Source organism: Pseudoruegeria aquimaris (assembly GCF_900172235.1).
GTDB lineage: Bacteria > Pseudomonadota > Alphaproteobacteria > Rhodobacterales > Rhodobacteraceae > Pseudoruegeria > Pseudoruegeria aquimaris.
On the sequence record NZ_FWFQ01000016.1, the window covers coordinates 1 to 97,153 of the forward strand.

95 protein-coding genes and 1 tRNA gene are annotated in these 97,153 nt (G+C 66.4%); 45 read left to right on the forward strand and 51 right to left on the reverse strand.

Annotated features, from left to right (window positions below; genetic code table 11):
• Nucleotides 1-124: 124 nt before the first annotated feature.
• The 3 genes from gshB to rsmI form a co-directional block, all read right to left on the reverse strand.
• Complete coding sequence (gshB, locus tag PSA7680_RS11610) at nt 125-1,066, reverse strand: glutathione synthase (protein WP_085868886.1); 942 nt, start codon at nt 1,064-1,066, stop codon at nt 125-127.
• A gap of 55 nt (nt 1,067-1,121) precedes the next feature.
• Nucleotides 1,122-1,478: a YraN family protein gene (locus tag PSA7680_RS11615; RefSeq protein ID WP_139838630.1), complete on the reverse strand. Its 357-nt coding sequence runs from the start codon at nt 1,476-1,478 to the stop codon at nt 1,122-1,124.
• A 64-nt stretch (nt 1,479-1,542) separates the two neighbouring features.
• On the reverse strand, nt 1,543-2,397 hold the full coding sequence (gene rsmI / locus PSA7680_RS11620) for a 16S rRNA (cytidine(1402)-2'-O)-methyltransferase (protein ID WP_085868888.1): 855 nt from the start codon (nt 2,395-2,397) through the stop codon (nt 1,543-1,545).
• Between the two features lie 93 nt (nt 2,398-2,490).
• Here rsmI and PSA7680_RS11625 point away from each other — a divergent pair, with 93 nt between their 5' ends.
• The 3 genes from PSA7680_RS11625 to murJ are packed head-to-tail and all read left to right on the forward strand — an operon-like array spanning nt 2,491 to nt 7,977.
• The gene (locus tag PSA7680_RS11625) at nt 2,491-3,669 is read left to right on the forward strand and encodes a penicillin-binding protein activator (protein ID WP_085868889.1); all 1,179 of its coding nucleotides are present in this window, start codon (nt 2,491-2,493) and stop codon (nt 3,667-3,669) included.
• Nucleotides 3,629-6,439 (forward strand): [protein-PII] uridylyltransferase, encoded by a 2,811-nt coding sequence (locus PSA7680_RS11630; protein WP_085868890.1) that lies wholly within the window; start codon nt 3,629-3,631, stop codon nt 6,437-6,439. The genes PSA7680_RS11625 and PSA7680_RS11630 overlap by 41 nt, the downstream gene beginning before the upstream one ends.
• Complete coding sequence (gene murJ, locus PSA7680_RS11635) at nt 6,436-7,977, forward strand: murein biosynthesis integral membrane protein MurJ (protein WP_085868891.1); 1,542 nt, start codon at nt 6,436-6,438, stop codon at nt 7,975-7,977. The genes PSA7680_RS11630 and murJ overlap by 4 nt, the downstream gene beginning before the upstream one ends.
• Before the next feature lie 177 nt (nt 7,978-8,154).
• On the opposite strand, the gene PSA7680_RS11640 is transcribed toward murJ, so the two are convergent.
• Nucleotides 8,155-8,841, reverse strand: coding sequence for a rhomboid family intramembrane serine protease (locus PSA7680_RS11640; RefSeq protein ID WP_085868892.1), 687 nt, complete (start codon nt 8,839-8,841; stop codon nt 8,155-8,157).
• Nucleotides 8,842-8,921: 80 nt separating this feature from the next.
• Between PSA7680_RS11640 and trpS the strand changes: the two genes are divergently transcribed.
• Nucleotides 8,922-9,944, forward strand: a complete 1,023-nt coding sequence (trpS, locus tag PSA7680_RS11645) for a tryptophan--tRNA ligase (RefSeq protein WP_085868893.1) — start codon at nt 8,922-8,924, stop codon at nt 9,942-9,944.
• Nucleotides 9,945-9,999: 55 nt separating this feature from the next.
• Here trpS and PSA7680_RS11650 read toward each other — a convergent pair whose 3' ends face one another.
• The 3 genes from PSA7680_RS11650 to PSA7680_RS11660 form a co-directional block, all read right to left on the reverse strand.
• Nucleotides 10,000-10,635, reverse strand: a complete 636-nt coding sequence (locus PSA7680_RS11650) for a PEBP family protein (RefSeq protein WP_085868894.1) — start codon at nt 10,633-10,635, stop codon at nt 10,000-10,002.
• 75 nt (nt 10,636-10,710) lie between these two features.
• Complete coding sequence (locus tag PSA7680_RS11655; protein ID WP_085868895.1) at nt 10,711-11,181, reverse strand: GNAT family N-acetyltransferase; 471 nt, start codon at nt 11,179-11,181, stop codon at nt 10,711-10,713.
• A 203-nt stretch (nt 11,182-11,384) separates the two neighbouring features.
• A complete protein-coding gene (locus PSA7680_RS11660) occupies nt 11,385-11,984 on the reverse strand; it encodes a L,D-transpeptidase (RefSeq protein ID WP_085868896.1) in 600 nt (199 codons plus the stop codon).
• A 239-nt stretch (nt 11,985-12,223) separates the two neighbouring features.
• Between PSA7680_RS11660 and PSA7680_RS11665 the strand changes: the two genes are divergently transcribed.
• From PSA7680_RS11665 to PSA7680_RS11720, 12 genes are all read left to right on the forward strand, one after another.
• On the forward strand, nt 12,224-12,748 hold the full coding sequence (locus PSA7680_RS11665; RefSeq protein WP_085868897.1) for a VOC family protein: 525 nt from the start codon (nt 12,224-12,226) through the stop codon (nt 12,746-12,748).
• A 201-nt stretch (nt 12,749-12,949) separates the two neighbouring features.
• Nucleotides 12,950-13,816, forward strand: coding sequence for a branched-chain amino acid aminotransferase (locus PSA7680_RS11670; RefSeq protein ID WP_085868898.1), 867 nt, complete (start codon nt 12,950-12,952; stop codon nt 13,814-13,816).
• Nucleotides 13,817-13,893: 77 nt separating this feature from the next.
• Nucleotides 13,894-14,349 carry a universal stress protein gene (locus PSA7680_RS11675; protein ID WP_085868899.1) on the forward strand — a complete coding sequence of 152 codons (456 nt, stop codon included), beginning with the start codon at nt 13,894-13,896 and terminating at the stop codon, nt 14,347-14,349.
• A gap of 109 nt (nt 14,350-14,458) precedes the next feature.
• On the forward strand, nt 14,459-15,019 hold the full coding sequence (locus PSA7680_RS11680; RefSeq protein ID WP_085868900.1) for a NifU family protein: 561 nt from the start codon (nt 14,459-14,461) through the stop codon (nt 15,017-15,019).
• 132 nt (nt 15,020-15,151) lie between these two features.
• Complete coding sequence (tsaB, locus tag PSA7680_RS11685) at nt 15,152-15,820, forward strand: tRNA (adenosine(37)-N6)-threonylcarbamoyltransferase complex dimerization subunit type 1 TsaB (protein ID WP_085868978.1); 669 nt, start codon at nt 15,152-15,154, stop codon at nt 15,818-15,820.
• Nucleotides 15,817-16,257 (forward strand): GNAT family N-acetyltransferase, encoded by a 441-nt coding sequence (locus PSA7680_RS11690; RefSeq protein ID WP_085868901.1) that lies wholly within the window; start codon nt 15,817-15,819, stop codon nt 16,255-16,257. Before tsaB ends, PSA7680_RS11690 begins: the two co-directional genes overlap by 4 nt.
• Nucleotides 16,258-16,454: 197 nt before the next feature.
• Entirely contained in the window at nt 16,455-17,444 is a 990-nt protein-coding gene (locus PSA7680_RS11695; RefSeq protein WP_085868902.1) for a BMP family lipoprotein, read from the forward strand.
• 7 nt (nt 17,445-17,451) lie between these two features.
• On the forward strand, nt 17,452-19,017 hold the full coding sequence (locus PSA7680_RS11700; protein WP_085868903.1) for an ABC transporter ATP-binding protein: 1,566 nt from the start codon (nt 17,452-17,454) through the stop codon (nt 19,015-19,017).
• Nucleotides 19,017-20,111, forward strand: coding sequence for an ABC transporter permease (locus PSA7680_RS11705; protein WP_085868904.1), 1,095 nt, complete (start codon nt 19,017-19,019; stop codon nt 20,109-20,111). The genes PSA7680_RS11700 and PSA7680_RS11705 overlap by 1 nt, the downstream gene beginning before the upstream one ends.
• Nucleotides 20,111-21,076 (forward strand): ABC transporter permease, encoded by a 966-nt coding sequence (locus tag PSA7680_RS11710; RefSeq protein ID WP_085868905.1) that lies wholly within the window; start codon nt 20,111-20,113, stop codon nt 21,074-21,076. The genes PSA7680_RS11705 and PSA7680_RS11710 overlap by 1 nt, the downstream gene beginning before the upstream one ends.
• Nucleotides 21,077-21,163: 87 nt before the next feature.
• Nucleotides 21,164-22,081, forward strand: a complete 918-nt coding sequence (locus PSA7680_RS11715) for a sulfite exporter TauE/SafE family protein (protein WP_085868906.1) — start codon at nt 21,164-21,166, stop codon at nt 22,079-22,081.
• Nucleotides 22,081-22,851 carry a TIGR02186 family protein gene (locus tag PSA7680_RS11720; protein WP_085868907.1) on the forward strand — a complete coding sequence of 257 codons (771 nt, stop codon included), beginning with the start codon at nt 22,081-22,083 and terminating at the stop codon, nt 22,849-22,851. Before PSA7680_RS11715 ends, PSA7680_RS11720 begins: the two co-directional genes overlap by 1 nt.
• 18 nt (nt 22,852-22,869) lie before the next feature.
• Here the strand turns inward: PSA7680_RS11720 and PSA7680_RS11725 are convergent, their stop codons facing one another.
• The 5 genes from PSA7680_RS11725 to PSA7680_RS11745 form a co-directional block, all read right to left on the reverse strand.
• Complete coding sequence (locus PSA7680_RS11725) at nt 22,870-24,393, reverse strand: ATP-dependent DNA helicase (RefSeq protein WP_085868908.1); 1,524 nt, start codon at nt 24,391-24,393, stop codon at nt 22,870-22,872.
• A gap of 56 nt (nt 24,394-24,449) precedes the next feature.
• Nucleotides 24,450-25,082: an acyl-homoserine-lactone synthase gene (locus PSA7680_RS11730; RefSeq protein WP_085868909.1), complete on the reverse strand. Its 633-nt coding sequence runs from the start codon at nt 25,080-25,082 to the stop codon at nt 24,450-24,452.
• A gap of 89 nt (nt 25,083-25,171) precedes the next feature.
• On the reverse strand, nt 25,172-25,897 hold the full coding sequence (locus PSA7680_RS11735) for a helix-turn-helix transcriptional regulator (protein ID WP_085868979.1): 726 nt from the start codon (nt 25,895-25,897) through the stop codon (nt 25,172-25,174).
• A gap of 400 nt (nt 25,898-26,297) precedes the next feature.
• Nucleotides 26,298-27,581 (reverse strand): crotonyl-CoA carboxylase/reductase, encoded by a 1,284-nt coding sequence (gene ccrA / locus PSA7680_RS11740; RefSeq protein WP_085868910.1) that lies wholly within the window; start codon nt 27,579-27,581, stop codon nt 26,298-26,300.
• Between the two features lie 136 nt (nt 27,582-27,717).
• Nucleotides 27,718-29,115: a 1-acyl-sn-glycerol-3-phosphate acyltransferase gene (locus PSA7680_RS11745; protein WP_085868911.1), complete on the reverse strand. Its 1,398-nt coding sequence runs from the start codon at nt 29,113-29,115 to the stop codon at nt 27,718-27,720.
• A gap of 248 nt (nt 29,116-29,363) precedes the next feature.
• Here PSA7680_RS11745 and PSA7680_RS11750 point away from each other — a divergent pair, with 248 nt between their 5' ends.
• From PSA7680_RS11750 to deoD, 3 genes are all read left to right on the forward strand, one after another.
• Nucleotides 29,364-31,331 (forward strand): ethylmalonyl-CoA mutase, encoded by a 1,968-nt coding sequence (locus PSA7680_RS11750; RefSeq protein ID WP_085868912.1) that lies wholly within the window; start codon nt 29,364-29,366, stop codon nt 31,329-31,331.
• A complete protein-coding gene (locus tag PSA7680_RS11755) occupies nt 31,328-31,807 on the forward strand; it encodes a hypothetical protein (RefSeq protein WP_085868913.1) in 480 nt (159 codons plus the stop codon). Before PSA7680_RS11750 ends, PSA7680_RS11755 begins: the two co-directional genes overlap by 4 nt.
• Before the next feature lie 121 nt (nt 31,808-31,928).
• Complete coding sequence (gene deoD, locus PSA7680_RS11760; protein ID WP_085868914.1) at nt 31,929-32,633, forward strand: purine-nucleoside phosphorylase; 705 nt, start codon at nt 31,929-31,931, stop codon at nt 32,631-32,633.
• Nucleotides 32,634-32,704: 71 nt separating this feature from the next.
• Here the strand turns inward: deoD and PSA7680_RS11765 are convergent, their stop codons facing one another.
• From PSA7680_RS11765 to PSA7680_RS11820, 12 genes are all read right to left on the reverse strand, one after another.
• Complete coding sequence (locus PSA7680_RS11765; protein ID WP_085868915.1) at nt 32,705-33,568, reverse strand: urea carboxylase-associated family protein; 864 nt, start codon at nt 33,566-33,568, stop codon at nt 32,705-32,707.
• 49 nt (nt 33,569-33,617) lie between these two features.
• Nucleotides 33,618-35,273 carry an FAD-binding dehydrogenase gene (locus PSA7680_RS11770; RefSeq protein WP_085868916.1) on the reverse strand — a complete coding sequence of 552 codons (1,656 nt, stop codon included), beginning with the start codon at nt 35,271-35,273 and terminating at the stop codon, nt 33,618-33,620.
• A gap of 153 nt (nt 35,274-35,426) precedes the next feature.
• On the reverse strand, nt 35,427-36,206 hold the full coding sequence (locus PSA7680_RS11775) for a succinate dehydrogenase iron-sulfur subunit (RefSeq protein ID WP_085868917.1): 780 nt from the start codon (nt 36,204-36,206) through the stop codon (nt 35,427-35,429).
• A gap of 57 nt (nt 36,207-36,263) precedes the next feature.
• Nucleotides 36,264-36,482: a hypothetical protein gene (locus PSA7680_RS11780; RefSeq protein WP_085868918.1), complete on the reverse strand. Its 219-nt coding sequence runs from the start codon at nt 36,480-36,482 to the stop codon at nt 36,264-36,266.
• Nucleotides 36,482-38,290 (reverse strand): succinate dehydrogenase flavoprotein subunit, encoded by a 1,809-nt coding sequence (sdhA, locus tag PSA7680_RS11785; protein WP_085868919.1) that lies wholly within the window; start codon nt 38,288-38,290, stop codon nt 36,482-36,484. Before sdhA ends, PSA7680_RS11780 begins: the two co-directional genes overlap by 1 nt.
• A 21-nt stretch (nt 38,291-38,311) precedes the next feature.
• On the reverse strand, nt 38,312-38,683 hold the full coding sequence (locus tag PSA7680_RS11790) for a succinate dehydrogenase, hydrophobic membrane anchor protein (protein WP_085868920.1): 372 nt from the start codon (nt 38,681-38,683) through the stop codon (nt 38,312-38,314).
• A 10-nt stretch (nt 38,684-38,693) separates the two neighbouring features.
• On the reverse strand, nt 38,694-39,083 hold the full coding sequence (gene sdhC / locus PSA7680_RS11795; RefSeq protein WP_085868921.1) for a succinate dehydrogenase, cytochrome b556 subunit: 390 nt from the start codon (nt 39,081-39,083) through the stop codon (nt 38,694-38,696).
• 168 nt (nt 39,084-39,251) lie between these two features.
• Nucleotides 39,252-40,016 carry a DUF4344 domain-containing metallopeptidase gene (locus tag PSA7680_RS11800; protein WP_139838628.1) on the reverse strand — a complete coding sequence of 255 codons (765 nt, stop codon included), beginning with the start codon at nt 40,014-40,016 and terminating at the stop codon, nt 39,252-39,254.
• 44 nt (nt 40,017-40,060) lie between these two features.
• Entirely contained in the window at nt 40,061-41,095 is a 1,035-nt protein-coding gene (locus PSA7680_RS11805; protein WP_085868923.1) for a MaoC family dehydratase, read from the reverse strand.
• Nucleotides 41,096-41,299 (reverse strand): DUF1737 domain-containing protein, encoded by a 204-nt coding sequence (locus tag PSA7680_RS11810; protein WP_085868924.1) that lies wholly within the window; start codon nt 41,297-41,299, stop codon nt 41,096-41,098.
• Complete coding sequence (locus PSA7680_RS11815) at nt 41,296-41,853, reverse strand: NnrU family protein (protein ID WP_085868925.1); 558 nt, start codon at nt 41,851-41,853, stop codon at nt 41,296-41,298. The genes PSA7680_RS11810 and PSA7680_RS11815 overlap by 4 nt, the downstream gene beginning before the upstream one ends.
• A 3-nt stretch (nt 41,854-41,856) precedes the next feature.
• Nucleotides 41,857-42,711 (reverse strand): HpcH/HpaI aldolase/citrate lyase family protein, encoded by an 855-nt coding sequence (locus PSA7680_RS11820; RefSeq protein ID WP_085868926.1) that lies wholly within the window; start codon nt 42,709-42,711, stop codon nt 41,857-41,859.
• Nucleotides 42,712-42,911: 200 nt separating this feature from the next.
• Between PSA7680_RS11820 and PSA7680_RS11825 the strand changes: the two genes are divergently transcribed.
• On the forward strand, nt 42,912-43,226 hold the full coding sequence (locus PSA7680_RS11825) for a hypothetical protein (RefSeq protein ID WP_085868927.1): 315 nt from the start codon (nt 42,912-42,914) through the stop codon (nt 43,224-43,226).
• Nucleotides 43,227-43,305: 79 nt separating this feature from the next.
• On the opposite strand, the gene PSA7680_RS11830 is transcribed toward PSA7680_RS11825, so the two are convergent.
• Nucleotides 43,306-44,058 carry a sulfite exporter TauE/SafE family protein gene (locus tag PSA7680_RS11830; protein ID WP_085868928.1) on the reverse strand — a complete coding sequence of 251 codons (753 nt, stop codon included), beginning with the start codon at nt 44,056-44,058 and terminating at the stop codon, nt 43,306-43,308.
• Nucleotides 44,059-44,244: 186 nt separating this feature from the next.
• Between PSA7680_RS11830 and mdh the strand changes: the two genes are divergently transcribed.
• The 10 genes from mdh (at nt 44,245) to lpdA (ending at nt 56,477) form a co-directional block, all read left to right on the forward strand.
• The gene (mdh, locus tag PSA7680_RS11835; protein WP_085868929.1) at nt 44,245-45,207 is read left to right on the forward strand and encodes a malate dehydrogenase; all 963 of its coding nucleotides are present in this window, start codon (nt 44,245-44,247) and stop codon (nt 45,205-45,207) included.
• Nucleotides 45,208-45,364: 157 nt separating this feature from the next.
• Entirely contained in the window at nt 45,365-46,003 is a 639-nt protein-coding gene (locus PSA7680_RS11840; protein WP_085868930.1) for a hypothetical protein, read from the forward strand.
• 74 nt (nt 46,004-46,077) lie between these two features.
• Nucleotides 46,078-46,875 (forward strand): sulfotransferase family protein, encoded by a 798-nt coding sequence (locus tag PSA7680_RS11845; RefSeq protein ID WP_085868931.1) that lies wholly within the window; start codon nt 46,078-46,080, stop codon nt 46,873-46,875.
• Nucleotides 46,876-47,166: 291 nt separating this feature from the next.
• The gene (gene sucC / locus PSA7680_RS11850; RefSeq protein ID WP_085868932.1) at nt 47,167-48,360 is read left to right on the forward strand and encodes an ADP-forming succinate--CoA ligase subunit beta; all 1,194 of its coding nucleotides are present in this window, start codon (nt 47,167-47,169) and stop codon (nt 48,358-48,360) included.
• A 4-nt stretch (nt 48,361-48,364) separates the two neighbouring features.
• Nucleotides 48,365-49,252, forward strand: a complete 888-nt coding sequence (sucD, locus tag PSA7680_RS11855; protein ID WP_085868933.1) for a succinate--CoA ligase subunit alpha — start codon at nt 48,365-48,367, stop codon at nt 49,250-49,252.
• A gap of 261 nt (nt 49,253-49,513) precedes the next feature.
• A complete protein-coding gene (locus PSA7680_RS11860; protein WP_085868934.1) occupies nt 49,514-50,065 on the forward strand; it encodes a DUF805 domain-containing protein in 552 nt (183 codons plus the stop codon).
• On the forward strand, nt 50,066-53,020 hold the full coding sequence (locus PSA7680_RS11865) for a 2-oxoglutarate dehydrogenase E1 component (RefSeq protein ID WP_085868935.1): 2,955 nt from the start codon (nt 50,066-50,068) through the stop codon (nt 53,018-53,020).
• 6 nt (nt 53,021-53,026) lie between these two features.
• Entirely contained in the window at nt 53,027-54,538 is a 1,512-nt protein-coding gene (gene odhB, locus PSA7680_RS11870; RefSeq protein WP_085868936.1) for a 2-oxoglutarate dehydrogenase complex dihydrolipoyllysine-residue succinyltransferase, read from the forward strand.
• Between the two features lie 58 nt (nt 54,539-54,596).
• Nucleotides 54,597-54,995, forward strand: coding sequence for an MAPEG family protein (locus tag PSA7680_RS11875; RefSeq protein ID WP_370738553.1), 399 nt, complete (start codon nt 54,597-54,599; stop codon nt 54,993-54,995).
• 87 nt (nt 54,996-55,082) lie between these two features.
• Nucleotides 55,083-56,477, forward strand: a complete 1,395-nt coding sequence (gene lpdA / locus PSA7680_RS11880) for a dihydrolipoyl dehydrogenase (RefSeq protein ID WP_085868937.1) — start codon at nt 55,083-55,085, stop codon at nt 56,475-56,477.
• Between the two features lie 223 nt (nt 56,478-56,700).
• Here the strand turns inward: lpdA and PSA7680_RS11885 are convergent, their stop codons facing one another.
• Nucleotides 56,701-57,351 carry a GntR family transcriptional regulator gene (locus tag PSA7680_RS11885; RefSeq protein ID WP_085868938.1) on the reverse strand — a complete coding sequence of 217 codons (651 nt, stop codon included), beginning with the start codon at nt 57,349-57,351 and terminating at the stop codon, nt 56,701-56,703.
• A 35-nt stretch (nt 57,352-57,386) separates the two neighbouring features.
• The gene (locus PSA7680_RS11890) at nt 57,387-58,076 is read right to left on the reverse strand and encodes a M48 family metallopeptidase (RefSeq protein ID WP_085868939.1); all 690 of its coding nucleotides are present in this window, start codon (nt 58,074-58,076) and stop codon (nt 57,387-57,389) included.
• 160 nt (nt 58,077-58,236) lie between these two features.
• Here PSA7680_RS11890 and PSA7680_RS11895 point away from each other — a divergent pair, with 160 nt between their 5' ends.
• Complete coding sequence (locus tag PSA7680_RS11895; RefSeq protein ID WP_085868940.1) at nt 58,237-58,563, forward strand: TIGR02300 family protein; 327 nt, start codon at nt 58,237-58,239, stop codon at nt 58,561-58,563.
• Between the two features lie 244 nt (nt 58,564-58,807).
• Nucleotides 58,808-58,883 (forward strand) — tRNA-Ala (locus PSA7680_RS11900).
• Between the two features lie 72 nt (nt 58,884-58,955).
• On the opposite strand, the gene PSA7680_RS11905 is transcribed toward PSA7680_RS11900, so the two are convergent.
• The 7 genes from PSA7680_RS11905 to ugpB form a co-directional block, all read right to left on the reverse strand.
• Nucleotides 58,956-60,605, reverse strand: coding sequence for a Na/Pi cotransporter family protein (locus tag PSA7680_RS11905; protein ID WP_085868941.1), 1,650 nt, complete (start codon nt 60,603-60,605; stop codon nt 58,956-58,958).
• A 69-nt stretch (nt 60,606-60,674) separates the two neighbouring features.
• Entirely contained in the window at nt 60,675-61,592 is a 918-nt protein-coding gene (locus tag PSA7680_RS11910; RefSeq protein WP_085868942.1) for an HAD-IIA family hydrolase, read from the reverse strand.
• A 34-nt stretch (nt 61,593-61,626) separates the two neighbouring features.
• Nucleotides 61,627-62,562: a glycerophosphodiester phosphodiesterase gene (locus PSA7680_RS11915; protein ID WP_085868943.1), complete on the reverse strand. Its 936-nt coding sequence runs from the start codon at nt 62,560-62,562 to the stop codon at nt 61,627-61,629.
• Entirely contained in the window at nt 62,559-63,614 is a 1,056-nt protein-coding gene (locus PSA7680_RS11920; protein WP_085868944.1) for a sn-glycerol-3-phosphate import ATP-binding protein UgpC, read from the reverse strand. Before PSA7680_RS11920 ends, PSA7680_RS11915 begins: the two co-directional genes overlap by 4 nt.
• A 13-nt stretch (nt 63,615-63,627) precedes the next feature.
• Entirely contained in the window at nt 63,628-64,479 is an 852-nt protein-coding gene (gene ugpE, locus PSA7680_RS11925; RefSeq protein WP_085868945.1) for a sn-glycerol-3-phosphate ABC transporter permease UgpE, read from the reverse strand.
• A complete protein-coding gene (gene ugpA, locus PSA7680_RS11930) occupies nt 64,479-65,360 on the reverse strand; it encodes a sn-glycerol-3-phosphate ABC transporter permease UgpA (RefSeq protein WP_085868946.1) in 882 nt (293 codons plus the stop codon). Before ugpA ends, ugpE begins: the two co-directional genes overlap by 1 nt.
• A gap of 74 nt (nt 65,361-65,434) precedes the next feature.
• Entirely contained in the window at nt 65,435-66,739 is a 1,305-nt protein-coding gene (ugpB, locus tag PSA7680_RS11935) for a sn-glycerol-3-phosphate ABC transporter substrate-binding protein UgpB (protein ID WP_085868947.1), read from the reverse strand.
• Nucleotides 66,740-66,896: 157 nt separating this feature from the next.
• Here ugpB and PSA7680_RS11940 point away from each other — a divergent pair, with 157 nt between their 5' ends.
• Nucleotides 66,897-67,799 (forward strand): LysR substrate-binding domain-containing protein, encoded by a 903-nt coding sequence (locus tag PSA7680_RS11940; RefSeq protein WP_085868948.1) that lies wholly within the window; start codon nt 66,897-66,899, stop codon nt 67,797-67,799.
• Nucleotides 67,800-67,815: 16 nt separating this feature from the next.
• Here PSA7680_RS11940 and PSA7680_RS11945 read toward each other — a convergent pair whose 3' ends face one another.
• The 14 genes from PSA7680_RS11945 to PSA7680_RS12010 all read right to left on the reverse strand — a co-directional run bounded on the left by PSA7680_RS11945 (nt 67,816) and on the right by PSA7680_RS12010 (nt 79,900).
• Nucleotides 67,816-68,943: a CaiB/BaiF CoA transferase family protein gene (locus tag PSA7680_RS11945; protein ID WP_085868949.1), complete on the reverse strand. Its 1,128-nt coding sequence runs from the start codon at nt 68,941-68,943 to the stop codon at nt 67,816-67,818.
• 49 nt (nt 68,944-68,992) lie between these two features.
• Nucleotides 68,993-69,832 carry a fumarylacetoacetate hydrolase family protein gene (locus PSA7680_RS11950; protein WP_085868950.1) on the reverse strand — a complete coding sequence of 280 codons (840 nt, stop codon included), beginning with the start codon at nt 69,830-69,832 and terminating at the stop codon, nt 68,993-68,995.
• A gap of 24 nt (nt 69,833-69,856) precedes the next feature.
• Nucleotides 69,857-70,594, reverse strand: a complete 738-nt coding sequence (locus tag PSA7680_RS11955; protein WP_085868951.1) for an SDR family oxidoreductase — start codon at nt 70,592-70,594, stop codon at nt 69,857-69,859.
• Nucleotides 70,595-70,642: 48 nt separating this feature from the next.
• On the reverse strand, nt 70,643-71,845 hold the full coding sequence (locus PSA7680_RS11960) for a UxaA family hydrolase (RefSeq protein ID WP_085868952.1): 1,203 nt from the start codon (nt 71,843-71,845) through the stop codon (nt 70,643-70,645).
• Entirely contained in the window at nt 71,838-72,137 is a 300-nt protein-coding gene (locus PSA7680_RS11965) for a UxaA family hydrolase (protein WP_085868953.1), read from the reverse strand. The genes PSA7680_RS11960 and PSA7680_RS11965 overlap by 8 nt, the downstream gene beginning before the upstream one ends.
• Nucleotides 72,134-72,586: a MaoC family dehydratase gene (locus PSA7680_RS11970; RefSeq protein ID WP_085868954.1), complete on the reverse strand. Its 453-nt coding sequence runs from the start codon at nt 72,584-72,586 to the stop codon at nt 72,134-72,136. The genes PSA7680_RS11965 and PSA7680_RS11970 overlap by 4 nt, the downstream gene beginning before the upstream one ends.
• Before the next feature lie 7 nt (nt 72,587-72,593).
• The gene (locus PSA7680_RS11975) at nt 72,594-73,112 is read right to left on the reverse strand and encodes a MaoC family dehydratase (protein WP_217808337.1); all 519 of its coding nucleotides are present in this window, start codon (nt 73,110-73,112) and stop codon (nt 72,594-72,596) included.
• Nucleotides 73,112-74,179, reverse strand: coding sequence for a Gfo/Idh/MocA family protein (locus tag PSA7680_RS11980; protein WP_085868956.1), 1,068 nt, complete (start codon nt 74,177-74,179; stop codon nt 73,112-73,114). The genes PSA7680_RS11975 and PSA7680_RS11980 overlap by 1 nt, the downstream gene beginning before the upstream one ends.
• A gap of 3 nt (nt 74,180-74,182) precedes the next feature.
• Entirely contained in the window at nt 74,183-74,512 is a 330-nt protein-coding gene (locus tag PSA7680_RS11985) for an L-rhamnose mutarotase (RefSeq protein WP_085868957.1), read from the reverse strand.
• The gene (locus PSA7680_RS11990) at nt 74,512-75,633 is read right to left on the reverse strand and encodes a mandelate racemase/muconate lactonizing enzyme family protein (protein WP_085868958.1); all 1,122 of its coding nucleotides are present in this window, start codon (nt 75,631-75,633) and stop codon (nt 74,512-74,514) included. Before PSA7680_RS11990 ends, PSA7680_RS11985 begins: the two co-directional genes overlap by 1 nt.
• Nucleotides 75,634-75,638: 5 nt before the next feature.
• Nucleotides 75,639-76,727, reverse strand: a complete 1,089-nt coding sequence (locus PSA7680_RS11995; RefSeq protein ID WP_085868959.1) for an ABC transporter ATP-binding protein — start codon at nt 76,725-76,727, stop codon at nt 75,639-75,641.
• 3 nt (nt 76,728-76,730) lie between these two features.
• Entirely contained in the window at nt 76,731-77,597 is an 867-nt protein-coding gene (locus PSA7680_RS12000; protein ID WP_085868960.1) for a carbohydrate ABC transporter permease, read from the reverse strand.
• Nucleotides 77,598-77,606: 9 nt separating this feature from the next.
• Entirely contained in the window at nt 77,607-78,503 is an 897-nt protein-coding gene (locus PSA7680_RS12005; protein ID WP_085868961.1) for a carbohydrate ABC transporter permease, read from the reverse strand.
• An 89-nt stretch (nt 78,504-78,592) separates the two neighbouring features.
• Entirely contained in the window at nt 78,593-79,900 is a 1,308-nt protein-coding gene (locus tag PSA7680_RS12010) for an extracellular solute-binding protein (protein WP_085868962.1), read from the reverse strand.
• Nucleotides 79,901-80,054: 154 nt separating this feature from the next.
• Between PSA7680_RS12010 and PSA7680_RS12015 the strand changes: the two genes are divergently transcribed.
• The 4 genes from PSA7680_RS12015 to PSA7680_RS12030 are packed head-to-tail and all read left to right on the forward strand — an operon-like array spanning nt 80,055 to nt 84,026.
• Nucleotides 80,055-80,903 carry an amidohydrolase family protein gene (locus PSA7680_RS12015; protein WP_085868963.1) on the forward strand — a complete coding sequence of 283 codons (849 nt, stop codon included), beginning with the start codon at nt 80,055-80,057 and terminating at the stop codon, nt 80,901-80,903.
• On the forward strand, nt 80,903-81,718 hold the full coding sequence (locus tag PSA7680_RS12020; RefSeq protein ID WP_085868964.1) for an IclR family transcriptional regulator: 816 nt from the start codon (nt 80,903-80,905) through the stop codon (nt 81,716-81,718). Before PSA7680_RS12015 ends, PSA7680_RS12020 begins: the two co-directional genes overlap by 1 nt.
• A complete protein-coding gene (locus PSA7680_RS12025; protein ID WP_085868965.1) occupies nt 81,715-82,881 on the forward strand; it encodes a type 2 periplasmic-binding domain-containing protein in 1,167 nt (388 codons plus the stop codon). The genes PSA7680_RS12020 and PSA7680_RS12025 overlap by 4 nt, the downstream gene beginning before the upstream one ends.
• A 14-nt stretch (nt 82,882-82,895) precedes the next feature.
• Nucleotides 82,896-84,026, forward strand: a complete 1,131-nt coding sequence (locus PSA7680_RS12030) for a CaiB/BaiF CoA transferase family protein (RefSeq protein WP_085868966.1) — start codon at nt 82,896-82,898, stop codon at nt 84,024-84,026.
• 4 nt (nt 84,027-84,030) lie between these two features.
• Here the strand turns inward: PSA7680_RS12030 and PSA7680_RS12035 are convergent, their stop codons facing one another.
• Complete coding sequence (locus PSA7680_RS12035) at nt 84,031-84,726, reverse strand: GntR family transcriptional regulator (protein WP_085868967.1); 696 nt, start codon at nt 84,724-84,726, stop codon at nt 84,031-84,033.
• A gap of 109 nt (nt 84,727-84,835) precedes the next feature.
• Here PSA7680_RS12035 and uxaC point away from each other — a divergent pair, with 109 nt between their 5' ends.
• The 4 genes from uxaC to PSA7680_RS12055 all read left to right on the forward strand — a co-directional run bounded on the left by uxaC (nt 84,836) and on the right by PSA7680_RS12055 (nt 89,338).
• Nucleotides 84,836-86,239 (forward strand): glucuronate isomerase, encoded by a 1,404-nt coding sequence (gene uxaC / locus PSA7680_RS12040; protein ID WP_085868968.1) that lies wholly within the window; start codon nt 84,836-84,838, stop codon nt 86,237-86,239.
• Between the two features lie 99 nt (nt 86,240-86,338).
• Nucleotides 86,339-87,163 carry a 5-dehydro-4-deoxy-D-glucuronate isomerase gene (gene kduI, locus PSA7680_RS12045; RefSeq protein ID WP_085868969.1) on the forward strand — a complete coding sequence of 275 codons (825 nt, stop codon included), beginning with the start codon at nt 86,339-86,341 and terminating at the stop codon, nt 87,161-87,163.
• Nucleotides 87,160-87,906: a 2-dehydro-3-deoxy-D-gluconate 5-dehydrogenase KduD gene (gene kduD / locus PSA7680_RS12050; protein ID WP_085868970.1), complete on the forward strand. Its 747-nt coding sequence runs from the start codon at nt 87,160-87,162 to the stop codon at nt 87,904-87,906. Before kduI ends, kduD begins: the two co-directional genes overlap by 4 nt.
• Nucleotides 87,896-89,338, forward strand: coding sequence for a mannitol dehydrogenase family protein (locus PSA7680_RS12055; protein WP_085868971.1), 1,443 nt, complete (start codon nt 87,896-87,898; stop codon nt 89,336-89,338). The genes kduD and PSA7680_RS12055 overlap by 11 nt, the downstream gene beginning before the upstream one ends.
• Before the next feature lie 3 nt (nt 89,339-89,341).
• On the opposite strand, the gene PSA7680_RS12060 is transcribed toward PSA7680_RS12055, so the two are convergent.
• Entirely contained in the window at nt 89,342-90,526 is a 1,185-nt protein-coding gene (locus PSA7680_RS12060; protein ID WP_085868972.1) for a M24 family metallopeptidase, read from the reverse strand.
• A 99-nt stretch (nt 90,527-90,625) separates the two neighbouring features.
• Entirely contained in the window at nt 90,626-91,312 is a 687-nt protein-coding gene (locus tag PSA7680_RS12065) for a fumarylacetoacetate hydrolase family protein (protein WP_085868973.1), read from the reverse strand.
• A 369-nt stretch (nt 91,313-91,681) separates the two neighbouring features.
• Here PSA7680_RS12065 and PSA7680_RS12070 point away from each other — a divergent pair, with 369 nt between their 5' ends.
• The 4 genes from PSA7680_RS12070 (at nt 91,682) to PSA7680_RS12090 (ending at nt 97,036) form a co-directional block, all read left to right on the forward strand.
• Nucleotides 91,682-91,897: a helix-turn-helix transcriptional regulator gene (locus PSA7680_RS12070; protein WP_085868974.1), complete on the forward strand. Its 216-nt coding sequence runs from the start codon at nt 91,682-91,684 to the stop codon at nt 91,895-91,897.
• A gap of 475 nt (nt 91,898-92,372) precedes the next feature.
• The gene (locus PSA7680_RS12075; RefSeq protein ID WP_085868975.1) at nt 92,373-93,248 is read left to right on the forward strand and encodes a BrxR family helix-turn-helix transcriptional regulator; all 876 of its coding nucleotides are present in this window, start codon (nt 92,373-92,375) and stop codon (nt 93,246-93,248) included.
• 19 nt (nt 93,249-93,267) lie between these two features.
• The gene (locus tag PSA7680_RS18520) at nt 93,268-96,348 is read left to right on the forward strand and encodes a hypothetical protein (RefSeq protein ID WP_139838629.1); all 3,081 of its coding nucleotides are present in this window, start codon (nt 93,268-93,270) and stop codon (nt 96,346-96,348) included.
• Nucleotides 96,341-97,036, forward strand: a complete 696-nt coding sequence (locus tag PSA7680_RS12090) for a DEAD/DEAH box helicase (protein ID WP_217808339.1) — start codon at nt 96,341-96,343, stop codon at nt 97,034-97,036. The genes PSA7680_RS18520 and PSA7680_RS12090 overlap by 8 nt, the downstream gene beginning before the upstream one ends.
• The last annotated feature ends 117 nt before the right edge of the window (nt 97,037-97,153 follow it).

Here is a 97,153-nt window from a genome sequence, read left to right on the forward strand (position 1 = left end):
ACAGCGGCGAGATCACCGCCCATTCCGCATCGCTCACATCGTGTCTGCCCGTCATGCTCACCTCCGTTTCCGAAAGTGAATCATCACACCGCCAAAAACGGAATCCCGTTTATGAGTTCACGACCTAGGCGCGCCGGGCCTCGATGGCCTGCCAGATCTTCTCGGCGATGTTGACGCCGTCGAAACGCTCCAGTTCCTGGATGCCGGTGGGCGAGGTTACGTTGATCTCGGTCATGTAGTCGCCGATCACGTCGATCCCGACGAAGATCAGCCCCTTTTCCTTCAGCGCCGGGCCGATCGCCGCGCAGATCTCGAGATCCCGCTCGGTAAGGCCCACCTTCTCGGGCCGCCCGCCCACGTGCATGTTGGAGCGCGTCTCCCCTTCCGCGGGCACCCGGTTGATCGCACCGACGGGCGCACCGTCCACGAGGATCACGCGCTTGTCGCCGTTGGAGACGTCGGGCAGGAATTTCTGCGCGATCAGGGGTTCGCGGTTGATGCCGGTGAACAGCTCGTGCAGCGAGGCGAGGTTGCGATCGTTCGGATCGAGCCGGAACACCCCGGCGCCGCCGTTGCCGTAGAGCGGCTTCAGGATGATGTCCCCGTGTTCGGCCTTGAAGGCCCGGATGGTGTCGAGATCGCGGGCGATCAGGGTGGGCGGCGTCAGCTCCGCGAATTGCAGCACCATCAGCTTCTCGGGGCAGTTGCGCACCCAGAAGGGATCGTTCACCACCAGCGTGCCCGGATGGATCATCTCCAGCAGGTGGGTGGTGGTGATGTAGCCCATGTCAAACGGGGGATCCTGCCGCAGCCAGACGACATCCCATTCGGAGAGATCCACTTCCTGCTCCGCGCCGAGCGTGAAATGGTTGCCCTTCTCGCGGCGCACCTCCAGGGGCCAGCCCTTCGCCAGAACGCGCCCCTCGCGATAGCTCAGCCGGTCCGGCGTGTAGTAGAACAGGCTGTGGCCGCGCGCCTGCGCCTCTTCCGCGATGCGAAACGTGCTGTCTGCGTCGATGTCGATCGGCGCGATGGGATCCATCTGGATGGCGACCTTGAGCGGCATGGCAATACTCCTTTCGCCCCTACATGGCGAAAGGCGCCCGCGGGTTCAATGGCGTTCACGCCCACATGGCCGCATTCTCGATCACCTCGATTTTCCCCTCTGCATCGACCAGCGCGAGATCGATCCGCATGGGGGTGTTCAGCCCCGCCGGCTCCCCGGCGAGGAATTCCTCCGCCGCCGCCATGATCCGCTGAAGCTGGCGCCGGCCGAGGCGGGCAGCAGCGCGGGCATGGGTGCTGCTTTTCTTGACCTCGATGAAGATCAGCTCATCACCTTCGCGCGCGATCAGATCCACTTCGCCGCCGCGCCCGCGCCAGCGGTGGTGGCGCAGCCGCGCACCGCGCGCCGAATAGTGCCGCTCCACCGCGCGTTCGGCGGCAAGGCCCGCGTGATAATTCATCTGCTGACGGATCGCTTTCATGGCCCGATCTCCCCTCCATCGCATTGATCCTAGCGCGGGGGCCCTTGCCGCTCCGTTAACGGCTCAGAGAAAGCGCCTGCTGATAGACCTCCCGCCGCTTCAGCCCGTAGGCCTCCGCCACCATCGCCGCCGCATCCTTCACCGAAAGCGTCTCCAGTGCCCGCCTGAGGGCGCTTTCCACGTCTTCCTGCGGCAGGGCCTCCGCCTGCGCGCGATCCACCAGCACCACGACCTCCCCCTTCACCGATGCCGAGGCATAATGCGCGGCGAGCGCGGACAGCGTGCCCCGGCGCACCTCTTCGAACTTCTTGGTCAGCTCGCGGCAGACGGCGGCCTCCCGATCGCCTCCGAGCACGCCGGCCATGTCGGCAAGGCTGGCGGCGAGGCGCTTGGGAGATTCGTAGAAGGCCAGCGTTCCGGGCACGGCCGCGCAATCCTCCAGCGCGCTGCGGCGGGCGCCCGTGGCATTGGGCAGGAAGCCCGCGAAGAAGAAGCGGTCCGTCGGCAGGCCGGCGATGGTGAGCGCGGTGATGACGGCGGAGGGCCCCGGCGCGCTGGTGACGAGATGGCCTTCATCCAGCGCCGCGCGCGCGAGGCTGAAGCCGGGATCGGCCACCAGCGGGGTGCCGGCTTCGGATGCATAGGCCACCGATTTCCCCTCCTGCAACGCGCGCATCAGGCGTGGGCGCGCGGTATCGCCGTTGTGATCGTGATAGGCGATCACCGGGCGCTCGCCGAGCGGCACGCCGTGGATCTCGAGCAGGCGGCGCAGGGTGCGGGTGTCCTCCGCGGCGATCACGTCCGCGCTGGCCAGCACGTCCAGCGCGCGCAGGGTGATGTCGCGCGCGGAGCCGATCGGCGTGGCCACGAAATACAGCCCCGCGGGCAGCGGTCGGATTTCATAATTCACGGGGGGCCCTCTTTGCTTCCGTTTACAGTTGCGCGGCAAACCCTTAGGGTCCGGAGACGTATTTTGACCGTGCACAGGGATGAGGTCCAGCCCATGTTTTCCGTTTCACGCATTGTCCGCAAACCCCTGGCGCTGCTCGCCGTTCCGGCAATGGCACTGCTGCTGGCCGCCTGTCAGCCGGTGAGCCAGGGGGGCAACACAGGCCCCAGCATCAACACCAGCAAACCCGTGCAGGTCGCGCTGCTCGTGCCCAAGGGCTCGGGCCAGTCCGGCGACGCGATCGTCGCCCAGAGCCTCGAGAACGCCGCGCGCCTTGCGATGGCGGATCTGGACGGGGTGACCATCGACCTGCGCGTCTACGACACCGCCGGCTCCGCCTCGCAGGCCTCCGCCGTGGCGACGCAGGCGGTGAACGAGGGCGCCAAGATCATCCTCGGCCCGCTCTACGCGCAATCGGCCAACGCGGTCGGGCTGGCGACGGCCTCGCGCAACGTCAACGTGCTGGCCTTCTCCAACAACACCGAGATCGCCGGCGGCAACGTCTTCGTGCTCGGCAACACCTTCGAGAACACCGCCAACCGGATGGTCAGCTTCGCCGCCCGCCAGGGCAAGCGCAACATGGTCATCGTGGCGGCCGACAACCCGGCGGGCGCGCAAGGGGCCGCGGCGATCCAGGCGGCCGCCAGCCGCAACGGCGCCTCGGTGGCCGGCGTCGTCCGGCACCAGTTCTCCCAACAGGGCGTGATCGACGCGGTGCCCGCGGTGAAGGCCGCGGTGCAGAACAACGGCGCGGATTCCGTCTTCTTCACCTCCGACACCGCCGGTGCGCTGCCGCTCTTCACCCAGCTGCTGCCCGAGTCCGGCATCGATCCCTCGATCACCCAGTTCATGGGGCTCACCCGCTGGGACATCCCCGCCTCCACGCTGGAGCTTCCGGGCGTGCAGGGCGGCTGGTTCGCGCTGCCCGATCCGGCGCTGCGCAGCAATTTCACCTCGCGCTACACCGCCACCTACGGCGGCTCCCCGCATCCGCTGGCCGGGCTCGCCTATGACGGCATCGCCGCCATCGGCGCCTCGGTGAAGGCCGGGCGCGCCGATGCGTTGGCGAAATCGGGCCTGACGCAGGCTGCGGGCTTCGTCGGGGTCAACGGCATCTTCCGTTTCCTGCCCGATGGCACTAATGAACGGGGAATGGCGATCGGCGAGATCCGCAACAACCAGGTAACAGTCATTGACCCTGCCCCAAGAAGTTTCCGCGGCGCCGGCTTCTGACCAGCTCCGCCACACGGTCGCGGCGCCGGCGGAGCTGATCTGCCCGGCCATCGAGATCTTCGACGAAAACGGCGTGCGGGCCGCCATCGAGGCGGCCTGCGGCGCGGGCGACACCGGGGGCGACATCCGCGCCGCCACGGTGCGCTGCCTCAACGAGGCGCAGAAGCGCGGGCGCGCCCGCATCAAGGAGGCCTTCCAGGCGGATCCGCTGAAGGCGCGCGCCACCACGCGGGCCTACACCTATCTCACCGACTGCCTCGTGACGATGGCCTTCGAGGTGGCCTCCGAGCGGCTGCACAAGGTGCACACCCCCACCACGGGCGAACGGCTCTCGGTGTTGGCGGTCGGCGGCTACGGCCGCGCCGAGATGGCCCCCTTCTCCGACGTGGACCTGCTCTTCCTCACCCCCTACAAGATCACCGCCTGGGCGGAGAGCGTGATCGAGTCCATGCTCTACATCCTCTGGGATCTGCGCCTGAAGGTGGGGCACGCCAGCCGCACGGTGAAGGACTGCCTGCGGCTGGGCAAGGAAGACTACACCATCCGCACCGCCCTGCTGGAGAACCGCTTCCTCGTCGGTGACGCCGCCCTCGCCGACGAGCTGAACACGGTGCTGACGAGCCAGCTCTTCGCCAATTCCGCCTCCGAGTTCATCGAGGCCAAGCTGGCCGAACGCGGCGAGCGGCACCGCAAGCAGGGGCTGCGCTACGTGGTGGAGCCCAACGTCAAGGAGGGCAAGGGCGGCCTGCGCGATCTGCAGTCGCTGTTCTGGATCGCCAAATACATCCACGGCGTGCAGGACACCGGCGAGCTGGTGCGCCTCGGGGTCTTCACCCGCGAGGAATACCACAGCTTCGAGCGCGCCGAGCGCTTCCTCTGGGCCACGCGCTGCCATCTGCACCTGATCGCGGGCCGGGCCACCGAACAGCTGACCTTCGATCTGCAGGTCGAGGTGGCCGACGCCATGGGCTACACCGATCACGGCGGCCGCCGGGCGGTGGAGCATTTCATGCAGGCCTATTTCCGCCACGCCACGCGCGTGGGCGAGCTCACGCGCATCTTCCTCACCAAGCTCGAAGCCAGCCACGTGAAGAAAGCCCCCTCGCTCGTCGGGTTCTTCCGCCGCCGCAAGCGGGTGAAGCCGGGCTACAAGCTGGTGCAGAACCGGCTGACCTACGCCAGCGAAGCGGCCTTCCTGTCGGACAAGTTGAACCTGCTGCGCATCTTCGAGGAAGGGCTGCGCACGGGCTACCTGATCCACCCGGACGCAATGCGCATCATCACCGCGAACCTCGATCTGATCGACGACGAGATGCGCGCCGACAAGGAGGCCGTGCGGCTCTTCCTCGGACTGATGCTCAAGCACGGCAACCCCGAGCGCGCCCTGCGGCGCATGAACGAGCTGGGCGTGCTGGCGGCCTTCATCCCCGAGTTCGAACCCATCGTCGCGATGATGCAGTTCAACATGTATCACGCCTACACGGTGGACGAGCACACCATCCAGTGCATCAAGACGCTGGCGCGCATCGAGCACGGCGAGCTGGTGGAAGAGCTGCCGGTGGCTTCCGGCATCCTGAAGGAAGGGGTGAACCGAAAGGTGCTCTACGTCGCGCTGCTGCTGCATGACATCGGCAAGGGCCGGCCCGAGGATCACTCCATCCTCGGCGCCCAGATCGCGCGCAAGGTGGCGCCGAGGCTCGGGCTGAAGAAGAGCGAATGCGAAACCGTCGAATGGCTGGTGCGCAACCACCTGCTGATGTCGGACATGGCCCAGAAGCGCGACATCTCCGACCCGGCCACGATCCGCGGCTTCGCCAAGCAGGTGGCCACGCGCGAGCGGCTCGACCTGCTCACGGTGCTGACCGTCTGCGACATCCGCGGTGTCGGCCCCGGTGTGTGGAACAACTGGAAGGCCACGCTTTTGCGCAGCCTCCATCAGGAAACAGCCGAGGCGTTGGAAACAGGCCTTGCGGATCTGAATCGCGGCAAGCGCGAGGCCGAGGCCAAGCGCGCCCTGCGCGAAGCGCTTTCGGATTGGGACCCGAAAGCGCTGCGCGAAGAGATCAAGCGCCACTACGGCCCCTACTGGCAGGGGCTCGACACCGAATCGCAGGTCAAGATGGCGCATCTGCTCAAGGGCATCCGCGTCGATGAGATCCGCATCGACGTCCTGCCCGACGATGCCCATGACGCCACCCGCGTCTGCTTCTGCATGGCCGACCACCCGGGTATCTTCTCGCGCCTCGCCGGGGCGCTGGCGCTCGTTGGAGCCAACGTGGTGGACGCGCGCACCTACACCACGGCGGATGGGTTCATCACCACGGTGTTCTGGATCCAGGACTCCGAGCACCACCCATACGAGATCAGCCGCCTGCCGCGCCTGCGCCAGATGATCGAGCGCACGCTGAAGGGCGAAGTGATCGCCGGGCAGGCGCTGGCCAGCCGCGACAAGGTGAAGAAGCGGGAGCGCGAGTTCCGCGTGCCCACCAACATCACCTTCGACAACGACGGCAGCGAGATCTACACCATCATCGAGGTGGACACCCGCGACCGCCCCGGCCTGCTGTTCGATCTCACCCGCACGCTGGCGAACGCCAACATGAACATCGCCTCGGCCCAGATCGCCACCTACGGCGTGCAGGCCGTGGACGTGTTCTACGTGAAGGACATGTTCGGCCTGAAGCTCTATGCCGAAAGCAAGCAGCGGGCGCTTGAAGCCAAGCTGCGCGACGCCATCGAGAAGGGTGTCGAACGGGCGGGGGCCGCATGAAGCCAATCCGCCTGATGGCCGGCTTCCTGACGGTCGGCGTCTGGACGCTGCTGTCGCGGTTGATGGGATTCGTGCGCGACATCCTGATCGCAAGCTACCTCGGCGCGGGCCCCGTGGCCGAGGCTTTCCTGATCGCCTTTTCGTTGCCCAACATGTTCCGCCGCTTCTTCGCCGAAGGCGCGTTCAACATGGCCTTCGTGCCGATGTTCTCCAAGAAGCTGGAGGGCGGCGAGGATGCCGCCGGTTTCGCGCGGGAGGCCTTTACCGGGCTCGCCACCGTGGTGCTGGTGTTCACCCTGATCGCCCAGGCGGCGATGCCCTGGCTCGTGCTGGCCATGGCCTCGGGGTTTCTGGCCGATGAGCGGTTCGACCTGGCGGTGCATTACGGGCGCATCGCCTTCCCCTACATCCTGTTCATCTCGCTGGCCGCGCTGCTGTCGGGCGTGCTGAACGCCGCCGGGCGCTTCGTGGCCGCGGCCGCCGCGCCGGTGCTGCTGAACGTGCTGTTCATCGGCGCCATGGTGCTGGCGGAGCGGTTCGGCTGGCCCATCGGGGACGCCATCATCTGGACGGTGCCGCTGGCCGGGATCGCCCAGCTGGCGCTTGTCTGGTGGGCCGCCGGGCGCGCGGGCTTTCCGATCCGGCTGCAACGCCCGCGCCTGACGCCCGACATGAAGCGCCTTGCCATGATCGCCGCCCCGGCCGCGCTGGCCAGTGGCGTGGTGCAGGTGAACCTGCTGGTGGGGCGGCAGGTGGCCAGTTTCTTCGACGGCGCCATCGCATGGCTGAACTACGCCGACCGCCTTTATCAACTGCCGCTGGGCGTCGTGGGCATCGCCATCGGCGTCGTGCTGCTGCCCGATCTCTCCCGCCGGCTGCGCGCCGGCGATGCAGCGGGCGGGCAGGCCGCTTTCAGCCGTGCGGGCGAAATTTCACTCGCGCTCACCGTCCCTTGCGCGGTGGCGCTCGTGGTGATCCCGCAGCAGCTGATCGGCGTCTTGTTCGAGCGCGGCGCCTTCGGCCCTGCAGACACGGCGGCCACGGCGGCGGCGCTGGCGATCTACGGTCTCGGGCTGCCGGCCTTCGTGCTGCAGAAGGTGCTGCAACCGCTCTATTTCGCACGGGAGGACACCAAAACCCCCTTCCGCTTCGCGCTGGTGACGATGGTGATCAACCTCACCGTCGCCATAGGCGCGGCCTTCTGGATCGGCTACCTCGCCGCCGCCGTCGCCACCTCGCTCTCGGGCTGGGTCATGGTCTGGCTGCTGTGGCGCGGGGCGCGCGGCATGGGGCCGGAAGCGCAGTTCGACGCGCGGTTCCACACCCGCTGGTGGCGCATCGTGCTGACCTCGCTGGTCATGGGCGCCTGGCTGCTGGCCTGCGCCTACGCGCTGGCGCCGATGTTCGAAGCCGGCGCGCTGCGCTATCTGGCGCTGGCCATAGTCATCGTCACGGGGATCATCATCTACTTCACCGTCGGCCACCTGCTGAACGCGGTGCGGCTGAGCGAGTTCAAGGCGGCGGTGAAGCGGGGCTGACGGAGGACCAGCGGCCCGGAACACGGCCGAAGGCCGCCGGGCCAGCGGCAGACCGTCCCGGCGGGCTGCCGCTTTGCTTGGGTTGGCGCGACGACCAACGTCTCTCGATCTTGGCTGGCATAAAGCGAAACGACCAGAGGGCACTGCGGCAACCCACGGTCCGCCGCTGGCCCTTCCCTACCGCCGGCGCACCACCTGCAGCACCCGCTGCCAGCCGCCCGGCACCAGCAGGAAGCTCAGCCCGAACCCCGTGGCGAAGCCGGCCAGATCGGCCACCCATTCGCGGCTGCCGCCAAAGAGGATGCCCCACAGAAGCTGGATGCCCAGCAGGAAGGCGATCAGGGAAAAGGCGCGATACTTGTTGGCCCCGCGTGCGGCGAGATCCACCCACATCAGCAGGGTGAAGGAGCCGATCAGCCCGTAGACGGCCGGATAGCCCCCCACCAGCGGCACCGGATCGTTCAGCAGAAGCCCGTAGACAAGCGCGCCCATGGCGGCGGAGCCGAAGAAGATCAGCAGCACCGCCCACCAGGAGAAGATCTCACCCGCCATCTTGCCCAGCGCCAGCAGGAACACGAGCACGAAGAGCGCATGGGTGAAGTTCACATGCACCAGCGGGTAGCTCACGAAGCGCAGCAGCATATCGGGGCGGTAGACGCCGGTTTCCAGCATCCAGTCGAAGATGTCGCCGGAGAAGGCGAAGCGCTGCACCGCGTCCAGCCGCCAGCCCACGGCCTCCGGGCCACCGATGATCCCGCGCTCGCCCAGCGTGAAGGCCAGCTCGATGCCGAAGATCAGCAGCGCCAGCCCAACCACCACGGGCGGCAGCGGATTGATCGGGGATTCATCAAAGGGGCTGCTCATGGTCTCGCTCCATCCGGTTGACGGCCTGTGCCCCCATCGGTAAGCGAGCCGTGTATAGAAATCCAGACGGAGAACACACCATGACGGAGGTGGTCCACACACCGCGCGTCTTTTCGGGGATCCAGCCCTCGGGCAACCTGACCCTCGGAAACTACCTCGGCGCCATCAAGCGCTTCGTTGAAATGCAGAACAGCGGCATCGAAACGCTCTACTGCATGGTCGATCTGCACGCGATCACCGTCTGGCGAAAACCCGAGGATCTGCGCCGCGCCACGCGCGAGGTCGCCGCGGGGTTCATCGCCTCCGGGCTCGATCCGGCGAAGTCCATCCTCTTCAACCAGAGCCAGGTGCCCGAGCACGCCCAGCTTGCCTGGATCTTCAACTGCGTCGCCCGCATGGGCTGGCTCAACCGCATGACCCAGTTCAAGGACAAAGCCGGCAAGAACCGCGAGAACGCCTCGGTGGGGCTCTTCGCCTACCCGAACCTCATGGCCGCCGACATCCTGATCTACCACGCCACCCATGTGCCCGTGGGCGAGGATCAGAAGCAGCACCTCGAACTGACGCGCGACATCGCCACCAAGTTCAACAACGATTTCGGCGTCGATTTCTTCCCGATCACCGAGCCGGTGATCGAGGGCGCGGCGACGCGGGTGATGAGCTTGCGCGACGGCTCCAAGAAGATGAGCAAATCCGACCCGTCCGACATGAGCCGGATCAACATGACCGATGACGCCGACGCCATCGCCAAGAAGATCCGCAAGGCGAAGACGGACCCGGACGCCCTGCCGAGCGAGGCCGCGGGCCTGGCCGACCGGCCGGAAGCGCGCAACCTCGTCAACATCTACGCCGCGCTTTCGGAACAGAGCGTGGACGCCGTACTGGCCGAGGTGGGTGGCAAGGCGTTCTCGGAGTTCAAGCCGATGCTCGCCGATCTGGCGGTGGCCAAGCTCTCGCCCATCGCCGCCGAAATGGCGCGGCTGATGGAGGACACCGCCGAGATCGACCGCATCCTCGGCGAAGGAGCCACCCGCGCGCAGGCGATCGCCGCACCGATCCTCGAACAGACCTACGACATCGTGGGCATGGTCCGCTCGCGCTAGGGGCGCTGTAGCAATGACGGGCGCGAAAGATCTCCTTTCGCGCCCTTTTTCGTGGCTACTCCACGGTCAGGCGGCAGAGGATCGTGTTGTCCTGTTCCAGATCCGGCCCCCAGATAAGCTGCGCCGAAGCGTCCCAGTCGATGGTGTCATAGCCCATCTTGGGGCTGACCTCTGCCTCGGAATAGAGGCTGGCCGCCTGCCAGCCGGAGGCATCGAAACCGGGTTGATCCCAGCCTTGCGGCTCGTCGGAAGCGGTGAAATCGCAGGCCCCTTCCCCGGCGACTGGCGTATCCACGGTCTCGCAGGATTTCTCCACCGGGGCGTGGTGGATCACGAGGCATTGCCAGCTTGAGTCGCTGACGGCGGCAACCGCGCCGGTGGCGTCAAAGATCTGGAGGATCACCCCGCCATCGCCCATCTGCTGCCGCGCGGTGCCGATGTATTCCAGCCCGGTGTCGTTTTCCTTGAAATCCTTGGCCACCAGCCCCAGCACGAAGGGGCGCTCGGCCTCGAAGGAAAAGCTTTCGGCGTTGAACGAGCGTTCCGTGGTGATCGGCACGCTGTCTTCCGCCACCTGCTGGCCGTTCACGCGCAGCTCGAACCAGTTGTCGGCCCAGACATCGGCCGAAAAGGGCTCCGCCGAGAGCGTGGCGGGCAGCAAGGCGAGGGCGGCGGCGAGTTGGATCTTCATGGAAATCTCCTGTTCTGTATGCCCATTGCATACGCGCCAGCCGAGAGGATCCGTCGCGCGATCTGGGGGAATTTTCTAAAGCGCCTTGCCGTAATGCGCCGCCTGCACGGTGCGGCTGACGAAGCCCATGCGCTCGTAGGCCCGGCGCGCCTGCCAGTTGGCCGGATCCGCGCTGACCAGCAGGTGCTCGCAGCCAAGGCTGCGCCCGAGCGCCTCGGCATGGGCCACCAGCGCCCTGCCCACCCCTTGGCCGCGATGGGCCGGCGCAACATAGAGGTGGTGCAGATCCAGCCCGCGCCGGGCGAAATGCAGAAGCCCCGTAACACGCAGGGCGGCATAGCCCACCGGCCGGCCGTCGATCTCGGCAAGGGCCACCCGCGCCCAGGCCTGCGGCCCGAAGAGCGCATCCTGCAGCCCCTGCGCGTCGATCCGCGCCGCATCACCGTGGTGGGCGGCCAGCGCCGCGATCATCGTCAGCAGGGCCGGCACATCCTGCCGCCCCGCCGCGCGCACGGAGATGCGCTTTTCTTCTACGGATACCGTCATCGTCCCTGGCTCCTGTGGCCGCCGGACGGATCGACATGAAAAAACCGCCCTGCGGCGGTTTTCATCAGCAACACCCGTTGCGCACCGCCCCTAGTGGAGACGGGTAAAGAAATAAACGGCGGTCTGGGTGCTGTTCCGTGTCATGGCCCAGCCATAGCAGGCGCCGGGCCATGCAATCAAGCTTTCTGGCTTTCGCGCCCCGCTCAGATCAGGCGCACCTGCGTGCCGACCTTGGCCAGCTCGAAGAGTTCCTGGATCTGCGAGTTGTAGAGCCCGATGCAACCCGAGGAGGACTTGCGCCCGATCTTGCGGGTGTCGTGGGTGCCGTGGATGCGGTAGTAGGGCCAGCTCAGGTAGAGCGCGTGGCTGCCCAGCGGGTTGTCCGGGCCCGGACCGACGACGGCGGGCAGGTTCGGGTTGCGCTCCAACATCGAGGGCGTGGGCCGCCACGTGGGGCCGACGACCTTCTGCACCACTTCGGTGTAGCCGAGCCGGGTCAGTTCTTCGGTCAGCGGCACCGAGGAGGGGTAGAGCTTGTAGATCGTGTCGTCCTCGTTCCAGAAATGCACTGTGCGCGAGGTGGTGTCGCAGACGATCACCCCGTTCTTCAGCGAGTCGAAGTGATCCTGCCAGCGCACGGCATGCCAGCTGGAGACGTTGCGCTGCACCTTGGGCTGGTAGATCTGGCCGGGGACCGGGCCGCCGCCGTCCTGCGCGCGCAGAATGGTCGGCGCGAAAAGCATGCCACCGGCAGCAACGCCAAGGCGCAGGGCGGCACGGCGGGTAAGGCGGGAATCGGACATGGAGACCTCGTGATCTGTCGTTTGGCCGATCCTCTACCAGAGCCCCGCCCGGCCGCCAACATGCCGCCAATAAAGTGATCGTGAGGCCGCGGGCTTCCGCCGATGGCAAAGGCCTCCGGCTGTGGCTGGCTGCGGCTGGCTGCGCATGAATGCACAGGATGCCTTTGCCGATGCGGAATTCCGCGCCGCTGCGCCGGCTCCTACATTCGCCTCGACCAACGCATTCAGGAGGGCGTTCCATGCCACAAGCCGCAAGCGCACACCACACCGACGACGGTTTCACCGTCCACCCCGCCACCAAGGTCGGACACATCCACCTGCGCGTCTCCGATCTGGATCGCGCCATCGCCTTCTACTCCGGCTTGCTCGGCTTTCAGATGATGCAACGCTACGGGCGGCAGGCCGCCTTCCTCTCGGCGGGCGGCTACCACCACCACATCGGGCTCAACACCTGGGAGAGCCTCGGGGCAACGCCCCCGCCGCCGGGCCACACTGGGCTCTACCACGTCGCCTTTCTCTTTCCCGACCGCAGCAGCCTCGGCGCTGTGCTGGCCCGGCTGAAAGCAGCCGGCGTGCCACTGGAGGGCGCCGCCGATCACGGGGTGAGCGAAGCCGTCTACCTGCGCGATCCCGACGGAAACGGCGTGGAACTCTACCGCGACCGCCCCGAAGCGGAGTGGCCCCGCGCGCCTGACGGCACGCTGGCCATGATCAACGGCCCGCTCGACGTGGCTGCGCTCATCCGCGAGGGCGGCGCGGCCTGAGGTCGCGCGCGCGGGGTGGGCGCCCGCCGCCGTCACACGGGCGTTACACGGCGGTGCCATGGCTTGGGCGCCCGAGGCGCCCTGTTCTGCGCCCCCGGCCCCGCCGCCGGGGGCTCCTTTTTTTTGCCGCCGGAGCGGGTTCAGCTTCGCCCCGAATGCCGCTAGGGTCCGCGCAAGGCAGACAATGGATCGGAGGCCACCATGGCGACGGGCAGCAACGTGCACACCTATTTCGAGGGCCGCTGGCACAAGGGCGACATCCCGGTGATGCGCGCGGCGGACCACGCCATGTGGCTGGGCTCCTCCGTGTTCGACGGCGCCCGCTACTTCGAGGGCGTGGCCCCCGATCTGCTGGCCCATTGCCGGCGCGTGAACGCCTCCGCCGAGGCGCTCATGATCACCCCCACCGTCAGCGCCGAAGAGATGGTCGCCATCGTCTGGGAAGGGCTCTCGGCCTATCCCAAAAGCGCCGCCGTCTACATCCGCCCGATGTATTGGGCGCTGGAGGGCGGCCACCTCGGCGTTCTGCCCAAACAGGGCGCCACCGGCTTCGCGATCGCGCTCGAGGAAATCCCCATGGCGCCGCCCGAAACCGCCACCACGCTCTGCCGCACGCGCTTCCGCCGCCCGGTGCTGGAAGACGCCGTGGTGAACGCCAAGGCCGGCTGCCTCTACCCCAACAACGCCCGGATGCTGGCGGAGGCGCGCGACAAGGGCTTCGGCAACGCGCTGGTGGCCGACGCGCTCGGCAACGTGGCCGAAACCGCCACCGCCAACGTGTTCATGGTCCGCGACGGGGAGATCTTCACCCCGATCCCCAACGGAACCTTCCTCGCCGGGATCACCCGCGCACGCCACATCGCCAACCTGCGCGCCGACGGCCTCCGGGTGCATGAAACCGTTCTGAGCTTCGAGGATTTCCACGCCGCCGATGAAGTCTTCCTGACGGGCAACATGATGAAGGTCACCCCCGTCACCGGTTTCGAGGACACCTCCTACCAGATCGGCCCCGTCACCCGGCGGGCCCGCGCGCTCTACTGGGACTGGGCGCTCTCGCAGCGCGCCTGAGCCGCGCGCCGCCGCCATAAGCTGTTGTCACGCCACGCGCTTTGCGCAACACTCCGCCGGCAAGACAGGAGGGCGCAATGCGTAAATTTCTCGTGGTTCTGGATGACAGCCGCGAATGCCTCAACGCCATGCGTTTCGCCGCCATGCGCGCGGCGCACACGGGCGGCGGCGTCGCCATCATCGCCGTGATTCCGCCGGAGGAATTCCAGCACTGGATCGGCGTGGGCGACATCATGCGCCAGGAGGCCCGCGAGCGCATCGAGGTGCATTTCGAGGTCTTCGCCAAATGGATGCGCGATCGCCAGAACGTGGACCCGGAGCTGATCATCCGCGAGGGGGAGGCCGTGCCGGAGATCCTCAAGCTGATCCGCGAAGATCCCGAGATCGGGGTGCTGGTGCTGGGCGCCGGCACCGGCAAACAGGGCCCCGGCCCGCTCGTGACCCAACTCACCCGATCCTCCGGCACCCTGCCGATCCCGATCACCATCGTGCCGGGCGATCTGTCCAAGGAGCGGCTGGAAAGCATCACCTGAACGGGCCGCCGCTGGAGCCGCCGCGCCGGCGCCCAGTTTAGAACCGTTCCAAATCTTGACAGTTCCGCTGCGAGCGCGCATATCTGAAGCCCAGACGAGAGGCCTTTCGATGTTCATTCAAACCGAGTCCACCCCGAACCCCGCGACGCTGAAATTCCTGCCCGGCCGCCCCGTGCTGGAAACCGGCACCGCCGATTTCCCTTCGCCCGAGGCCGCCGGGTCTTCGCCGCTGGCGCAGCGCATCTTTGCCGTGCCGGGCGTGACGGGCGTGTTCTTCGGCAATGATTTCGTGACCGTCACCAAGGCCGACGCCACCGAGTGGGATCACGTTAAACCCGCCATCCTCGGCGCGATCATGGAGCACTACCAATCCGGCGCCCCGGTGATGGAGGGCGAGAACGCCGCCGCCGGCCACGCCGCCCACGACGGCCCGGACTCCGATATCGTGAACCAGATCAAGGAGTTGCTGGACACCCGCGTGCGCCCCGCCGTGGCGCAGGACGGCGGCGACATCACCTTCCACGGTTTTGATCGCGGCATCGTCTACCTGCACATGCAGGGCGCCTGCGCCGGCTGCCCCTCCTCCACGCTGACGCTGAAGATGGGCATCGAGAACCTGCTGCGCCACTACATCCCGGAAGTGCTCGAGGTGCGCCCGGTCGCCGCCTGAGTGCAGCGCCGAGGCCGGACCTGACGGCAGGCCAGAAACAAGCGCACCGGCCCCATGATCGGCCGCATCACCGACCAACCAGACGGGGCGCTGCACTTGCGGCGCCCTTTGCTTTCGTGCCATGCGCATCCCATGACAGCCACGCTCCTCGCCTTCGACACTTCCGCCGCCCATTGCACCGCCGCCCTCCTCGCCGGGGGCGATCTGCGCGTGCACCGCTTCGAAGAGATGGCCAAGGGTCAGGCCGAAAGACTCTTCCCGCTGATCGAGGAGGTACTGGCCGAAGCCGGTCTCGGCTACGGGGAGCTCTCGGCGATCGCCGTGGGCACGGGGCCGGGCAATTTCACCGGCATCCGCATCTCGGTTTCCGCCGCGCGGGGGCTGGCGCTCGCGCTCGGCCGCCCCGCCATCGGGGTGAGCGCGCTGGAGGCGGCGGCCTTCGGCACGGAAGGCCCGGTGCTCGCCGCGGTGGACGCCCGGCGCGGCAAGGCCTACGTGGAGGGCTTCGGCACCGAGGCCGCGATCCCGGCCCAGCTGCGCGAGATCGCCGAGCTGCCCGCCGGCTTCGCGGGGGCGTCGGCACGCTGCATCGGCTCCGGCGCGCAGGAGGTCGCCGCACGGATCGGCGCCACCGTCGCGCCACCGGCGGCCCCGCTCGCCGAGGCCATCGCCCGGATCGCGGCGGACCGCCTTGCCCGGGATCCCGCGGCCTGCGCGCGGCATCGCCCCGCTCCGCTCTACCTGCGCGCCGCCGACGCCGCCCCGGCACGGGACGCCCCGCCGGCGCTGCTCGATCCATGACGGCTCCGCAAGCGCCAGCCGCCCCCGAGGCGCTGGCCGCGCTCCACGCGCGGGCCTTCCGCGACACCCGCCCCTGGACAGCGGATGAATTCGCCGCCCTGCTGGCGGACCCGGCCTGCTTCCTCGCCGCGCGCGCGGAGGGTTTCGCGCTGGGGCGGGCCGTGGCCGGCGAGGCGGAGTTGCTGACCATCGCCGTGGCCCCGGAGGCTCGGCGCGCGGGCCATGGGCGGGCGCTTCTGGCCGCCTTCGAGGCCGCCGCACGGGCGGCTGGTGCGCGGACCGCCTTTCTCGAAGTGGATGCCGAGAACGCACCGGCCCTGGGCCTGTATCTGTCAAACGGGTATGGCGAATCTGGCCGCCGAAAGGGCTACTACCGCCACGCGGACGGGCACCGGAGCGATGCGCTGGTGCTGTCCAAGGCGCTGCCGGCGCTCTGAAATGCCGTTTGCGCGGGCCTGCCACGGCGGATTCCCCCATGCGACGCAGCGAATATGACCAACCGGTAAAATTTGCAGTTGACCAAAGCCGCCCAGCCGCCCCTTATTTCCCGATGATCTTCTTGAGATCGGACAAACAGGCGGGGTATCGTGGCTTCCTATACGACGCCCCAACAACAACAACCGGGAGATTCCTAATGACCCTGATGCGGACGTTCCTTGGCGCAGCGGCTTCGCTCGCCCTGACCGCTGGCGCAGCCCTGGCCGATCCGGCCATCATCTTCGACCTCGGCGGCAAATTCGACAAATCCTTCAACGAAGCCGCCTTCAACGGTGCCACCAAATGGGCCGAGGAAACCGGCGGCTCCTTCCGTGAGATCGAGCTCCAGTCCGAGGCCCAACGCGAGCAGGCCCTGCGCCGCTTCGCCGAGAACGGCAACAACCCGATCGTGATGGCCGGCTTCGCCTTCGCCTCCGCCCTGGAAGCCGTGGCCCCCGACTTCCCCGACACCAAGTTCGTCATCATCGACATGGTGGTCGATCAGCCCAACGTGCGCTCCGTGGTGTTCAACGAGCACGAAGGCTCCTACCTCGTGGGCGTGATGGCCGCGAAAGCCTCCAAGACGGGCACCGTCGGCTTCATCGGCGGCATGGACATCCCGCTGATCTCCAAGTTCGCCTGCGGCTACGTGCAGGGCGTGAAGGCCACCAACCCGGACGCCACCGTGATCCAGAACATGACCGGCACCACCCCGGCGGCCTGGAACGACCCGGTGAAGGGCGGCGAGCTGACGAAAGCCCAGATCAGCCAGGGCGCGGACGTCGTCTACGCCGCAGCCGGCGGCACCGGCCTCGGCGTTCTGCAGACCGCGGCCGACGAGGGCATCCTCTCCATCGGCGTGGACTCCAACCAGAACTACCTGCACCCGGGCAAGGTTCTGACCTCCATGCTCAAGCGCGTGGACGTGGCCGTCTACAACGCCTTCAAGGACGGTGAAGACCTCGAAACCGGCTTCTCCGTTCTGGGCCTCGCCAACGACGGCGTCGGCGTCGCCATGGACGAACACAACGCTTCCCTGGTGGACGACGAGATGAAAGCCGCCGTGGAAGCCGCCAAGGCCGGCATCATCTCCGGCGAAATCAAGGTTCACGACTACATGTCCGATGAATCCTGCCCGGTGATGTAAGCCACAGATGGCACAGCAAGCAGACATGGGGCGGCAGGAAACTGCCGCCCCCGCCATTGAGCTTCGCGGCATCTCCAAGGCCTTCGGCCCGGTGCAGGCGAATAAGGACATCTCCATCAAGGTAGCGAAAGGTACGATCCACGGGATCATCGGCGAGAACGGCGCGGGGAAATCGACGCTCATGTCGATCCTTTACGGCTTCTACAAGGCCGATTCCGGCGAGATCCTGATCAACGGCATCCCCACCGCCATTCCCGACAGCCAGGCCGCCATCAGCGCCGGCATCGGCATGGTGTTCCAGCATTTCAAGCTGGTCGAGAATTTCACGGTGCTCGAGAACATCGTTCTCGGGGCGGAAGACGGCAGCCTGCTGAAGCCCTCTCTCGCCAAAGCCCGGAAACTGCTCAAACAGCTTTCCGAAGAATATGAACTGCGCGTGGATCCGGATGCGCGGATCGAGAATCTCTCGGTCGGCCACCAGCAGCGCGTGGAAATCCTGAAGGCCCTCTACCGCAAGGCCGACATCCTGATCCTCGACGAGCCCACCGGCGTGCTGACGCCGGACGAGGCCGATCACCTGTTCCGGATCCTGAAGGGGCTGAAGGACGAGGGCAAGACGATCATCCTGATCACCCACAAGCTGCGCGAGATCATGGAGGTGACCGATACCGTCTCCGTGATGCGCCGCGGCGAGATGACCGCCACGGTGAAGACGAGCGAGACGAGCCCGGAAGATCTGGCCGAACGCATGGTCGGTCGCAAGGTGCTGCTGCGCGTGGACAAGAAGCCCGCGAACCCCGGCAGGAACGTCCTGGAAATCAAGAACCTGCGCGTCGTGGACGACAAGGGCGTCGAACGCGTGAAGGGCATCGACCTCACCGTGCGCGCCGGCGAGATCGTCGGCATCGCGGGGGTCGCCGGCAACGGCCAGTCCGAGCTTCTGGAAGTGCTCGGCGGCTACGCGAAGGCCACGGGCTCGGTCAAGCTCAACGGGGTGGAGCTGGATCTGACCGGCAAGCACTCCGACGGCAAATCGCGCCGCGAGAAGGGCATCGCCCACGTGCCGGAAGATCGCCACTCAGAGGGGCTGATCCTCGATTTCCAGGCCTGGGAGAACGTCGCCTTCGGCTACCAGGACGATCCGCGTTACAACCGCAACGCCATCCTGATGGACAACGCGGCGATCCTGAAGGACACGCAGGAGAAGATGGAACGCTTCGACGTGCGCCCGCCCAACCCGCGGCTGGCGGCGAAGAGCTTCTCCGGCGGCAACCAGCAGAAGATCGTGCTGGCGCGCGAAATCGAGCGCAACCCGGACCTGCTTCTCGTGGGCCAGCCCACGCGCGGCGTGGACATCGGCGCGATCGAATTCATCCACCAGCAGATCGTCGCCCTGCGTGACCAGGGCAAGGCGATCCTGCTCGTCTCCGTGGAACTGGAAGAGATCCTCGGCCTCGCAGACCGCATCGCGGTGATGTTCGACGGGCACATCATGGGCGAACGCCTGCCCCACCAGACCAACGAAAAGGAACTCGGCCTGCTGATGGCCGGCGTGAACGAGGGAGCCGCCTGATGAAGAAGATGCCGAAATGGGCGGATGTTCTTCTGATTCCCGCCATCAACCTGAGCCTTGCCTTCCTGATCTCGGGCCTCGTGATCTGGGCCATCGGCAAGGATCCCTGGGTCGCCATCAAGACGATGGTGCAGGGCTCCTTCGGCGACAGCCGGGGCCTTGGCTACACGCTCTACTACACCACCAACTTCATCTTCACCGGCCTCGCCGTGGCGGTGGCCTCGCATGCGCGGCTGTTCAACATCGGCGGCGAGGGTCAGGCCACCGTCGGCGGGCTGGGCGTGGCGCTCGTCTGCCTCGCGGTGCCGTGGCCGCACTGGACGCTCGCCCTGCCGGCCGCGATCCTCGGCGGGGCGCTCTTCGGGGCGGCCTGGGCCGCGATCCCGGCCTACCTGCAGGCCAAGCGCGGCAGCCACATCGTTATCACCACGATCATGTTCAACTTCATCGCCGCCGCGCTGCTGGGCTACCTGCTCGTCAACGTGCTCAAGGAACCGGGCAACATGGCCGCGGAAACGCGCTCCTTCCCGCCCGGGGCACATCTGCCCACCTTCCACGAGATGCTGGCGCCCTTCGGCATCGACTTCAACAAGAACGCGCCGGCCAACATCAGCTTCCTCGTGGCGCTTCTCTGCCTGATCGGCTTCTACGTGCTGATCTGGAAAACACGCCTCGGCTACGCGATCCGCGCCTTCGGGCAGAGCGAAAGCGCCGCCGTCTACGCCGGCATCTCGCCGGTGAAGATCACCATCATCGCGATGCTGATCTCGGGCGGGCTGGCCGGACTCATGGCGATCAACAACGTGATGGGCGAGGCCGAACGGCTGATCCTCAACTCGGTGGAAGGCGCCGGCTTCATCGGCATCGCCGTGGCGCTGATGGGGCGCAACCACCCCGTGGGCGTCTTCCTCGCCGCGCTCCTGTTCGGCTTCCTCTACCAGGGCGGCGCGGAACTGGCGCTGTGGGAGAGCATCCCGCGCGAGTTGATCGTGGTGATCCAGGGCCTCGTGATCCTGCTCACCGGCGCGCTCGACAACATGGTGCGCGCTCCGCTTGAAAAACTGTTCCTGTCCTTCGGGAAGGGAGAGGCCTGATGGATTTCCTGACGATCATCCAAATCCTCGATTCCACCGTCCGCCTGGCGACGCCGCTGCTGCTGGCCTGCCTCGCCGGGCTCTTCTCCGAGCGTTCCGGCGTGTTCGACATCGGGCTCGAAGGCAAGATGCTGGCCGCCGCCTTCCTGTCGGCCGCCGTGGCCGCGGTCACGGGCAACGCCTGGCTGGGCCTCTGCGCGGGGATCTTCGCCTCGGTGCTGATGGCGCTTCTGCACGGGCTGGCCTCGATCACCTTCCGGGGCGATCAGCTGATCTCCGGCGTGGCGATCAACTTCCTCGCCGCGGGCCTGACCGTGGTCATCGGCCAGAGCTGGTTCGCGCTCGGCGGCCGGACGCCCTCGCTCATCGGCGGCGGGCGCTTCCCCGACATTACCCTGCCCTTCGCCGATGCGCTGGCCGAGGTGCCCGTGATCGGGCAGATCTACTCCGAACTGATCTCGGGCCACTCGATCCTCGTCTACGTGGCGATGGCGGCGGTGCCGCTCACCTGGTGGGTGCTCTACCGCACCCGCTTCGGCCTGCGCCTGCGCGCGGTGGGCGAGAATCCGGGCGCGGTGGACACCGCGGGCATCTCCGTGGTGCGGCTGCGCTACACGGCGGTGATCATCTGCGGCGTGCTCTGCGGCATCGCGGGGAGCTACCTTTCCACCGGCCTTGCCGCCGGCTTCGTGAAGGACATGACCGCCGGGCGCGGCTTCATCGCGCTGGCCGCGCTGATCTTCGCCAAATGGCGCCCCTGGCAGGCGCTGGGCGCCTGTCTGCTGTTCGGCCTGCTGGAGGCCATCGGCAACCGCTACCAGAACATCGACATCCTCGGCGCGACGCTTCCGGTGCAGTTCATGCAGGCCCTGCCCTACATGCTCACCGTCGTCATCCTCCCCGGTTTCGTGGGCAAGGCCATCCCGCCGCGCGCCGGTGGCGAGGCCTACGTGAAGGAACGGTGACAAAATCGATCCGATTTGTCGCAGGTGTGGCTATATGCTGCACCTGCGGCATCGGCTAAAGGAAAGGCCTGTTAGCGGGAACAGCCAATGCAGATCTACCTCCCCATCGCCGAAGTCTCGGTCAACCTCCTCCTCCTCATGGGATTGGGCGGTCTGGTCGGGGTCCTCTCGGGGATGTTCGGGGTGGGCGGCGGCTTCCTTCTGACCCCCCTTCTCTTCTTCATCGGCATCCCCCCCGCCGTGGCCGTGGCCACCGGCGCCAACCAGATCGTGGCCTCCTCGGTCTCGGGCGTGCTCGCACATCTGCGACGGCGCACCGTGGACATGCGCATGGGCGGGGTGCTGCTGGCCGGGGGCCTCGTCGGGGCCGCCGCCGGCGTCAAGATCTTCAACGTGCTCAAGGGCATGGGGCAGGTCGATCTGCTGGTGACGCTGTTCTACGTCGTCTTTCTCGGCATCATCGGCACGCTGATGTTCGTGGAGAGCCTCAACGCGATCCGGCGCGCGGGCAAGCCCGGCGCCCGTGTGAAGCGGCACAAGCACAACTGGGTGCACAACCTGCCGATCAAGATGAAATTCCGCACCTCGGGGCTCTACATCTCGGTGATCCCGCCGCTCATGGTGGGCGCGCTGGTGGGCGTGCTTTCTGCGATCATGGGCGTGGGCGGCGGCTTCATCATGGTCCCGGCGATGATCTACCTGCTGGGCATGCCCACCAAGGTGGTGGTGGGCACCTCGCTGCTGCAGATCATCTTCGTCACCGCCTTCACCACGATGCTGCACGCCGTCACCAACCACACCGTGGACATCCTGCTCGCGTTGCTGCTGCTGCTGGGCGGCGTCGTCGGGGCGCAGATCGGCACCCGCATCGGCACGAAGCTGAGGGCCGAGCAGCTGCGCGTGCTGCTCGCGGGCCTCGTGCTGCTGGTCTGCGGCAAGCTGGCGCTGGAGCTGCTGCTGCGCCCGCAGGAGCTTTACTCCCTCGCGCCGTTGGGGGCAGGCTGATGCTGCGCCGCCTGCTGAGCACCCTCCTGCTGGCCTTCGCCACCCTGCCCGCCGATCTCGGCGCGGAAGAGGTGGTGGCCGGCCTGTCGCAGAACCAGGTGGCCATCACCGCGAATTTCGACGGCTCCGACATCCTGATCTTCGGCGCCGTCAAACGCGAAGCCCCCCTGCCCGAAGGCCCGCCCCTGGAGGTGATCGTCGCGGTGTCCGGCCCGCAGGTGCCGGTCATGGTGCGGCGCAAATCGCGCCAGATGGGCATCTGGGTCAACACCGACAGCGTGGAGGTGGACTCCGCCCCGAGCTTCTACGCCGTGGCCACATCCGCCCCCCTCTCCGAGATCCTCACCAACACCGAAGACCTGCGCTACAAGATCTCCACGCCGCGGGCGATCCGCTCCGTCGGCGCGCCGGCCACGATCAGTGACTCAGGGAATTTCACCGAGGCGCTGATCCGGATCCGCACCGAGGAAGAGCTCTACCAGCTGCTGGAAGGCACGGTGGAAATCTCCGACCAGACGCTCTTTTCCACCTCGATCTCGCTGCCGGCGAACCTCACCGAGGGCGATTACACCGCGCGCATCTTCCTGACCCGCGACGGGGCGGTGGTGGACGCCTATGAAACGGTGCTGGACGTCAGGAAGGTCGGACTGGAGCGGATCCTCTACAACCTCGCCCATCAACAAGCGCTGCTCTACGGCTTCCTGTCGCTGATCCTGGCGATCGCCGCGGGCTGGGGCGCCTCCGCCGCCTTCGCCGCGCTGCGCAACTAACGGCTGGGGCGGGCCGGCTCAGCCCTCGCTTTCGAGGGTGAGCTGCGTCGGCGCAACCTCCAGATCGTCCACGCTCAGCGGCCCGGACGGCAGCGCCAGACGGTTGCGCACCACCCAGTGCAGGCGATGTTCGGCGCGGGTGATCGCCACGTAGGCGAGGCGCTTCCAGAGGGGCTGGCCGGCCTCGCTGCGCCCCATGCGCGCGGCCGCGTAGAGATCGGGCGCGAAGACCTGCACCGTGTCCCACTGCGAGCCCTGCGCCTTGTGGATCGTCACCGCAGCGCCATGCAGGAAGGTCGCCCCCATGCGGGCGGCATAGGGGATGAAGGGCTCTTCCTCGTCCGGGAACTCGATCTTCACGATGGAGGCCGCGCCCACGCGCGGATCTTCCGCCCCCAGCACATGCAGCCGCGAAAAGCCGGGCTTGCGGCCGGGGCCGAGGTAGATCACCTGCGCCCCCTTGATCAGCCCGCGCGCTTCCAGATCGATGCGTTTCTTGCGGTGCTTCATCGGAAGCTCGATCCCGTCGCAGATCAGCGGCTCGCCGGGCAGCAGATCATCCGGCGGCGCGCCATAGGCGTTTCGGAAGGCCTGGATCAGCCGCACGCGCGTGGCGTTGCGCCACACGAGCACCGGGCTGCGCGCCATCAGCTCGCTTTCCACCCGCTGGGCGAAGACCACGCGTTCATCCCTGCGGGCGGTGTCTTCCACCATGCGTTCGAAGGCTTCGAAACCGATCTCGGGATCGGCCAGCGCATGGGCGAGATCGAGGATCGGGTTGTCCTGTGTCTGGCGGTGGACGCGGTTGAGCACCAGCTGGCGCTCCTTCGGCAGCGTCTCGAACACCATCGCGCCGGATTGCCCCACCGGCGCCAGCTGCGCCGGATCGCCGAAGATCACCAGCGTGGGGAAGATCTCCTTGAGGTCGTTGAACTGGCGCTCGTCCAGCATCGAGGCCTCGTCGATGAAGCCGATGTCCAGCGGATCTTCGCGCCGCTTCCAGCCGGTGATGAAATCGGAGCCGCGCAGCCCCGCGGCGGCCAGTGCGCCGGGGATGGACTTGTTCTTTTCGTAGAAGGCCCTGGCCCGCTCGAGCGCCTGTTCCGTCAGCCCTTCGATCTCGGGCTTTTCGCCATTGCCGGCCAGCCAGTCGGCGATGCGCTCGTATTCCGGATCGTAGACCGGCGTGTAGAGAATGCGGTGGATCGTGGTGGCCGGCACGCCGCGGTTGCGCAGCACGCTGGCGGCCTTGTTGGTGGGCGCGAGAATCGCCAGCGTTCGCCTTTCCTTGCGGCGGCGGCCCTCGTAATCGCCCGACACCACCTCGACGCCGGCCTCTTCCAGCGCCTTGTAGAGCCGGGCGAGCAGAAGCGTCTTGCCCGAACCGGCCTTGCCGATCACGGCCAGAACGCTGCTCCGGCTCGAGGCAGGCGGAGTGAGGAGGCTGTCGTCAAGGTCGATTCCCGCGCCGCGCAGCTCTTCGGCGACGCGGTCGTAGGCTTCGGCCTGGTCTTCGGAAAATATCACGGCGGGAAGGCTCATGGCGCGACCCTACAGCGGCGCGAATGGCAGCGCCAGCACCCTTCGGGGCCAACCCGTCAGGCCGGTTGCGCCAGGGGCTCGCCGGCCAGCCGGCTGCCGTTGAACCACGCCGCGGACAGGGCCGGATCGATGCCCGCCCGCCGCGCGAGATGGCGCCGGATCGGCTCCGAGAAGGGCCAGAGCCCGAGGCTCACCCGGTCGCGGCCCTGGCCCCGGCTGCCGAGGATCACGGGCCCCCAGCCGAGCCGTCGGTAGATCCGGATCATGCGCGCATCGAACACCCCGGCGGCGTGGTTCAGCCGGTAGGCGCGGCCCACCTCGGCGCCCCCCAGCATCAGCGCCGCCGAAACCTCTGCCCCCGCGCCGGGCGCGAGGCAGAAGCGCGTGCATTCCCAGATCTTGCCGTCCCGCAGCGGCTGCCCCTCCAGCAGATCGCCGAAGTGATCGTTCAGCATCGTCGGCCCCCGCGTGGGCAGGAACCGCATCGACCCGAGGTGGCGCCCGTCGGAGCCCTGCCAGATCACGTAGAGCGGATCGAGCGCGTCGTAGGCGTCGCGCTCCTCGCCGGCGGCATTCACCGAGACTTCCCAGCCCAGGCGGGTGGAGAATTGCGCGGCGCGATCACGGAACATGCCGGCGGCGAGCACCGGGTATGCACCCAGTTCGCGGGCGTAGAGATAACGTAGCAAGGCTTTCCCCCTCGATGGCAATCGTTGGGGAAAGGGCTAGCAAGCCGGTGGTAAACGCCGCAGAAACGCGCCGCGCGCTGGCTGCCGGATCAGATCGGCAGAAGCCCCTGCGAAAGCGCCGTCACCACCGCGTGGGTGGTGTTGGAGGCGCCCAGTTTCAGCCGCGCCGATTCGATGTAGCTGCGCAGGGTGTTCTCGGAGATGGTGAGCCTGTCGGCCACCTGCGCCCGGTTCAGACCCAGTGCCAGCAGCCGCAGCGCATCGGCTTCGCGGGGCGAGAGCGGCCGACGCGCCTGCCTTTCCTGCTCGGTTTCGGGCTGCGACTCGATGTCCAGCGCGCGCTGGTTGATGTAGTGGGAAATCAGCAGCAGGTCGTTGGCATTCGCCTTCACGAATTTCCGCCACGCTTCGTCGGAGCAGCTGTGATTGACGGTGAAGATGGCGAACTGGCCCTTCGGCCCGCGGATCGGCACCGAGAGGCCCTGCGATCCCACTCCGGCCGAGAGCGCCTCGCCGTGGAATGACCGGGCCGCCTTCGACGACCAGTCCAGCGATTTCCACTCCACCGGGCTGAACCGCGTGAAGCAGCCCCCCACCACGGGATCAATACGCGCATAGCCCTGCTGGACGTATCGGGATACCCAGCTGTCGGCATAGGTGAGGACAGCGTATTGATCGCCGGTGGAGTTCAGCGAGTGGTAGACGACGTGGTCGGTCTGGAAGAGATCGCGCAGCCCGAAGATGGCCTGCTGCAGGCGTTCAAGCGTCCGGGCCTCCGAAAGGCCTTCGATCTGCTCCATCACCTGCACGTTCATCGCCGCCAGCGCCCCCAACGCTCTGCGCAGAGTTCCGGAAGACCGAGGCAGACAACTCCTGAATGGCCACACTGCGGGCGGCTTCCAGCTGGCGCCCCAGCGCATCCATCTGGTTCTGGCGCGCGAAGTTCCGCAGGTCTGTCAGAACATCTATGATCCAATCGTTTCGCATCTTCGACAGTCGTTCATTCAGGTTAATGGAGGGTTAATCCGCACTGGAATCCACCCTAGCACGGGCCTGAAACTGGCAGAAATTCGCAGTTTCCACCCCGGTAAAAATGGTGGGGTCCGCTTCCGCAAGTTGCTGGAATCGAACGCCTGAAAAGCAAAACCGGCGGAATGCAGGGTGCATGCCGCCGGTTGCTTCCGTCACGAGGGAACGCGACTTTGGAGCGCTGCTTTACTTCGCTTCGAGCGCTTCCTCAAGGGTGCGCAGACCGGTGCGCGGCGATTGAACGAGCACCGCCATGTTGCCCGGAAGATGCTCATTGCGGCGCATCTTGGTGTGGGCCTGCGGGATCTCCGCCCAGGGGAAGACCTCCGACATGCACGGGTCCAGACGGCGCTCCACCATCAGGCGGTTGGCGGCGGCGGCCTGCTGCAGGTGGGCGAAGTGGCTGCCCTGGATGCGCTTCTGGTGCATCCAGACGTAGCGCGCGTCCATCGTCAGGTTGTAGCCGGTGGTGCCGGCGCAGATCACGACCATGCCGCCCTTCTTGCAGACGAAGGTCGAGACCGGGAAGGTGGCCTCGCCGGGGTGTTCGAAGACCATGTCCACGTTCACGCCCTTGCCGGTGATCTCCCAGATCGCCTTGCCGAACTTGCGCACCTCGTTGAACCACTCCTTGTATTCCGGCGTGTTCACCTTCGGCAGCTGGCCCCAGCAGTTGAACTCCTTGCGGTTGATCACGCCCTTGGCACCGAGGCTCATGACGAAATCGCGCTTGTCTTCCTCGCTGATCACCCCGATCGCGTTGGCGCCGGCGGTGTTGATCAGCTGGATCGCGTAGGAGCCGAGCCCGCCAGAAGCGCCCCAGACCAGCACGTTCTGGCCCGGTTTCAGCTCATGCGGGTGGTGGCCGAAGAGCATCCGGTAGGCGGTGGCCAGCGTCAGCGTGTAGCAGGCGCTTTCCTCCCAGGTCAGGTGCTTGGGGCGCGGCATCAGCTGCTGCGCCTGCACGCAGGTGAACTGCGCGAAGGAGCCGTCGGGCGTTTCGTAGCCCCAGATGCGCTGGCTGTCGGAGAACATCGGGTCGCCGCCGTTGCAGTGCTCGTCGTCGCCGTCGTCCTGGTTGCAGTGGATCACGACCTCGTCGCCCACCTTCCAGTTCTTCACCTTGTCGCCGACGGCCCAGACGATGCCGGACGCATCGGAGCCTGCGATGTGGTAGGGCGCGCCGTGCACGTCGAAGGGCGAAATCGGGATGCCAAGCCCGGCCCAGACGCCGTTGTAGTTCACGCCCGCCGCCATCACCAGAACCAGCACCTCGTGGCTGTCGGGGCGGGGCACGTCCACCACTTCCTGAAGCATGGCCTGCTCGGGCTCGCCGTGGCGTTCACGGCGGATGGCCCAGGCGTACATCTTCTCGGGCACGTAGCCCAGCGGAGGGATCTCGCCGATTTCGTAGAGTTCCTTTTCGGGCGCGTCGTAGGGTGCGATCGCCGAGTTCGTATCCAGTGCCATGCGAACCTCCTGTCAGGTCAATTTGTGCCGCAACGCAGAATCGCGCTGCGCTTGATCATGAGATACCGACGGCAAAGCAATTATGCAACCTCAGTGAGGTCATTTTTGTAATTTTATGACCTTGCGACCGCAGAAACTACTGCGGCAGCGCAGAAAAATCCTTGTTTTCCAGCAACTGCCTCACCCCGGCGGCGTAGAACTCCAGCAAGGCCCGCTCCTCGGGGTTGGCACGAATCCCCTCCTCTTCCTCAAGCAGGATTCGGCGCAGGAGCAGGATTTTCAGGCCCATCTCCACGGCCAGCCCGGCATCGCCGCGGGGAAGTTGCAGGGGAAACCCGCTGTCGTTGAGCCGCCGCGCCAGGGCCTTGACCTGCGCCTCCAGTTCCTGCCTCGGGATCGGCGCGCCGGCCACGGCCACGACCTGCGCCACCAGCGGCACCGGCGTGATCGGCATCCCCTGCCCGATGCGCCGCATCAGCTCGCGCCCGAGATTGCGGGTCAGTTCGGCATCTCCGCCGGAACTCTCCCGGAAGCCACGCAGCGACAGGGGCCGGCCGAAGCGCACCGCCGCGTAGCCGAAGCGGTGGAACCGCCCGGTGAGCTTGAAGCGCAGCTGCCGCAGCAGGAAGCCCAGCGCGGAAGGCAGCCCGAAGCGGAAGCGCCGATCGCCGGCGGTATGGGCTTCGGTCAGGATCCTGTCTTCCAGCACGCGGTCGTAGTTCAGCGAGACCGGCACGAAGACGACATCCTTCCCGGCCGGATCGAAATCGCTGACGATGTAGCTGAGGATGCCCAGCTTGGCCGGGCGCATCTCGCCGGTGAGGCTGAGGCCGCCTTCGGGAAACACCGCCTGCGTCACGCCGCCCTTGGTGGCCAGTTGCACGTAGCGCTCCAGCACCTTTCGGTAAAGATCGTTGCTGTTCTTGCGGCGGATGAAATAGGCGCCCATCGCCCGGATCAGCGCGGTGAGCGGCCAGACCCGCGCCCATTCCCCCACCGCGTAGGAGAGCGCGGAGCGCTCTGCGGCCAGGTAGGTGACGAGCACGTAATCCATGTTGGAGCGGTGGTTCATCACGAAGATCACCGTGGCGTCCTTGTCGATCCCTTTCAGGGCCGCTTCGTCGGCGCTGGAGGTGCGCACCGTGTAGGCGGTGCGCGAGATGAACCGCGCCAGCCGGATGGCGAAGCCGAAATAGGCCGTGGCCGAGAAGCGCGGCACGATCTCGCGCGCGTAGCGCCGGGCGGTCTCGAAACCGACGTTCTCGGGCACGCCGTTCTCATGCGCCCAGGCGCCGGCGGCCTCGATCACTTCCGGATCGTAGATCAGCCGCTGGATCATGTCGTGGCGGCGCGCCAGCTTGAAGGGCTGGATCGGGCGTTCGAGCCGCGTGTTCAGCCGGGCCACCGCCCGCTCCATGCGGCGGCGAAAGAACCAGCGCACGCTGGGCAGAAGAAAATGGCTCAGGGCGGTGACCGCCGCGAAGAGCAGGATCAGGATCAACAGCCAGAGAGGGATCTCGACGGTCTGGAGCATGGGTTACCCTTGCGCAGAAAACAGCCACCGAAAACAGCTATTGCGCCCGGGCTGCAAGCGGGGCGGCAATTTTCCGGGCCAGCGTTGCCGAAAATCCGAAGGCATCCTGCAGCCGCGCCGCCGATGTGCTATGCAGGTGCAGAAATTTCAGCCGTGCCGCAACGCAGCGAATTGACAAGGTAACGAAATTCCACGTATCAACACCGGAACAGAATAAAATTACCCAACGCGAAACCCGCGAGGCCCCGATGACCGAGATCCAGAAAGATCGCCCCTGGCTCTTCCGCACCTATGCCGGCCACTCCACGGCCAAGGCATCCAACGCGCTCTACCGCACCAATCTCGCCAAGGGGCAGACGGGGCTTTCGGTGGCCTTCGATCTGCCGACGCAGACGGGATACGACTCCGATCACGAGCTGGCGCGCGGCGAAGTGGGCAAGGTGGGCGTGCCGGTCGGCCACCTGGGGGACATGCGCACGCTGTTCGACGACATCCCCCTCGAACAGATGAACACCTCGATGACGATCAACGCCACCGCCCCCTGGCTGCTGGCGCTCTACATCGCGGTGGCCGAGGAACAGGGCGCCGATGTCAGCAAGCTCCAGGGCACGGTGCAGAACGACATCATCAAGGAATACCTGAGCCGCGGCACCTACGTCTGCCCGCCCAAGCCGTCGCTGCGGATGATCACCGACGTGGCCGCCTATACGCGCGAGCACCTGCCCAAGTGGAACCCGATGAACGTCTGCTCCTACCACCTGCAGGAAGCGGGTGCGACGCCGGAGGAGGAACTGGCCTTCGCCCTCGCCACCGCCACGGCGGTGCTGGACGACCTGAAGGAAAAGGTGCCCGCCAAGGCCTTCCCGCAGATGGTGGGGCGGATCTCCTTCTTCGTGAACGCGGGCATCCGCTTCGTCACCGAGATGTGCAAGATGCGCGCCTTCGTGGAACTGTGGGACGAGATCTGCCGCGATCGCTACGGCGTGGAGGATCCGAAATTCCGCCGCTTCCGCTACGGGGTGCAGGTGAACTCGCTCGGGCTGACCGAGCAGCAGCCGGAGAACAACGTCTACCGCATCCTGATCGAGATGCTCGCGGTGACGCTTTCGAAAAACGCCCGCGCGCGCGCGGTACAACTTCCGGCGTGGAACGAGGCGCTCGGCCTGCCGCGCCCGTGGGATCAGCAGTGGTCGCTGCGGATGCAGCAGATCCTCGCCTATGAGACCGACCTGCTGGAATACGGCGATCTCTTCGACGGCAACCCGGTGGTGACGCGGAAGGTCGAGGCGCTGAAAGAGGGCGCGCGCGCCGAACTGGCCCAGATCGATGCCATGGGCGGGGCCGTTGCCGCGATCGACTACATGAAATCGCGCCTCGTGGAGAGCAACGCCGCGCGGATCGCGCGCATCGAGGCGGGCGAAACCACCGTCGTGGGCGTGAACCGCTGGACGGAAGCCGCCGAAAGCCCGCTCACCTCGGGCGATGGCGCGATCATGGTGGCGGATCCGGAAGCCGAGGCCGACCAGATCGCCCGGCTCACCGCCTGGCGCGAAGCGCGCGACGAAACGGCCGTGCAGGCCGCGCTGGCCGAGCTGCGCGCCGCCGCGGCCTCCGGCGCCAACGTGATGCCCGCCTCGATCAAGGCCGCCAAGGCCGGGGCGACGACGGGCGAATGGGGCGACGTGGTGCGCTCCACCTTCGGGCAATACCGCGCACCCACGGGCGTGTCGCGCAGCCCCTCCAACCGCACCGAAGGGTTGGAAGAGATCCGCGCACAGGTGGATGCGGTGTCCGACAAGCTGGGCCGCCGGCTGAAATTCCTCGTCGGCAAACCGGGGCTTGATGGCCATTCCAACGGCGCCGAGCAGATCGCCGCCCGCGCCCGCGACTGCGGCATGGACATCACCTACGAGGGTATCCGCCTGACCCCGGCCGAGATCGTCGCGGCAGCCAAGGCCGAGGAGGCCCACGTGGTGGGGCTGTCGATCCTTTCGGGCAGCCACCTGCCGCTGATCGAGGACCTGATGGGCCGGATGCGCGCCGAAGGCCTCTCCCACGTGCCGGTGATCGTGGGCGGGATCATCCCCGAAGACGACGCCGAGCGGCTGCGCGCGATGGGCGTGGCGCGCGTCTACACGCCGAAAGATTTTGAGTTGAACCGGATCATGTGCGACATTGTCGGGATCGTAGACCCAACAGCAGTTGCCGCCGAATGACCTTTTTCAAGCTCCCCGCCCTGCTCGCCTGTGCCGCTTTCACCGTCGCGCCCCTTGCCGCCGCCGCGCAGGAATTGCCCGCGCCGCTGGCCGAGATCGTCGAGGCGCGCGCCGCCGATTGCGCGAGCTTCGAGAACGGCGAGCTGACGCTGGAGCGCGGCGCCGTCCGGCGGGTGGATCTGAACGGCGACGGCACGTTGGATACGGTGCTGGACGAGGGCTACCTGAGCTGCTCTTCCGCGGCGAGCCTGTTCTGCGGCACCGGCGGCTGCATGGTGAACTTCCTTGTCGGAGACACTGTGGAAACCCGGCTGGCCAAGGGCTGGCAGGCGGTGCTCTTCGCGCCCTTCACCGTGGTGCTCGCCCAGGTGCACGGCTCCGAATGCGGCGGCACCAACGTGAACACCTGCGTCGAGGCGCTGGTGTGGGACGAGGAGCGCAAGGCCTTCAACACCGTGGCCCCGCCTCTGCAATAGCCGGTGCGATAGCTGCGCTTTCGTTGAAACAGCTTCCGCCGGCATCGGGTGCAAGCGCGCTTGCAGCGCCGCGTCCTGCGCGCCATACCGGGAGCCAAACGCAACCAAGCGGAGCTGGACCATGACCATCCATATCGGTGCCCAACCGGGCGACATTGCTGAAACCGTGCTTCTGCCGGGCGATCCCTACCGCGCGAAATGGGCGGCGGAGACCTTTCTTGAAGACGTGAAACTCGTCAACGAGGTGCGCGGGATGCTGGGCTTCACCGGCACCTGGAAAGGCAACCGCGTGACGATCCACGGCTCGGGCATGGGCATGCCCAGCCTTTCGATCTACGCCAACGAACTGATCCGGGACTATGGCGCGCAGACCCTGATCCGCATCGGCTCCTGCGGCGGGATGCAGGAAAGCGTGAAGGTGCGCGACGTGATCCTCGCGATGACGGCCTCCTCGATCTCCACGCCCTCGCGCGGGATCTTCAAGGAGTTCCAGTTCGCCCCCTGCGCCGACTGGTCCCTGCTGAAGGCCGCCGCCGAGGCCGCCGAGGCCAAGGGCACCCCGACCCACGTGGGCGGGATCTACTCCTCGGACGTCTTCTACGACGAGCGCCCCGACCTCAACGAGCAGATGACGCGCCACGGCATCCTCGGGGTGGAGATGGAAGCCGCCGAGCTCTACAACCTCGCCGCCCGCCACGGCCGGCGCGCGCTGGCGGTGCTCACCGTGTCCGACCACCTGCTTACCGGCGAGGCCCTGCCCTCCGACCAGCGGGAAAAGAGCTTCGGCGACATGGTGGAAATCGCGCTTCAGGCGGCCTTCGCCTGACGCCTTGCCGGGCCCTTGCGGGCCCGGACTTCCTGCCTCCGGCGGGGATATTTCCGGAACAAAGTATGCGCCTAGAGCCCGTGGCTGCCATCATAGCCGTTGGGTTCCGGCGGGTTCCAGCCGGCGAGCGCTCCGGGCGCGGGGCAGAGGATCTCGACCCGCAGCGGGAAGCAGGCCGCGGCATCGCTGGAATGCTCGGCGCCGCAATCCCCGCCCGGGCAGGCCGATAGCGCGCCCAGAAGATCCTGTTCGGCGAAGAATTCAAGAAAATCGCCCGGGCGCACCGGGCTCTGCTTCATGAAATATTGGCCGGTGTCGCGCAGGAAGCCGGTGCACATGAAGACGTTGAGCACGTCGTGCACCAGCCGTTCGGCCCGGGCCGGCGGCAGGCCGGTTTCCGCGCTCAAGGCGCGCGTGAGGTTGGAGTGGCAGCAGTGGTGATACTGCTCGCCCGAGAGCAGCGTGTTGGTATAGGGATCGCAGCGGGTGCCGATCACGTCGTGGACGGAGCCGCCGAAGGCATCGAAGCCATACCAGTCCAGCGTGTCATGGGTGATCGTGGCCAGCGGGCGCAGCGCGGGAAAGCCGGACCACAGGCGATCGCCGGTGGAGAGGTGGGTGCCATGCAGGGCGCGCGTCTTGCCCGAATAGAAACGCTCGTTCAGATCCTGGGCGTTCCAGAGGTTCAGATCTCCGACCTGGGGCCCCTCCACGCAGTGTATGCGGAAGAAATGCCCGGCGGGCACATGGAAGCAGCGAGCCTCGCGCGGGGGCACGGTGACCTCGGACACGGGAGCGAGGGTTTCCCGCGCCGCCCGGTAGAGGGCCATGTCGGGCCTGGGAAGGGTTTGAACCGGGTAGCAGACGACCGGTGCGACCGCGCGGCGGGCGGCGGCATCCGTGGGTTCGGGCGTTTCGGGCTGGGCGGGTTTCATGGCGTCTCCGGGCTGGGCCGGGCCAATTCACCACGCCTGCCCCTGCGCATCAAGCGTGTCGGCCGGCGAGGCGCCCGGAGAACAGGCAGCCGCCGAGGAAGGTGCCTTCGAGCGCGTTGTAGCCGTGGTAGCCGCCGCCGCCGAAACCGGCGACCTCGCCCGCCGCGAAGAGGCCGGAGAAGGGGCTGCCGTTCGGGCGCAGCACCTGCCCGGTGAGATCGGTGTGCAGGCCGCCCAGCGATTTGCGGGTGAGGATGTTGAGCTTCACGCCGATAAGCGGCCCGGCTGACGGGTCGAGGATCCGGTGGGGCTTCGCGGTGCGGATCAGGCGATCGCCCCGGTAGGCGCGCGCGCCTCGAATGGCGATGACCTGCGCGTCCTTGGCGTAGGGGTTTTCGATCTGGGCGTCGCGCGCTTCGATCTGGGCGCGGATGGCGGCCGGATCCAGCGGGGCATCGGGCGCCAGCTGGTTCATTCCGGCCACGAGCGTTTCCAGATCGTCGGCGACCACGAAATCGGCGCCGTTGGACTTGAAGGCCTCCACCGCCGGGGTCGCCCCCTTGCCGAGACGCTGCTTCAGCACTTCGGCCCATTTTCCGGACGTCAGGTCCGGGTTCTGCTCGGAGCCCGAAAGGGCGAATTCCTTCTCGATGATCTTCTGGGTGAGGATGAACCAGCTGTGTTCGTGGCCCGCCGCGAGGATGCGCTTGAGGGTGCCCAGCGTGTCGAAGCCCGGCAGGTAGGGCGCCTCCATGCGCTTTCCGTTGCCGTCGAACCACATCGAACTGGGGCCGGGCAGGATGCGGATTCCGTGGTTGGGCCAGATCGGATCCCAGTTGCGCAGGCCTTCGGTGTAGTGCCACATCCTGTCGGCGTTGATGACGCCTGCGCCCGCGGCTTCGGCGGCAATCTGCATCTGGCCGTCCACGTAGTCGGGCACCCCGGAGACCATGAACTTGGGCGCCTTGCCGAGGCGGTCTTCCGGCCAGTGCCTGCGCACGAGATCATGGTTGCCGCCGATCCCGCCGGTGGCGATCACCACGCTTTCGCCCGTGTAGCGGAAGCTGCCGGTGACATCGCGGTTGGTCGCGGCGCCGCGCACCTCCTGCGCCTCGGCGAGCACGTCGCCCTCCACGCCCGTCACCACGCCGCCCTCCACGACGAGCCCCCGCACGCGATGGCGGAAGCCGAAGGTCAGCCGGCCCGCGGCGGCCGCCTCATGGGCCAGCGCGGCGAAGGGTTTCACCACGCCGGTGCCCGTGCCCCAGGTGATGTGGAACCGCGGCACCGAGTTGCCGTGGCCATCGGCCAGCGCGCCGCCGCGTTCGGCCCAGCCCACCACGGGGAACCAACGCATCCCGAAGCCCTGGAGCCAGCCGCGCATCTCGCCGGCGGCGAAATCGAGGTAGGCTTCCGCATAGGCCCTCGGATTGGCATCCTCGGGGCGGTCGAACTGGGCGGAGCCATACCAGTCCCGCGCGGCGAGCGCGCGGCTGTCCCTGATGCCCATGCGGCGCTGTTCCGGGGTGTCCACCATGAACAGCCCGCCGAGCGACCACCAGGCCTGCCCGCCGAGGCTCTGCGCCCCCTCCTGATCCAGCAGCAGCACGCTGCGCCCGCGCGACACCGCCTCGTGGGCGGCCACCAGGCCCGAAAGCCCGCCGCCGACCACGATCACGTCGGCCTTGTTCTCCAGATGTGCCATCAACGCCTCCCCCGTTGTTGCCGCGAAGCTTAGCCAGCGGGCCGGGGCGGTGACAGGGCGGACGTGGCGTCACCCCGCAGGCACCATAGGGCCGGAAACGAAAACGCCCCGGGAGATCCCGGGGCGATTTGAGAACAGGCTCGACTGCACGGATCAGATGGCGCGCTCCACCATCATCTTCTTGATCTGGCCGATGGCCTCCGCCGGGTTCAGACCCTTCGGGCAGGTCTTGGCACAGTTCATGATCGTGTGGCAGCGATAGAGCTTGAAGGGATCCTCCAGCTCGTCGAGGCGCTCGCCGGTGGCTTCGTCACGGCTGTCGATGATCCAGCGGTAGGCGTGCAGCAGCGCGGCCGGGCCGAGGTAGCGATCGCCGTTCCACCAGTAGCTCGGGCAGGAGGTGGAACAGGACGCGCACATCACGCATTCATAGAGGCCGTCGAGCTTCTTGCGATCCTCGATGGACTGGCGCCACTCCTTGGCGGGCCGGTTCGTCTTGGTTTCGAGCCAGGGCATGATCGAGGCATGCTGGGCGTAGAAATGGGTAAGATCGGGGATGAGATCGCGCACCACCGGCATGTGCGGCAGCGGGTAGATCTTCACGTCGCCCTTGATCTCGTCCATGCCGTAGATGCAGGCCAGCGTGTTGATCCCGTCGATGTTCATCGCGCAGGAGCCGCAGATGCCCTCGCGGCAGGAGCGGCGGAAGGTCAGCGTCGGATCGATCTCGTTCTTGATCTTGATCAGCGCGTCCAGGACCATCGGGCCGCAGGTGTCCATATCGACGAAATAGGTGTCGATGCGCGGGTTCTTTCCGTCTTCCTCGTTCCAGCGGTAGATCTGGAACTTGCGCAGGTTGGTCGCGCCCTCGGGCTTCGGCCACGTCTTGCCGGTGACGATCTTCGAGTTCTTGGGGAGTGTGAATTGCACCATCTGCTCACCCTTTCATATGTGTCTCATCGGGGCGGGCCACAGGGGCCCGCGGGTTGGCTAGTCTGCCAGAAGGGAGGATTGGATCGTGCTGCCCGAGGTGAGGAAGAGGATCGCGCGCTGGCGCTCCGCATCGCTCATCGTCGGCCAGAGATCCTGATCTCCCTCCAGCAGCGGGAACTGCGTCGGCAATCCGCTGGTGTCTGCCGATGGTCCGCAGGCCGCGAGCCCCAGAAGGGCCAGGCCAAGGAACAGTGCAGGCAGACGGCGGACAGACATCAGTAGACCCTCGCTTTCGGTGCAATCTTCTTCAGATCGATTCCACCTTCTTCTTCTTTGGTCAACGGATCAAGGTGCACGGGCCGGTAATCGAGGGACACTTTGTTTCCATCGACGCGGGCCAGCGTGTGCTTGCGCCAGTTCTCGTCGTCGCGCTCCGGGTAGTCCTCGTGGGCGTGGGCCCCGCGGCTTTCCTTCCGGGCTTCGGCGCCGACGATCGTTGCCATGGCGTTGGGCATCAGGTTCGTCAGCTCCAGCGTTTCCATCAGGTCGGAGTTCCACACGAGGGTGCGGTCGGTGACCTTGAGGTCGTCGAGCTTGGCGGCCACGGCCGTCATCTTCTCGACGCCTTCCGCCAGCGTCTTGTCGGTGCGGAACACGGCGGCATCGGCCTGCATCGTCTTCTGCATCTCGAGGCGCAGCTCGGCGGTGGGGGTGCCGCCGTTGGCGTAGCGCAGGGCGTCGAAACGGGCCAGCGCCGCATCCACCGACTTGGTGTTGAGCGGGCGGTTGGGCTCGTTCGGGTTCACCACCTGGCCGGCGCGGATCGCGGCGGCGCGGCCGAAGACCACGAGGTCGATCAGCGAGTTCGAGCCGAGACGGTTGGCGCCGTGCACCGAGGCGCAGCCGGCTTCGCCCACGGCCATCAGGCCGGGCTGGATGCGCTCGGGGTTCTCGGAATCGGCGTTGAGCACCTCGCCCCAGTAGTTGGTGGGGATGCCGCCCATGTTGTAGTGCACCGTGGGCAGAACCGGGATCGGCTCCTTGGTGACGTCAACGCCGGCGAAGATCTTGGCGCTTTCGGAGATGCCCGGCAGGCGCTCGGCCAGCGTTTCCGGCGGCAGGTGGTTGAGGTGGAGGTGGATGTGATCGCCCTCCTTGCCCACGCCGCGCCCTTCGCGGATTTCCAGCGTCATGCAGCGGCTAACCACGTCGCGGCTGGCCAGATCCTTGTAGGTCGGCGCGTAGCGCTCCATGAAGCGCTCGCCTTCGGAGTTCGTCAGGTAGCCGCCTTCGCCGCGGGCGCCCTCGGTGATCAGGCAGCCCGAACCGTAGATGCCGGTGGGGTGGAACTGGACGAACTCCATGTCCTGCAGCGGCAGGCCCTGGCGGGCCACCATGCCGCCGCCGTCGCCCGTGCAGGTATGCGCGGAGGTGGCGGAGAAATAGGCGCGCCCGTAGCCGCCGGTGGCCAGCACCACCATCTTGGCGTTGAAGACGTGGATCGTGCCGTCATCGAGCTTCCAGCAGACGACGCCCTGGCAGACGCCGTCGTCCGTCATGATGAGGTCGATGGCGAAATATTCGATGTAGAACTCGGCGTTGTGTTTGAGCGACTGGCCGTAGAGCGTGTGCAGGATGGCGTGGCCGGTGCGGTCGGCCGCGGCGCAGGTGCGCTGCACCGGCGGGCCTTCGCCGAACTCGGTGGTGTGGCCGCCGAAGGGACGCTGGTAGATCTTGCCCTCTTCGGTGCGCGAGAAGGGCACGCCGTAGTGCTCCAGCTCGTAGACGGCCTTGGGCGCCTCGCGGGCGAGGTATTCCATCGCGTCGGTGTCGCCGAGCCAGTCCGAGCCCTTCACGGTGTCATACATGTGCCACTGCCAGTGGTCCGGGCCCATGTTGGAGAGCGAGGCGGCGATGCCGCCCTGCGCCGCCACCGTGTGCGAGCGCGTCGGGAAGACCTTCGTCACGCAGGCGGTCTTGAGCCCCTGCTCGGCCATGCCCAGGGTAGCGCGCAGGCCGGCGCCGCCGGCGCCCACGACGACGACGTCGTATTCATGGGTTTCGTATTGGTATGCTGCTGTCATCTGTCTTGATCCTTGCCGCGCTCAGAGGGCGATTTTCACGAGAGCGAAGAGGCTCACCGCGATCAGCGTGTAGGAAAGGGCCTTCACGGCCACGCGGGCCAGCTCGCCCGGAATGCCGTGCACGTAGTCTTCCACCGCTTCCAGCGCCTCGTACATCAGCTGCACCAGCCCCACGACGAGCGCGAGCCCGGTGACGATGGCCGGGAACGGCTGGCTGAAGTAGGCCAGCACCTCTTCCCGCGTGCCGCCGAGACCGGCGCCGAAGGTGAAGACGAAAAGCGGCACCAGCACCACCATCACGATGGAGCGCACGGTGAATTGCCAGTGGGTCTGCGTGCCGGTGCGGGCGGAGCCGAGGCCGACGGCGCGTTTGCGGTCTGTCAGGTAACGCATTGATCCCTCCTCAGACGACGATGGCGGTGAGGATCGCCAGCACCGTCGCGCCGACGAACATGCCGATGCCCAGCTTCTCGGCCGTCTCGACCTTGAAGCAGTAGCCGAAATCCCAGATCACGTGCCGCAGGCGGCCGAGCGTGTGATACCAGAGCGCCCAGGTGGCGAAGAAGAGCACCAGATCGCCGAACCAGCTGCGCAGCAGCCCGTCGATGAAGGCGAAGGCGCCGTCGGACGTCGCCGCGGCGAGCAGCCACCACACCAGCAGCACCGCCGCCCCGAGGGAAACGATCCCGGAGATGCGCACCATGATGGAGGACATTGAGGTGAGTTGAGGTCGGTAGTACGGACCGATCATGAAGGGCGAAAGCGGGCGCTGCCCCCTGTTCACATCTGCCATGGGATACCCTTTCAGGTGATGAGCCTTTGGATCACGATTGGCTCATCCATAGCGATATTTGAGCGCGAGTCACGCTTTAGCAGGCGGCGTTAGCGCTAATCCGGCCAATTTCGGCTGATTTGACGCAGCTTGTGATCACACATATTTCCTGTGTGATCACAAAATTCGCTAGTCCGTCACCAGATCGTAGAGATCGTGCAGATGGTCCTCGAATTCGAGGCACATCGTGATTCCGGCCACCTCGGGATCGTAGAAGGCATTGGCCTCGCCGCAGGTTTCGAACGTGACGGTGAGCGGTTCGGCCAGCCGGAACTCGCCGTTCAGCGCCGCCACCTCGTTGGCGATGAGCGGCAGTGCCAGCACGCCCTCTTCGGCCTCGCCCGGCACGAAGGTGATCGCGTGCCCCTCCCCGGCCTCGAACCGGGCGGCCAGATCGTCCAGCACCCCGCCCCAGGCATCCAGCGCCTGGTCGAATTCCTCCGGGCAGTAGTCCGCGCGCTCCTCGGGCAGGCCCAGATCCACCGCCAGCCCCTCGCGCTCCTCGGGGGCGGCGCCGTAGAACAGGCAGACCGTGTTGTAGAAGCGCTGCTCGTCGGGCCCGTGGACATCCCACCAGGCGGTGTCCTCGCCGGCTTCCTCCTTCAGGTAGACCTCCCCGAGAAAGCCGTAGGCGGTATCTTCGGCGATGACCTGCGCCGTCGTCTCGTCGAAGAGCGCATCGATCAGCAGGATCGAGAACACGTCCGCGGCATCCTCTTCCTGCGCGAAGATCGGCACGCCCTCCAGATCGATGAGGGCGTGGCCGAGCTCGTGGTAGAAGATGCCCAGCAGGTTCGCCTCGACGAAACCGGCGCGGATCTCTTCCTCGTTCGCGAGCGCGGGCAGGGCCAGAACCGCCAGGGCGGCGGCGTGTTGCGCGATCTTTCCGGGCACCGGCGGCTCCTTCCTGTTGGGGGCCGCGCGGGGGCGCGCAACCGCTAGAGAGGCATCAGAGCCCAGTAATCCAGATCGAGCAAGACCTCGGGCAGATATTTCCCGTCTTCGCCCTTCAGCGCGAAGGGCGCCGCCCCGGCCTTCACGGCGACGAGCCGCAGCCGGATCGCGCCGACGCCGGGCGCGGCGGTCTCGGCCACGTCCAGCACCTCGCTCCAGGCCTTCACGGTATCGCCCGCGAAACAGGGGTTCGCATGGGCGCCCGCGTTGATGCCCGCGATCATCTGCGCATTGGCCAGCCCGTTGAAGCTGAGCGCGCGCGCCATCGAGATCACGTGCCCGCCGTAGATCAGGCGCCGGCCGTCGGGGCGGAAGGTGGCGTCGAAGTGGACCTTGGCCGTGTTCTGCCACAGCCGCGTGGCGAGCATGTGCTCGGCTTCCTCGATCGTCACCCCGTCCACGTGGTCGATCTTCTCGCCCACGGCATAATCGCCCAGCCGATGCGGCTCGCCGGCGAGGCTGAAATCGTAGTTGGTGAAATCCAGCCCCGCCGGGATCACCAGCCGATCGGCGGGCACCGCCTTCGCGAGATCCGGGATCACCGTTTCCGGCGCCGGGGCCTCGAGATCACTTTTGCGCACCATCACCCAGCGCACGTATTCCAGCACGGCCTCGCCTTGCTGGTTGCGCCCGGTGGTGCGCACGTAGACGACGCCGGATTTGCCGTTGGAGTTCTGCTTCAGCCCGATCACTTCGGACTCCGAGGTGAGCGTATCGCCCGCGTGCACGGGCTTCAGGAAGCGCCCCTCGGCATAGCCGAGATTGGCCACCGCGTTGAGCGAGATGTCGGGCACCGTCTTGCCGAAGACGGTGTGAAACGCGATCAGATCGTCCAGCGGCGCGGCGTCCAGACCAACCGAACGGGCGAATTCGTCCGAAGAGGCCAGCGCATGGCGCGCCGGGTAGAGCGCGTGATAGAGCGCCCGCTCGCCGCCCGAAAGCGTGCGCGGCACGGCGTGGCGGATCACCTCGCCCAGCCTGTAATCTTCGAAAAACCGGCCCCGGTTGGTCTTGGCCATTTACTGTTCTCCCAGCTTGATCTCGGGTGTGTAGGTGCCCTCGGCCTCCTTCACCACGGCCTGCGCGCAGCGCATGACGCCGTTTGAGGCGTCGAAGGCGTAGGCGGGCGAGCCGTGCAGTTCCCAGCCCTTGTTCAGGGCATCGGTCACCTTGTGGCAGAAGGCGGAGGTATCGTCTTCGGTGAGCAGTCGGTAGAGTTTCATCCGTAGGTCCCCAGGAATGGATTGTAGCCGAGGAAGGTGTGGATCCCGGCGATCACCGCATAGATCAGGAACGTGAGACCGACCAGCTTGAAATCCTTGCTCCGCGGCCCCGGTTCGGGCGCGTCCCACGGGCCTTCGGCCCGGTTGATGATCAGCATCTCCGAGATCGCCCAGAGGATCAGCCCACCAAAGAGGATGACCGAGGCCAGATCGCCGTTCACCACCAGATGCGCCACGCCCCAGACAGCCATGCCCAGCAGCATCGGGTGGCGCAGTTTGCTGGCCAGCACGCCCTTGCTGCTGCCCACGCCGAAGAGGTAGATCGACACGAACATCAGCAGGTTGTTCAGATGCCCCATGCCCGGCAGCGGGCTGTAGACCGGGATGAACTCGGCACCGCGGTAGCCGAAGATCATCAGCAGCAGCGAAAGTCCGATGGCACCTGCCACCAGCCCCTTGCCCTTGTCGCCCATCGCGGCGCGGCGCGCCGGGGCCAGCCGTTTGAAATAATGCGCCAGCGCCCAGAGCGCCACGCCCGAAATCAGAAGCCCCATGGGCTATCCCTCCAATGCTGCGATTGCCTTTGCCTTGGAGAGTGTCTGACGGGCGGTGACGATGTGCAAGTTCTCGACGATCTTTCCGTCCACGACGGCCACGCCCTGCCCCGCGGCCTCGGCCGCTTCGAAGGCGGCGATCTGGCGCTTGGCGAGATCGATCTCGGCTTCCGAGGGCGCGAAGGCCTCGTTGGCGATGGCCACCTGCGCGGGGTGGATCAGGGTCTTGCCGTCAAAGCCCATGTCGCGGCCCTGCTCGCATTCGGCGCGCAGGCCCTCTTCGTCCTTGAAGGCGTTGTAGACGCCGTCGATCGCCACCACCCCGTGGGCGCGGGCGGCCAGAAGGCAGAGTTGCAGGCTGGTGAGCAGCGGCTCGCGGTCGGCGCGGAAACGGGTGTTCAGATCCTTGGCCAGATCGTTGGTGCCCAGCACGAAACCCGTGAGTTGCGGATGGGCCGCGATCTCGGCGGCGTTGAGGATGCCCAGCGGCGTTTCCATCATCGCCCAGATCGGCGTGTCGCCCAGGAGATCGGCGAGCGCCTGCACGTCGGCGGCGGAATTGACCTTGGGCAGCAGGATCGCATCCGCGCCAACGTTCTTCATGGCCGCCACATCCGCCGCGCCCCATTCGGTGTCCAGCCCGTTGATGCGGACGATCTTCATGCGCGGCCCGTAGCCGCCGGCCGTCAGCGTTTCGGCCAGCAGGGCCCGCGCGGCGGCCTTCTCCTCCACGGCCACCGCGTCCTCCAGATCGAAGATGATGGCGTCCACCGGCAGCCCCTTGGCCTTCTCCAGCGCGCGCGCCTTGGAACCGGGGATGTAAAGGACCGAACGATAGGGCCGTGCGAGTTGTTCCATGATTCCGCCTCCGCAATAAAGTTGCGTAAAACATCGCAACTGAGCAGGAAATGACAACCCCAAAATTGCCGCAGCGCAGAAATAACCTTGTGCCCGGCTCGCCCGGCGCGGCCCATTAACCGGTTTTTCGCCACCGCGGGCGCAGGCTTTTCCCCGGTCGGGCCTCGACATCGCGGCCCGCGAACGAAAAGGGGATCATCATGAGAAACGGCTTCTTCGCCCTCTCGCTCGGCATCGGCGCCATGCTGCTGGCCACGAACCACGCCTTCGCCCAGGGCGGCAACTGCGCCCAGCGCGACCAAGTGCTCGAACGCCTGCAATCACACTACGGCGAAACCCGGCGCTCGGTGGCGCTCGGCGGCGACAACATCGTCGTGGAAACCTTCGCCTCCGCCGAAACCGGCACCTGGACGATCACCGCCACCCTGCCCAACGGCATGACCTGCCTCGTGGCCTCCGGTCAGGCCTACGAGCCCATCACCGAACCGCTTCCCGCCAAGGGCACCAAGGCCTGAAGGCCGGATGCGTCGGCCGGTCCGCCCCGCCGGCCCGCCGGCCCGCCGGCCCGCCGCCGATCAGGTAGGGGGGGCCTGATCAGGCCAGCCCCTCGTAGACGAGCTTCGCGCCCGTCGCCAAAAGCAGCGCATAGGTCAGGATGAAGAAGGGCCGCTCAGGCATCCAGTGATGCGCCCGCACCCCGATCCAGACCCCGAGGATCGCCACCGGCGCCAGCAGCAGGTTGGCCAGCAGCGTCTGCGCCGTGAACATGCCGAGCAGCGCGTAGGGCAGCGCCTTGAACAGGTTGATTGCCCAGAACACGATGACGGACGTGGCCTGATACGTCGTCTTCCCCACGTTCTGTGACAGCATGTAGATCGCCACCGGCGGGCCGCCGGCGTGGCTGATGTAGCTGGTGAAGCCGGCGATGGCCCCCGTGAGATAGCCGATCCAGCCGGCCAGCGGCTTTTCCGAGATGCGGATCCAGCCCATGTGGCGCCCGAACTGGAAGGCCACGAAGGAAAGCGCCACCACGCCGAGCATCAGGCGCAGCAGATCGGCGTCCGCCAGCCCGAACAGCAGCGCGCCGAGGGCGACGCCGGGCAGGCTGCCGAGGATCAGGCGGCGGGAACTGGGGCCATCCCATTTGCGCCAGTAGGGCTTCAGGGCGGTCACATCCATCAGCATCAGGAGCGGCAGCATCAGCCCCACCGCAAGCTCGGGCGGCAGCACCAGCGCCAGCAGCGGCGCGGCGGCAAAGGCCGCGCCCGAGCCGAATCCCCCCTTGGAGATGCCCGCGTAGAGCACGGCCGGCACGGCGAAGAGAAAGAATGTCAGGTTCAGCTCCACAGCCCGGCTCCTCCTGCCGTTGGGTCAGCATGGCTTCGGTTTAGCCGGGAAGTGTTAGCGCTAAAAGCAGTAATGTTGGCGCCCCCGGCAATAATGTTGCGAAATGCCGCGCCGCAGCGCACTTGCGCGAAAGGCCTGAAACCACTAGGCATCGCGCCAAGCTCAACCAAACTGGAGATCGAATCCATGGCCAGACCCAAGATCGCCCTCATCGGCGCCGGTCAGATCGGTGGCACGCTTGCCCACCTTGCCGCCCTCAAGGAACTCGGTGACGTTGTCCTCTTCGACATCGCCGACGGCATCCCGCAGGGCAAGGCGCTCGACATCGCTGAATCCGGCCCCGTGGACGGTTTCGACGCGGCGCTGTCCGGCACCACCGACTACGCCGACATCGCCGGCGCGGACGTCGTGATCGTGACCGCAGGCGTGCCGCGCAAGCCGGGCATGAGCCGCGACGATCTGCTGGGCATCAACCTGAAGGTCATGAAATCGGTCGGCGAAGGCATCCGCGACAACGCTCCGAACGCCTTCGTGATCTGCATCACCAACCCGCTGGACGCCATGGTCTGGGCGCTGCGCGAATTCTCCGGCCTGCCCCACAACAAGGTCTGCGGCATGGCCGGCGTTCTGGATTCGGCCCGCTTCCGCCACTTCCTGTCGGTGGAGTTCAACGTGTCGATGAAAGACGTCACCGCCTTCGTGCTGGGCGGCCACGGCGACACGATGGTGCCGCTGACCCGCTACTCCACCGTCGCCGGCGTGCCGCTGCCCGACCTCGTGAAGATGGGCTGGACCACGCAGGAGAAGCTGGACGCCATCGTGCAGCGCACCCGTGACGGCGGCGCCGAGATCGTCGGCCTGCTGAAAACCGGCTCCGCCTACTACGCCCCGGCGGCCTCCGCGATCGAGATGGCCGAAGCCTACCTGAAGGATCAGAAGCGCGTGCTGCCCTGCGCCGCCTACGTGGACGGCGCCTTCGGCCTCGAAGGCATGTACGTGGGCGTGCCCACGGTGATCGGCGCCAACGGCATCGAGAAGATCCTCAACATCGAGCTGTCCAAGGACGAGCAGGCGATGTTCGACAACTCCGTGAACGCCGTGAAAGGCCTCGTGGAAGCCTGCAAAGGCATCGACCCGACGCTGGCCTGAGCCGGCCGTTCGGAAACCGGACCATCGATGAAGCGGGGCCCCGGCCCCGCTTTTTTTGCCCAGCCATGGCCCCATCCTTCGCGTTTTCACTTTCGAAGCCGGCGGGCGGCGTGCAATCTCACGGGGCAGCAACCTTCGCTTCGGGACACCCGCCCCCATGAGATCGTCCGCCAAGACCTGCCGCGCCCGCGCCGCGATCGGGCTATGCGCCCTGCTCCTGCTCACCGCCTGCGCCGCGCGCCCGCCGGTGCCGGCGCCGCCGCCGGAAGAGACGGTCGCGCGGATGACGCGGCTGTTCCGGCAGGCCTGCCTCGCCCATGCCGGGGATTTCGCCGCCACCGAGAAGGCGCTCGCCGACTACGGCTTCGATGCGGCCTCGGGGCTGGGCAGGCTCGTCAGCTTCGTGGACACGCGCAACTTCCTGATCGCCACCGTCGGGGAATCCGACGGCGCGCTTGCGCCGGCAGGGCCTTCCCGGCGCGGTTCGCGGGAGACCTATTGCAGCGTCAGCTCGCCCAACGTGAGCGAGGCGCAGGCGCTGGCCGCGCTCCGGAACGCCGTGAACGGCTTCGTTTCCGAGGCCCGGCTGGTGCAGGGCGATCGCGCCATGCGCGCCGCCGGCGCGGCCTGGATCATGATCCCCACGCAACCACGCGCACGGGCGGAGGACAGCCTGCTCGCCGTCACGCAGGAGGACCTGCCCCTGCCGGACTTCTACCTGCGCGCCTCGGGCCGCGCGGACGAACGCGTGCCCGTCTTCCGCAGCTACGGGCTCGGGATCGTGCATTTCCGATAGGCGGACGGTCTTGTCAGGCGGCCGCCTGCGGCCTAGCGTGCTGCGCGCCGCCGCAGCGAAGGGAGCCCCTCTCCATGACCACCGAACCCCGCCCCGCTTTCAAGGTCATGGGGGAACGCAATTCCGGCACCAACCTTCTGCACAAGATGCTGGCGACGCAATTCGACGTGCAGCTCTACCCGACCTCCTCTGGCCTCTCGGAGCGCCAGCGCCGCGCGCTGCCGGGGCTGGCGAGCCGCTGGAGCAGCCCACGGGCGGCGAAGGAGGCGATCCAGGATCACAACCATTTCGCCGAACTGGCGGAAAACGGCGGCTGGAAGCACGCCGCCGCCAGCGAGCGGCTGCGCAGGGAGTTCGCCGCACCGAAAAGCGTTCGGATCGTCTTCCTGTTGCGCCACCCGGTCAGCTGGAGCCGATCCATGCACCAGAACCCGTTCCACGGGCTGGCACGGGTGCCGCGCGCCTACGCGGAGTTCATCCGCGCCCCCTGGCTGACCGTTGCGCGCGACGGCTTCGAGCAGCGCTTGTTCGAAAGCCCGCTGCACCTGCTGCGCGCCAAGGCCGAAAGCTATCTCGCCTACGCGGCGGAGGATCCCTCGGCCTGCATCCTGCGCTACGAGGATCTCGTGCTCGATCCCGAGGCGGCCTTCCGCAGGATCGGCGCCTGGGAGGCACGGCGGGTGGACAGGCCGCGCCTGCCCGAGAAGAGCGCCCGCGCCTTCGGCCGCAACCCGCTTTCGCGCGAAGGCTACGAGGCGAAGGTCCGGGACACCGGCTACCACAGCCTCGACGCGGCGGACCGGGATCATTTCCGCAGCGTTCTGGAGGGCAGCCCGCTGCTGGAACTCTACCCGATGACGGAAGCGCTCTGAGCGGCGCACGGAGCGGCGTCCGGAGTGGCCGGCGGCGCCGTTTCACGGCCCGGATCCAGCCGGGCGACGTGAGCGCTAATATCCGGACAGCCCGCCGTCTGAGTCGGTTTCGGCACCGCAATCATGTCGATTTCCCCCGCGTCGCATTTCGTGATCACACTTTTTCTGCTTGTGATCACAAATTTGACTATTTTGACGGTTTTCCGCCGATGTTGGCGCAAACCTCTTTTTTTACAGGGAGAGAGTGTGCTTATACCTCTCGCCGAGAGCATTCAACAACGGGACAGTTTCATGAACATTCATGAATACCAGGCGAAGGCGCTCCTTCGCGAATATGGCGCGCCGGTTTCCGACGGCCGCGTCGTGCTGAAAGCCGAAGACGCCAAGACCGCCGCCGGCGAGCTGGACGGCCCGCTCTGGGTCGTCAAGGCGCAGATCCACGCAGGTGGGCGCGGCAAGGGCTCCTTCAAGGAACCCGAAGCCGGCGAAAAAGGCGGTGTCCGCCTGGCCAAATCGGTGGAGGAAGCCGCCGAGGAAGCCCAGAAGATGCTTGGCCGCACGCTGGTCACGCACCAGACCGGCCCGGCCGGCAAACAGGTGAACCGCATCTACATCGAAGACGGCTCCGGCATCGAGCGCGAGCTCTACCTCGCCCTGCTGGTGGATCGTCAATCCTCGCGGATCTCCTTCGTCTGCTCCACGGAAGGTGGCATGGACATCGAGGAAGTGGCCGCCGCCACCCCCGAGAAGATCCTGTCCTTCTCCGTCGATCCCGTGACCGGCTACATGCCCTACCACGGCCGGCGCATCGCCTTCGCGCTCGGCCTCGAGGGCAAGCAGGTGAAGGAATGCGTGGCGCTGATGGGCCTTCTCTACAAAGCCTTCGTCGAGAAGGACATGGAGATGCTCGAAATCAACCCGCTGATCGTGACCGACGAGGGCTCGCTCAAGGTGCTCGACGCCAAGCTGGGCTTCGACGGCAACGCGATCTACCGCCACCCCGACATCGCCGCCCTGCGCGACGAGACCGAGGAAGACCCGAAAGAGCTGGAAGCCAGCAAATACGATCTGAACTACATCGCGCTCGACGGTGAGATCGGCTGCATGGTGAACGGCGCGGGCCTTGCCATGGCGACGATGGACATCATCAAGCTCTACGGTGCCGAGCCGGCCAACTTCCTCGACGTGGGCGGTGGCGCCACGAAGGAGAAGGTGACCGAGGCCTTCAAGATCATCACCTCCGACAAGAACGTCAAAGGCATCCTCGTGAACATCTTCGGCGGCATCATGCGCTGCGACGTGATCGCGGAAGGCGTGGTGGCGGCCGTGAAAGAGGTGGGCCTGCAGGTCCCGCTCGTGGTGCGGCTCGAAGGCACCAACGTGGAGAAGGGCAAGGAGATCATCAACACCTCCGGCCTCGACGTGATCGCCGCGGACGACCTGAAGGACGGCGCGCAGAAAATTGTTAAAGCGGTGAAAGGCTGAACCAATGGCAGTTCTCGTCAATGAAAACACCAAGGTGATCTGTCAGGGCTTCACCGGCTCGCAAGGCACCTTCCACTCCGAACAGGCCATCGCCTACGGCACCAAGATGGTCGGCGGCGTGACCCCGGGCAAAGGCGGCCAGGAGCACCTGGGCCTGCCGGTGTTCAACTCCGTGCACGAAGCCAAGCACGTGACCGAGGCCAACGCCTCCGTCATCTACGTGCCGCCGCCCTTCGCCGCCGATTCCATCCTCGAGGCGATCGACGCCGAGATGGAGCTGATCGTCTGCATCACCGAGGGCATCCCGGTGCTCGACATGATGAAGGTGAAGCGCGCGCTGGAAGGCTCCAAATCCCGCCTGATCGGCCCGAACTGCCCCGGCATCATCACGCCGGACGCCTGCAAGATCGGCATCATGCCCGGCCACATCCACAAGCGCGGTTCGGTGGGCGTCGTCTCCCGCTCCGGCACGCTGACCTACGAAGCCGTGAAGCAGACCACCGACCTGGGCCTCGGCCAGTCCACCGCCGTGGGCATCGGCGGTGACCCGATCAAGGGCACCGAGCACATCGACGTGCTGGACATGTTCCTCGACGATCCCGAGACGCATTCGATCATCATGATCGGCGAGATCGGTGGCTCCGCCGAGGAAGAGGCCGCCGAGTTCCTGGCCGAGCAGCGCAAGAAGGGCCGCTGGAAGCCGACCGCCGGCTTCATCGCCGGCCGCACCGCCCCTCCGGGCCGCCGCATGGGCCACGCCGGTGCGATCGTCGCCGGTGGCAAGGGTGGCGCGGAAGACAAGATCGAGGCGATGAAATCCGCCGGGATCGTCGTCGCCGACAGCCCCGCCACGCTGGGCGAGGCCGTTCAGGCCGCGATCGCCAAGGGCTGAGCGTCATGCCGCGATCCGCTCGTGGCGCTGCCCGGCGTTTCCGCCGGGCTTAGAAAACTTGAGGCTCCGGGCCGTTCCGCCCGGGGCCTCGCCGCAGGAAGGGCCACGACAGGGGCCGCTCAGGGCCCCTCTCCTGACGCTTCGTAGGAAACGGAAAACGGATATGTTTTCGGTGACGGCACATCGGATTGACAGGGCGCCCGGAGCCTTCCGGCGGCGGACGGCCCTGCTTTGCGCCGCCATTGCGCGGGAGGCCCGCCCATGACCTTCACCCAATCCATCCAGACCTGCTTCCGCAAATACGTCACCTTCTCGGGGCGCGCTTCGCGGTCCGAATACTGGTGGTTCTTCCTCTTCGGCCTCCTTGGCTCCGCCGCCGCGGGCATCCTCGATGGCGCCCTCTTCGGCACCCCTGTCGTCGAGACCACCGTCACCGACACCTCCGTCTCCGGCAGCGTCGAGAATGACGGCCCGATCGCCTCGCTGTTTTCGCTCGTGATCCTGCTGCCCAGCCTCGCCGTGGGCTGGCGGCGGATGCATGACACCGGCCGTTCGGGCCTCTACCTGCTCTATCCGCTGATCGTCTGGATCGGCATTCTCGCCTTCCTCGGCGCCACCCTGATGCTGGGCGGCGCCACGGGCGGGCTTGGCCTCTCCGGGCTCGCCGCCGCCATCGGCGGGCTCTCCGTCCTCATCCTGATACCCGCGTTCATCATCCTGCTGATCGCCCCGCTCCTGGTGCTCTGGTGGCTGACCCGACCTTCGCAGCCCGGCACAAACGCCTACGGTCCCCATCCCCTGGAGGAGAAGTAAATGACCGATCAATCTCCGAACGACCTGTTCCACGCTTCCTCGTTCCTGCAAGGCCACAACGCCGAGTATGTCGAGCAGCTCTACGCGCAATACGTGCGGGATCCGGCCGCCGTGGACGCCGCCTGGCAGGAGTTCTTCCGCCAACTCGGCGACGCCGAGACGGACGTGACCGCCGAGGCGGAAGGCCCCAGCTGGCAGCGCACCGACTGGCCGCCGATGCCCAGCGACGAGCTGACGGCCGCGCTGACGGGTGAATGGGGCGATGCCGAGATCAAGGACGCCGGCAAGAAAATCAAGGAGAAGGCCGCGGAGAAGGGCGTCGCCATCTCCGAGGATGCCGTGAAGCGCGCCGTGCTGGATTCGATCCGCGCGCTGATGCTGATCCGGGCCTACCGGATCCGCGGCCACCTCGTGGCCGATCTGGATCCGCTGGGCATGCGCGAGAAGACGCTGCACCCCGAGCTTGATCCGAAATCCTACGGCTTCACCGAGGCCGACATGGACCGCCCGATCTTCATCGACAACGTGCTGGGCCTGCAGATGGCCTCGATGCGCCAGATCCTGGAGATCGTGAAACGCACCTACTGCGGCACCTTCGCGCTGCAGTTCATGCATATCTCCAACCCGGAGGAAGCGGCCTGGCTGAAGGAGCGCATCGAAGGCTACGGCAAGGAAATCGCCTTCACCCGCGAAGGCCGCAAGGCGATCCTCAACAAGCTGGTCGAGGCCGAGGGCTTCGAGAAGTTCCTGCACGTCAAATACATGGGCACCAAGCGCTTCGGCCTCGACGGCGGTGAAGCGCTGATCCCGGCGATGGAGCAGATCATCAAGCGCGGCGGCGCTCTCGGCGTGAAGGAAATCGTCATCGGCATGCCCCACCGCGGCCGCCTCTCGGTGCTCGCCAACGTGATGGGCAAGCCCTACCGCGCCATCTTCAACGAATTCCAGGGCGGCAGCTTCAAACCCGACGACGTGGACGGCTCAGGCGACGTGAAATACCACCTCGGCGCCTCCTCCGACCGCGAGTTCGACGGCAACAAGGTGCACCTCTCGCTCACCGCCAACCCAAGCCACCTCGAAGCGGTGAACCCCGTCGTGCTGGGCAAGGCCCGCGCCAAGCAGGATCAGCTCGGCGACCGCGAGCGCACCTCGGTGCTGCCGGTGCTGCTGCACGGCGATGCCGCCTTCGCCGGCCAGGGCGTGGTGGCCGAGGGCTTCGGCCTCTCCGGCCTGCGCGGCCACAAGACGGGCGGCACCATCCACATCGTGGTGAACAACCAGATCGGCTTCACCACCGCGCCGCACTTCAGCCGCTCCTCCCCCTACCCGACCGACATCGCCCTGATGGTGGAAGCCCCGATCTTCCACGTGAACGGCGATGATCCCGAGGCCGTGGTGCACGCCGCGAAAGTGGCCACCGAGTTCCGCCAGAAGTTCCGCAAGGACGTGGTGATCGACATCTTCTGCTACCGCCGGTTCGGCCACAACGAGGGCGACGAGCCCATGTTCACGAACCCGATCATGTACAAGAAGATCAAGAAGCAGAAGACGACGCTTCAGCTCTACACCGAGCGCCTCGTGAAGGACGGCCTGATCCCCGAGGGCGAGATCGAGGACATGAAGGCCGCCTTCCAGGCCAAGCTCAACGAGGAGTTCGAGGCCGGCAAGGTCTTCAAGCCCAACAAGGCCGACTGGCTGGACGGGCGCTGGTCGCACCTCGACAAGCAGAAGGACGACTACCAGCGCGGTGAAACCGCCATCTCCGAGTCCACCTTCAAGGAGGTCGGCAAGGCGCTGACGACCTATCCCCAAGGCTTCCCGATCCACAAGACGGTGGCGCGGATGCTGGAGAACAAGGCGCAGATGATCGAGACCGGCAAGGGCATCGACTGGGCCACCGGCGAAGCGCTGGCCTTCGGCTCGCTGCTGACCGAGGGCTACCCGGTGCGTCTCTCCGGGCAGGATGCCACCCGCGGCACCTTCTCGCAGCGCCACTCCGGCCTTGTGAACCAGGACACCGAAGAGCGCTACTACCCGCTCAACCACATCCGCAAGGGCCAGGCCAACTACGAGGTGATCGACTCGATGCTCTCGGAGTATGCCGTGCTCGGGTTCGAATACGGCTACTCCCTGGCCGAGCCCAACGCGCTCACGCTCTGGGAAGCCCAGTTCGGCGATTTCGCCAACGGCGCGCAGATCATGTTCGACCAGTTCATCAGCTCCGGCGAAAGCAAGTGGCTGCGGATGTCGGGCCTCGTCATGCTGCTGCCGCACGGCTTCGAAGGCCAGGGCCCCGAGCACTCCTCGGCCCGCCTCGAGCGCTTCCTGCAACTCTGCGGCCAGGACAACTGGATCGTCGCCAACTGCACCACCCCGGCGAACTACTTCCACATCCTGCGCCGCCAGCTGCACCGCTCCTTCCGCAAGCCGCTTGTGCTGATGACGCCGAAATCCCTGCTGCGCCACAAGCTGGCCATCTCCACGATGGAAGATTTCACCACCGGCTCCAGCTTCCACCGTGTGCTGTGGGACGACGCCGAGAAGGGAAACTCCGACACCAAGCTGGTGCAGGACGACAAGATCAAGCGTGTCGTCATGTGCTCGGGCAAGGTCTACTACGATCTGCTCGAAGAGCGCGACGCCCGCGGCATCGACGACATCTACCTGCTGCGCGTGGAGCAGTTCTACCCGTTCCCGGCCATGTCGGTGATCAACGAGCTGCAGCGCTTCCCCAACGCAGAGGTGATCTGGTGCCAGGAAGAGCCGAAGAACCAGGGCGCCTGGTTCTTCATGGAGCCCAACATCGAGTGGGTTCTCGGCCGCATCAAGGGCAAGTCCAAGCGCCCCGCCTACGTCGGCCGCGCCGCCTCCGCCTCGCCCGCCACGGGCCTCGCAAGCCAGCACAAAGCCCAACAATCCGCGCTCGTGAACGACGCGCTCACCATCGAAGGATAAGTCAACATGTCCACTGAAGTCCGCGTCCCGACCCTCGGGGAAAGCGTTACCGAAGCCACCGTTGCCACCTGGTTCAAGAAGCCCGGCGATGCCGTCGCGGTGGATGAGATGCTCTGCGAACTGGAAACCGACAAGGTGACCGTCGAAGTGCCCAGCCCCGTGGCCGGCACCCTAGCCGAAATCGTCGCCGCCGAAGGCGATACCGTCGGCGTCGATGCGCTGCTGGCCAACATCACCGAAGGCGCCGGCGCCGAGGCCGCGGCGGCCGCCGCCACGCCCGCCGCGGCCGAAGCCGCCCCGGCGGCCGAAGGGGGCGATGCCGTGGACGTGATGGTGCCGACGCTCGGCGAAAGCGTCACCGAGGCCACCGTCGCCACCTGGTTCAAATCCGTGGGCGATACCGTCGCCCAGGATGAAATGCTCTGCGAGCTGGAAACCGACAAGGTCTCCGTCGAAGTGCCCGCCCCGGCCGCCGGCGTGCTGACCGAGATCGTCGCGCCGGAAGGCACCACGGTCGAGGCCTCCGCCAAGCTCGCCGTGATCTCCGCCTCCGGTGCCGCCCCGGCCAGGGCCGCCGCTCCGGCCGCCGCCGCGAGCGCGCCGGCCGCTGCCGCCACGGGCAAGGACGTGGAAGACGCCCCAGCCGCCAAGAAGATGATGGCCGAAGCCGGCCTCGCCGCGGGCTCCGTGCAGGGCACCGGCCGCGACGGCCGCGTTATGAAGGAAGACGTGCAGAAGGCGCTTGCCGCCGGCGCCGCCGCGGCCAAGGCCCCGGCCCCGGCCGCCGCCCCGCGCGCGCCCGTGCCGGCCGAAGACGCCGCCCGCGAGGAACGCGTGAAGATGACTCGCCTGCGCCAGACGATCGCGCGCCGCCTGAAGGACGCGCAGAACACCGCCGCGATCCTGACCACCTACAACGAGGTGGACATGACCGAGGTCATGGCGCTGCGCAAGGAATACAAGGATCTCTTCGAGAAGAAGCACGGCGTGCGCCTGGGCTTCATGTCCTTCTTCACCAAGGCCTGCTGCCACGCGCTGAAGGAAGTGCCGGAAGTCAACGCCGAGATCGACGGCACCGACATCGTCTACAAGAACTTCGTGCACATGGGCGTGGCCGCGGGCACGCCGCAAGGCCTCGTCGTGCCGGTGATCCGCGATGCCGACAAGATGTCCTTTGCCGAGATCGAGAAGGCCATCGCCGAGAAGGGCAAGCGCGCCCGTGAAGGCAAGCTGTCCATGGCGGAAATGCAGGGCGGCACCTTCACCATCTCCAACGGCGGCGTCTACGGCTCGCTGATGTCCTCGCCGATCCTGAACCCCCCGCAGTCCGGCATCCTCGGCATGCACAAGATCCAGGACCGCCCGATGGTCATCAACGGCGAGATCAAGATCCGCCCGATGATGTATCTGGCGCTCTCCTACGATCACCGCATCGTGGACGGCAAAGGCGCAGTGACCTTCCTCGTGCGCGTCAAGGAAGCGCTCGAAGATCCGCGCCGTCTGCTGATGGATCTGTAAGCCAGCAACCCAACGGGCGGAAAGCACCCTTTCCGCCCGCCCACCGGGACATGCGCCGATGATGACCCCCGAGCTCACCGCCCTCGCCCTTCTTGGCCTGCTGCACGCCGCGCTCTTCGTGGCGATGTCGGTCAGCGCCAACCGGCTGCTGCCCACGGCGAAAACGCTCGGCACCCGCGAAACCCCGCTCGAACAGGAACTCACCGGCAAGACGGGGCGCATCTACCGCGCCCTGCGCAACAACACCGAAAACCTCGGCTTCTTCGCCGCCGCCGTCGTGGTGGTGCAGCTCTCCGGCGCCAACTCAGGCTTCACCGCCACCTGCGCCTGGCTCACGCTCGCCGCCCGCATCGCCTACGTGCCCGCCTATGTCTTCGGCTGGGTGCCGTGGCGCAGCCTGATCTTCGTCACCGGCTTCGGCGCCACCACGCTGATGTTCGCGGCGGCCCTTCTCTGATGCAACTTTGTTCCCCAAATATCCCGGGGGAGGCCCGCACGGGCCGGGGGCGGAGCCCCCATCCCCCCACCACGAAAGGAAATCCCCATGGCAGACTATGACGTCATCGTAATCGGCGCCGGCCCCGGCGGCTATGTGGCCGCCATCCGCTGCGCCCAGCTGGGCCTGAAGACCGCCTGCGTGGAAGGCCGTGAAACCCTCGGCGGCACCTGCCTGAACGTCGGCTGCATCCCCTCCAAGGCGCTGCTGCACGCCACCCATTCGCTGCACGAAGCCGAGCACAACTTCGCCACCATGGGGCTGAAGGGCAAATCGCCTTCCGTCGACTGGGAGCAGATGAAAGCCTACAAGCAGGACGTGGTGAACCAGAACACCAAGGGCATCGAGTTCCTGTTCAAGAAGAACAAGGTCGACTGGCTCAAGGGCTGGGGCTCCATCCCGGAAGCGGGCAAGGTGAAAGTGGGCGACGAGATCCACTCCGCGAAGTCCATCATCATCGCCTCGGGCTCCGAACCCGCCTCGATTCCGGGCGCCGAGGTCGAGATCGACGAGAAGATCGTCGTCACCTCCACCGGCGCGCTTGAGCTGGGCAAGATCCCGAAGAAACTCGTCGTCGTCGGGGCCGGCGTGATCGGGCTCGAGATGGGCTCCGTCTACGCCCGCCTCGGCGCCGAGGTGACCGTGGTGGAATTCCTCGATCATATCACCCCGGGCATGGATGCCGACATCCAGAAGCAGTTCCAGCGCACGCTGAAGAAGCAGGGGATGGAGTTCATCCTCGGCGCCGCCGTGCAGAAGGTGGAAACCGCCAAGGGCAAGGCGAAGGTCACCTACAAGCTGCGCAAGGACGACAGCGAGCACACGCTTGATGCGGACACCGTGCTCGTCGCCACCGGCCGCAAACCCTACACCGAGGGCCTCGGGCTGGATGCGCTCGGCGTCAAGCTCAGCCCGCGCGGCCAGATCGAAACCGACGCCCATTGGGCCACCAACATCCCCGGCATCTACGCCATCGGCGACGTGATCGACGGCCCGATGCTCGCCCACAAGGCCGAGGACGAAGGCATGGCCGTGGCCGAGGTGATCGCCGGCAAGCATGGCCACGTGAACTACTCCGTCATCCCCGGCGTGATCTACACCACGCCCGAGGTCGCCTCCGTCGGCAAGACCGAGCAGCAGCTCAAGGAAGAGGGCCGCGCGTACAAGGTGGGCAAGTTCCCCTTCATGGGCAACGCCCGTGCCAAGGCCGTGTTCCAGGGCGACGGCTTCGTGAAGCTCCTGGCCGACAAGGAAACCGACCGCATCCTCGGCGCCCACATCATCGGCCCGGCGGCGGGCGACCTCATCCACGAGATCTGCGTGGCGATGGAGTTCGGCGCCTCCGCGCAGGATCTGGCCCTGACCTGCCACGCCCACCCGACCTACTCCGAGGCCGTGCGCGAAGCCGCGCTGGCCTGTGGCGACGGGGCGATCCACGCGTAGGTGTGATGGTTGCTCTCCACAACAAAGACGGGCGCTCATTCGAGCGCCCGTTTTCTTTTGGGCAGAACGTCCAATCACTCACAAAGGGCAGCCTTCGACCGCCGGGTGGGGGTGAAGCCCCCGCCCGGGGGGGCGGTCGGGGGCTGCCCGGCGTGCCGCCGGGCGCGCACGTCTTCAATCTGGCTCCACCCCGTCTTGATGAACCGTTCGGAAGAGGAGTTGCTCAAGCCACCAGAAGCCGCAGCCCCTGCGTCACGTCGGTGCGGACCGCCAGCCGCAGCCCCGGCTCATCGCCCGCCTTCAGCGCCGCGATGATCAGGCGGTGGTGCGGCGGCGGCTCGGTGCGGCGCAGGCGGCCGTAGAGGCTGCGCATGGTGGGGCCGAGCTGCAGCCAGACCGTTTCCAGCATCGCCAGCATCGCCGGCGCCTGGGCGCGCAGGTAGAGCGTGCGGTGAAACTCGAGATTCGTGCGGATGTAGCCGATCGCATCCTTCTTGGCGACGTTCTCGGCCACGGTGCCGTTGATCGCCTGCAACCGGTCGATCAGCGCCATATGCGCCCGCGGCAGCGCCCGGCTCGCCAGCTCCGGCTCCAGCAGCGCGCGCAGGGCGGCCAGTTCCTCGATCCGCTCCGCCGAAAGTTCCGGCGTGCTGACCCGGCCCGAGGCCGAGAGCGTCAGCGCGCCCTCGGCGGCCAGCCGCCGCACCGCCTCGCGCGCCGGTGTCATCGAAACGTCGAACTCCCGGCCGATACCGCGCAGGGTAAGCGCGGCCCCCGGCGCCATGGCGCCATGCATGATGCGCGCGCGCAGGGCGCGGTAGACGGTTTCATGGGCGGAGAGGCTGGCCTCGGCGGGCCGCTGGTTTGCTTGCATGGGCAGATGTGATCACATTTGCAGTGCCGCGGCAATCAGGCAAATCGGTAACGGTGCAGGGCCGTGCCGTGCTCCCGCAGCCAGGCCCTCGGGCGCGCGTATCCGGGCTCCAGCTCCGCCACCACCGCCCAGAAGGCGGGCGAATGATCCATCTGCCGCAGATGCGCCACCTCGTGGGCGGCCACGTAGCGCAGCACCTCGGGCGGCGCGAGGATCAGCCGCCAGGAATACATCAGCGCGCCGGCACTGCTGCAGGAGCCCCAACGCGAGCGCGTGTCGCGCAGGGTGAGGCGGTTGTAGGGCCGGCCGAGACGCGCGGCATATTCGTTGCTGGCTGCCGCCAGCCGCTCGCGGGCCAGCACCTTCAGCGCCCCCGCCAGACGCCCCGGCACCGCCTCTTCCGGCCCCGGCACCTCGATCCGGCCGCCGGAAAAAACGACCTTGCGCCCCGCCGCCGGGCAGATCTCGCGCTCGATACCCTCCACCGGCAGGCGGCCGCCGAATCGCGGCACGATCTCCGCCGGCCGCCCGGCCAGCTGCCCACGCACCCATCCCGCCTTCTGTTCGAGGAAATCGCGCGCCTGGGCTTCGGGCGCCCAGCGCGGCAGCGTGAGGGTGACGCGGCCGTCCAGCCGGGACACCCGCAGCGACATCCGCCGTGCACGCGATGATCGCCGGAACCGCACCGAGATCTCGGGCGCGCCCGGCAGGCTCCAGTCTTCCATGGCACTCCCTGCCCCACGCGCGGCGCCGCGCCGCGCAGATATCCGCGCCCCACCGATAGCGCAGTCCCGGTGGGCCGAAAAGCCTTTGACACCCGTTTGCTCTTGTGGCAGTTGGCTGCGACTCTGATACTGTGCACAGTGCCGCTGGAAAGGGAAACCCATGCCCAAGGAAGAATGGGGCGTGAAACGCGTCTGCCCGACGACGGGCAAACGGTTTTACGACCTGAACAAGAATCCGATCGTCAGCCCCTACACCGGGGAAATCGTGCCCACCGAAGACGGCAACAAATCGCGCGTCATGGTGGCCGACAAAGCCGACAAGCAGAACCCGGCCAATGCCGTCGATGACGATGACGTGGTTCTGGAAGATGATGACGACTCCACCGACATCGATCTGGGCGACGACATCCTCGAAGAGGACGACGACGAAGACAACGTTTCCCTCGACGACCTGGCTGACGTGGCCTCCGAAGACGAGGAAAACTGAGTCCCGACCGCATCGCGCGAGTCTCGCAACGCCCGCCCTCCGGCGGGCGTTTTGCGTTTCCGCAGCCGCGCCCCCGCGCGGCTGAACCGCTTGAACCTCTTGTAAAAAAAGCTTTTTTCGGACTTCCTAAAAAAATTCCGCACCGAGCCACTTTTTTCGCTTGAACTCCCCCGGAGCGTTCAATAGATACCCGCTCACGGAACGACGCAGCGGCCCACGCCGCACCGGTTGATCCGAAAATGATGGGGCCTTAGCTCAGCTGGGAGAGCGCCTGCATGGCATGCAGGAGGTCAGCGGTTCGATCCCGCTAGGCTCCACCATCACCCTCCTCGAATGATCAGAACTTGCGCGTACGGCGAATTTCGCACCGTGTCAGCGTTCGCCCCCTCCCCTCACTTACCGCCGCCTGACAGCCGGCTTGAAAGCAGATCGCCGGTTTCCTCCACGATCGGATAGGCCGCCAGGGCGAAGGAGGTGTTGACCTGCTTCAGCACCCTCAGCGTCTCCTGGTGGATGTTGCTCGTCTCGATGCTTTCGGCATGCCCCTCTCGCAGTCGCGCGAGGTGCCGGCGCTGCAACGATTGCTCCAGCCCACGCATCTGTTCCTTTCGGGCCACGAGTTCGCGCGCATCATCCGGGTTGCCCCGCATCATCACGCCGAGGGCAAGCTGGGCGTTCGCCAGCACCCGGTCGTGGAAATCCCCGATCTCCCGCCGGCCCGCTTCCGAAAAGCTCAGGCCCTCCATCTCCATGCGCTGCGCCAGGTCCAGCAGGTTGCGCACCAGCAGGTCGGACGCGGCCTCAAGGGCGGCGGCCAGCAGCGAGAGCTCCATCGCGCCCTTCACCGCCTCCTCGTCCAGCGCCCGGCGGTTCAGCGCCGCCAGATACAGCTTGACCTCCCGGTGGGCGCGGCGCACTTCGGCGTCGCTGTTGCGGATCAGCGCGGCGGCCGCGTCGTCCCAGGCATCGAAAAGGGCGCCCGTGCGCACGAGCATGGCCTCGATGCGCTCCCCCATCCTCACGACCTCCCGAGCGGCGCAGGAGAGCGCCCGCGCCGGCTCCTCCAGCGCGCCCGGATCGAGCGCCGAGGGGATCTGTCCAGCGTCCTCGGAGCGCCGCTCGGTCACGAGCCGGTCGGCCAGGCGGCTGATCGGCTCCACGAAGGGCAGCGCAAGGGCGCAGATCCCGGCGTTGAAGGCAATGTGCAGGGTGATGGCCTGCGCGGCGCCGTCCGCGCCCAGCCAGCCGAGATGCGCAGGCGCGGCGCCGAGCGCGACCAGGGCCAGCACCGCCCCGCCCCCGCGCAGGGCGAGGTTCGCCACGACCATCCGGCGCGCCTCGGGCGGGGCGGCCCATGTCAGCACGTAGGCGATCATCGAGCCGCCGAGGTTGGCCCCCAGCACCATCGCCATGGCCGCGGGCGCGGGCAGCGCGCCCTGCGCAACCATGGTCACGAAGAACAGCACGGCGGCGACGCTGGAATGCACGAGCCACGCGAACAGCGCCCCCAGAAGGAAGGCGGCGAAGAGATCCTCGCCGAGGTAGCCCAGCACGCTCAGCGCGCCTTCGCTTCCGAGCAGGGGCGCCGTGGCCGCGCGCAGCATGTCCAGCGCCACGAAAATCAGCGCAAGGCCGATGAGAATGCGGCCCGTCTGCCGCATCCGCCGCGCCCGGCCCTTCAGGAACAGCGCCACGCCACCGGTGAGCAGCACCGGGATCAGCCAGGTCTGCCGCACGAGCAGAACCTGGGCCACGAGCGCGGAGCCGAGATCCGCCCCCAGCAGGATCGCGAGCCCAACCGCAGAAGTGACGGCGCCCGCCGCGCCGGAGTTGGACACCAGCATGGCCACCGCCGTGGAACTCTGCAGCAGCATCGCCGATGCCATCCCCGTGCCCGCGGCGAGCAGACGGTTGCGGGCGGACCGGCGCAGCCAGAGGCGCAACTGCACCATGAACGCCCGTTCCACACCGGTCCGCACCAGCCGGACCGCCCAGATCAGCAGCGCCGCCGCGCCCGCGATATGAATCAGGAAATCGATCACTTCAGCCTTGGCCTCCCTTCGGTCCGGCGCGCCCCGCCAAGGGTGTGGGCCGCCGGAAGAGACAACGGATCAGGTCGTCGGGACGATCCACGCGGGGCGGATGCCCGAGCGCGCGATGCAAGGCGCCACGTCCTGCCCGCGAAAGAGCCCGTGATCGGTCACGAGCACCGTCCCGAGCCCTGCGGCCGCCCCACCGAGAATGTCGGTGTGCAGGGTGTCGCCCACCATCGCGATGCGGTGGCGCGGGATACCGCCCATCCGCGCGACAGCGGCATCGAAAGCCCCCGCGTAGGGCTTGCCGTGAAACCGGGGCGCGAGGCGCGGCAGCGCATCCATCAGCGCATGGGCGAAGCTGCCCGGCTCGATGCTCAGGCCCGACTCGCGCGGGGCGACGAGATCGGGATTGGCCACGACGACGGGGCGCGGACGCGCCCTCAGCGCCGCGATCAGGCGCTTTGTGCCCTGCTCGGGCCAACGCGCCGCGGACAGCAGCAGGAAGCCGCCCGCGCGCGCCCAGAGGCTTGCGTCTTCAAGCAGGTCCGCCACTGGATGCGGCGCGTCTTCGAAGCTGTCGCCGGCAGCCGCCACCGCCCCCCAAGGTGCGCCCGACGGCAGCTCCGGCAGGGCGGCGAAGGCGAGATCGCGGCTGGAGATCACCTCCTCGGGGCGGAAATCGAACCCAAGCCGGTGATACTTCGCCAGGATCTCGCTGCGCGTGTAGCTGGCGGCATTCGTCAGCACGATCAGGCGCTTGCCCATGGCCCGCAGCTGGGCCATCCGCTCGACGGCCCCGGCGATGGCCGTCTCGCCGCGATTCAGGACGCCGAAGGCATCGAGGATGAAGCCGTCGAAATGGGCCGCCAGCTCGGCAAGATTGCCTGCCGGCCGCGGCGGGCCTCCGAATGCGGCCTGCGGCAGGCGGGAGCGGATCGCCTCGTAGCGCGCGAAGGCCCATTCGGGGCCGATGCCGGGGCCGGCGGCCTGCATCAGGAGCGCCTTCCGCCGGCGCGCGAGATGCCGCTCACCATCGCAGCCCCCGCGACAGCAGAATGCGCTGCGCGCGGCCCGGGTAATCGGTGATGATCCCGTCCACGCCGGCATCGATCATGGCCTCGATGTCCTCCGGCTCGTTCGCCGTCCAGGCCGCCACCAGCAGCCCCAGCCCATGGGCCTCGGCCACGAGATCCGCCGTGACGTCCTTGAAATAGGGGCACCACATGCGCCCGCCCGCCCGCGCGACGGCGCGGGGAATGGAGACCCCGAGGGCATCGAAGTCGGGCGCGACGGATTTCTGCGAATCCTCCCCCGGATCATCCGTGTTTTCGGGCAGTTGCGACAGGTAGGAGCGCGGCATCTCCGGCGCGACGCGGGCGCATTCCTCCAGCACGGACCAATCGAAACTGTGCAGGATGGTGCGCTCTTGCAGCCCCGCGTCGCGCACCTCCCGAACGACTTCATGCACGATCGAGAGCCTGTCGCCTTTGGCGCCGGGCGCGGCGGGCTCCGATTTCATCTCAAGCAGCAGCAGCAGGCCGCTGCCCTCCGGCCGGCGCGCGAACTCCAGCAGATCGGCCAGCCGCGGGATCCGCAGCCCCGTCATGAAGGCCTGATCGGGGAACCGCCGGCCGTAGACCGTGCGCCCGTCCAGCCCGCCCACGTCGAACTGCCTGAGCTCCGCCAGCGTCAGCTTGGAGACCTTCGGCTCCGGGCCGGTCAGCCAGTTGCCCTCGGCATCGCGCGTGGCGGCGTTCAGCAGGTGATGGTTGTGGGTGATGACGGGGATCCTGTCGCGGGTCATCACCACATCGAACTCCATCGCCCGCACGCCGATCTTCAGCGTGAAGGCGAAGCCCTCCATCGTGTTCTCCGGCATCACGCCGCGCGCCCCCCGGTGCCCGATCAGGCGCACGACGCCGGGGGCGCCGCGGAACCCGTCCAGCTGGGGGAACTCCGTCATTCTTCGACCCGCCTGCCCGTGGCCGGGTCGAACACGTGGAGATCCTTGGCCGGAGCCGTGAAGCCCATGATCGTGCCGGGATCCGCGGAGACATGGCCCGGCAGGCTCGCCACAACGTCGGTTTCGGTGCCTTCCAGAACGCCGTGCACCAGCGTATTGGCGCCGAGCTGCTCGAACAACTGGACCGAAACGCGGATCGGCCCGTTCTCGTCGGGCAGGAGGTGTTCGGGGCGAATGCCGAGGGTGACGGAACCGGAGGCATGGCCGGCGCCCTGAAGCGAGGCCCCGTTGCCCAGAATCAGCGCCCCGCCCCCGGCGGTGGCCGGCAGGAAGTTCATCGAGGGCGAGCCGATGAACCCGGCCACGAAGAGGGTCGCCGGGCGGTCATAGAGCTCGATGGGGGTGCCGAACTGCTCCACGTAGCCACCGTTGAGCACCATCAGCCTGTCGCCCAGCGTCATCGCCTCGACCTGATCATGGGTCACGTAGATGGAGGTCACGCCCAGCCGCTGCTGGAGCTTGCGGATTTCCAGCCGCATCTGCACCCGCAGCTTGGCATCGAGGTTGGAGAGCGGCTCATCGAAGAGGAAGACCTGCGGATTGCGCACGATGGCGCGCCCCATGGCCACGCGCTGGCGCTGCCCGCCGGAAAGCTGGCGCGGCTTGCGATCGAGGTAGGGGCCGATCTCCAGGATGTCGGCGGCCTCCTGAACGCGCCGCTCGATCTCGGCCTTGCCGATCTTCCGGATCTTCAGCCCGTAGGCCATGTTCTCGCGCACCGACATATGGGGATAGAGCGCGTAGTTCTGGAACACCATCGCGATGTCGCGGTCGGCCGGCTCAAGCTGGTTGACCACCTTCTCGCCGATGCGGATTTCGCCCGAGGTGACGGTTTCCAGCCCGGCGACCATGCGCAGGAGCGTGGATTTCCCGCAGCCGGACGGGCCGACGATGACGATGAACTCGCCATCCTCGATCGCGCCATCGACGTGATGCAGCACCTCGACGTCGCCATAGGTCTTCACGAGGTCCTTGAGTGTTATGGATGCCATCTTGAGCGCCCCGTTATTTGTCTGTTTCGGTGAGGCCCTGCACGAAGAGCCTCTGCATTGCGACCACGACGAAGACCGGCGGGATCATGGCCAGCAGCGCCGTCATCATGATGATGTTCCACTGGGGCGATTGCTCAGCCGCTTCCAGCATCTGCTTGATGCTCATCACGATGGTCGTCATGTCGGTTTCCGTCGTGATCAGGAGCGGCCAGAGATACTGGTTCCAGCCGTAGATGAAGAGGATCACGAAGAGCGCCGCGATGTTGGTGCGGCTGAGCGGAATCAGGATGTCCCAGAAGAAGCGCATCGGCCCGGCGCCGTCGATGCGGGCGCTTTCAAGCATCTCGTCGGGGATCGTCAGGAAGACCTGGCGGAACATGAAGGTGGCCGTGGCCGAGGCGATCAGCGGGATCGACAGGCCCCAGTAGCTGTTGAGCATCCCGAGATCGGCCACCACCTCGAAGGTGGGCAGGATGCGCACTTCGACGGGCAGCATCAGGGTGATGAAGATCAGCCAGAAGAAGCCCATGCGGAAGGGGAACTTGAAGTAGACGATGGCAAAGGCCGACAGCAGCGAGATCGCGATCTTGCCGAAGGAGATCATCAGCGCCATGAACAGCGAGTTCAGCAGCATCCGCCAGACCGGCGCCGTCTCGGTGCCCGACAGGCCGCCGCCGAAGAGCGTCTGCTTGAAGTTCTCCCAGAAGTAGCCGCCGGGCAGCATCGGGATCGGCGCCTGCGTCATGCGGACGGGATCATGGGTCGCGGCGACGAAGGTGATCCAGATCGGCAGGGCAACGATGAGCACCCCGAAGATCAGCACCACGTGGCTGACGATGTTCAGGATCGGGCGGTTCTCGATCATCAGTATTCCACCTTTCTTTCCACGTAGCGGAACTGCACGACGGTCATGGCGATGACGAGGATCATCAGGATCACCGACTGGGCCGCGGAGCCACCGAGATCCAGCCCGACGAAACCGTCGTTGAACACCTTGTAGACGAGGATCGTCGTGGCATTGGCCGGGCCGCCCTGCGTGACGGCGTGGATGATGCCGAAGGTGTCGAAGAAGGCGTAGACCGCGTTGATGACGAGCAGGAAGAAGGTGGTGGGCGACACCAGCGGGAAGATGTGATCCCGGAAGCGGCGCAGCGGCCCGGCCCCGTCGATCGCGGCGGCCTCGATCAGCGAGCGCGGGATCGACTGCATGGCGGCGAGATAGAACAGGAAGTTGTAGGCGATCTGCTTCCAGGCCGCGGCGAAGATCACCAGCATCATCGCCTGCGAGCCGTTCAGGTAGTGGTTCCAGTCCACGCCGACGAATTCGAGCAGATAGGGGAAGATCCCGAGCGTCGGGTTGAACATGAACACCCAGAGCGCGCCGGCGAGCACCGGCGCCACGGCGTAGGGCCAGATCAGCAGCGTGCGGTAGGTGGTGGCCCCGCGCACGATGCGGTCGGCGAACCCGGCCAGGATCAGCGCGGCGGACATCGAAAGCACGGCGACGCATACGGAGAAGAAGATCGTGCGCCCGAAGCTGTCGAGGTATTGCTCGTCGGTGGCGAGGTAGATGAAGTTCTCGAACCAGACGAACTCCGTCGAGATGCCGAAGGCGTCTTCGATCAGGAAGGATTGGTAGACGGCCTGGCTGGCGGGCCAGACGAAGAAGACCAGCGTGATGATCACCTGCGGCGCTACCAGCAGGTAGGGCAGCAGGGACGTCGGGAAGTGGACGCGCTTCAGCATTCGGCCATCGCTATCTGCTTGAAAACGAAACGAACTGGCGGCCCCACGAAGGGGGCCGCCAGCGCGAAAGGGATTTACTTGACGGTGCGCTCGAACTTGCGCAGCAGCGCGTTGCCGCGCTCCACCGCGTTGTCCAGCGCCTGCTGGGCGGTGATGTCGCCGGCCCAGAGGGCTTCGAGCTCCTCGTTGATCACGTCACGGATCTGCACGAAGTTGCCGAAACGCAGGCCGCGGGAGTTCGGGGTCGGCGTGTTCAGGCTGAGCTGCTTGATCGCGGTGTCGGTGCCCGGATTGCTGTCGTAGAACCCTTGCGACTGGGAGAGCTCGTAGGCCGCCGTGGTGATCGGCACGTAGCCCGTCTCCTGGTGCCACCAGGCCTGCACCTCCGGCGAGGACAGGTAGCTCAGGAACTTGGCGAGCCCCTTGTATTCCTCGGCTTCATGGCCCTGGAGCGCCCAGAGCGTCGCGCCGCCGATGATGGAGTTCTGCGGCTCATCGGCGATGGCCGTGTCCAGCGGCAGCATCGTCTGGCCGAATTCGAACTCCGCCTGGGACTTGATCGAACCGTAGTAGGCCGAGGAGTTCATCCACATGCCGCATTCGCCGTTGGTGAACAGCGGCAGAGAGTCGCCACGGCGCCCGCCGTAGACGAAGAGCTTGCCTTCCTGCATGTCCGCGATGTCCTGCAGGCGCGCGGCCAACTTCTCGTTGTTGAAGGTGAACTCGGTGTCGTAGCCGGCGAAGCCGTTTTCCTTGGTGCCCATCGGCATGTCGTGCCAGGCCGAGAAGTTCTCGATCATCACCCAGCTCTGCCAGCCGAAGGAGAAACCGCAGGCCATGCCGTTGTCGACGAGCTTCTGGGCCGCCATCTTCACGTCGTCCCACGTTTTCGGCACGTCCGCGCCGGCGGCTTCCAGCGCGTCGGCGTTGTACCAGAGCACCGGCGTCGAGCTGTTGAAGGGCATCGACAGCAGCTCGCCCTCGGGCGTCTGGTAGTAGGAGACGACGGCCGGCAGGTAGGCGGAGCCGTCGAAGGGCTCGCCGGCGTCGGCCATCATCTGTTCGACCGGGTAGATCGCGCCCTTGGCGGCCATCATCGTGGCCGTGCCAACCTCGAAGACCTGCACGAGGTGCGGCTGTTCGCCGGCGCGGAAGGCCGCCACGGCGGCCGTCATGGTTTCGGTGTAGTTGCCCTTGTAGGTGGGCACCACGACGTATTCGTCCTGGCTTGCGTTGAAATCGGCGGCGATCTTGTTGACCCGCTCGCCGTTGGTGCCGCCCATGGCGTGCCACCAGTTGATCTCTACCTGAGCCGCCGCGGCGCTTGCGGTTACGGCAAGCGCGGCCGTGCCCGCGAGGAGCATTCTTGCAATCATCATCCCATCCTCCCTGTGAGGGTTCCTGTGTTGTGTGGGCAGCATTTGGGAACGAGCTTGATAATTCAAGTTAATTTTTTATGACACGTCTTATAACTATTTGTTATGTTGGTGATTGCGCCCCCTGCAGCCACCAGCCCGACGGAGAGAGGCTAAGACATTGAAATTCAAGCTAAGACAACTCGAAGCCTTCCATGCCGTAGCGGAAACCGGGAGCATGACGAAAGCGGCGGAGCGCCTTGGCATATCCCAACCCGCCGTCAGCCGTCTTCTCGCCGATTTCTCGGCCTCGGTGGGGTTCGATCTGTTCACCCGCAGCCGCGGCGGCCTCGAACCCACCAGCGATTCGCGCTACCTGCTGACGGAGGTCCGCCGCATTCTCGACAGCCTCAAGCACCTCGATGATCTGCGCCGCGATCTGACCGAGCGCACGCGCGGCCACATCCGCGTCGCCTGCCTGCCGGGCTTCGCCACCAACCACCTGCCCGCCATGCTGGTGCGCTTCCTGAAGGCGCGCCCCGGCGTCACCCTGACACTGGAGCCCGACCGCCCCGAACGCATCCTGGAGTGGATCATCGGCGAGCAATACGATTGCGGCATCACCGACGGCTTCCTCGGCCACCCGGCCACCCACAGCCAGGATCTGTTCGTCCGCTCGGCCTGCATCCTGCCCAAGGGCCACCCGCTGGGCGCCAAGGAGGAGATCACGCCGAACGATCTCGCCGGGGAAAAGATGATCCACACCCGGCGCGACAGCCAGTTCTACCAGCACCTCTCGCGCGCCTTCACCGATTGCGGGGTCGAGATCGACAGCCTCGTCGAGGTGCGCCAGTTCACCACCGCCTGCACCATGGTGAAGGAGGGGCTCGGGGCCGCAGTCGTCAGCGCGATCGACGCCGAGGCCTTCCGTGCCTCGGGCATCGTCATCCGCCCGTTCCAGCCGGAGCTTTTCCACCGCCTGTCGATCATCCAGCCCGCGTCCGGCCCCAGTTCGCCGGTGGTGCTGGATTTCATCGACGAGTTCGTCGAAAGCCTGCGGCCCTTCCTCGCGGAACAGCCGTAGCGCCGGCGCGGGCGGCTCAGAGATACAGCGTCGTCTGCGCCCCGAGGGCGGGTGCGGCGCGGTCGCTGAGCAGCGCCTCGCCGTCGATGCGGATCGGGCAGCGCGTGGTGCGCAGGCTGCCGCCCTCGCCCGCCCGCACCGTCTGCACCATGTCCAGCGCCGCGAACCCCTCGGTCCGCGTGAGCGCGGGCCAGTCCAGAACCTCCGCGCACCAGACATCCTCCGGCTCCAGCCGCGCCAGCCAATGGGCCACGCTTTCGGTGGCGAGGTGATCGCGCAGGATCGCCTTGATCTCGTCGCGCTGCGTGAAGGCCTGCGCCGGATCGGGGAAGGCTTCGAGCGCCGCGCAGCCCAGCAGCCGGGCGATCTGCGGGATCGGGGCCATTGCCAGCGCCAGATGGCCCTTCCTGCAGGCGTAGATCCCGTAGGGTGCGGCCACGGTGGCATTGGCGTTGGCCACCGCGCTGCGCGCCGGCATCGCGCCATCGCCGTTCAGGTAGCTCGTGAACAGTTCGAACTGCATGTCGATGGCGGAAGAGAGCAGGTCAACTTCCACCTGCGCGCCCTGCCCCGTATTCGCGCGGCACAGCAGCGCGGCAAGGATGCCCTGCACGAGATGGTTGCCGCAGGTGATGTCGAGCACGGCGAAACCCGCGGGCACCGGGCCGTCGCCGGCATCGCCGGAGAGCCAGGCCATGCCCGAAAGCGCCTGCACCAGCAGATCCTGCCCGGGCTTCGCAACCCAAGGCCCCTCGGTGCCGTAGCCCGTGACGCTGCCGTAGACGAGGCGCGGGTTCAGTGCTGCGACGGTGGCGTAATCCAGCCCGATCCGCTCCATCACGCCGGGGCGGAAATTGTGGATCATCACGTCCGCCGAGGCGATCAAGGCTTTCAGCTTTTCGAGATCGCCCGCGTCCTTCAGATCGGCCGCTACGCTGGCCTTGTTGCGGTTGATGGTGTGGAACAGCAGGCTGTCGGGCCCCAATGTCTGGCCCGCGATGACGAGGCCGCGGCAGAGATCGCCCACACCCGGACGCTCGATCTTGATCACCTCCGCGCCCATGTCCGCCAGCCGAAGGGCCGCCATCGGCCCCGCGAGGAACTGGGCAAAATCCAACACGCGCAAGCCTTCGAGCGGTTTCATTTCCCCAATTCCTTTCCCTTTTCCAACCTTCTGCGCGGAAATGCCCGCCTCAGGCGTCGTCCACGCAGACCTGGCGCTGCCTGCCAAGCCCCTCGATGCCCAGTTCCACCACGTCCCCGGCCTTCAGAAAGCGCGGCGGGGTGAAGCCGAGCCCCACGCCCGGCGGGGTGCCGGTGGAGATCACGTCGCCGGGGTGCAGGGTGAAGAACTGGCTCAGGTAGCTGACCAGATGCGCCACGCCGTAGACCATCGTCCGGGTGGAGCCATCCTGCACGCGCTCGCCGTTCACGCTGAGCCACATGGCAAGATCCTGGGGATCGCCCACTTCGTCGGGCGTCACCAGCCAGGGGCCGATCTGGCCGAAGTTGTCGCAGCTCTTACCCTTGGACCACTGCCCCTGCCGCTCGATCTGGAAGGCGCGTTCGCTCACGTCGTTGATGACGCAGTAGCCGGCCACGTGATCCAGCGCCTCCGCCTCGCTCACGTATTTCGCCGGCTTGCCGATCACCACGCCAAGCTCCACCTCCCAATCGGTTTTCTCGGAGCCGCGCGGGATGATGATCGGGTCGTTCGGGCCGCAGATGGCCGAGGTGGCCTTCATGAACAGCACCGGCTCGCTGGGCACCTCCATGCCGCTTTCGGCGGCGTGATCGGCGTAGTTCAGCCCGATGCACATGAATTTCCCCGTGCCGCCCACGCAGGCACCGAGCCGGGGGCTGCCCTCCACGAGCGGCAGCTGTGCCGGATCGAGCCCCTTCAGGCGGTCGAGATCGGTGAGCACTCCGCCGGCGATGTCGCCCACGATGCCCGAGAGATCCCGGATCCGGCCATCGGCATCCAGAAGGCCGGGTTTCTCGGCCCCACGCGGGCCATAACGCAACAGTTTCATTCGGTTTTCTCCTGAGTATCCGGTTCAGATGGCCCAGCCGCCGTCGATCACGTGGGCCTGCCCCGTGGTATAGGCGCTTTCGTCCGAGGCGAGGTAGGTGGCCAGCGCCGCGATCTCCTCGGCCTTGCCGATGCGGCCCATGGGCTGGCGGGCGATGAAATCCTTCATCGCCTGCTCGTAATCGCCCGTGGCGCGCAGGCGTTCGTGCAGCGAAGGGCTTTCCACCGTGCCCGGGCAGATCGCGTTGCAGCGGATGCCTTTCGTGACCCACTCCGCCGCAACGGCCTTGGTGATGCCGATCACGGCGGCCTTGGAGGCGGTGTAGGCGAAGCGGTTCTGCGTGCCTGTCACCGAAGACAGCACCGAGGACATGTTGATGATCGAGCCGCCCCCGTTTTCCAGCATCGCCGGCAGGAAAGCGCGGATCATGCGGTATTGCGCCTTGGCGTTCAGCTCGAAAGCGAAATCGTAATCGGCCTCGCTGCACTCCAGCACCGAGCCCGCATGCACCACGCCGGCGCAGTTGAACAGCGCATCCAGCGCCCCGATCTCTTCGGCGAGCGCGGCGATCTGCGCCGCGTCCGTCACGTCGAGGTGGCGGGGCGTGATGCCGGCGATGCCTTCCAGGCCCGCAAGGGCGGCATCGTTGATGTCGGTGGCGATCACCTGCGCCCCTTCGGCGGCGAACATCTCGGCGCTGGCGCGGCCGATGCCCTGCCCGGCGGCGGTGATCAGTGCCTTCTTTCCGTCCAGTCGTTTCACGTGGGCTCTTCCTTTTCGTTCGGGCCTTTGATCCGGGGCCAATGCGGATCAGGCGGATTTGGGCAGGCAGGCGGGGCCGGCCGGCGTGAAGCTCTTGTAGGTCAGGATGAACTCCTGGTGGCCGAGGCCTTCGGAGCGGGTTTCCTCCCCCGCCGCCGTTGCCATGATGCGCGCCAGGATCTCTTCGGCAACCTCCGAAAGCGACTTTTCGCCTTCGATCACCGCGCCGGCGTTCACGTCCATGTCGCCCGCGAGCGCGCGGTAGGTCTCGGGATTGGCGCAGATCTTGATCACCGGCGAGATCGCGGAGCCCACCACCGAGCCGCGCCCGGTGATGAAGAGCGTCAGATGCGCGCCGGAGGCGATCATCTCCACGATCTCGGCGTTGTCGGCGATGTTGGGAAAGCCGAAGCGCACCTCGCCGTCGGGCACCACGTCCATCAGGTAGAGCCCGCCCGTGGGCGGCAAATCGCCGGGCTTGATGATGCCGCTGATCGGCGAGGCGCCGGATTTCACGTAGGCGCCGAGGGATTTCTCCTCGATGGTTGAGAGCCCGCCGGTGGCGTTGCCGGCCGCGAAACTGCCGTAGCCGAGCGTTTCGTAGTAGCGCGCGGCCTTGGCGACGCAGGCTTTCAGTTCTTCGGCCAGTTCGGGCGTGGCGGCGCGCTCTGCCATGATGTGCTCGCAGCCGATCAGCTCGCCGGTTTCCTCGAAGATGCAGGTCGCCCCCTGCTTCACCAGCGCATCGAAGGCCAGCCCGGCGGCCGGGTTGCCGGAGATGCCCGAGGTGCCATCGGAGCCGCCGCAGATCGTGGCCACGGTCAGATCGCTCACCTGCATCGGCACGCGGGGCAAGGTGGCGATTTCCTCCAGCGCCCGCGCCACGAAGGCGGCGCCCTTGCGGATGGTCTCGCGCGAGCCGCCGGCCTTCTGGATCACCAGCGTTTCCACCGGGCGGCCCGTGGCTGCGATCACCGCTTCAAGCCGGGAGCGGTTGAAACTTTCGCAGCCCAGGCTCACAAGAAGCACCGCGCCCACGTTGGGGTGGGTGCAAAGCCGCTCCATCATCGCCTGCGCGTAGTCGTTCGGGTAGCACCCCGGAAAGCCGATCAGGTGGACGGGCTGGCCGCGAAACTCCGCCACCACTTCCCGCGCCACGAAATGCGCGCATTCCACCAGGTAGGCCACGGCCACCACGTTGCGGATGCCCTTGCGCCCATCGCTGCGCGCGTATCCCAACATCTCAGTCATGGCTCAACCCTGCCTCCTCGGCCCGGTAATGCGTGGCCGTGTAGCGGCTGCGGATGTTGTGGACATGGACATGGGCGCCTGCCGGGATGTCCTGCGTGGCGACGCCGATCGGCAGGCCGTATTTCACCACCAGCGCGCCTGCGGGGATCGGCTGGTCAGTCACCTTATGCGCCATTGAGACATCGGTGAGCGTCACCACGCTGCCAGCGCCCGAAAGCGGCGTGCCCGCAGGCGCGGCGCGCAGGGCGACCTGCACGTTGTCCTGCGGGGAGAGTTTCAGAAAGGCGCTCATGCCGCCCCCTTCATCTTCGCCAGCAGGATGTGGTCGGTGGCCAGCACCACCTTGCCGTCCTGATTGAGCACCTCGCAGGCCTCGATCACCTGCCCCATTCCGATGCGCTTGGCGTCGGGTTCCTTGCGGGTGATGGTGACGCGTGTTCGGATCGTATCGCCGATGTGCACCGGGCGGATGAAGCGCAGCCTGTCGTAACCGTAGGAAAAGGCCTGCGGGTTGATCACGCTGGCCGTCATGCCGATACCGATGGAAAACACCATCGTGCCATGGGCGATGCGCTGCCCGAAAGGCTGCGTGGCGCACCAGTCGGCGTCCATGTGGTGGGGGAAGAAATCCCCCGTGTGGCCGGCGTGGACGACGAAATCCGTCTCGGTGATCGTGCGCCCGAGCGTTTCGCGCACGTGGCCGATCTCGTAATCCTCGTAGTAGATGTCTTCGGTGTGCATGGCGGCCTCAGGTCTGCGGCGTATGGGCGGCGGGATCGCGGTATTTCACTGTCTGAATATGCTCGGCATAGAGCGCCAGTTCGCCTTCGTTTTTGAAAACTTCATAGGAGACGGTCACGAGGCCCATATCCTTGTATTTCGGGCGTTTTTCGAGGTTCGTGCGCACGGTTTGGATGGTGTCGCCGATGAAGACGGGCTTGATGAAGCGCAGCTTGTCGTAGCCGTAGGAGAAGGTGTTGACGTTGTTGTGCGCCATCAGCCCCAGCCCGTAGGCAAAGACCATCGCGCCCGCCACCAGCCGCCTGCCAAAAATGCCTTCCTCGGAGGTGAAGATATCGTCGGCCACGTAGGGGTGGTTGTCCATCACGAGGCTGTTGAAGAGCATCGCCTCGCCTTCCGAAATGGTGCGGCGGATGGAGCGCCATTTCCGGCCCGGCTCGAAATCCTCGTAGAGCCATGTTTCCACGTTGAAGAGCGGGATATCCTCGGGGCCGTCGCCCTCGGCGTAGTAGCTTTTCGGGCTCATCATGCGCTCCTTTCCGCAGGTTTCGCGGCCAGCGGCGTGGCCGGGGCGGCGCTGCTTTCATAGGCGGCTTCCACCAACGCCATCGTGTGCCAGGCGTCCTCGACGCTGCTGATCAGCACGTCTTCCTCGCCGGTGGCGAAGCGCTGAAGCTGGCTCATGCGGGAGGCGAAGGCATCGGGGAACCACGCGCCGGTGAGCGGCACCGCCTGCCAGCCGTCGCCGGTGTTGAGTTCCAGAATGTCGGGCTCGCCACGCGGGTAGTCGAGGTTCACGCCCAGTTGCAGGTAGGCCGCGCCTTCGCTGCCGCAGATGCGGAATTCGCACGCCTGGTGGCGGCGGCCGAAGGCGTGGTTGTGATTGATCGAGAGCGCGCAGCGGATGCGCGCGCCGTAATCCAGAATGGCGGCCGTGCGCGTCTGGGCGATCCTGCTAGAAGGGTGGCCGATGGATTTGGCGTGCACGCCTTCGGGATCGCCCAGCAGGCTGCGGATGAAATCGAGATAATGGATCGAATGCAGCGAAAGCTCCACGCGGGGCAGCGGCTCAAGAAACTTCCACAGGCCCCAAGGCGTATCGAGCGCCAGCCAGGCGTCGAAATCCAGCACCTCGCCCAGCAGCCCCCGGTTCACCGCATCTTGCAGGGCCAGCATCATCGGCGCGAAACGCAGTTGGAAATTCACCGCCGCCTTGAGGCGCTTTGCACGGCAGATCTGAAGGATTTCCGTCGCCCCGGCCAGATCGCTGCCCATGGGTTTTTGCAGCAGCACGGGCGCCTCATCGGGCAGGATCCGCAGGATGCCGGCATGGGCATCAGGCGGCGTGGCGAGATCGAAAAGCGCGCCGGGGTGCGCAGCTGCGGCCTGCGGCGTGTCGAAGGCGATCACGCCGTGGGCGGCGGCCAGCGCCGCGGCTTTTTCAAGATCCGGGTCATAGATCCCCGCCACAGTGTAGCCGGCCTTGGCGTAGGCGGGCAGATGGGCGTCCGTCACGATGGAGCCGGCCCCGAAGATCACGATGGGGCGCGGGCGGGCGGCCTTGGGCCAATGCTGTTGCAGATCGTCGAACATGGCTCACTCCAAATGGAAGACTTCATCCATCATCGCCCACCACTCGCCCTCCTTGCGGGTGTCGAGCGGCACCTGGCAGGGCATGCAGACATCCCACCAGCGTTGCGTTTCGGGATCGGCGGCCATCTTCGCGGCATCGGCGGCGAAATCGGAGCCGTGGTATTCCCAGTAGCCGAAGAGGATGTTCTCGGGCTCCTTCAGGAAGATGGAGTAGTTGCGGATGTTGCAGGCGGAGATCATCGCAAGGACGCCGGGCCAGACATCGGCGTGCAGGCGCTTGTATTCCTCCACCTTTTCGGGCGCGACCCCGATCATCATGCCCATGCGCTGCATCAGTTGGCTCCTTTCCCGAAGGCGTGGCTCAGGCCTGCGATGCGGCCTGCATCGATGGCGTCGAAATCCCAGGCGATGCCCAGCCCCGGCGCATCGCTTGCGTAGGCGCGGCCCTGCTCCATGCGCATCGGCTCAGCGGTGAGGCTGTCGAGCTGGGGGATGTATTCGAGCCACGGCGCATTCGGGATCGCGCAGACGAGGCTTACGTGAAGCTCCATCAGGAAATGGGGGCAGACCGGCACGTTGAAGGCCTCCGCCATGTGGGCGACCTTCATCCACGGGGTGATCCCCCCGATGCGGGCCACATCCACCTGCACGATGTCGGCGGCGCCGGCGGCAAGGTAATCCTTGAACTGGCTGAGGGAATACATGCTCTCGCCCACGGCGATCGGCACGGATGTAGAGGCCGCGAGCCGCGCGTGCTCCAGCACGTCATCGGCCGGCAGCGGCTCTTCGAACCATGCGATCCCCTGCTCTTCGAGCACGCGGGCGCGGCGGCCTGCTTCGGCCCCCGTCAGGCTCTGGTTGGCATCCACCATGATCTCGTAGGCGGGGCCGACGGCCTCGCGCACCGCCGTGAGCCGCTCGCGATCTTCGCTCAGGTGGGGCCGGCCGATCTTGATCTTGGAGCCCGCGAACCCCTTGCCCTGCGCGTCCAACGCATCGGCGACCAGATCCTCGGTGGGGATATGCAGCCAGCCGCCTTCGGTGGTGTACATCGGCACGCTGTCCTTCGCGCCGCCGAGCATCCGCCAGAGCGGCAGGCCCGCCCGCTTGCAGCGCAGATCCCAGAGCGCGGTGTCGATCGCAGCCAGCGCCAGCGAGGTGATCGCGCCGACGCTGGTGGCATGGGTGGAGAACAGCAGATCGCGCCAGATCCGGCCGATCTCCTCGGCCTCCCGAGCGATCAACTGCGGGGCGAGCGTTTCCTTCAGCAGGCTCATCACGGCAGGGCCGCCCTGCCCGATGGTGTAGCTGTAGCCCACCCCTTGCGCGCCGTCGGAATCGGTGAGGCGCACGAAGGGCGTTTCCTGCGAGACGAAACTCTGGATCGCATCCGAGCGCCGCACCTTGGGCTTCAGATCGTTCATCCAGATTTCGACACGTTCGATCCTGGCCATGGCGCTTACCTCAGGCTGGCTTCACTGGCCGCGTCGAACAGGTGACAACGGGTCAGATCGAGCTGGAAGGGGAGCGTTTCTCCCGGCGAAACGGGCCGCGGGTTCAGCATCTTTGCCTGCACCTCGCGCCCCGCCAGCGAAGAGAAGAGCAGCGTTTCGGTGCCCAAGGGCTCCGAGAGGTTCACCTTCATGTCGAAGGCGGCGTGCTGGCCCTCCATGGGGAGGGAATGGCCGCGCGGCATCAGGTTGTCGGCGCGGAAACCGAGGATCACCGCCTGCCCTTCCCGCACCTTGCCCTCAAAAGCACTGGGCAAGGCCACGGAGGGGCCGTTTTCAATGGCCACCTCACCGTTCGTGATGGTGGCGGGCAGCAGGTTCATCGGCGGGGAGCCGATGAAGGTGGCCACGAAAGTGTTCACCGGGTTTTCAAACACCTCCAGCGGCGTGCCGACCTGCTCGATATGGCCATCGCGCATGATCACGATGCGGTCGGCGAGCGTCATCGCCTCCACCTGATCATGGGTCACGTAAACGATGGTGGATTGCACCTTCTGGTGCAGCTTCTTGATCTCGGTGCGCATCTGGGTGCGCAGCTTGGCGTCCAGGTTGGAGAGCGGCTCGTCGAACAGGAAGACCTCGGGGTGGCGCACGATGGCGCGGCCCATGGCCACCCGCTGGCGCTGCCCGCCCGAAAGCGCGCCGGGTTTTCTGTCCATGTAGTCGCTGAGCGACAGGATGTTGGCCGCCTCCTCCACCGCCCTGTCGATCTCGCTTTGCGGCCTGTTGGCGATCTTCAGCGAGAAGCCGAGGTTCTCGCGCACCGTCATGTGCGGGTAGAGCGCGTAGTTCTGGAACACCATGGAGATGTTGCGGTGGCGGGGCGGCAGATCGTTGACCACCCGTTCCCCGATCGCGATCTCGCCGCCGGAGATGGCTTCGAGCCCGGCGATCATCCGCAGCGTGGTGGATTTCCCGCAGCCCGAGGGGCCGACGAGCACGACGAATTCATTGTCGGCGATATCGAGGTCGATCCCGTGGACGACCTCCAGAGACCCGTATTTCTTCACGACGCTGCGCAGTTGGACCTGGGCCATGGCTTATCCTTTCACGCCGCCGAAGGTGAGGCCGGCAATGAGATGTTTCTGAACGATGAAGGTGAGGATGAGGGCGGGGATGATCATCAGCACCGCGAGCGCGCACATGCCGCCCCAGTTGATGGTGAACTCGCTGGTGAAATCGCGCAGGCCCACCGGCATCGTCTTGGAGAATGTCGAGCGGGTGAGCTGGCTTGCCAGCGCGTATTCGTTCCACGAGGTGAGGAAGGCGAAGATCCCGGCCGAAGCGATCCCGGCGCGGGCGACGGGGAATTCCACCTTCCAGAAGGCCTGCCAACGGGTGCAGCCGTCGATCTCGGCGGCCTCCGCGAGTTCGATGGGCACCTGACGGAAGAAGCCGTCGATCAGCCAGATCGTGAAGGGAACGTTGAGCGCCACGTAGACGAGGATCAGCCCGACGTGGGTATCGATCAGCCCGGTCTTGGCCATCACGATGAACAGCGGCAGCGAAAGCGAGACCCCCGGCACCGCACGGGTGAGCATGAGGCCGATGAAGATCCCCGCCTTGCCCTTGAAGCGGTAGCGCGCGAAGGCGTAGCCGCCGGCCATCCCCACGAGAATGGCGATCACGGTGGAGGTGACGGAGATGATCAGCGAATTGGTGAAATACTGCACCACCGGCACGCCGCCCTCGCCCACTGCGCCGAACATGGCGCGGTAGTTGTCGAGGTTCAGCTCCGAGGGGATCCAGACCGGCGGCTTGGCCATGATCTCGACCGTGGGGCGAAAGGAGTTGAGCACGATCCACAGCCCCGGCACGCAGATGATGGCCATGGCGATGAAGAGCGCAACGAGGTGGAGCGCCTTGAGGATGCGCGCCTTGATGCGATGTTTGAGATTCTCGTTCATGGCGCCCTCCTAGCTCGCCATGCCAAGCTCGCCGCGCGCGGCGTTGAGCTTGCGGAAGAAGTAGACGGTGAAGAAGATCGCCAGGAAGATGGAGATGTAGCCCATCGCGTTGGCGTAGCCCATGCGGGCATCGACGTAGCCGGTGCGCCCGATCAGCGTCCAGAGAAGCTCGGTGCGCCGGGCCGGGCCGCCGTTGGTCATGATCTGCACGATGTCATAGGCGCGGGCCACGTCCAGCGAGCGGATGGCAAGCGCGATGTAGATGAAGGGCATGATGAAGGGCAGCGTGATGTGGCGGAAAGTCTGCCACGGGGTGCAGCCGTCCACGGTGGCGGCCTCGATCGGATCGCGCGGTACCGCGAAGAGCCCGGCGAGGATCAGGATCGCGAAGACGGAGGTGGCGGACCACATCTCGGCCACGAGGATGGAGAAGAAGGCGAGCTTTCCGTCCACCAGCCAGGGGATGGCCTGATCGGTGAGGCCCAGCGATTGCAGGGCGTTGTTCACGAGGCCGACGTTGTCGTTGAAGATGAACTTGAACTGGAAGCCCACGAGGATCGGCGAGAACATCATCGGAAACATCATGATGGTGCGCAGGGTGCGCTGGCCCCAGGTGACCTTGTTGACCAGCAGCGCCAGCCCCAGCCCCATCAGCATTTCGAGGTTCAGCGCGATGGTGAGCAGCAGCACGGTGCGGCCGAAGGCCGTCCAGAAATGGATGCTTGTGAGCGCCTTTTCGTAGTTGGCGAAACCGATCCAGCGATAAAGCGAATCCGGCCTCGTCAGGCGATAGGGTGTGAAGCTCGAGTAGAGCGACAGCAGCAGCGGGATAAGCACCACGGCGGCCAGGATGATGATCGCGGGCAGCAGCAGGACAAACCACGCCGGTGGCTTCAGTCGGGACATCGGCCAAACTTTCCTGATTGGGGTGTCTGTGGGGCGGGTGTCGGCAGGCGGCGCGGGAGAGCCGCCGCCTGCCGGATCGAAGGCGACGCCTAGTAGACGCCTTCTTCCTGCATCAGCTCGTCCACGGCCTCGGCAGCCGTCTCAAGCGCTTCCTCCACGGTCTTGTCGCCGAGGATCGCGGCCTGAAGCTCGGGGAAGATAAGGTTCGTGGCTTCGATCCAGTAAGGCGTCTGCGGGGCCGGGAAGGCATGGCTCGCGGCCGCCTGGAAGGCCTGCAGAACTTCGGTGCGGTAGGCATCGCCTTCGGCGCTGGCCACCACGTGCTCCCACACGGCGGAGCGGGTGGGCAGCGGGCCGGCCGCGCTTTCAAGCTTCTGGCTGTCCTCGTTGGTCAGCCAATCCACCAGCGAGGCGGCGGCTTCCTTGTGCTCACAGGATTCCGTGACGGAGAACCCGTGGTGCCCGGACCAGCCGGTGCGCGCCCCGGAGGAGCCTGCCGGCTGCACCTTCACGCCCACGTTGCCGGCGGCCTTGGAGGCGGCGGGATCGTTGAAGAAACCGGCCCAGCCCGGCCAATCGAGATTGAGCGCGATGGTGCCGGAGGCAAAGCCCTGCCCGAGATCATCCCAGAGGTAGGAGGTGGTGCCCGGCGGCACGGCGCCCGCCTCGTAGAGATCCACGAACCATTGCAGCGCGCGCTTGCCCGCGTCGGAGTTGAATGCCGGGGACCAGTCCTCGTTGAACAGCTGGCCGCCCTCGGCCACGACCATCTCGTAGAAGCGGCCGACGATGGCCTCATCCTTGCCGGCGTATTGGGTGCCGTAGAAGTTGGGCGCATCGGTAAAGAAGATCGCCTGCTCCTTCACCTCTTCCCACGTGTCGGGCGGCATCAGATCCTTGCCCGTCTTTTCCTTGTAGGCGGCCTTGTTGGCCTCGTCCTCGTAGATGTCCTTCAGGTAGTAGAGCGCCGAAACGTCGAACTGCGCGCGCGGCAGCATCACCAGCGCGTCGCCGATCTTCGAAGCCGCGATGTTGGCGGGTACGAATTCGGCGATCGTCTCTGCCGAGAGATAGGGCGTCAGATCCGTGTAGAGGTTCGGATACTGCGACGCAAAGGAAGAGTGGTTGGAGCCGACGCACCAGCCCAACGTGCCGGCGGCGAGATCGGATTTGAATTCCTTGTCCAGCTCGAAGTGGTTCTTCTTGCTGATCACCTCCACCTTCGCACCGGTCGCCGCCTCCCACTCACTGATGCGCGCATACAGGGCTTCATACTGCTGGCCGCCGATCAGCTTGGCCTGCAGCGTGATGCCGTCAAATTCTCCCGCGCCCGCAAGGCCGGCGGCCATCGAAAGCGCCGTTGCACCAAGCAACGCATTGATTCCAGAGCGTTTCATCAAGTTCCTCCCAAGATGGCGAGCCATTTGTCTGGTCGTCTGGCGGCTCGCTGCGTGTTTTATGGATAAACTTGACTTTCATATTTAGTCAATGCTTATCTTCCCCAACGGCAGCACCACCCCGCCGCAGCCCCGCCACCGCCCCGGAGGACCCATGCTTTTCGACACGCATCTGCACCTGATCTACCCGGAACGCCTGAGCTATCCGTGGCTTGCGGATTTCGCGGCGCTGAACCGGCCGAGCACCTTCGACGCCTACCGCGTGCTGGCGGGCCGGCTGGGAATCACCGGCTGCCTGCACATGGAGGTCGATGTCGCCGAATCGCAGATCGCGGCCGAGACCGATCTCGTGGAGGAGCTGATGGCGTCGGAGGGCTCGCTGATGCGTGGTGCGATCTCTTCCTGCCGGCCCGAAAGCGAGGGCTTTGCCGCCTTTCTCGAAGCCGCGCGGGCGCGCCCCGCGATCAAGGGGTTCCGCCGCGTGCTGCACGTGGTGGACGACGATCTGAGCACCACGCCCCTGTTCCGCGACAACGTGAAACGGCTCTCCGGCACCGGGCTGACCTTCGATCTCTGCGTGCAACCGCGCCAGCACGGGATCGCGGCGGCGCTGGTGGACCATTGCCCGGACGTGACCTTCATCCTCGATCACTGCGGCGTGCCCGACATCGCGGGCGGCACGTTCGAGGCCTGGCAGGCGGGTATGCGCGCGCTGGCCGAGCGGCCCAACGTGGTGGCCAAAATCTCCGGCGTGGTGGCCTACGGCGATGCCGAGCGCTGGTCGCTCGCCGATCTGCGCCCCTACGTGGAGGCCACCGCCGAAGCCTTCGGCCCGGAACGGCTTGTCTGGGGTTCCGACAGCCCTGTATGCAACCTGGGCGGCGGGCTGCCCACCTGGGTGGCCGCCACCCACGCCCTGACCGCCGGTTGGAGCGCGGCCGAGCGCACCGCGCTCTATGCCGGCAACGCCCGGCGGATCTGGAACCTGCAAGGCGACGAGTGATGGACAAGAGTGTGCGCGAAACGACGGCGCGGTTTGAAAGCGGCAAATACAGCGCCCCGGCGCTTTCCAAGGGGCTCGACATCCTCGAGCTGCTGGCGGAGGAGCCGCGCGGCTTCAAGAAGAGCGAGATCGCGGCGGCGCTGGACCGCTCTCTTTCCGAGATCTTCCGGATGCTCACCGTGCTGCAGGAACGCGGCTACGTGATGCTGGACCCGGACAGCGAGCGCTACACGCTGACGATGCTGCTGTTCGAACTGGCCCACCGCCATCCGCCCACCAAGCGGCTGACCCGCCTGGCCGGCTCCGTCATGGAGGGGGTCGCGCAGGAGACGAACCAATCGGTGCACCTGGCGATCCTGCACGGCAGCAACATCCTCGTCATCGCCCAGACGGACCCGCCCGGCAACAACATCACCTCCGTGCGCCTCGGGGCACGGGTGCCCATCGTCGTCACCGCTTCGGGCGCGGTGCTGACCCATCGCTTCGACCCGGAGCGCCGGGCCGAGCTGCTGGCACGCATCCCCGACATCAAGCCCGACGACCGGGCCAAGTTCGAGGAAAGCGTCGCGCAGGCCAAGGCGCTGGGATACTGCGAAAGCCCCTCCATGGTGATCGCGGGCGTCCACAACATCTCCGTGCCCGTGTTTTCCTACGCCGGCGAGGTGATCGCGGCGCTGACCATGCCCTACATCCGGCGGCTCACCGAGAAGGGCGACCCCGATTTCGACTCCTGCAAGGCGATCCTCGTGGAGGCCGCCAAGGCCCTCTCCGAGAAGCTGGGCGCGGGCGCGGCCGGGCCGGAGGACGGCGCATGAGGCCGCCGCGGCTGCATGGCTCGGGCGAAACCGTCGTCCTGCGCGGCATGACGTGGTCCGACCCGCGCGGTTACGACCCCGTGGTCGCTGCCGGCGCGGCCTTCGCCGAGGCCAATCCCGGCGTCACCATCCAATGGGACAAGCGCTCGCTTCAGGGCTTCGAGAGCACGCCGGTGGGCGAACTGGCCGCCAGCTACGACCTGATGGTCATCGACCACCCCCACACCGGCATCTGCGTGGCCGAAGGCTGCCTGCTGCCGCTGGACGAATGGCTCCCTGCCGAGGCGCTTCAGGCGCTGGCCAACGAGACCGTGGGCAAGAGCTTCGTCAGCTACGCGATGCGGGGCCACCAGTGGGCGCTGCCCATCGACGCCGCCACGCAGGTGCAGGCACATCGCCCCGACCGCGGCCCGCGCGCCGAAAATTGGGCGGGCGTCATCGCCGCGGCGCAGGCCGGCGAGGTGATCCTGCCCCTGCGCCCGCCGCACAACCTGATGTGCCTCTACACGCTGGCGGCCAACATAGGGCAGCCCTGCGCCTCCGCCCGGGATCGCCTGCTGCCGCGTGCCGCGGGGCTTGCGGTTCTCGAAGCGCTCCTTGCCGTGAGCGACCATGTCGATCCGGCCTGCCACGAGATGGACCCGATCGCGGCGCTGGACGCGCTCTGCGAAGACGGCGGCCGGCTCCGACTCGCACCCCTGACCTACCTCTACAAGGGCTACGCCAACGCCGGCTATCGGCAGCACGCAGTGGCCTTTTCCGACATCGCCCCGCTGGGGCAAAGCGGCCCGCTCGGCTCCGCGCTCGGCGGCACCGGGATCGCCGTTTCCGCGCGCAGCGCCCATCCCGCGCTCGCCGCCGGTTTCGCCGGCTGGCTGGCCGGCGCCGACTGCCAGCGCACCATCTACGCGCAGTCCAACGGCCAGCCGGGCAATGCCGTGGCCTGGGCCGATCCCGCGGTGAACGCGCCAGTCGAGGGCGCCTATTTCGCCACCCGCCAGACCCACGAAGCCGCCTGGCTGCGCCCGCGCCACGCCGGCTACATGGGCTTCCAGGAAGAAGGCGGCGAGCTCCTCACCGAAGCGCTCCGCCGCAGGCTCTCGCCCGAGGCCGCGCTCGACGCGCTCGACGCGCGCTTCGCCGCCAGCTTCGCCACCGATTGAAACACGAGGCCACCATGCCCAACTCCGCCCCCCTTTCCGGCCTGAAGGTGCTGGATTTCAGCCAGTTCCTCGCCGGGCCCTACGCCTCGCTCAGGCTCGCCGATCTGGGGGCCGACGTGATCAAGGTGGAGCGCGCGGGCACCGGGGATCTCTCGCGTTACCTCTACGTTTCCGACGTGCAGATCGACGGCGAGAGCACGATCTTCCACGCCATCAACCGCGGCAAACGCTCGATCTCGGCCGATCTGCGCAAGGAGGAGGACCGCGCCCGGATCTGGGCATTGATCGAGGAGGCGGACGTGGTGATCCAGAACTTCCGCCCCGGAGTCATCGAACGTCTGGGGTTCGGTCACGAGGCGGTGCGCGCGCGCAAGCCATCCATCGTCTACGGCTCGATCTCGGGATACGGCACCGGCAACGACTGGGAAGCGCTGCCGGGGCAGGACCTGCTGGCGCAGGCGCGCTCGGGGATCATGTGGCTGTCGGGCGGCGCCGCCGACGGCCCGGTGGCGCTCGGCCTGCCCGTGGCCGACATTCTGGCCGGCGCGGCCCTGGCGCAGGGGCTGCTGGCGCTGCTCGTGCGCCGGGGCCTCACCGGCGAGGGCGGGCTCGTGGAAACCAGCCTGATCGAGGCGGTCTGCGATCTCCAGTTCGAGCTGCTGACGACCCATTTCAACGATGGCGGGCGGGCACCGCAGCGGCCGGGCAACTTCCCGGCCCACGCCTACCTGGCGGCGCCCTACGGCGTCTACCGCACCGCCGACGGATACGTTGCCATCGCGATGAACAGCCTCGACAAGCTGGCCGCCTGCCTTTCGCTGGATGCGCCCTTCTCCGGGCTCGACCCTTTCCGCCACCGCGATGCGATCAAGGCCGAACTGGCCACCCATCTCGAAACCCGGAGCACGGACCACTGGATCGCCATCTTCGTGGCCGCCGACATCTGGGCCGCCCCCGTTCTGGACTGGAAAGGGCTGGTGGAGTCGGGCGTGCTGCAATCGCTGGACATGCTGGGCGAAATCGACCGTGGCGGGCACGGGATGCGCAGCCTGCGCAGCCCGCTGCGCATCGATGGTGCGCGCGCCAGTGCCGACACGCCGGCTCCCTACCTCGGCGGCCCGGCGCCGGAGTGGCGGCGCGGCTGAGGCGTCAGTCGGCCTCCGCGAAGAACTCCGGGTGCTCGGCGCGCGCCTTTTGAAGGGTCTGGCGGATTTCGCCGATATGGCTGCGCAGGCAGGCTTCGGCGCGGGCCGCGTCGCCGGCGAGAATGGCATCGATCAGCGCCCGGTGCTCCCCCAGCACGGTGTGGCGGCGCTCGGCCGAGAGGGTGATGTAGCGCACCCTGTCCATATGCGCCTTCTGCTCCTGGATCAGCACCCAGGCGTGGGGGTGGCCCGCAATGGCGCAGAGCCGTGCATGCAGGGCCTCGTCAAGCTCGTGGAAGCGCGCCGGCTCAGGATGTTCGAGCGCCTCCTCCTGCCCGGCGAGATTGGCCTTGAGCGCCTCGGCGTCCTCGGCCGTCAGGTTGCGCATCGCCTCGCGCAGGCACTCCACTTCCAGCGCCGTGCGGGTGAAGACGGCATCCTGCACCGCCCGCTCCGAGATCCGCGTGATCAGCGTGGCCCGCTGTGGGCGGATCGACAGGAAGCCGACCTTGGAGAGGCGGAAGAAGGCATCGCGCACCGGCTGTCGGGAGACATCGAGCCGGCGTGCGATTTCGGCCTCAGAGACCTTCGAGCCGGGCGGCAGTTCAAGCGAGATCACCGCGTCGTAGAGCGCCTGATAGACTTGCTCCGTGGCGGAATTCGCAGCCGCAGGCAGGGGCGCGATGGCTGGTTCGTTCATGATCACTCCCGATCCCGGATCCGTTGCCGGAAACCTAGTGCGGAATAGGTTTTGACACAACTAATAAACTAGCATATCAGATTTGCAGACCCAACGCCGGAGCCCCCCAATGCCCCTCACCGATCCCGACAGGCTGTTTCCCACGGAGCCCCGCCTGCGCGATCTGGCCCGCGCGCTCTACGAAAGCGTCGCGGATCTGCCCATCATCAGCCCCCACGGCCATTGCGATCCGGCGTGGTTCGCCGAGAACGACCGCTTTCCAAACCCGGCGGAGCTTTTCGTGGTGCCGGATCACTATGTGTTCCGGATGCTGGTGAGCCAGGGCGTTTCGCTGCCCGATCTCGGGGTGCCCCGCGTGGACGGCGGCCCCGTCGAATCCGACCCGCGCAAGATCTGGGCGCGCTTCGCCGCCCGCTACCACCTGTTCCGCGGCACGCCCTCCGCGATGTGGCTCGACCATTCCTTCGAGCATGTCTTCGGCCTGACCGAGCCGCTTTCGGCCGAGACCGCCGAAGCGAGCTACGATCACATCGAAGCCTGCCTCGCGCAGGAGGCCTTCCGCCCCCGCGCGCTGTTCGAGCGCTTCAACATCGAGGTTCTGGCCACCACCGAGGGCGCGCTGGACGATCTTTCCCACCACCGCGCGATCCGCGAAAGCGGCTGGCACGGGCGCGTGATCACCACCTACCGCCCCGATGCCGTGGTGGACCCGGAGTTCGAAGGCTTCGCCGCCAACGTCGCGCGGCTCGGCGCGCTCACCGGCGAAGACACCTCCACCTGGCAGGGCTACCTCGCCGCGCACCGCGCCCGCCGCGCCTATTTCCGCAGCTTCGGCGCCACCGCAACCGATCACGGCCATCCCACCGCCCGCACCGAGGATCTGGGAGACGCGGCGGCGGCGCTGTTTGCCAAGGTGCTGTCGGGCGATTTCACGCCCGACGAGGCCGATGCCTTCCGGGGCCAGATGCTCACCGAGATGGCCCGCATGAGCCTTGAGGACGGCATGGTCATGCAGATCCACGCCGGCTCGCGCCGCAACCACTCCGCCGGCGTCTTCGCCATCCACGGCCGCGACAAGGGGTTCGACATCCCCGGCCGCACCGATTTCGTCGGTGCGCTGAAGCCGCTGCTGGATGCCGTAGGAATGGAGCCTTCGCTCACCATCCTGCTCTTCACGCTGGACGAAACCACCTACGGCCGCGAGCTGGCCCCGCTGGCGGGCGCCTACCCGGCCCTGCGGCTTGGCCCGCCGTGGTGGTTCTTCGACAGCTACGAGGGCATCCGCCGTTTCCGCGAAACCACCACCGAAACCTGCGGCTTCTACAACACCGCCGGTTTCAACGACGACACCCGCGCCTTCTGCTCGATTCCCGCGCGCCACGACGTGGCCCGCCGCAGCGATTGCGCCTATCTCGCCCAGCTCGTCGGCACCGGCCGGCTGCGCGAGCCCGAAGCGTTCGAGGTAGCCCAGGACCTCGCGTACCGGTTGGCAAAGGAGGCCTATCGCCTCTGACCAGCCATTCGCCCGAACCGTCCGGCCCGCCCGGCCCGCCGCGCGCACTGCCGGCCGGTTCGCATCCTGAAAGCTCCCAATACGCAAACGGAGATACCTGTGACCCTCACGACCCAGACCCGCTACGCGGTCGATCCCGAAACGGCCAAGGGCTTTGATACCGAAACCCTGCGCCGCCACTTCCACGTCGGCGATCTCTTCGCCGAGGGCGAGATCCGCCTCGTCTATTCCCACTACGATCGCCTGATCCTCGGCTCTGCCGTGCCCGCCGGGGCGGCGCTGGTGCTGGATCACGTGGCCGAAGCCGGCACCCCGAGCCTGCTGGACCGCCGCGAGATGGGCATCCTGAGCCTCGGCGACACCGGCACGGTGAGCGTGGGCGGCACCCGCCACGAGATGGCGCGGGGCGAAGTGCTCTACATCGGTATGGGCGCCGGCCCCGTCACCTTCGAAACGGGCCGCTTCTACCTGCTCTCGGCACCCGCCCACCAAAGCTACCCTACGCGCCTGATCCGCCACGCCGACGCCCGCCGGGTGGAGCTTGGGGCGCGCGAAACGGCCAACGAACGCACCATCCTGCAATACTTGCACCCCGATGTCTGCCCGAGCTGCCAGCTGGTGATGGGCGTCACCCAGTTCGCGCCCGGCTCGATCTGGAACACGATGCCCGCCCATGTGCACGACCGCCGGATGGAGGCCTACCTCTACTTCGACCTGCCCCCGGAGCAGCGCGTCTTCCATTTCATGGGCAAGCCCGAGGAAACCCGCCACATGGTGATCGCCAACGAGGAGGCCATCATCTCGCCGCCCTGGTCGATCCACTGCGGCGCAGGCACCGCGGCCTACACCTTCTGCTGGGCCATGGCGGGCGACAACGTCGATTTCACCGATATGGACATGGTTGCGATGGAGAATCTGCGATGAGCGACGCATTCAGCCTTGAAGGCAAACGCGCGCTGGTGACGGGCGCGAACACGGGCATCGGGCAGGCGATCGCGATCGGCCTCGCCGAGGCGGGCGCGCATGTGATCGCCGCCGGGCGCTCGCCTTGCGCGCAAACCGTGGAGGCCATCGCCGCCAAGGGCCTGTCGGGCGAGGCCATGACGCTGGATCTGGCCGATCCGGCGGCCGGGGCCGCGAAGCTTTCGGAGGCGGGCGACCTGGACATCCTCGTCAACAACGCCGGCATCATCCGCCGTGCCGACAGCACCGACTATTCCGAAGCCGACTGGGACGACGTGCTGGACGTGAACCTCAAGGCCGTCTTCCTCATGTGCCAGGCCTTCGGCAAGGCCGCCATCGCCGCCGGGCGCGGCGGGCGGATCGTCAACATCGCCTCGCTCCTGAGCTTCCAGGGCGGCATCCGCGTGCCCGCCTACACCGCCTCCAAGCACGGGGTGGCCGGGCTCACCAAGATCCTCGCCAACGAATGGGCCACGAAGGGCATCAACGTGAACGCCGTGGCGCCGGGCTACATCGCCACCAACAACACCCAGGCCCTGCGCGAAGATCCCGTGCGCAACAAGGCGATCCTCGAGCGCATCCCCGCCGGGCGCTGGGGCGATCCCGCCGACATCGCCGGCGCCGTTACCTTCCTCTGCACCCCGGCCGCCAACTACGTGACCGGCGCCGTGCTGAACGTGGACGGAGGCTGGCTTGCCCGCTGAGGCGCCGCGCCTGAGCCGTTCCGGGGCCGCGCCCCGGCGCGGCATCGTCCATATCGGGCCGGGCGCCTTCTTCCGCGCCTTCAACGCCGTCTTCACCGAAGAGGCGATGGCCGCGGAAGGCGGCGACTGGGGCATCACGGCGGTCTCGCTGCGCAGCGCAACCGCGCGGGATCAGCTTGCGCCGCAGGGCGGGGCCTATACCTCCGTCACGCTTTCGGAAGCCGGCAACCGCGCGCAGGTGATCGGCGCGATCGCCGAAGTGCTGGTGGCGCCGGAGGCTCCCGAGGCGGTGCTGGCGGCAATGGCGGACCCGGCGGCCAGGATCGTCTCGCTCACCATCACCGAGAAAGGCTATTGCCACAGCCCGTCCACGGGCAGGCTGCGCCTCGATCACCCCGACATCGCCCACGATCTGGTCAACCCCGCCGCCCCGCGCAGCGCCATCGGCTTCATCGTCGAGGCCCTTGCCCGCCGCCGCGCCGCAGGCGTGGCCCCGTTCACCGTGCTCTCCTGCGACAACCTTCCCGCCAACGGCCGCCTGGCGCGGGGCGTGACGCTGGATTTCGCCCGCGCGCGCGACGACGGCCTCGCCGCATGGATCGAGGCCGAAGTGCCCTTCCCCGCCACCATGGTGGATCGCATCACCCCCGCCACCACCGAGGCCGACGTGGCCGCGCTGGCCGAGGCCGAGGGCTACCATGATCCGGCCTGCGTGGTGCATGAAGCCTTTCGCCAATGGGTGATCGAGGACCGCTTCGCGCAGGGCCGCCCCGCGTGGGAGGCCGCGGGCGTCCAGTTCGTCCGGAACGTGGAGGCGCACGAGACGATGAAGCTGCGCTGCCTGAACGGCACCCACTCCACGCTGGCCTACCTCGGCTATCTCGCCGGGCTGGAAACCATCGCCGACGCGGCCCATGATCCGCTCTTTTCCGCGCTGCTCCAAAAGCTCTGGGCCGAGGAGATCCTGCCCACCGTGCCCCCGCCCGAGGGCGAAGATCTGCCCGCCTATACCGCCGCGCTGCTGGCCCGCTACCGCGATCGCGCCCTGCGCCACCGGCTCTGGCAGATCGCCATGGACGGCAGCCAGAAACTGCCCCAGCGCCTGCTCGGCACCATCGCCGACCGCCGCGCCCCCGGCGCGCTGCCGCGCGGGCTGTGCCTCGCCGTGGCCGGCTGGATGCGCTACGTCGGCGGCATCGATGAAACCGGCGCGCCCATCGACGTGCGCGACCCGCTCGCAGACCGGCTGAAGGCCGCCAGCGACGCCGCCGGCAGCGCCGAAGGCAAGGTCGCGGCCCTGCTGGCCTTCCGCGAGATCTTCCCGAAGGAGTTGGCCGAAGATCCCACCTTCCGCGCGGCCCTGTGCGATGCCTACCGCGACCTCGCGGACAAGGGCGCCCGCGCCACCATCCGCGCCTGCCTCGCAGGCTGAGCCCTACCCTTTCACGAACAGCTCGCGCGGCACGGTGCCGAGCGGCTCGGCCGGGCCATCTTCCCGGATGAGGATGGTCTCGGTGGTTTCGAGCCCCCAGCCTTCCATCCAGAGTGCGGGCATGAAATGGAACACCATGCCCGGCGCCAGTTCGGTGGTGTCCTCGGCCCGGATGGAAACGGTGCGCTCGCCCCAGTCCGGCGGGTAGCTCAACCCCACCGGGTAGCCGCAGCGCCCCTCCCGCGCGATGCCGTGCGCGCGCAACACCGATGTGAAGGCATTGGCGATGTCGCAGGCCCGGTTGCCCGCGCGGGCGGCCTCCAGCCCGGCGGCGATGCCCTCCATCTGCGCCGCGGCGGCGGCCTGCATCTCGGGTGGCGGGCGCCCGAGGAAGACCGTCCGGCACAGGGGCGCGTGGTAGCGGCGGTAGCAGCCGGAAAGCTCGAAGAAGGTGGCCTCGCCGCTGCGCATGGGCGCATCGTTCCATGTCAGGTGGGCCGCGCTGGCATCCGCGCCGGATGGCGTCAGCGGCACGATGGCGGGGTAGTCGCCCCAGGCGCCCTCAACGCCCCGGATCGCCGTGCGCAGGATCTCGGCCACGAGTTCGTTCTTGCGCCGCCCCGGCTCCGAAAGCGCGATCGCCTGCGTCACCACCGCATCCGAGATCGCCGCGGCCCGGCGCATGAAGGCGATTTCCTCGCCGGATTTCACCAACCGCTGCCAGTTGACGAGCGCCGTCGCATCTACGAGGCGTGCCGTGGGCAGCGCCGCGGCCAGAACGGCATGGGCGCGGGCGGAGTAGTAGTAGTTCTCCATCTCCACCCCGATGCGGGCGCCCTGCAGCCCGATTCCGGCCAGCAGGCGGGCGAGATCCTGCATCGGGTGCCGCGCCTCGCTCTGGACGAAATGATCCTCATAGGCATGGATGCAATCGGCCTCCATGTAGCAGGTGCGCAGAGCGCCGAAACTGTCCATCCGGCGGCCCCACCAGCGCGGCGTGCCCTCCATCGTCAGGATCACCCCCTGGTGCACGTAGAAGGACCAGCCGTCATAGCCGGTGAGCCAGGCCATGTTGGACGGATCGGTGAGGAAGAGCGCATCCAGCCCGCGCGCGCCCATCTCCGCCCGCACCCGCGCAAGGCGGCGCTGGTATTCCCGCGGCGAGAAGGGCAGAGAATCGGCGGCCATGCATTCCCCATCGGCTGACGGATGTTCCGGGGGCAAGCCTAGGGCAGCGCGCCGGCCGGCGGCAAGCCCGGGCCACGCAGGAGGCCGCGGCCGCCCTCCTCAGTCCACGCGCACGGTGAGCTGGCCGAACCCGTCCACCTCCATCTCCATGACGTCGCCGCGACGGACGGGGCCGACGCCCGCCGGCGTGCCCGTCAGGATCACGTCGCCCGCGGCCAGTTCGAAATAGGCACTCAGGTAGGCGATCATCTCGGGCACCTTCCAGATCATCTGGCCCAGATCCCCGTCCTGGCGGATCTCGCCGTTGACCTTGAGCCTGAGCCGCCCGGCCTCGGGATGGCCGACTTCGGCCACCGGGTGGATCGGCCCGCAGGGCGCGGATCGCTCGAAGGCCTTCCCGATCTCCCAGGGGCGCCCCATCTTCTTCATCTGCCCCTGCAGATCGCGCCGTGTCATGTCCAGCGCGAGGCCGTAGCCATAGACATGGCCCAGCGCCTCCTCCACAGCGATATCGCTGCCGCCGGAGTGCAACGCCACGTAGACCTCGGCCTCGTGGTGCACTTCCGAACTGCGGGACGGATAGGGAAAGCGGCCCGAGGGATCGAGGTTGTCCGGGTTTTTCTGGAAGAAGAACGGCGGCTCGCGATCGGGATCATGCCCCATCTCGACGGCATGCGCCGCGTAATTGCGCCCGACGCAGTAGACCCGGCGCACCGGGAAACGGGCATCCGTGCCCTTGATCGGCAGGGTTACGGGTTCGGGCGGGGCGAAAACGAAACCGGGCATCGGCTCCTCCTGCGGCAGGCAGCGTCCACCCCCGCCTATCCCAGGCCGGGCTGCAATTCAATCACGGGGGGGGGTAGATAGGGCATCTGCGAACCGGCCCGGCCAGTACGCCGTCAAGGCACACACACGATCAGGACAGATTCTCGGGATGGTGGCGGAGGGAGAGGAATACAGAAAATCCTGTCTCAACGTAGCCACCAGTGGCTGATCACAGATCGAGGAATCGAGGCGGGTGTTGTCTGATACTCGCGAACTCTCCGGAGGTTTGGGACGCATGCGCAATTCGCGCAAACTTCTGACTTTACTCGTTTTTCCATTCACGCCTTGGTTTGCGAGCAACCAAACCGAGTTGTACGTAAGGAGTAACACATGCAACCGACTTGCTTGAACCAGAAGGAATTGGCGGCGCGTTGGAGGATCAGCCATCGAACGCTCGAGCGCTGGCGGTGGGCCCGCGAGGGACCAGTTTACATGAAAATCGGCGGCCGCGTGGTGTATCGGCTGGAAGACATCCTGGCGTTCGAACGCGCCATGCTTTTAGGAAAAACACGAGATCAGGTAGCGTATCTTGATCTGGTGGATTGAATCCCGATTAACTCAAGACAAAATTCTCCCGCTGTCTCCAAAGTCGAGACTGCGGGAGGTTGCCATTATTGGCGCTCCTCCGGATCAATGCTGACAATTCCAGTTCTCGGGCTTGGATCTTTGGCGCGAGATCGAAAAGTATTGTCCTAAAATACCATCTCGCATGGCCGAGGTGGCACTATAACCGCTCCACGAAAAAACTCGGACGGAGTAAAGCAATTTGTGGCGCCCACTTGTCAAAGAAGCCGGTCGCGAAGAGAGACTAGATGAGCTTTGCCTTCTGCTTCCTTCCGCACGGGACAAACAGATTTGCGCGACGGTGCGTGGCACGGCGGAAAGCCAAGACTTGAAAAAAATCGATCTCCTTTTACGGAGCTCTGATTGCACAAGCTCAACCATTCCGCTAGCATCGCCTCAAGCACAGAAAATGTGCGCGCATAGTTACAATGCGCATCGGCCAAGCCGGGAGAGTGATGTGGAAGACAGCAAGGCGGAGCTTCGCTGGGGCGTCGAGCGACGGCTCGAGTTCATCGAGTTCCGCCTGTTTTGGGAGGGGCGCGTGAACCGCAGCGACCTGATGGATCAGTTCGGAGTTTCGGTGAACCAGGCGTCCGCCGACCTGAACCGCTACATCGGCCTGGCGCCCGACAACATGGTCTATGACAAAAGCGCCCGGACCTATGTGCGCACGCCAGACTTCAAAGCCCATTTCAGCGAACCCGACGCAAGCAAGTATCTGGCCCAGCTGCGTTCGGTCGCCGATGGTATCCTTGACCGAGAAGACGCCTGGGTCACCGAGCTTCCACCATTTGCGTCCGCTCCGACGCCGGTGCGCGGCGTCAATCCCGCAACGCTCCGATCGGTCGTCGGCGCCATTCACCAGTCGGAAGCGATCGAGGTGAAGTATCAAAGCCTGTCCCGCCCGGAGCCAAGCTGGCGCTGGATCGCGCCCCACGCCATCGCCTTCGACGGGTTCCGCTGGCACGCCCGGGCGTTTTGTGAGACTGATGAGCGCTTCAAGGACTTCCTGCTATCGCGAATGCTCAAAATCCGTGGCTCGCGAGAAGCCGAAGTCTTCCCCGGCGATGATCACGATTGGCATTCCGAGGTCACGCTGGAAGTCGGCCCCCACCCTGACCTCTCGGAAACTCAGGCAAAGGTCATAGCGCTCGACTACGGCATGCGCGGTGGCAAGGCGAAAATCAAGGTCCGGCGCGCGCTGCTCTATTACGCGCTCAGGCGGCTTGGGCTTGATACCGACCCGGGCGCGCGAAAGGCCCAGGATCAGCAAATCGTGCTCCTTAACAGGGAGCAATTAGCCATCTCATCACTTCTAGATGGAAAAGTATAGTTCTTCGGAAAGCTTGGCCATGGAAGAAAAAGCTTACTGGTCTGTCGAAATCGACACCGAGTATGCGGCGGTAAACTCCGCGCTTAACAACTATTTTTTTTGCGGCCGATTTGAAATGCTGCCAGTCTATCTTGATCTGGAGGGAGACGCGGAAACGAAAGTAACCGAGGCTCTCGAGATTGAGCCTGATGAACTCGGGGATTTCGTAGGGCTATGCGTTTCACGATCACTTCGGTTCGATCGTGCGGACCCCTATGTAGATCATACCAGCTGGTTGAAGGACTGGAGCAAGGCTGGCCGGCGATCCCCACCTCCCTTCACGGCACTTCTATGCGCTTTGTCCATCGCCGCCGAGAGAATGGGTGCCGATGAGAACTTCTCACCTAACAACTACTACGAGCGCTATTTCGAGTTGCTTGGGGTGAAGGGCGCGACAAACCAACAAAAACTTAGGCAGTACGCGAAACGTACTCGCCAGTTTTGGCGAGCATTGAACCTCTGGCTTTCTGAGAACGACTACTTGCTCGGAAGGCCAACCGCCAAACCGCTGCTTAGCCATTGGCAGTACGCCAGCTATGCCCTCTCGCAAGCCCTTGTTAGAGACGCAGACCGCCGGCGATTTGAAGGCCTCTTTCTGGCGTACGATTTGACGCCCGGCGACCCAGTTGGCGACGCGGAGATGGCGCTTCTCGTGAATGACTGGATGACCTCCCATGGGCCATCTGGCCCAACTGCTTGGCTGAGAAAACTGTGGACCGCGAACGAGTTAAGAGAGCGCGTTGTCGCCGCCGCGCTTGATACGTTCGAAAGCTGGGAGCCGTCAGCGGCCGTAACGCCAGGGCAAGCGAAGAAGGCGCGGCTTCAGTGGCAACTAGGCTTCTCCGGGTTTCCTAGAAAGAGGGTAACTCTGGCGCTCTCGGTGACACGTGGTGGTCACGCCGAACCACTTCGCCCAATCACGCCGGAAAGCATTCCTGAGGGAGAGTTCGTTCTGGAAGAAGGCGAGCCGGGCGTCCAATTCCTCGGACCGATCGGTTCGATAAACCTCGACCTTCTACTGCTACAATCGCAAACTTTCGTGGGGCAACAAAGCGGCGTCACCTACAACTACGTTGCTAAGCCCATCGTCGTGTTTTCGCGCTCTGCGGAAGGTCCCATGTTCAGGGAGGTTACCCGTGCAAGCCTCTTCGAGGAGCACGCGATCCTGTGCCACGAAGCATGGCTCGAAAAAGTCGAAGGCCACCTCGCCAAGTGCGCGCGTCCCGGGCATGCCGTGTTGCAATCGTCCGACATGCCGGGGATTCCAAGGGGTTGGTGCATCCTGAGAGGGGTCGAAATCGTGCGCTCCGTGGACAACGCACACGATAATTTCCATGCCCTGAATCCGCTTGATAGCACTGCTGCGATCGCTTGCGTTGGAGGCCTGAAACTCGGCCACGGAACGTGGCATGTTGATGCAAAACCGCACGTTGAAGCAAAATCCGAAAAAGGAGATGGCAAGCTCGAGATCCTGCATGAGCGCTTCGGCCAAGACGACGAGATCGTGGCCTCATCGAAAGCAGTGGGTGACTTCATCGAACTCGATCTAGATCAAGTCGAGGTCGCACCGGGAACCAACTTGCGGGCCGTGGTGAAAGCCGGCAAAGCTGAATTGGCTGAAACGGATTTTTCGTTAAGAAGTGCAGACGTACCACGCCCGCTCGGTGGAAAACGTTTTTACCATCCGTTTGCCAGCGGCCAAGGGCTCTCCCTGAATTCAGAAACCATCTCCTTGAGTCCAGAAAACGGACTGGAGGGATGCACCATCGTGGGAAGGCTTAATGTTGAACCAGATCAAAGCGTTTCGCCTCAACCAGAAATTTCCTCGAACAAGATTCCCGAGGGGATGGCAGAGGCCACTCCCGAGGTCGATTGGAAGCATGCGCAGGACGCGGCCCAGAAAGCAGCTGGGAGTTGCGTGATCCGCGGATATCACTACTGGGTCTATGAGCCGTTCGAGAAGGGGGACGATCGGTTCGAAGCCAAGATGGCGGAGTGTAAAGACTGCCACGTTCGCGCACTGTCTCGGTCGCGGGCGGTGGCGAAGAAAAACTGGAAAAAGAGCAAACAGGCACGATCTGGGACACCGGTTCGGAGGCAAACGGCCACGCAAGGCGCAATAAAGCAAGAGCACGGCGGAAGTTTGCCTCCGACTAACTCCGTTTCGCTTGACACGGTTTTCGATGCTCTCTGCTACCTCGGTCAAGGCAGTTGGCATGCATTTCAGCGGCTGGTGGCATCCGTTTCAGAAGAACCGTGGTTTCCACGAACGTTGGCCGCTGACCTTTTCGCCCTCGGCCATCTTGAAATGAAGGACTCGATCCTTTCTGACGCATCTGATTGGTCGGTGCCTCCACCCGTTATGGTGGTGGGTCTCGACAAGAAGGCCCGTCTCGCCGGCTTCCACTCGAAGCTCTTGCTTGGAAAGATCCGTGATGCGCTGGAGAGCGCAGGTGCAATCTACGAAGTGGTCTCGCAGCCAGGGCGCGTTACGCTGCATCGGTGGTCTGGGCTCGCTGGCCTGCCCTTAGACGCGCTGCTTGAAGGCATCACGGATCCGCACGGCCGCTCGGTTACAGTTGCCCACGACCTCGGCTTGGCGATTGCCAGAAACTTGCCGTCTATCGAAACGGCTTGGATGCTGGGGACACCAATGCATGTCGAAAGAGCGGACGCACTGGCCAAGTTCGACGTCAGAGACGCGCGCTGGATTAGAGCAGAGACCATTGAAGGCACTGGGGCTTACCGGGTTGGGCTGCACGGAACCCGTTACGTGTTCCGCGATCATAGTGGAGACACGCGCCAAGTTGGCCATCGGGTCGCCAAGATCTTGGCCGCAAAGAGCGAAGGTACACGGCTCCATGCCTACGACATTTCCACCGGCCGCTTCATCGCCGCTCTCGGGGCTGAGCCTCCAGGGTTGTTTGCCCGCGCTCTCGTCGCTTCTAGCGGTGAATTGCCTTCAATCGAAGGGGGACGCCTCATTTACGAGCGCGTCGATCCCATGATCGCAACCATTATCTTGAAAAAACTTTACGAGGGAGACCGGACCGTTGCCTAACGCCACGCCGAACGAGGTGCTCAAGTACATTCAGGAAGCATATCACAAATACTATGACAGCGCGTTCTGGATGCGAGACGGGGCGCTAATGGCGGAGCGCCGTGAACTACTCGCGGAACCCGGCCTTACCGCTCAAGAAATCCTGCTTGAGGCTGTTTTAGCGTATCCATCGGCGGTGCCTGTCGCAGAGGCTTGCGAGGAAGCGGGCCTACCTCCGAGCGTGGCGGAGCATCTTGGGAGAGTGGTATTTGGTGAGAACTACTCTCTCAGGAAGCACCAAGCCCAGTCACTGGTCACTTCTTTGGCACCGAACGATGCGCCGACCAGGAACGTCGTGGTTACGTCTGGGACGGGTTCCGGTAAGACCGAGAGTTTCCTCGTGCCCGTAATTGCGAGGCTCTTGGCTGAGAGGCTGGGCAGTGTCGGAAGCGGCACCTTGAACCAATGGTGGGAACGACCTTGGTCCCAAGAGACGCATTGGAACGGGATCCGGTCGGGGATTATCGGGGGCCCCACTCCAGCTGTTCGTGCTTTGCTGCTCTATCCAACCAACGCGCTCGTCGAGGACCAGGTTGCCAGGCTTCGGCGCGCTGCTTTCCGCGCGAAGGCCATCCACGGCCAGCCGCTCTTCTACTTCGGCCGGTACACTGGGGCGACGCCTGGCGGAACGTTTTTCCCTAGGTCGTGAACTCATAAACGGGATTCCGTTTTTGGCGGTGTGATGATTCACTTTCGGAAACGGAGGTGAGCATGACGGGCAGACACGATGTGAGCGATGCGGAATGGGCGGTGATCTCGCCGCTGT

Excerpts from the sequence above, each read along its gene's own strand:
- gshB (WP_085868886.1), bottom strand. The coding sequence starts at position 1,066 with ATGCCGCTCAAGGTCGCCATCCAGATGGATCCCATCGCGCCGATCGAC.
- PSA7680_RS11625 (WP_085868889.1), top strand. The coding sequence starts at position 2,491 with ATGTTTTCCGTTTCACGCATTGTCCGCAAACCCCTGGCGCTGCTCGCC.
- murJ (WP_085868891.1), top strand. The coding sequence starts at position 6,436 with ATGAAGCCAATCCGCCTGATGGCCGGCTTCCTGACGGTCGGCGTCTGG.
- PSA7680_RS11640 (WP_085868892.1), bottom strand. The coding sequence starts at position 8,841 with ATGAGCAGCCCCTTTGATGAATCCCCGATCAATCCGCTGCCGCCCGTG.
- trpS (WP_085868893.1), top strand. The coding sequence starts at position 8,922 with ATGACGGAGGTGGTCCACACACCGCGCGTCTTTTCGGGGATCCAGCCC.
- PSA7680_RS11650 (WP_085868894.1), bottom strand. The coding sequence starts at position 10,635 with ATGAAGATCCAACTCGCCGCCGCCCTCGCCTTGCTGCCCGCCACGCTC.
- PSA7680_RS11655 (WP_085868895.1), bottom strand. The coding sequence starts at position 11,181 with ATGACGGTATCCGTAGAAGAAAAGCGCATCTCCGTGCGCGCGGCGGGG.
- PSA7680_RS11660 (WP_085868896.1), bottom strand. The coding sequence starts at position 11,984 with ATGTCCGATTCCCGCCTTACCCGCCGTGCCGCCCTGCGCCTTGGCGTT.
- PSA7680_RS11665 (WP_085868897.1), top strand. The coding sequence starts at position 12,224 with ATGCCACAAGCCGCAAGCGCACACCACACCGACGACGGTTTCACCGTC.
- PSA7680_RS11670 (WP_085868898.1), top strand. The coding sequence starts at position 12,950 with ATGGCGACGGGCAGCAACGTGCACACCTATTTCGAGGGCCGCTGGCAC.
- PSA7680_RS11675 (WP_085868899.1), top strand. The coding sequence starts at position 13,894 with ATGCGTAAATTTCTCGTGGTTCTGGATGACAGCCGCGAATGCCTCAAC.
- PSA7680_RS11680 (WP_085868900.1), top strand. The coding sequence starts at position 14,459 with ATGTTCATTCAAACCGAGTCCACCCCGAACCCCGCGACGCTGAAATTC.
- tsaB (WP_085868978.1), top strand. The coding sequence starts at position 15,152 with ATGACAGCCACGCTCCTCGCCTTCGACACTTCCGCCGCCCATTGCACC.
- PSA7680_RS11690 (WP_085868901.1), top strand. The coding sequence starts at position 15,817 with ATGACGGCTCCGCAAGCGCCAGCCGCCCCCGAGGCGCTGGCCGCGCTC.
- PSA7680_RS11695 (WP_085868902.1), top strand. The coding sequence starts at position 16,455 with ATGACCCTGATGCGGACGTTCCTTGGCGCAGCGGCTTCGCTCGCCCTG.
- PSA7680_RS11700 (WP_085868903.1), top strand. The coding sequence starts at position 17,452 with ATGGCACAGCAAGCAGACATGGGGCGGCAGGAAACTGCCGCCCCCGCC.
- PSA7680_RS11705 (WP_085868904.1), top strand. The coding sequence starts at position 19,017 with ATGAAGAAGATGCCGAAATGGGCGGATGTTCTTCTGATTCCCGCCATC.
- PSA7680_RS11710 (WP_085868905.1), top strand. The coding sequence starts at position 20,111 with ATGGATTTCCTGACGATCATCCAAATCCTCGATTCCACCGTCCGCCTG.
- PSA7680_RS11715 (WP_085868906.1), top strand. The coding sequence starts at position 21,164 with ATGCAGATCTACCTCCCCATCGCCGAAGTCTCGGTCAACCTCCTCCTC.
- PSA7680_RS11720 (WP_085868907.1), top strand. The coding sequence starts at position 22,081 with ATGCTGCGCCGCCTGCTGAGCACCCTCCTGCTGGCCTTCGCCACCCTG.
- PSA7680_RS11725 (WP_085868908.1), bottom strand. The coding sequence starts at position 24,393 with ATGAGCCTTCCCGCCGTGATATTTTCCGAAGACCAGGCCGAAGCCTAC.
- PSA7680_RS11735 (WP_085868979.1), bottom strand. The coding sequence starts at position 25,897 with ATGAACGTGCAGGTGATGGAGCAGATCGAAGGCCTTTCGGAGGCCCGG.
- ccrA (WP_085868910.1), bottom strand. The coding sequence starts at position 27,581 with ATGGCACTGGATACGAACTCGGCGATCGCACCCTACGACGCGCCCGAA.
- PSA7680_RS11745 (WP_085868911.1), bottom strand. The coding sequence starts at position 29,115 with ATGCTCCAGACCGTCGAGATCCCTCTCTGGCTGTTGATCCTGATCCTG.
- PSA7680_RS11750 (WP_085868912.1), top strand. The coding sequence starts at position 29,364 with ATGACCGAGATCCAGAAAGATCGCCCCTGGCTCTTCCGCACCTATGCC.
- PSA7680_RS11755 (WP_085868913.1), top strand. The coding sequence starts at position 31,328 with ATGACCTTTTTCAAGCTCCCCGCCCTGCTCGCCTGTGCCGCTTTCACC.
- deoD (WP_085868914.1), top strand. The coding sequence starts at position 31,929 with ATGACCATCCATATCGGTGCCCAACCGGGCGACATTGCTGAAACCGTG.
- PSA7680_RS11765 (WP_085868915.1), bottom strand. The coding sequence starts at position 33,568 with ATGAAACCCGCCCAGCCCGAAACGCCCGAACCCACGGATGCCGCCGCC.
- PSA7680_RS11770 (WP_085868916.1), bottom strand. The coding sequence starts at position 35,273 with ATGGCACATCTGGAGAACAAGGCCGACGTGATCGTGGTCGGCGGCGGG.
- PSA7680_RS11775 (WP_085868917.1), bottom strand. The coding sequence starts at position 36,206 with ATGGTGCAATTCACACTCCCCAAGAACTCGAAGATCGTCACCGGCAAG.
- PSA7680_RS11780 (WP_085868918.1), bottom strand. The coding sequence starts at position 36,482 with ATGTCTGTCCGCCGTCTGCCTGCACTGTTCCTTGGCCTGGCCCTTCTG.
- sdhA (WP_085868919.1), bottom strand. The coding sequence starts at position 38,290 with ATGACAGCAGCATACCAATACGAAACCCATGAATACGACGTCGTCGTC.
- PSA7680_RS11790 (WP_085868920.1), bottom strand. The coding sequence starts at position 38,683 with ATGCGTTACCTGACAGACCGCAAACGCGCCGTCGGCCTCGGCTCCGCC.
- sdhC (WP_085868921.1), bottom strand. The coding sequence starts at position 39,083 with ATGGCAGATGTGAACAGGGGGCAGCGCCCGCTTTCGCCCTTCATGATC.
- PSA7680_RS11805 (WP_085868923.1), bottom strand. The coding sequence starts at position 41,095 with ATGGCCAAGACCAACCGGGGCCGGTTTTTCGAAGATTACAGGCTGGGC.
- PSA7680_RS11810 (WP_085868924.1), bottom strand. The coding sequence starts at position 41,299 with ATGAAACTCTACCGACTGCTCACCGAAGACGATACCTCCGCCTTCTGC.
- PSA7680_RS11815 (WP_085868925.1), bottom strand. The coding sequence starts at position 41,853 with ATGGGGCTTCTGATTTCGGGCGTGGCGCTCTGGGCGCTGGCGCATTAT.
- PSA7680_RS11820 (WP_085868926.1), bottom strand. The coding sequence starts at position 42,711 with ATGGAACAACTCGCACGGCCCTATCGTTCGGTCCTTTACATCCCCGGT.
- PSA7680_RS11825 (WP_085868927.1), top strand. The coding sequence starts at position 42,912 with ATGAGAAACGGCTTCTTCGCCCTCTCGCTCGGCATCGGCGCCATGCTG.
- mdh (WP_085868929.1), top strand. The coding sequence starts at position 44,245 with ATGGCCAGACCCAAGATCGCCCTCATCGGCGCCGGTCAGATCGGTGGC.
- PSA7680_RS11840 (WP_085868930.1), top strand. The coding sequence starts at position 45,365 with ATGAGATCGTCCGCCAAGACCTGCCGCGCCCGCGCCGCGATCGGGCTA.
- PSA7680_RS11845 (WP_085868931.1), top strand. The coding sequence starts at position 46,078 with ATGACCACCGAACCCCGCCCCGCTTTCAAGGTCATGGGGGAACGCAAT.
- sucC (WP_085868932.1), top strand. The coding sequence starts at position 47,167 with ATGAACATTCATGAATACCAGGCGAAGGCGCTCCTTCGCGAATATGGC.
- sucD (WP_085868933.1), top strand. The coding sequence starts at position 48,365 with ATGGCAGTTCTCGTCAATGAAAACACCAAGGTGATCTGTCAGGGCTTC.
- PSA7680_RS11860 (WP_085868934.1), top strand. The coding sequence starts at position 49,514 with ATGACCTTCACCCAATCCATCCAGACCTGCTTCCGCAAATACGTCACC.
- PSA7680_RS11865 (WP_085868935.1), top strand. The coding sequence starts at position 50,066 with ATGACCGATCAATCTCCGAACGACCTGTTCCACGCTTCCTCGTTCCTG.
- odhB (WP_085868936.1), top strand. The coding sequence starts at position 53,027 with ATGTCCACTGAAGTCCGCGTCCCGACCCTCGGGGAAAGCGTTACCGAA.
- PSA7680_RS11875 (WP_370738553.1), top strand. The coding sequence starts at position 54,597 with ATGATGACCCCCGAGCTCACCGCCCTCGCCCTTCTTGGCCTGCTGCAC.
- lpdA (WP_085868937.1), top strand. The coding sequence starts at position 55,083 with ATGGCAGACTATGACGTCATCGTAATCGGCGCCGGCCCCGGCGGCTAT.
- PSA7680_RS11885 (WP_085868938.1), bottom strand. The coding sequence starts at position 57,351 with ATGCAAGCAAACCAGCGGCCCGCCGAGGCCAGCCTCTCCGCCCATGAA.
- PSA7680_RS11890 (WP_085868939.1), bottom strand. The coding sequence starts at position 58,076 with ATGGAAGACTGGAGCCTGCCGGGCGCGCCCGAGATCTCGGTGCGGTTC.
- PSA7680_RS11895 (WP_085868940.1), top strand. The coding sequence starts at position 58,237 with ATGCCCAAGGAAGAATGGGGCGTGAAACGCGTCTGCCCGACGACGGGC.
- PSA7680_RS11910 (WP_085868942.1), bottom strand. The coding sequence starts at position 61,592 with ATGCAGGCCGCCGGCCCCGGCATCGGCCCCGAATGGGCCTTCGCGCGC.
- PSA7680_RS11915 (WP_085868943.1), bottom strand. The coding sequence starts at position 62,562 with ATGACGGAGTTCCCCCAGCTGGACGGGTTCCGCGGCGCCCCCGGCGTC.
- PSA7680_RS11920 (WP_085868944.1), bottom strand. The coding sequence starts at position 63,614 with ATGGCATCCATAACACTCAAGGACCTCGTGAAGACCTATGGCGACGTC.
- ugpE (WP_085868945.1), bottom strand. The coding sequence starts at position 64,479 with ATGATCGAGAACCGCCCGATCCTGAACATCGTCAGCCACGTGGTGCTG.
- ugpA (WP_085868946.1), bottom strand. The coding sequence starts at position 65,360 with ATGCTGAAGCGCGTCCACTTCCCGACGTCCCTGCTGCCCTACCTGCTG.
- ugpB (WP_085868947.1), bottom strand. The coding sequence starts at position 66,739 with ATGATGATTGCAAGAATGCTCCTCGCGGGCACGGCCGCGCTTGCCGTA.
- PSA7680_RS11945 (WP_085868949.1), bottom strand. The coding sequence starts at position 68,943 with ATGAAACCGCTCGAAGGCTTGCGCGTGTTGGATTTTGCCCAGTTCCTC.
- PSA7680_RS11950 (WP_085868950.1), bottom strand. The coding sequence starts at position 69,832 with ATGAAACTGTTGCGTTATGGCCCGCGTGGGGCCGAGAAACCCGGCCTT.
- PSA7680_RS11960 (WP_085868952.1), bottom strand. The coding sequence starts at position 71,845 with ATGACTGAGATGTTGGGATACGCGCGCAGCGATGGGCGCAAGGGCATC.
- PSA7680_RS11965 (WP_085868953.1), bottom strand. The coding sequence starts at position 72,137 with ATGAGCGCCTTTCTGAAACTCTCCCCGCAGGACAACGTGCAGGTCGCC.
- PSA7680_RS11970 (WP_085868954.1), bottom strand. The coding sequence starts at position 72,586 with ATGCACACCGAAGACATCTACTACGAGGATTACGAGATCGGCCACGTG.
- PSA7680_RS11975 (WP_217808337.1), bottom strand. The coding sequence starts at position 73,112 with ATGAGCCCGAAAAGCTACTACGCCGAGGGCGACGGCCCCGAGGATATC.
- PSA7680_RS11980 (WP_085868956.1), bottom strand. The coding sequence starts at position 74,179 with ATGTTCGACGATCTGCAACAGCATTGGCCCAAGGCCGCCCGCCCGCGC.
- PSA7680_RS11985 (WP_085868957.1), bottom strand. The coding sequence starts at position 74,512 with ATGCAGCGCATGGGCATGATGATCGGGGTCGCGCCCGAAAAGGTGGAG.
- PSA7680_RS11990 (WP_085868958.1), bottom strand. The coding sequence starts at position 75,633 with ATGGCCAGGATCGAACGTGTCGAAATCTGGATGAACGATCTGAAGCCC.
- PSA7680_RS11995 (WP_085868959.1), bottom strand. The coding sequence starts at position 76,727 with ATGGCCCAGGTCCAACTGCGCAGCGTCGTGAAGAAATACGGGTCTCTG.
- PSA7680_RS12000 (WP_085868960.1), bottom strand. The coding sequence starts at position 77,597 with ATGAACGAGAATCTCAAACATCGCATCAAGGCGCGCATCCTCAAGGCG.
- PSA7680_RS12005 (WP_085868961.1), bottom strand. The coding sequence starts at position 78,503 with ATGTCCCGACTGAAGCCACCGGCGTGGTTTGTCCTGCTGCTGCCCGCG.
- PSA7680_RS12010 (WP_085868962.1), bottom strand. The coding sequence starts at position 79,900 with ATGAAACGCTCTGGAATCAATGCGTTGCTTGGTGCAACGGCGCTTTCG.
- PSA7680_RS12015 (WP_085868963.1), top strand. The coding sequence starts at position 80,055 with ATGCTTTTCGACACGCATCTGCACCTGATCTACCCGGAACGCCTGAGC.
- PSA7680_RS12020 (WP_085868964.1), top strand. The coding sequence starts at position 80,903 with ATGGACAAGAGTGTGCGCGAAACGACGGCGCGGTTTGAAAGCGGCAAA.
- PSA7680_RS12025 (WP_085868965.1), top strand. The coding sequence starts at position 81,715 with ATGAGGCCGCCGCGGCTGCATGGCTCGGGCGAAACCGTCGTCCTGCGC.
- PSA7680_RS12030 (WP_085868966.1), top strand. The coding sequence starts at position 82,896 with ATGCCCAACTCCGCCCCCCTTTCCGGCCTGAAGGTGCTGGATTTCAGC.
- PSA7680_RS12035 (WP_085868967.1), bottom strand. The coding sequence starts at position 84,726 with ATGAACGAACCAGCCATCGCGCCCCTGCCTGCGGCTGCGAATTCCGCC.
- uxaC (WP_085868968.1), top strand. The coding sequence starts at position 84,836 with ATGCCCCTCACCGATCCCGACAGGCTGTTTCCCACGGAGCCCCGCCTG.
- kduD (WP_085868970.1), top strand. The coding sequence starts at position 87,160 with ATGAGCGACGCATTCAGCCTTGAAGGCAAACGCGCGCTGGTGACGGGC.
- PSA7680_RS12060 (WP_085868972.1), bottom strand. The coding sequence starts at position 90,526 with ATGGCCGCCGATTCTCTGCCCTTCTCGCCGCGGGAATACCAGCGCCGC.
- PSA7680_RS12065 (WP_085868973.1), bottom strand. The coding sequence starts at position 91,312 with ATGCCCGGTTTCGTTTTCGCCCCGCCCGAACCCGTAACCCTGCCGATC.
- PSA7680_RS12070 (WP_085868974.1), top strand. The coding sequence starts at position 91,682 with ATGCAACCGACTTGCTTGAACCAGAAGGAATTGGCGGCGCGTTGGAGG.
- PSA7680_RS18520 (WP_139838629.1), top strand. The coding sequence starts at position 93,268 with ATGGAAGAAAAAGCTTACTGGTCTGTCGAAATCGACACCGAGTATGCG.